Origin of the sequence: Amycolatopsis sp. NPDC051373 (assembly GCF_040689465.1) — a bacterium.
Lineage (GTDB): Bacteria > Actinomycetota > Actinomycetes > Mycobacteriales > Pseudonocardiaceae > Amycolatopsis.
The window spans coordinates 56,713-170,254 of the sequence record NZ_JBFBAE010000018.1 but is presented as its reverse complement, the minus strand read 5'-3'; the positions used below and the strand labels follow the sequence as shown (position 1 = coordinate 170,254).

General features: G+C 70.6%; 103 protein-coding genes and 5 pseudogenes (1 of these 108 cut by a window edge). 52 read left to right on the top strand and 56 right to left on the bottom strand.

Annotated features, from left to right (window positions below; genetic code table 11):
* From AB0383_RS30875 to AB0383_RS30865, 3 genes are all read left to right on the top strand, one after another.
* Positions 1-1,475, top strand: partial view of a glycoside hydrolase family 13 protein gene (locus tag AB0383_RS30875; RefSeq protein ID WP_366189224.1) — the 3' portion only. The gene continues 115 nt to the left of window position 1, outside the view; 1,475 of the gene's 1,590 nt are visible here — the last part of the coding sequence; the start codon falls outside the window, past its left edge; the stop codon is at positions 1,473-1,475.
* 84 nt (positions 1,476-1,559) lie between these two features.
* Positions 1,560-2,078, top strand: a complete 519-nt coding sequence (locus AB0383_RS30870) for a hypothetical protein (RefSeq protein WP_364178846.1) — start codon at positions 1,560-1,562, stop codon at positions 2,076-2,078.
* A 111-nt stretch (positions 2,079-2,189) separates the two neighbouring features.
* Positions 2,190-2,762 carry a dihydrofolate reductase family protein gene (locus tag AB0383_RS30865; protein ID WP_364178844.1) on the top strand — a complete coding sequence of 191 codons (573 nt, stop codon included), beginning with the start codon at positions 2,190-2,192 and terminating at the stop codon, positions 2,760-2,762.
* Positions 2,763-2,776: 14 nt separating this feature from the next.
* On the opposite strand, the gene AB0383_RS30860 is transcribed toward AB0383_RS30865, so the two are convergent.
* Positions 2,777-3,349 carry an AAA family ATPase gene (locus AB0383_RS30860; protein WP_366189223.1) on the bottom strand — a complete coding sequence of 191 codons (573 nt, stop codon included), beginning with the start codon at positions 3,347-3,349 and terminating at the stop codon, positions 2,777-2,779.
* Between the two features lie 49 nt (positions 3,350-3,398).
* Positions 3,399-4,700: a hypothetical protein gene (locus AB0383_RS30855; RefSeq protein ID WP_366189240.1), complete on the bottom strand. Its 1,302-nt coding sequence runs from the start codon at positions 4,698-4,700 to the stop codon at positions 3,399-3,401.
* Positions 4,701-4,833: 133 nt separating this feature from the next.
* On the opposite strand from AB0383_RS30855, the gene AB0383_RS30850 reads away from it, so the two are divergent.
* Complete coding sequence (locus AB0383_RS30850) at positions 4,834-6,291, top strand: ABC transporter substrate-binding protein (RefSeq protein ID WP_364178840.1); 1,458 nt, start codon at positions 4,834-4,836, stop codon at positions 6,289-6,291.
* A gap of 132 nt (positions 6,292-6,423) precedes the next feature.
* On the opposite strand, the gene AB0383_RS30845 is transcribed toward AB0383_RS30850, so the two are convergent.
* The gene (locus tag AB0383_RS30845; RefSeq protein WP_366189222.1) at positions 6,424-7,206 is read right to left on the bottom strand and encodes an NPP1 family protein; all 783 of its coding nucleotides are present in this window, start codon (positions 7,204-7,206) and stop codon (positions 6,424-6,426) included.
* A 119-nt stretch (positions 7,207-7,325) separates the two neighbouring features.
* Entirely contained in the window at positions 7,326-8,063 is a 738-nt protein-coding gene (locus AB0383_RS30840; RefSeq protein WP_366189221.1) for an SDR family oxidoreductase, read from the bottom strand.
* 103 nt (positions 8,064-8,166) lie between these two features.
* On the opposite strand from AB0383_RS30840, the gene AB0383_RS30835 reads away from it, so the two are divergent.
* Complete coding sequence (locus tag AB0383_RS30835; RefSeq protein ID WP_366189220.1) at positions 8,167-8,799, top strand: class I SAM-dependent methyltransferase; 633 nt, start codon at positions 8,167-8,169, stop codon at positions 8,797-8,799.
* 39 nt (positions 8,800-8,838) lie between these two features.
* Here the strand turns inward: AB0383_RS30835 and AB0383_RS30830 are convergent, their stop codons facing one another.
* From AB0383_RS30830 to pip, 4 genes are all read right to left on the bottom strand, one after another.
* On the bottom strand, positions 8,839-10,740 hold the full coding sequence (locus AB0383_RS30830; protein ID WP_366189219.1) for a S8 family serine peptidase: 1,902 nt from the start codon (positions 10,738-10,740) through the stop codon (positions 8,839-8,841).
* Positions 10,741-10,983: 243 nt separating this feature from the next.
* Positions 10,984-12,369, bottom strand: a complete 1,386-nt coding sequence (gene lpdA / locus AB0383_RS30825; protein ID WP_364178831.1) for a dihydrolipoyl dehydrogenase — start codon at positions 12,367-12,369, stop codon at positions 10,984-10,986.
* 52 nt (positions 12,370-12,421) lie between these two features.
* A complete protein-coding gene (locus tag AB0383_RS30820) occupies positions 12,422-13,207 on the bottom strand; it encodes a lysophospholipid acyltransferase family protein (protein ID WP_364178830.1) in 786 nt (261 codons plus the stop codon).
* A gap of 63 nt (positions 13,208-13,270) precedes the next feature.
* Complete coding sequence (gene pip / locus AB0383_RS30815; RefSeq protein WP_364178828.1) at positions 13,271-14,677, bottom strand: prolyl aminopeptidase; 1,407 nt, start codon at positions 14,675-14,677, stop codon at positions 13,271-13,273.
* 37 nt (positions 14,678-14,714) lie between these two features.
* On the opposite strand from pip, the gene AB0383_RS30810 reads away from it, so the two are divergent.
* From AB0383_RS30810 to AB0383_RS30780, 7 genes and pseudogenes are all read left to right on the top strand, one after another.
* Entirely contained in the window at positions 14,715-15,752 is a 1,038-nt protein-coding gene (locus tag AB0383_RS30810; RefSeq protein ID WP_366189218.1) for a LacI family DNA-binding transcriptional regulator, read from the top strand.
* 78 nt (positions 15,753-15,830) lie between these two features.
* Complete coding sequence (locus AB0383_RS30805) at positions 15,831-16,514, top strand: response regulator transcription factor (protein ID WP_366189217.1); 684 nt, start codon at positions 15,831-15,833, stop codon at positions 16,512-16,514.
* 2 nt (positions 16,515-16,516) lie between these two features.
* On the top strand, positions 16,517-17,863 hold the full coding sequence (locus AB0383_RS30800; protein ID WP_364178821.1) for a HAMP domain-containing sensor histidine kinase: 1,347 nt from the start codon (positions 16,517-16,519) through the stop codon (positions 17,861-17,863).
* A 189-nt stretch (positions 17,864-18,052) separates the two neighbouring features.
* A pseudogene (locus AB0383_RS30795) lies at positions 18,053-19,434 on the top strand (amino acid permease).
* A complete protein-coding gene (locus AB0383_RS30790; protein ID WP_364178819.1) occupies positions 19,431-20,204 on the top strand; it encodes a carbon-nitrogen hydrolase family protein in 774 nt (257 codons plus the stop codon). Before AB0383_RS30795 ends, AB0383_RS30790 begins: the two are co-directional and overlap by 4 nt.
* Positions 20,201-20,926, top strand: coding sequence for an FAD-dependent oxidoreductase (locus tag AB0383_RS30785; RefSeq protein WP_366189216.1), 726 nt, complete (start codon positions 20,201-20,203; stop codon positions 20,924-20,926). The genes AB0383_RS30790 and AB0383_RS30785 overlap by 4 nt, the downstream gene beginning before the upstream one ends.
* 112 nt (positions 20,927-21,038) lie before the next feature.
* Positions 21,039-21,671, top strand: a complete 633-nt coding sequence (locus tag AB0383_RS30780; protein ID WP_364178817.1) for a TetR/AcrR family transcriptional regulator — start codon at positions 21,039-21,041, stop codon at positions 21,669-21,671.
* 178 nt (positions 21,672-21,849) lie between these two features.
* Here the strand turns inward: AB0383_RS30780 and AB0383_RS30775 are convergent, their stop codons facing one another.
* Complete coding sequence (locus AB0383_RS30775) at positions 21,850-22,578, bottom strand: TetR family transcriptional regulator (protein WP_366189215.1); 729 nt, start codon at positions 22,576-22,578, stop codon at positions 21,850-21,852.
* Between the two features lie 67 nt (positions 22,579-22,645).
* Here AB0383_RS30775 and AB0383_RS30770 point away from each other — a divergent pair, with 67 nt between their 5' ends.
* The 3 genes from AB0383_RS30770 to AB0383_RS30760 all read left to right on the top strand — a co-directional run bounded on the left by AB0383_RS30770 (position 22,646) and on the right by AB0383_RS30760 (position 24,457).
* On the top strand, positions 22,646-23,530 hold the full coding sequence (locus AB0383_RS30770; RefSeq protein WP_364178812.1) for an alpha/beta hydrolase: 885 nt from the start codon (positions 22,646-22,648) through the stop codon (positions 23,528-23,530).
* A gap of 169 nt (positions 23,531-23,699) precedes the next feature.
* Entirely contained in the window at positions 23,700-24,128 is a 429-nt protein-coding gene (locus tag AB0383_RS30765; RefSeq protein ID WP_364178809.1) for a hypothetical protein, read from the top strand.
* A gap of 143 nt (positions 24,129-24,271) precedes the next feature.
* Positions 24,272-24,457, top strand: a complete 186-nt coding sequence (locus AB0383_RS30760; RefSeq protein ID WP_285973648.1) for a DUF5302 domain-containing protein — start codon at positions 24,272-24,274, stop codon at positions 24,455-24,457.
* Between the two features lie 60 nt (positions 24,458-24,517).
* Here AB0383_RS30760 and AB0383_RS30755 read toward each other — a convergent pair whose 3' ends face one another.
* Entirely contained in the window at positions 24,518-24,943 is a 426-nt protein-coding gene (locus tag AB0383_RS30755) for a MarR family transcriptional regulator (RefSeq protein WP_364178806.1), read from the bottom strand.
* A 57-nt stretch (positions 24,944-25,000) separates the two neighbouring features.
* Between AB0383_RS30755 and AB0383_RS30750 the strand changes: the two genes are divergently transcribed.
* On the top strand, positions 25,001-25,522 hold the full coding sequence (locus AB0383_RS30750; RefSeq protein WP_364178803.1) for a DUF6790 family protein: 522 nt from the start codon (positions 25,001-25,003) through the stop codon (positions 25,520-25,522).
* A gap of 60 nt (positions 25,523-25,582) precedes the next feature.
* Here the strand turns inward: AB0383_RS30750 and AB0383_RS30745 are convergent, their stop codons facing one another.
* The 4 genes from AB0383_RS30745 to AB0383_RS30730 all read right to left on the bottom strand — a co-directional run bounded on the left by AB0383_RS30745 (position 25,583) and on the right by AB0383_RS30730 (position 29,609).
* The gene (locus tag AB0383_RS30745; protein ID WP_364178800.1) at positions 25,583-26,656 is read right to left on the bottom strand and encodes a Glu/Leu/Phe/Val dehydrogenase dimerization domain-containing protein; all 1,074 of its coding nucleotides are present in this window, start codon (positions 26,654-26,656) and stop codon (positions 25,583-25,585) included.
* A 138-nt stretch (positions 26,657-26,794) separates the two neighbouring features.
* Entirely contained in the window at positions 26,795-27,988 is a 1,194-nt protein-coding gene (locus AB0383_RS30740; RefSeq protein ID WP_366189214.1) for a kynureninase, read from the bottom strand.
* Positions 27,985-28,776 carry a tryptophan 2,3-dioxygenase family protein gene (locus AB0383_RS30735; RefSeq protein WP_364178795.1) on the bottom strand — a complete coding sequence of 264 codons (792 nt, stop codon included), beginning with the start codon at positions 28,774-28,776 and terminating at the stop codon, positions 27,985-27,987. The genes AB0383_RS30740 and AB0383_RS30735 overlap by 4 nt, the downstream gene beginning before the upstream one ends.
* The gene (locus AB0383_RS30730; RefSeq protein ID WP_364178792.1) at positions 28,773-29,609 is read right to left on the bottom strand and encodes a PaaX family transcriptional regulator C-terminal domain-containing protein; all 837 of its coding nucleotides are present in this window, start codon (positions 29,607-29,609) and stop codon (positions 28,773-28,775) included. Before AB0383_RS30730 ends, AB0383_RS30735 begins: the two co-directional genes overlap by 4 nt.
* A 68-nt stretch (positions 29,610-29,677) precedes the next feature.
* Between AB0383_RS30730 and AB0383_RS30725 the strand changes: the two genes are divergently transcribed.
* The gene (locus AB0383_RS30725) at positions 29,678-30,370 is read left to right on the top strand and encodes an SDR family oxidoreductase (RefSeq protein ID WP_364178789.1); all 693 of its coding nucleotides are present in this window, start codon (positions 29,678-29,680) and stop codon (positions 30,368-30,370) included.
* Positions 30,367-31,194, top strand: coding sequence for an enoyl-CoA hydratase family protein (locus AB0383_RS30720; RefSeq protein ID WP_364178786.1), 828 nt, complete (start codon positions 30,367-30,369; stop codon positions 31,192-31,194). Before AB0383_RS30725 ends, AB0383_RS30720 begins: the two co-directional genes overlap by 4 nt.
* Positions 31,195-31,258: 64 nt before the next feature.
* On the opposite strand, the gene AB0383_RS30715 is transcribed toward AB0383_RS30720, so the two are convergent.
* On the bottom strand, positions 31,259-31,516 hold the full coding sequence (locus AB0383_RS30715) for a DUF397 domain-containing protein (protein WP_364178784.1): 258 nt from the start codon (positions 31,514-31,516) through the stop codon (positions 31,259-31,261).
* Complete coding sequence (locus AB0383_RS30710) at positions 31,513-32,385, bottom strand: helix-turn-helix transcriptional regulator (protein ID WP_366189213.1); 873 nt, start codon at positions 32,383-32,385, stop codon at positions 31,513-31,515. The genes AB0383_RS30715 and AB0383_RS30710 overlap by 4 nt, the downstream gene beginning before the upstream one ends.
* Positions 32,386-32,822: 437 nt before the next feature.
* Here AB0383_RS30710 and AB0383_RS30705 point away from each other — a divergent pair, with 437 nt between their 5' ends.
* From AB0383_RS30705 to AB0383_RS30695, 3 genes are read left to right on the top strand one after another with little or no spacing between them, the layout of a single operon-like run.
* Positions 32,823-33,500, top strand: coding sequence for a Scr1 family TA system antitoxin-like transcriptional regulator (locus AB0383_RS30705; protein WP_366189212.1), 678 nt, complete (start codon positions 32,823-32,825; stop codon positions 33,498-33,500).
* Between the two features lie 32 nt (positions 33,501-33,532).
* Positions 33,533-34,270 carry a DddA-like double-stranded DNA deaminase toxin gene (locus AB0383_RS30700; protein ID WP_366189211.1) on the top strand — a complete coding sequence of 246 codons (738 nt, stop codon included), beginning with the start codon at positions 33,533-33,535 and terminating at the stop codon, positions 34,268-34,270.
* Positions 34,267-34,635, top strand: a complete 369-nt coding sequence (locus AB0383_RS30695; RefSeq protein WP_364178773.1) for an Imm1 family immunity protein — start codon at positions 34,267-34,269, stop codon at positions 34,633-34,635. The genes AB0383_RS30700 and AB0383_RS30695 overlap by 4 nt, the downstream gene beginning before the upstream one ends.
* A gap of 3 nt (positions 34,636-34,638) precedes the next feature.
* On the opposite strand, the gene AB0383_RS30690 is transcribed toward AB0383_RS30695, so the two are convergent.
* The 4 genes and pseudogenes from AB0383_RS30690 to AB0383_RS30675 all read right to left on the bottom strand — a co-directional run bounded on the left by AB0383_RS30690 (position 34,639) and on the right by AB0383_RS30675 (position 37,609).
* Entirely contained in the window at positions 34,639-35,409 is a 771-nt protein-coding gene (locus AB0383_RS30690) for a fumarylacetoacetate hydrolase family protein (protein ID WP_366189210.1), read from the bottom strand.
* 41 nt (positions 35,410-35,450) lie between these two features.
* A complete protein-coding gene (locus AB0383_RS30685) occupies positions 35,451-36,368 on the bottom strand; it encodes an SMP-30/gluconolactonase/LRE family protein (protein ID WP_364178767.1) in 918 nt (305 codons plus the stop codon).
* A gap of 10 nt (positions 36,369-36,378) precedes the next feature.
* Complete coding sequence (locus AB0383_RS30680) at positions 36,379-37,035, bottom strand: histidine phosphatase family protein (protein ID WP_366189209.1); 657 nt, start codon at positions 37,033-37,035, stop codon at positions 36,379-36,381.
* Positions 37,036-37,056: 21 nt separating this feature from the next.
* A pseudogene (locus AB0383_RS30675) lies at positions 37,057-37,609 on the bottom strand (SDR family NAD(P)-dependent oxidoreductase).
* A gap of 415 nt (positions 37,610-38,024) precedes the next feature.
* Here AB0383_RS30675 and AB0383_RS30670 point away from each other — a divergent pair.
* Complete coding sequence (locus AB0383_RS30670) at positions 38,025-38,951, top strand: hypothetical protein (protein WP_364178759.1); 927 nt, start codon at positions 38,025-38,027, stop codon at positions 38,949-38,951.
* A gap of 227 nt (positions 38,952-39,178) precedes the next feature.
* Here AB0383_RS30670 and AB0383_RS30665 read toward each other — a convergent pair whose 3' ends face one another.
* Positions 39,179-40,816: an acyl-CoA synthetase gene (locus AB0383_RS30665; RefSeq protein ID WP_364178756.1), complete on the bottom strand. Its 1,638-nt coding sequence runs from the start codon at positions 40,814-40,816 to the stop codon at positions 39,179-39,181.
* Between the two features lie 154 nt (positions 40,817-40,970).
* Between AB0383_RS30665 and AB0383_RS30660 the strand changes: the two genes are divergently transcribed.
* Genes AB0383_RS30660 through AB0383_RS30650 form a run of 3 tightly spaced genes read left to right on the top strand, consistent with a single transcriptional unit; the run spans position 40,971 to position 43,648 of the window.
* Complete coding sequence (locus tag AB0383_RS30660; protein WP_366189208.1) at positions 40,971-42,662, top strand: bifunctional 3'-5' exonuclease/DNA polymerase; 1,692 nt, start codon at positions 40,971-40,973, stop codon at positions 42,660-42,662.
* Between the two features lie 23 nt (positions 42,663-42,685).
* Complete coding sequence (locus AB0383_RS30655) at positions 42,686-43,153, top strand: hypothetical protein (RefSeq protein ID WP_364178750.1); 468 nt, start codon at positions 42,686-42,688, stop codon at positions 43,151-43,153.
* Positions 43,154-43,210: 57 nt separating this feature from the next.
* The gene (locus AB0383_RS30650) at positions 43,211-43,648 is read left to right on the top strand and encodes a hypothetical protein (protein ID WP_364178747.1); all 438 of its coding nucleotides are present in this window, start codon (positions 43,211-43,213) and stop codon (positions 43,646-43,648) included.
* A gap of 3 nt (positions 43,649-43,651) precedes the next feature.
* Here the strand turns inward: AB0383_RS30650 and AB0383_RS30645 are convergent, their stop codons facing one another.
* Entirely contained in the window at positions 43,652-44,734 is a 1,083-nt protein-coding gene (locus tag AB0383_RS30645; RefSeq protein ID WP_366189207.1) for an aldo/keto reductase, read from the bottom strand.
* A gap of 151 nt (positions 44,735-44,885) precedes the next feature.
* Between AB0383_RS30645 and AB0383_RS30640 the strand changes: the two genes are divergently transcribed.
* Both AB0383_RS30640 and AB0383_RS30635 read left to right on the top strand, forming a co-directional pair.
* Complete coding sequence (locus AB0383_RS30640; protein ID WP_366189206.1) at positions 44,886-45,761, top strand: AraC family transcriptional regulator; 876 nt, start codon at positions 44,886-44,888, stop codon at positions 45,759-45,761.
* 155 nt (positions 45,762-45,916) lie between these two features.
* Positions 45,917-46,315, top strand: a complete 399-nt coding sequence (locus tag AB0383_RS30635; RefSeq protein WP_364178738.1) for a hypothetical protein — start codon at positions 45,917-45,919, stop codon at positions 46,313-46,315.
* Here the strand turns inward: AB0383_RS30635 and hrpA are convergent.
* From hrpA to AB0383_RS30620, 3 genes are all read right to left on the bottom strand, one after another.
* Positions 46,308-50,189, bottom strand: coding sequence for an ATP-dependent RNA helicase HrpA (hrpA, locus tag AB0383_RS30630; RefSeq protein ID WP_366189205.1), 3,882 nt, complete (start codon positions 50,187-50,189; stop codon positions 46,308-46,310). The two genes, AB0383_RS30635 and hrpA, sit on opposite strands and share 8 nt — an antisense overlap.
* A 62-nt stretch (positions 50,190-50,251) precedes the next feature.
* Complete coding sequence (locus AB0383_RS30625) at positions 50,252-51,433, bottom strand: cation:proton antiporter (RefSeq protein ID WP_366189204.1); 1,182 nt, start codon at positions 51,431-51,433, stop codon at positions 50,252-50,254.
* A 43-nt stretch (positions 51,434-51,476) separates the two neighbouring features.
* Entirely contained in the window at positions 51,477-51,788 is a 312-nt protein-coding gene (locus tag AB0383_RS30620) for a hypothetical protein (protein WP_366189203.1), read from the bottom strand.
* 89 nt (positions 51,789-51,877) lie between these two features.
* Between AB0383_RS30620 and AB0383_RS30615 the strand changes: the two genes are divergently transcribed.
* The gene (locus AB0383_RS30615; protein WP_366189202.1) at positions 51,878-52,426 is read left to right on the top strand and encodes a DUF4262 domain-containing protein; all 549 of its coding nucleotides are present in this window, start codon (positions 51,878-51,880) and stop codon (positions 52,424-52,426) included.
* A gap of 6 nt (positions 52,427-52,432) precedes the next feature.
* Here the strand turns inward: AB0383_RS30615 and AB0383_RS30610 are convergent, their stop codons facing one another.
* The gene (locus AB0383_RS30610) at positions 52,433-53,269 is read right to left on the bottom strand and encodes an LLM class flavin-dependent oxidoreductase (protein WP_366189201.1); all 837 of its coding nucleotides are present in this window, start codon (positions 53,267-53,269) and stop codon (positions 52,433-52,435) included.
* Positions 53,270-53,359: 90 nt separating this feature from the next.
* On the opposite strand from AB0383_RS30610, the gene AB0383_RS30605 reads away from it, so the two are divergent.
* Positions 53,360-54,520: a saccharopine dehydrogenase NADP-binding domain-containing protein gene (locus AB0383_RS30605; protein WP_366189200.1), complete on the top strand. Its 1,161-nt coding sequence runs from the start codon at positions 53,360-53,362 to the stop codon at positions 54,518-54,520.
* Positions 54,521-54,596: 76 nt separating this feature from the next.
* Here AB0383_RS30605 and AB0383_RS30600 read toward each other — a convergent pair whose 3' ends face one another.
* Positions 54,597-55,484: a phosphotransferase gene (locus AB0383_RS30600; RefSeq protein ID WP_364178719.1), complete on the bottom strand. Its 888-nt coding sequence runs from the start codon at positions 55,482-55,484 to the stop codon at positions 54,597-54,599.
* Positions 55,485-55,499: 15 nt separating this feature from the next.
* Entirely contained in the window at positions 55,500-55,970 is a 471-nt protein-coding gene (locus tag AB0383_RS30595) for a hypothetical protein (protein ID WP_366189199.1), read from the bottom strand.
* A gap of 189 nt (positions 55,971-56,159) precedes the next feature.
* Here AB0383_RS30595 and AB0383_RS30590 point away from each other — a divergent pair, with 189 nt between their 5' ends.
* The 4 genes from AB0383_RS30590 (at position 56,160) to AB0383_RS30575 (ending at position 60,089) form a co-directional block, all read left to right on the top strand.
* Positions 56,160-57,572, top strand: coding sequence for a hypothetical protein (locus AB0383_RS30590; RefSeq protein ID WP_366189198.1), 1,413 nt, complete (start codon positions 56,160-56,162; stop codon positions 57,570-57,572).
* Between the two features lie 11 nt (positions 57,573-57,583).
* The gene (locus tag AB0383_RS30585) at positions 57,584-58,066 is read left to right on the top strand and encodes a hypothetical protein (protein WP_364178710.1); all 483 of its coding nucleotides are present in this window, start codon (positions 57,584-57,586) and stop codon (positions 58,064-58,066) included.
* Positions 58,067-58,493: 427 nt separating this feature from the next.
* Positions 58,494-59,342, top strand: a complete 849-nt coding sequence (locus AB0383_RS30580) for a chitosanase (protein WP_366189197.1) — start codon at positions 58,494-58,496, stop codon at positions 59,340-59,342.
* 63 nt (positions 59,343-59,405) lie between these two features.
* Positions 59,406-60,089 carry a L,D-transpeptidase family protein gene (locus AB0383_RS30575; protein ID WP_366189196.1) on the top strand — a complete coding sequence of 228 codons (684 nt, stop codon included), beginning with the start codon at positions 59,406-59,408 and terminating at the stop codon, positions 60,087-60,089.
* Between the two features lies 1 nt (position 60,090).
* Here the strand turns inward: AB0383_RS30575 and AB0383_RS30570 are convergent, their stop codons facing one another.
* The 3 genes from AB0383_RS30570 to AB0383_RS30560 are packed head-to-tail and all read right to left on the bottom strand — an operon-like array spanning position 60,091 to position 62,261.
* Entirely contained in the window at positions 60,091-61,074 is a 984-nt protein-coding gene (locus AB0383_RS30570; RefSeq protein WP_364178702.1) for a PHP domain-containing protein, read from the bottom strand.
* 18 nt (positions 61,075-61,092) lie between these two features.
* Positions 61,093-61,596, bottom strand: a complete 504-nt coding sequence (locus AB0383_RS30565; protein WP_364178699.1) for a metallophosphoesterase — start codon at positions 61,594-61,596, stop codon at positions 61,093-61,095.
* Positions 61,597-61,601: 5 nt separating this feature from the next.
* The gene (locus tag AB0383_RS30560; RefSeq protein WP_366189195.1) at positions 61,602-62,261 is read right to left on the bottom strand and encodes a GntR family transcriptional regulator; all 660 of its coding nucleotides are present in this window, start codon (positions 62,259-62,261) and stop codon (positions 61,602-61,604) included.
* A gap of 146 nt (positions 62,262-62,407) precedes the next feature.
* On the opposite strand from AB0383_RS30560, the gene araD reads away from it, so the two are divergent.
* The 4 genes from araD to AB0383_RS30540 all read left to right on the top strand — a co-directional run bounded on the left by araD (position 62,408) and on the right by AB0383_RS30540 (position 67,147).
* Complete coding sequence (araD, locus tag AB0383_RS30555) at positions 62,408-64,126, top strand: L-arabinonate dehydratase (RefSeq protein ID WP_366189194.1); 1,719 nt, start codon at positions 62,408-62,410, stop codon at positions 64,124-64,126.
* Positions 64,127-64,216: 90 nt separating this feature from the next.
* A complete protein-coding gene (locus AB0383_RS30550) occupies positions 64,217-65,980 on the top strand; it encodes a VanW family protein (RefSeq protein ID WP_364178690.1) in 1,764 nt (587 codons plus the stop codon).
* A 15-nt stretch (positions 65,981-65,995) separates the two neighbouring features.
* A complete protein-coding gene (locus tag AB0383_RS30545; protein WP_366189193.1) occupies positions 65,996-66,220 on the top strand; it encodes a hypothetical protein in 225 nt (74 codons plus the stop codon).
* A 24-nt stretch (positions 66,221-66,244) separates the two neighbouring features.
* The gene (locus tag AB0383_RS30540; protein ID WP_364178684.1) at positions 66,245-67,147 is read left to right on the top strand and encodes a DJ-1/PfpI family protein; all 903 of its coding nucleotides are present in this window, start codon (positions 66,245-66,247) and stop codon (positions 67,145-67,147) included.
* Position 67,148: 1 nt separating this feature from the next.
* On the opposite strand, the gene AB0383_RS30535 is transcribed toward AB0383_RS30540, so the two are convergent.
* Positions 67,149-67,970: a class I SAM-dependent methyltransferase gene (locus tag AB0383_RS30535; protein ID WP_366189192.1), complete on the bottom strand. Its 822-nt coding sequence runs from the start codon at positions 67,968-67,970 to the stop codon at positions 67,149-67,151.
* Positions 67,971-68,105: 135 nt separating this feature from the next.
* On the opposite strand from AB0383_RS30535, the gene AB0383_RS30530 reads away from it, so the two are divergent.
* Entirely contained in the window at positions 68,106-68,858 is a 753-nt protein-coding gene (locus tag AB0383_RS30530) for an ABC transporter ATP-binding protein (RefSeq protein WP_366189239.1), read from the top strand.
* Complete coding sequence (locus tag AB0383_RS30525) at positions 68,834-70,426, top strand: hypothetical protein (protein WP_364178681.1); 1,593 nt, start codon at positions 68,834-68,836, stop codon at positions 70,424-70,426. Before AB0383_RS30530 ends, AB0383_RS30525 begins: the two co-directional genes overlap by 25 nt.
* Before the next feature lie 39 nt (positions 70,427-70,465).
* Here AB0383_RS30525 and AB0383_RS30520 read toward each other — a convergent pair whose 3' ends face one another.
* Complete coding sequence (locus tag AB0383_RS30520) at positions 70,466-71,818, bottom strand: TrpB-like pyridoxal phosphate-dependent enzyme (protein WP_364178678.1); 1,353 nt, start codon at positions 71,816-71,818, stop codon at positions 70,466-70,468.
* 97 nt (positions 71,819-71,915) lie between these two features.
* On the opposite strand from AB0383_RS30520, the gene AB0383_RS30515 reads away from it, so the two are divergent.
* A complete protein-coding gene (locus AB0383_RS30515; RefSeq protein WP_364178676.1) occupies positions 71,916-72,608 on the top strand; it encodes a dienelactone hydrolase family protein in 693 nt (230 codons plus the stop codon).
* Positions 72,609-73,226: 618 nt separating this feature from the next.
* Here AB0383_RS30515 and AB0383_RS30510 read toward each other — a convergent pair.
* Together AB0383_RS30510 and AB0383_RS30505 are read right to left on the bottom strand one after the other, a co-directional pair.
* Positions 73,227-73,415: pseudogene (locus AB0383_RS30510) on the bottom strand (dienelactone hydrolase family protein); the annotation flags it as partial.
* Positions 73,416-73,749: 334 nt separating this feature from the next.
* Positions 73,750-74,142, bottom strand: a pseudogene (locus AB0383_RS30505) (MBL fold metallo-hydrolase); the annotation flags it as partial.
* Between the two features lie 100 nt (positions 74,143-74,242).
* On the opposite strand from AB0383_RS30505, the gene AB0383_RS30500 reads away from it, so the two are divergent.
* The gene (locus tag AB0383_RS30500; RefSeq protein WP_364178900.1) at positions 74,243-75,118 is read left to right on the top strand and encodes an aminoglycoside phosphotransferase family protein; all 876 of its coding nucleotides are present in this window, start codon (positions 74,243-74,245) and stop codon (positions 75,116-75,118) included.
* Between the two features lie 11 nt (positions 75,119-75,129).
* Here the strand turns inward: AB0383_RS30500 and AB0383_RS30495 are convergent, their stop codons facing one another.
* Complete coding sequence (locus tag AB0383_RS30495; RefSeq protein WP_364178673.1) at positions 75,130-76,125, bottom strand: helix-turn-helix domain-containing protein; 996 nt, start codon at positions 76,123-76,125, stop codon at positions 75,130-75,132.
* Positions 76,126-76,281: 156 nt separating this feature from the next.
* Here AB0383_RS30495 and AB0383_RS30490 point away from each other — a divergent pair, with 156 nt between their 5' ends.
* Entirely contained in the window at positions 76,282-79,977 is a 3,696-nt protein-coding gene (locus AB0383_RS30490) for a S8 family serine peptidase (protein WP_364178670.1), read from the top strand.
* 108 nt (positions 79,978-80,085) lie between these two features.
* On the top strand, positions 80,086-80,547 hold the full coding sequence (locus AB0383_RS30485; RefSeq protein ID WP_364178667.1) for a phage tail protein: 462 nt from the start codon (positions 80,086-80,088) through the stop codon (positions 80,545-80,547).
* A 70-nt stretch (positions 80,548-80,617) separates the two neighbouring features.
* On the opposite strand, the gene AB0383_RS30480 is transcribed toward AB0383_RS30485, so the two are convergent.
* Both AB0383_RS30480 and AB0383_RS30475 read right to left on the bottom strand, forming a co-directional pair.
* Positions 80,618-82,429 (bottom strand): substrate-binding domain-containing protein, encoded by a 1,812-nt coding sequence (locus AB0383_RS30480; RefSeq protein ID WP_364178664.1) that lies wholly within the window; start codon positions 82,427-82,429, stop codon positions 80,618-80,620.
* Positions 82,416-83,111: a DUF6313 family protein gene (locus tag AB0383_RS30475; protein WP_364178662.1), complete on the bottom strand. Its 696-nt coding sequence runs from the start codon at positions 83,109-83,111 to the stop codon at positions 82,416-82,418. The genes AB0383_RS30480 and AB0383_RS30475 overlap by 14 nt, the downstream gene beginning before the upstream one ends.
* Before the next feature lie 171 nt (positions 83,112-83,282).
* On the opposite strand from AB0383_RS30475, the gene AB0383_RS30470 reads away from it, so the two are divergent.
* Positions 83,283-83,963 (top strand): glyoxalase, encoded by a 681-nt coding sequence (locus AB0383_RS30470; protein WP_366189191.1) that lies wholly within the window; start codon positions 83,283-83,285, stop codon positions 83,961-83,963.
* Positions 83,964-84,418: 455 nt separating this feature from the next.
* On the opposite strand, the gene AB0383_RS30465 is transcribed toward AB0383_RS30470, so the two are convergent.
* Positions 84,419-84,898, bottom strand: coding sequence for a carboxymuconolactone decarboxylase family protein (locus AB0383_RS30465; RefSeq protein WP_366189190.1), 480 nt, complete (start codon positions 84,896-84,898; stop codon positions 84,419-84,421).
* Positions 84,899-85,031: 133 nt separating this feature from the next.
* On the opposite strand from AB0383_RS30465, the gene AB0383_RS30460 reads away from it, so the two are divergent.
* Complete coding sequence (locus AB0383_RS30460; protein WP_366189189.1) at positions 85,032-85,910, top strand: RNA polymerase sigma-70 factor; 879 nt, start codon at positions 85,032-85,034, stop codon at positions 85,908-85,910.
* Between the two features lie 63 nt (positions 85,911-85,973).
* Entirely contained in the window at positions 85,974-86,768 is a 795-nt protein-coding gene (locus AB0383_RS30455; RefSeq protein ID WP_364178648.1) for a PIG-L family deacetylase, read from the top strand.
* Here AB0383_RS30455 and AB0383_RS30450 read toward each other — a convergent pair.
* On the bottom strand, positions 86,763-87,170 hold the full coding sequence (locus AB0383_RS30450; protein ID WP_366189188.1) for a RidA family protein: 408 nt from the start codon (positions 87,168-87,170) through the stop codon (positions 86,763-86,765). The two genes, AB0383_RS30455 and AB0383_RS30450, sit on opposite strands and share 6 nt — an antisense overlap.
* Positions 87,171-87,224: 54 nt before the next feature.
* Between AB0383_RS30450 and mtnA the strand changes: the two genes are divergently transcribed.
* Positions 87,225-88,211, top strand: coding sequence for an S-methyl-5-thioribose-1-phosphate isomerase (gene mtnA / locus AB0383_RS30445; protein ID WP_366189187.1), 987 nt, complete (start codon positions 87,225-87,227; stop codon positions 88,209-88,211).
* Here mtnA and AB0383_RS30440 read toward each other — a convergent pair.
* The 9 genes from AB0383_RS30440 to AB0383_RS30400 form a co-directional block, all read right to left on the bottom strand.
* Positions 88,196-89,041, bottom strand: a complete 846-nt coding sequence (locus tag AB0383_RS30440; RefSeq protein WP_366189186.1) for a hypothetical protein — start codon at positions 89,039-89,041, stop codon at positions 88,196-88,198. The genes mtnA and AB0383_RS30440 overlap by 16 nt on opposite strands.
* A gap of 40 nt (positions 89,042-89,081) precedes the next feature.
* Entirely contained in the window at positions 89,082-90,137 is a 1,056-nt protein-coding gene (locus AB0383_RS30435; RefSeq protein WP_364178636.1) for an MSMEG_0565 family glycosyltransferase, read from the bottom strand.
* 2 nt (positions 90,138-90,139) lie between these two features.
* The gene (locus AB0383_RS30430) at positions 90,140-90,970 is read right to left on the bottom strand and encodes a carbon-nitrogen hydrolase family protein (protein WP_364178634.1); all 831 of its coding nucleotides are present in this window, start codon (positions 90,968-90,970) and stop codon (positions 90,140-90,142) included.
* Positions 90,971-91,798, bottom strand: a complete 828-nt coding sequence (locus AB0383_RS30425; protein WP_364178631.1) for a carbon-nitrogen hydrolase family protein — start codon at positions 91,796-91,798, stop codon at positions 90,971-90,973.
* A 105-nt stretch (positions 91,799-91,903) separates the two neighbouring features.
* Complete coding sequence (locus tag AB0383_RS30420; protein WP_366189185.1) at positions 91,904-93,277, bottom strand: MSMEG_0567/sll0787 family protein; 1,374 nt, start codon at positions 93,275-93,277, stop codon at positions 91,904-91,906.
* A 1-nt stretch (position 93,278) separates the two neighbouring features.
* Positions 93,279-94,355 (bottom strand): MSMEG_0568 family radical SAM protein, encoded by a 1,077-nt coding sequence (locus AB0383_RS30415; RefSeq protein ID WP_366189184.1) that lies wholly within the window; start codon positions 94,353-94,355, stop codon positions 93,279-93,281.
* Positions 94,356-94,364: 9 nt separating this feature from the next.
* Positions 94,365-94,877 carry an MSMEG_0572/Sll0783 family nitrogen starvation response protein gene (locus AB0383_RS30410; RefSeq protein ID WP_220243137.1) on the bottom strand — a complete coding sequence of 171 codons (513 nt, stop codon included), beginning with the start codon at positions 94,875-94,877 and terminating at the stop codon, positions 94,365-94,367.
* Between the two features lie 3 nt (positions 94,878-94,880).
* A complete protein-coding gene (locus AB0383_RS30405; RefSeq protein WP_366189238.1) occupies positions 94,881-95,717 on the bottom strand; it encodes an amidohydrolase family protein in 837 nt (278 codons plus the stop codon).
* Complete coding sequence (locus tag AB0383_RS30400; RefSeq protein ID WP_366189183.1) at positions 95,717-97,036, bottom strand: MSMEG_0569 family flavin-dependent oxidoreductase; 1,320 nt, start codon at positions 97,034-97,036, stop codon at positions 95,717-95,719. Before AB0383_RS30400 ends, AB0383_RS30405 begins: the two co-directional genes overlap by 1 nt.
* Positions 97,037-97,287: 251 nt before the next feature.
* On the opposite strand from AB0383_RS30400, the gene AB0383_RS30395 reads away from it, so the two are divergent.
* Positions 97,288-98,010, top strand: coding sequence for a hypothetical protein (locus AB0383_RS30395; RefSeq protein ID WP_366189182.1), 723 nt, complete (start codon positions 97,288-97,290; stop codon positions 98,008-98,010).
* Positions 98,011-98,058: 48 nt separating this feature from the next.
* Here the strand turns inward: AB0383_RS30395 and AB0383_RS30390 are convergent, their stop codons facing one another.
* The 5 genes and pseudogenes from AB0383_RS30390 to AB0383_RS30370 all read right to left on the bottom strand — a co-directional run.
* Positions 98,059-98,274 (bottom strand): ferredoxin, encoded by a 216-nt coding sequence (locus AB0383_RS30390; RefSeq protein WP_364178617.1) that lies wholly within the window; start codon positions 98,272-98,274, stop codon positions 98,059-98,061.
* 2 nt (positions 98,275-98,276) lie between these two features.
* Positions 98,277-99,467: a cytochrome P450 gene (locus AB0383_RS30385; RefSeq protein ID WP_366189181.1), complete on the bottom strand. Its 1,191-nt coding sequence runs from the start codon at positions 99,465-99,467 to the stop codon at positions 98,277-98,279.
* A 165-nt stretch (positions 99,468-99,632) separates the two neighbouring features.
* Positions 99,633-100,067 (bottom strand): YrhB domain-containing protein, encoded by a 435-nt coding sequence (locus AB0383_RS30380; protein WP_366189180.1) that lies wholly within the window; start codon positions 100,065-100,067, stop codon positions 99,633-99,635.
* Between the two features lie 18 nt (positions 100,068-100,085).
* Positions 100,086-100,739, bottom strand: a complete 654-nt coding sequence (locus AB0383_RS30375; protein WP_366189237.1) for a toxin glutamine deamidase domain-containing protein — start codon at positions 100,737-100,739, stop codon at positions 100,086-100,088.
* 261 nt (positions 100,740-101,000) lie between these two features.
* A pseudogene (locus AB0383_RS30370) lies at positions 101,001-102,002 on the bottom strand (hypothetical protein); the annotation flags it as partial.
* Between the two features lie 200 nt (positions 102,003-102,202).
* Between AB0383_RS30370 and AB0383_RS30365 the strand changes: the two are divergent.
* Positions 102,203-102,772 (top strand): TetR family transcriptional regulator, encoded by a 570-nt coding sequence (locus AB0383_RS30365; RefSeq protein ID WP_366189179.1) that lies wholly within the window; start codon positions 102,203-102,205, stop codon positions 102,770-102,772.
* Between the two features lie 108 nt (positions 102,773-102,880).
* On the opposite strand, the gene AB0383_RS30360 is transcribed toward AB0383_RS30365, so the two are convergent.
* The gene (locus AB0383_RS30360; RefSeq protein WP_366189178.1) at positions 102,881-105,673 is read right to left on the bottom strand and encodes an FAD-binding and (Fe-S)-binding domain-containing protein; all 2,793 of its coding nucleotides are present in this window, start codon (positions 105,671-105,673) and stop codon (positions 102,881-102,883) included.
* A gap of 164 nt (positions 105,674-105,837) precedes the next feature.
* Between AB0383_RS30360 and AB0383_RS30355 the strand changes: the two genes are divergently transcribed.
* Positions 105,838-106,119: a hypothetical protein gene (locus AB0383_RS30355; protein ID WP_364178603.1), complete on the top strand. Its 282-nt coding sequence runs from the start codon at positions 105,838-105,840 to the stop codon at positions 106,117-106,119.
* 62 nt (positions 106,120-106,181) lie between these two features.
* Here AB0383_RS30355 and AB0383_RS30350 read toward each other — a convergent pair whose 3' ends face one another.
* Positions 106,182-106,808: a YigZ family protein gene (locus AB0383_RS30350; protein WP_364178600.1), complete on the bottom strand. Its 627-nt coding sequence runs from the start codon at positions 106,806-106,808 to the stop codon at positions 106,182-106,184.
* A gap of 601 nt (positions 106,809-107,409) precedes the next feature.
* On the opposite strand from AB0383_RS30350, the gene gltB reads away from it, so the two are divergent.
* Together gltB and AB0383_RS30340 are read left to right on the top strand one after the other, a co-directional pair.
* Positions 107,410-111,939, top strand: coding sequence for a glutamate synthase large subunit (gene gltB, locus AB0383_RS30345; protein WP_364178598.1), 4,530 nt, complete (start codon positions 107,410-107,412; stop codon positions 111,937-111,939).
* Complete coding sequence (locus tag AB0383_RS30340; protein WP_366189177.1) at positions 111,932-113,383, top strand: glutamate synthase subunit beta; 1,452 nt, start codon at positions 111,932-111,934, stop codon at positions 113,381-113,383. Before gltB ends, AB0383_RS30340 begins: the two co-directional genes overlap by 8 nt.
* Positions 113,384-113,542: the final 159 nt, after the last annotated feature.

Here is a 113,542-nt window from a genome sequence, read left to right as displayed (position 1 = left end):
AACTGGACCACCTGGCGGAGCTGGGTGTGGACGCCATCTGGTTCACGCCGTGGTACCCGTCGCCCATGGACGACGGCGGCTACGACGTGGCCGACTTCCGTGACATCGAACCGCTTTTCGGCACCCTCGCCGAGGCCGAGGCGCTCATTGCCGAAGCGCACGAGCGCGGCATCCGCGTGATCATCGACATCGTGCCGAACCACTGCTCCGACGAGCACCGGTGGTTCCAGGCGGCACTCGCCGCCGGGCCGGGATCGGTCGAGCGCGAGCGGTTCTGGTTCCGCCCGGGCCGCGGCGCCGACGGCTCGGAGCCGCCGAACAACTGGAAGTCTCGCTTCGGCGGGCCCGCGTGGACCCGCGTCGAGGACGGGGAGTGGTACCTGCACCTGTACAGCTCGCGCCAACCCGACTTCAACTGGGACAACGCCGACATCCGCGCGGAGTTCGAGGACGTGCTGCGGTTCTGGTTCGACCGCGGCGTCGACGGCTTCCGCATCGACGTCGCCGACGGGCTCATGAAGGACCCCGCGCTGCCCGACGTCGAGGACGGGGACGAGACACCGTTCTCCGACCAGGAGGGGCTGCACGAGATCTACCGGTCGTGGCGCAAGATCGCCGATTCCTACGCGGGCGAACGCGTGCTCGTCGGCGAGATGTGGCTGCCCGACATGTCCCGCGCCGCGCGCTACCTGCGCCACGACGAGCTGCACTCGGCGTTCAACTTCGACTTCCTGGTGTGCCCGTGGGACGTCTCGCGCTTCCGCGACGTCATCTCGCGCACGCTGCGGGCCCACGACGAGGTCGGCGCGCCCGCGGCGTGGGTGCTGTCCAACCACGACGTGACGCGGCACGTCACGCGGTACGGCCGCTCCGGCGACACGGGTTTCTCGTTCGCGGATCGGCTGCACGGCTCGCCGGTTTCGCTCGCCCTGGGCACCCGCCGAGCGCGGGCGGCGGCGCTGCTGACTTTGGCGCTGCCCGGCGGCGTGTACGTGTACCAGGGCGAAGAGCTGGGGTTGTGGGAGGTCGAGGACCTCCCTTCGGAGCTGCGGCAGGACCCGGTGTGGGCGCGGACCGACGGCGCGGACCCGGGCCGGGACGGGTGCCGGGTGCCGCTGCCGTGGTCGGGTCCTGCCGCACCGTTCGGCTTCGGCACGGGGACGCCGTGGCTGCCGCAGCCGTCATCGTGGGCCGAATACACGGCTTCCGCGGAGGCCGCGGACCCGGCGTCGATGCTGTCGTTGTACCGCGACGGCCTGCGGATCCGCACGGAGCAGGCGGCGCTCGGCGCGGGTGCGCTGGAGTGGCTTCCGCTCGGTGACGGCGTGCTGGCGTTCACACGGGAGCCGGGGTTCACGTTCGTGCTGAACTTCTCCGCCGCGGCGGTTCCGTTGCCGGCCGGGGAGATTTTGCTGGCGAGCGGTCCGGTCACGACGGAGATTCCGACGGACACTGCCGTGTGGCTACGGTCCTGACCGGCGGTGGAGGGCGTCACGGGGGCGCCCTCCACCGCCGTCAGCCGGGACCGGTCCCCATCGAGCATGGCTAACGTCCGTGCTGTGATCGACAAACGCATCCCGACAGTGGCGCTCGGCTTGCTGGTCCTCGCCGGGTGCTCGGCCTCGCCGACCTCGGCCCCTCCGCTCACGACCGCCGCTCAGCTCGACAGCATCTGCGCGGATGTCGGCGCCAAGGTCGGCCCGCTGCCGTCGCTGAAGGACCTGGACGACGCGACCCACATCGTGCCCATGCTCGACACGCAGCTCGCCGCGGCCCAGGACGCCCAGCGGCGCCTGGGCAGCGTGCTGGCCGCCGCGGCCGACCGCTCGCGGTACTCGGACTTCCAGGCCAAGTGGGCCGCGGCCGCGACCACCCTGGGCAAACTCCGCGACACGTGGCACGACCCGTACGTGGATAGCCCGGGCCTTCCGGAATCCGCTCACTCGGACAGCGCCGCGGCCCTCTCCGTCTACGCCGCCGAAACCGACGCCCGCCGCGACACCACCGCACTCCGCGACGCCGCGACCCGCGCCGAGCTCTCCCCCTGCGCCACCATCGCGTGGCACACGGACACCTGATCGTCGCGGGTCGCCGGAGATTTTTCCGGCGCCGGTGTCGATCGGCGTCGAGCGGATTCGTAGGCAGGGTGAGGGGCCGCCCGGCCCCGAACCTCACGCAAGGAGCACACCATGACCGCCACCTACACCTTCGACGTCTTCTCCAGCCTCGACGGCTACGGCTCCCACACCGGCGACTGGGGTGGCTACTGGGGCAAGCAGGGCCCGGAGCTGCTGGCGCGCCGCCTCGAGCTGTACGGCGAGGGGCAGCGGATGGTGTTCGGGAAGACCACGTTCACGGACAACGCGGAGATGTTCGCCGAGTTCGGCGTGGAGAACCTCGACCCCTGGGTCGCCCGGATGCGGAAGCTGCCGGCCACCGTCATCTCCACCACCCTGCGCGGCCCCTTGGACTGGCCCGACGCGACCGTGGCTGCCGGCGACGCCCTCGACGTCGTCGCGCGCCTCAAGAAGGAGTCCGACGCCCCGCTGCGCTCGCACGGCAGCCTGGCGATGAACCGCGCCCTGATGGCCGCCGGCCTGGTCGACCGCGTGCAGCTCACGGTCTTCCCCGTGCTCACCGGCCGCACCGGCGCCGCCCGCATCTTCGAGGGGGCCGAGGACTTCGACCTGGAGCTCCTCGAAAGCCGCACCTTGGACGGCCACACGCAGGAACTGATCTACCGGCCCACGCGGCATCCGTGAGCGGACTCAGGCGATCAGCTTGTTCGTGCGCGGGCGGCGCGAAGGCGTTCGAACGCTTTCGGCCGCCCGATCGCGTCGAGGCGGCCGGCGATCGCGCGGGCGCAGTCAGCCGCCGTGCGGGCAGTGGTGTCCACGACGAGGTCGTTGTCCCGGTGGGAGTAGATCAGCGTCTGCGAGGCGGCGAGTCCGTGCGGCCGGTCACCGCGCGAGCGCTCCCGCCGGGCGAGTTCCTCCAGCGCGCAGTGGACGTCGACCAGGGTGACGTCGTAGCCGTCGAGGACGACGAGGAGGTCGTCGAGGCGCCACGGCTCGCTGAGCAGGTAGTCCATGACCACGTCGTTCCCCGTGGACGCGAGGGCTGCGACGGCGCGGTGGTAACCCCGCCGGGTTCGTCGCAGCATCTCCTGCACTCCGGCGTCGTCGAGCGCACGGGTGTAGCGCGTCGACCGCATCCCGTTGATCCCGTCGACGGGGACGTGGAACCAGGGATCGGGCAGGACCGCGAGCAGTGCCTGCCCGATGCTCGACTTCCCCGAGCTCGACGGGCCGTTGAGGAGAATGACCCGGCCACGCGCCTCTGTCTCCATGATCGAACTGTAGTCAACGGCGCCGATCGATCTCCCGACCGACCAGGCCTCAGGCAGTCAGCTTCAGCACATCCACCCCACGCACGTTGTCTGCCACATACACGTACCCGTCGTGCCAGTACGGCGCCCACGAGCTCGCGTCCGCCGGGCGGAAGTAGGCGATCTGGCGCGGGTTGGTCGGGTCGCTGACGTCGAGGAAGCGCGTGCCCTGGGAGTAGAAGGACTGGACGAGCACGTGGTCGCGCAGGTCGAAGTAGTGGGCGGAGCAGTCGTCGGAGGCGGGGTCGCTGCCTTCCTGGCCCGCGACGCTCCAGGTGCCGATGCTCTGCAGCCGGAAGGGGTCCGTCGCGGTCGAACGCCAGCCTTCGCCGTGGTACGAACCGGCCAGGGACGAGATGGTGAGCACGCCGTCGCCCGCGCAGCCGTCGAGGAAGTTCTCCTCGGTGGCGTACACGAGGTCGTGGCCGCGCCAAGCGCCGGCGTCGCGGGGGCCGACCGGGTGGAAGCTGTTGTGCAGCAACTTCGACGGCGCGGCGGTCTCGTCGACGCCGCCCCCGGCGTACGGGATGGGCTCCAGCGCGGTGGCGCGATGCACGCCGCCGCGGACGGGGTCGCGGTGCAGGCCGCTGGTCCAGTAGCCGCGGACGCCGCCGCGGCCCGACACCCACGCGACGCCCGCGGAGTCGACCTGGACGTCGTGGACGTAGTCGGTCTGGCCGTCGTTGCGGGCGAGCTCGATGGGGTCGGGGTGCACGACAGGGTGGCGCGGGTCGCGCACGTCGGTGACCCAGATCGGGCGCCCGCCCCAGTCGGCCGGCTGGTCGTCGGCCTTCGCAGGGCCGCCGGTCCACAGGTAGCGGCAGCCGTCGACGCAGCTGGTGGTGTGGCCGGCGGGCACGCGCACGTAGCTGAGGATCGTGGGCTTCTCCGGGCGCGAGACGTCGACGACGTAGATGCCCGATTCGCCGGTGTGCGTGTTGCCCTCGAACGCGCGCGGGTCGCGCGAGAGGAACACCAGCTTGCGCTGTGCGTCGACCTCCGTGTCCTCGGTCTCCCACAGGCCGGGCAGGCTGAGCTGCCCGACCGCCTTCGGTGCGGCGGGGTTGCGGGTGAGGTCGTAGACCTTGAGGCCGAACTCGCCGGACACCACCATCACGTCGCGGTGGCCGTAGGACAGGAAGTTGGCGGAGATCGCGCCCGCCGCGTCGGGCACGTTGCCGACGGCGCGCACGCCCTTGACCGCGCCGGGATCACCGGCGGTGTGTTTGGCCTGCACCGCGGGCTTGTCGTCCTCGCCGCACGCGGCCGCGGGCAGCTCGGTCGCGATCAGCGTCGCGGCGACAGTGGTCAGGGCCAAGCAAGATCGAACCCACCAGCGGCGCACACGAACCTCCCAGAACGCCCAGCGTGACCGTTGCACTCTAAGACGGTGACCAACCGGACACAACCGCCTTTCGTCTCTTTCCAACTGGTATTAAGACACCATGCGCCTGCCCACCCTGCTCGCCGCCGCAGTGGTGGCGTTGTCCGCGCTCGCCGGCTGTTCGTCCGACGAGCCGGCGCGCCCGGGCGTCGTCACGGTCGGGCTGCAGGAACCGGGCACGCTGCTGCCCGCCGACGTCGACGACCAGGCCGGGCGCTTCGTCACGGGCGCGCTCTGGACGCCGCTCGCCGACTACGACCCGGCCACGGGCAAGCTCACCCCGCGCGCCGCCGCGTCGATCACGAGCACCGACCGCGTGACGTGGACCGTGAAGCTGCGCCCTGGCCTGAAGTTCCACGACGGCACCCCGGTCACCGCGAAGTCCTATGTGGACACGTGGCGGGCCATCGCCGGCGAGAACTGGGAGGTCACACCGGTGCTGACGAAGTCGTTGCGGGCCAAGCAGATCACGGCCCCCGACGCGGCGACGATCCGGCTCGTGCTCGGCCGTCCGAGCAGCCAGGTGCCGGCGTGGCTCTCGGCGCCGGGGCTCGTGCCGATGCCCGCCTCCGTGCTCGCTTCGCACGACTGGAACGGCTTCGCCCGCCACCCCGTCGGCGACGGCCCCTTCCGCCTCGCCGACGACTGGGCCCCCGGCACCGGCGGCACGCTCCTGCGCATCGCCCCGGCCGGCGAGCTGGCGACCGAGGTCGACCTGCGCGTGGGTGACCCGGTGGAGCAGTACGACGCCGTGCGCGACGGCTCGCTCGACCTCGTCACCTCCGTCCCCGGCGAACGCCACGAAGCCATGCACACCGACTTCGCCGACCGCCACACCACCTGGCCCCTGCCCGAGGCCGGCTACCTCGTCTTCCCCACGACCGACCCCCGCTTCGCCGACGCCGCCGTGCGCCACGCCTTCGCCCTGGCCGTCGACCGCTCAGCACTGGAGGCCGGGCCCCTCGCCCACCAGGTCGACCCGGCCCACGCCCTCCTGCCACCCTCCGACGCCCCCGGCGAACGCACCGGCACCTGCCGCCCCTGCTCCTTCGACGCGGCCGCCGCCAAGTCACTGCTGGGCCAGTCCGGCTTCACCGGCCCCACCACGGTGTACTTCGACCCCGCCGCGGGCCAGTGGACGCGCCCGCTCGCCGTCGGCTTGACCACGGCACTGGGGGTTCCGGTGACCGCCGCCCAACGGCCGACCGAGCAAGCGACCGGTCCGTCTACTGTGGACTTGAATCTCGCCTCGGCCAGCCCTGCGGACTTGCTGTCGGCCCTGGCTTCCGCCTCGGGCTACTCGGACGCCGGCTTCGAGCAGGACCTCGCGGCCGCGGAGTCCGCGGCCACCGCCGCGGAAGCCGGGCAGCTGTACCGGGTCGCCGAGAACCAGCTGCTGCGCGACCTCCCGGTGGCTCCTTTGTGGACGGGCCACGGGCACGCCGTGTGGTCGCCCCGCCTGCACGACGTCACGGCGGCGGCGTTCTCGGGTATCGACCTGGCCGGGCTTTCTGTCTGATCACCGTTTCGCGAGCCGCGCGGGAACCTCGACAAATCAGCGCGCAGGTGGCACACGCCCCTCGAAAGGGAGCAGATGTTCTACCGCCTGTTCGACGAGTTCCGCCGCGACAAAGTCATTCCCTGACCCGAATCAGGCGTTCGGGTCCAGACCGACGTCGGCGGGCTTCGCGGTGGCGAGTGTCCCGTTGAAGCGGTCGTCCGTCAGCTTGAAGGTCGCGTCGCCGAAGTCGGCGGAGGTGAGTTTGTCGCGGATGCCCGAGGGGTAGTTGTCCCAGCACACGAGGCCCTTGACCTGCCACACGCCCTCGTCGTTCTCGGGGGGCTCGTCGCCGTCGCCGGCCTTGGGGAAGCGGAAGTCGTGGGTCGTGACGCCGTCCTTGTGGTACACGGCCTTCGGGTGGCTGTCCTGGAACGGGACCTCCGACGCGGGCTTCGTCTCGTAACCCTGGTGCTGGGAAACGGAAATGTACTTCGCCTGGTCGTCCTGCACCCACACGACGATGTGCTCCCAGTCGTGCTTGTGGCCGGCCGACACGGGGCCGTCGGAGACCTGGTCCTTCTCGAAGTAGTACCCGTACAGGTAAGCGCACCAGCCGTTGTTGCACTTGGACCGGGAGTAGACGTTGGTGTTGGCCAGATCGGACTTGTCGTGGCAGTTGCCGTTCACGGCGCCGCCGAGGTCGAGGCCCGGGTTGAGCGTGCCGTCGGGTCCGATGGCCGGGGTGTTGTAGCAACCGTCCTTGTCGAAGTCGAGCGCGGGCTGCCACTTGGCGTCGGCGGCGGGCGCGCCGGCCGGCAGGGCCGAGGGCGGGTCGGCCCACGCGGTCGCCGAACCGAAAGCGATCGAACCGAATGTCACCGTGGCGATCGCCAGCGGTACGACGGCCAACCGACGCAACGTGCGGTGCTTCATCGAGCGGTCCCTTCTCGTGATCGCACGCCCAGCGTGGTCCCGGGACACCAGCACCGCAGCATGGATCAGACCACTCGAAGATCCTTGCCCGAACGGGTAACTCCGGCGGTACGGAAGGGTCAGCCCCTCCCGATGAACGGCATGGTCGTGGCCGTGATGGTCAGGAACTGGACATTCGCGTCCAGCGGCAGCCCCGCCATGTACAGCACCGCGTCGGCCACGTGGCCCGCGTCGAAGGTGGGCTCGGCGAGCACGCGGCCGTCGGCCTGCGGGATGCCGCCGGACATGCGCTCGGTCATCTCCGTGGCGGCGTTGCCGATGTCGATCTGTCCACAGGCGACGTTCCACGCGCGGCCGTCGAGGGAGATCGACTTGGTCAGCCCCGTGACGGCGTGTTTCGTGGCGGTGTAGGCGACGCTCGCGGGCCGCGGCGCGTGCGCGGAGATCGAGCCGTTGTTGATGATCCGCCCGCCCATGGGTTCCTGGTCCTTCATCAGGAGCACGGCCTGCTGCGCGCACAGGAACATCCCGGTGAGGTTCGTGTCGACCGTCCGGCGCCAGCGCTCCACCGACAGGTCCGCGACGGTCCCACCCACCGACATCCCGGCGTTGTTCACCAGCAGATCCAGCCGGCCCCACCGCCCGCGCACCGCCTCGAACAACGCCGCGACGGCCTCGGGCGAAGCGACGTCCGTGGGCACGACCAGCGCACCTTCGGCACCGTCCGCCGTCTCCTCCAGCGCTTCGGCCCGGCGCCCGGCCAGCGCGACCTGGTAGCCGGCGTCCAGCAACGCCCGTGCCACCCGCCGGCCGATGCCCGAACCTGCTCCCGTGACCACCGCGGTCTTCGTCGTCATCCCACCCCTCCTCGGCCTCGCAGGCCAGCACGCTGCCACACCATCCGGGTCACCACAATCCACGTCGTGGACTCGCGGCCGTCGCGGGGGCAGACTTGCGGAAATGGGACCACGAGACACTCTGCTCGCCGGGCTGGCGCGGCAGCTCGGCCACCCCAGCGGCCTGCCCGGCCGGGCCGTCGGGCGGCTGCTGAACCGCGCCAACCGAGGCAACGTGACAGCGGCTGTCGAAGCACTCGATCTGAAACCCGGGGAGACCGCGCTCGACATCGGCTTCGGCGGTGGCCTGGGCCTCGACCTGCTGCTGCGCGCCGCGGCGGGCGGCACGGTGCACGGCGTCGACATCTCCGACACGATGATCGCCAAGGCCCGCGCCGCGTTCCCCGCGAACATCGCCGCCGGCCGGTTGCGCCTGCACCGCGGCACGATGACCGCGCTGCCGCTGGAAGACGCGTCGATGGCCGCCGCGATCGCGCTGAACACGGTGTACTTCATCGACGACCTCGACCTGGCGTTCGCGGAGGTCGCCCGCGTGCTCACGCCAGGTGGCCGGTTCGTGCTCGGCATCGGCGACCCGGAAGCCATGAAAGCCATGCCGTTCACCGAACACGGCTTCCGGCTGCGCCCGGTCGCCGACGTCGAGACGGCGCTGGGCGAGGCGGGCCTGAGCCTGGACCGCCACCAACGCATCGGCGAGGGCACTCGCGCCTTCCACCTGCTGATCACGAGCAGGTGAGCCGGCGGCCCCGGTCGCCCAGGGCCGCCGGAACCCCGCCTAGCTCTGTGGCACGCCCAGTGCCTCCAGCGCCGGGCCCGCCATGATCACGCCGGCGCCCGTCACGGCGTCGTACCCGGGCGCGCCCAGGTCGATCGCGCTCGACACCAAGGCCGAGCGGATCTCCGCGGGTGTCGCGGTGGGCTTGCCCGACAGCAGCAGCGCCGCGATGGCGGCCGCGTGCGGGGCCGCCGCGGACGTGCCGTAGAACGGCTGGAAGCCGGCCACGGACGTGGCGACGCCGTCGGCCGCGGTGATGTCCGGCTTGGCGCGCGTGGCGCCGGCCGTCGAGGAGACGTTGCCCGGAGTGACCTCGGTGCCGTCGGGGTTGAAGAACAGGTGGCGCTCACCGTCGGAGGTGAAGCGTTCCCATTTGCTCGCCGCGGTGAACTGGCCCGGGAACGGGCCGGCCGGGTTCGCCGGATCGCCCGTCTCGAGTGGACGGCCGAACGCCGTCGCCGCCGGGGCCGCCGCCACGCTGAACGCGTCGGCCGCGGCCGAGTGGCCCGAGGTGACGCCCGCCGTGCTGAACGCCTTGAGCGAGCCCGATGCGACGAACCGACCGCGGATCACGTTGAGCGCGAGGAACCGGTCGGCGCCGCTGTACTTCACCACGGCCACGCGGTAGCCCGAGCCCGTGGTCGGCACCGAGGCGATCTCGTACGGGTTCTGCGAGCCGGTCTGCGGGTTGTCGCTGGAGGACACGACGCTGCCGGACGCGTTGAGGATGAACAGGTCGTAGTCGTTGCCCGACTTGCCCCACGGGTCCGACCAGAACAGCGTGACCGGCTTGCCGAGCGAACCCGCCGAAAGCGGGTCGGAGGTCTGCACCGCTGAGCCCGGGTCGAAGTCGTGCGGCGTGCCGCTGATGCCCGGCAGCGTGGAGGCCGAGGCGCGGAAGTCGCCTTCGTAGTAGCCGCTGGTGCCGTCGGTGAGGTTGCCGGAGTTGCCGGCGGAAGAGAAGTACAGCGTGCCCGCAGCGGTCACGTCGTTGACGGCCTGCGCGACCTGCGCGTCCTGGAACGGCGACTCGTCGAAGTAGGCGACGTCGTCGACGATCACGGTGCAGTGGCCGGTGGTGCGCAGGGCGCGGATGTTGGCGGCGAAGCTCGCTTCGCTGGTGAACGCGGTGGCGAAACCGAGCGTGGCGCCGGGCGCGAGGTCGTGGACGATCTCGAGCATCGCTGTGCCCTCGTCGCCGCTGCCGGCCTGGCCCGCCAGCACGTCGACGGCCGGCAGCTCACCCGCGGCCTGCGACTTCGACAGGGAGTTGACGCCGTCGGACAGCACGCAGACCTTGATGCCGGAGCCGGTCACGCCGTACTGCGCGCGGGCGGTGCCGGCGCCGTGGGCCTTGTCGCCTTCGGACACCTGCGTCACCGCCTGGGCCACCAGCTCACGACGCGGGTCCTGCTCACGCCACGTCATCGCCTGCGCGGCCGGCGCGACGGCGGCCACATCACCGCGCGCCGCGATCTTGTCCACGGCGGCGAGCGGCAGGTCCGCTCGCACCGCGCCGTCCGGCGAGGCGTAGCGGACGGTGCCGCCGGCCGCACGCACGGCCTGGGCCACGGCGGTCCCGGTGGTGCCGGTAATGCCGGTGATGTCGACGGAGACCGCACCGGTCTTCGCCACGGGCAGGCCGGTGCGGTAGTCGGGCAGCAGCGCGGCGAGCGCATGGTCGGCCCGCAGGCGCTTCTCGATCACCAGCCGGCTGTCCTGCTTGCGCTCCGCGGGCGTCAGCGACTTCTTGATGCCCTGCAACGCGCTGATGCCGGTCTCGGTGCGCTGCGCGACGACGTCGGCCGCGGACGGCAGCGCGCTCGCCACGCCGGCGCCCAGCAGCACGACCCCCACCGCCAACGGCACCGACCGAGTGGCGGCCCGGCTGAATCTCCGCATCGACTCTCTCTCCCTGCCTCGCCCGCCCCACCGGCGGTAGTCAGAAGAATCTAGAGAGTCACCACCGCGCAGTACACCGACAAAAGTTTGAATCGTCCGATGTGTCCACTCCGTGGACGCGGTGGTCGGCGTAGCGGCCCGTCCCCCGCTCGTGGACGCTCTCCGGGCAGACGGGTGATGAACCGGAGGACAACGACGCCGGACCGTCCGCAGTGGACGATCCGGCGTCGTGGCGGGAAGACCTCAGAAGTTGATCATGTGTCCGGCAAGGCCGTGGATCGCTTCCTTCACCGCCTCGCCCAGGGTCGGGTGGGCGTGGACGTTGCGGGCGACCTCGTGCACGGTCAGGTCCCACTGCTGGGCCAGCGTGAGCTCGGGCAGCAGCTCGGTCACGTCCGGGCCGATGAGGTGCGCGCCGAGCAGCTCGCCGTACTTGGCGTCGCTGAGGATCTTGACGAAGCCGCCGGCGTCGCCGAGGCCGTGGGCCTTGCCGTTGGCCGTGAAGGGGAACTTGGTGACCTGCACGTCGTAGCCCTTGTCGCGGGCCTGGGCCTCGGTCCAGCCGAAGCTGGCAATCTGCGGCTGGCAGTAGGTCGCGCGCGGGATCATCACGAAGTCCAGCTCCATGGTCTCCGCACCGGCGATCGTCTCGGCCGCGACGATGCCCATGGACTCCGACGCGTGCGCCAGCATGAGCTTCGCCGTCACGTCGCCGATGGCGAACAGGTGGGGCACGTTGGTGCGGCCGCGGCCGTCCACCGCGATGGCGCCGCGCTCGGTGAGCTCGACGCCGGTGTTCTCCAGGCCGTAGCCCTTCACGTTGGGCGCGAAGCCGATGGCCTGCAGGACCTTGTCGGCCTCCAGCACGTCCTGCTTCCCGTCCTTCGACACCGTGACCCGGACTTTCGCGCCCGAGTCGTCGATGGCCTCGACCTTGGTGCCGGTCAGCACCTTGATGCCGAGCTTGCGGTAGCGCTTGGCCAGCTCCGCCGACACCTCGGCGTCCTCGAGCGGCACCATCCGGTCGAGGAACTCGACGATGGTCACGTCCACGCCGTAGTTGCGCAGCACGTACGCGAACTCCACGCCGATCGCGCCGGCGCCCGCGATGACGATGCTCTCGGGCACCTCGCTCTCGAGGATCTGCTGTTCGTAGGTGACCACGCGGTCACTGCGGGAAGTGCCGGGCAGCAGACGCGCCGTGGCGCCGGTCGCGATGACGCAGTGGTCGAAGGTGATCTGCTCGCCGTTGACCTCGAGGGTGTGGTCGTCGACGAACGTGCCGTGGCCGTCGTACTCCGTGATCTTGTTCTTCTTCATCAGGAAGTGCACGCCCTTGACGCGGCCGTCCGCGACCTTGCGGCTGCGCTCGTAGGCGGCCGAGTAGTCGAAGCGGATCTCGCTGTCGGAGGAGATGCCGTAGGTGGCGGCTTCTTCCTTCACCGTGTGCGCCAGCTCGGCGTTGCGCAGCAGCGCCTTCGACGGGATGCAGCCGACGTTGAGGCACACCCCGCCCCAGTACTTCTCCTCGACGACCGCCGCGCTCAGACCGAGCTGCGTGGCGCGAATGGCGGCCACGTAGCCGCCGACACCGGCCCCCAGGACCACGACGTCATAGTGTGCACTCATACCATCCAAATTACCCCGAACCGGCTGGCGGGGCGGGGTGACGGTGCTCGCCTCACGCACGGTCGCCGGGGGGCGCTTCGCCGCGGATCCCGGCCAGCAGATCCGTCACCGCGCGCATGATCCGGGCGGTCGCTTCTTCGAGCACCTCGCGGGTCGGCGCGCCGTTGCGGAGATCCGAAAGGTCCACCGGCGGACCCGCCACGAGCTCGACGGTCTTGCGCGGGATCCCGTGCGGGAACCAGGCCCCGGCGGGCAGCAGGTGGTGCGTGCCCCAGTTCGCGACGGGCACCACCGGCACGCCGGTCTCCAGCGCGATCCGCGCGACGCCCGTCTTGCCCTTCATCGGCCAGCCGCCGGGGTCGCCCGAGAACGTGGCCTCCGGGAAGATCGTCACGCACTCGCCGGCTTCCACCGCCTTCACGGCGTCGCGGTATGCGCCTGCCGCCGTCGGCGCTCCGCGGTACACCGGGATGTGCTGCCCGGACCGCATCACCGAGCCGACCACCGGCAGGTCCCACAGGCTCGACTTGGCCAGGTACCGCGGCACGCGGCCGGCGGCGAGGCAGAACGCCGTGAGCGTGGTCGGGTCGGCGAACGACAGGTGGTTCGACGCCACCAGCACCCCGCCCGAGGCCGGGATGTGGCGCGCGCCCCGCACGCGGAAGCGGCTGAACAGCACGAGGAACTGCCAGACCACCTCGATCGCGAAGCTGTACCAGGCACCACGGCCGGCGCGGGCGAAGCGCCGGCCGTAGGCCTCCATCTGACGGAAGGTGAGCAGCTCCCCCTCGTTCTCGAGCGGGGTCCAGCGTTCGCGCGACCGGTTTCGCAGGGCCATGAGCGTCATTCGTAGCCGAAGAACACTCGGCTCGGTGACCCCGGGTCCCGGACGCGGCGCGGATCACACCCGCTCGAGGACCACCACGGGGATCTCGCGGTCGGTCTTCTTCGCGTATTCGTTGTAGTCCGGCCACACCGCGGCGAGCTTGTCCCACAGCCGGGCGCGCTCCTCGCCGGAGACCGTGCGGGCCCGGGCGGTGAACTTGTCGGCCAGCACCTGGACGCCGGCCTCCGGGTTGGCCTCCAGGTTGAGGTACCAGCCGGGGTGCTTCGGCGCGCCGCCCTTGGAGGCGACGATGACGGGGTTGCCGTCCACCTCCTGGTAGATGAGCGCGAACTTGCGGTCCTCACCGGACTTGCGGCCCTTGGTCGTCAGGACCAGTGTCGGCACGCCGGGCTGCCACTCGTGGCCGACCTCGCCGTCGGTCTCCTCGTAGCGGCGGACGTGCTCGTCACCAAAAAGCATCCGTGTGTTTCCTCTCGGCTCGTCGATCTCGTGGTCGTCCCAGCCTGCCGCGAACCGGTCGGTCGTGCTGATCAGCTCGTGCAGGGTCCGGGGCTCGTCGAAGGCGTGACCGGCGTCGGAGATCATCTTCAGCTCCGCGCCGGGCAGGACCTGCGCCAGCTCCCACGCCGTGGTCGCGGGAGTGACGACGTCGTACCTTCCCTGCACGAGAACGCACGGGATGCCCGTGAGCTTCCCGGCCTCGCGAATGAGCTGGTCCTCGGCCAGCCAGCCGCCGTGGCGGAAGTAGTGGTTCTCGATGCGCGCGATGGCGAGCGCGAACTCCGGTTCGGTGAACGCCGACACCACTTCCTCCTGCGGCGTGTACTTCACCGTCTCGCCCTCCCACCGGCTCCACGCGATCGCCGCCGGTCCGTGGACTTCGGGGTCCGGGTGGTGCAGCAGCTCGTGGTAGACCTCGAGCAGGTTGTCGCTGCGGCGCGCGTACGGCACGGGCGCGAGGAACCGCGACCACGCCTCCGGGAACAAGCACGCGGCGCCGCCGCCGAAAAGCCACTGGATCTCTTTCACCCGCAGCGTCGCGACTCCGCGCAGCACGAGCTCGCTGACGCGGCGCGGGTATTGCTCGGCGTACGCGAGGGCAAGCACGCTGCCCCAAGAGCCCCCGAACAGCTGCCACCGGCCGATGCCGCGGTCTTCGCGCAGGAGCTCCATGTCGGCGACCAGGTGCCAGGTGGTGTTCACCGACAGGTCCGCCTCGGCCGTGCTGCCATGGGGTGTGCTGCGGCCGCAACCGCGCTGGTCGAACAGCAGGATCCGGTACCGCTCGGGGTCGAACAGCCGCCGGTGCCGCGCCGACGCGCCGCCACCGGGACCGCCGTGCAGGAACGCCACCGGCTTGCCCTCGGGGTTCCCGCACTCCTCCCAGTAGATTACGTTGCCATCGCCCACCGGCAGCATCCCATGGTCGTAGGGTTCGATTTCCGGGTACAGACCGAGCATGGGGCCACTATGCCCGAGGAACCACCATGGAGGAGCGATGAAGTCCGGGCCGCACGTGACCCTGGCGGACGTGGCACACAGCGCCGACGTGTCACTCGCCACGGCTTCGCGGGTGCTCAACGGCACCGCGTCCGTCCGCATGGACCTGCGCGATCGCGTGATGTCGGCCGCGGCTGAGCTCGCGTACGCACCGAACGCACACGCGCAGGCACTCGCCGGAGGGACACATCGGACGGTCGGGGTGATCTGTCACGATGTGTCCGATCCGTACTTCTCCGCGGTCGCCGGCGGGGTCATGAAGGTGGCCAACGGCAACGGCCTGCTCGTGATGCTCGCCGACACGTTCCGCGACGCCGACCGCGAAGTGGCGTATGTCTCGGCGCTGCGGGCGCAGCGGGCTTCGGCGATCGTGCTGATCGGGTCGGCGTTCGAGGACCGCTCGTGGGAACGCGCGATGGCCGCGGAGCTCGACCCGTACCGCCGTGGCGGCGGCCAGGTCGCCGCCGTCACCCGGCACCGCGGGCTCAAGGTGGACACCGTGCAGCCCGACAACCGCGGCGGCGCGGCCGCGCTGGCGAAGGCGCTCGTCGGGCTGGGCCACAAGCGGTTCGCCGTGCTGGCCGGGCCGACGCGGCTCACGACGGTGTGCGACCGGCTCGACGGGTTCGCCGAGGAGCTCGCCGCCCACGGCGTCACACTGTCCGACGAAGACGTCCTCGAGACCGCCTTCACCCGCGACGGCGGCTACGAAGCGGCGAAGCGGCTATTGGAGCGGCCGAAGCGGAAGCGCCCAACGTGCGTGTTCGCGGTCACAGACCTGATGGCGATCGGCGCGCTGGCCGCGTTGCGCGAGGCCGGCGTCGCCGTGCCGGGCGAGATCTCCGTGGCGGGCTTCGACGACATCCCGGTGGTCCGCGACCTCACGCCGGCGCTCACCACGGTCGCGCTTCCCTTGGAACAGCTTGGCGAACGCGCGATGGACCTCGCGCTCAAGGGTTCCGGCGCGCGAGCGCGCACGGTCCGGGTCAACGCCGAGGTCGTGCTGCGCGAAAGCACCGCGCGCCCGAGGCGCTGAGAACCGTCCTTTGTAGACGTAACCGGGTTCCGCGGATTTCCCGGCACTCCCGGCCAGGGTGTTGGTTAGGCTGCTCCCGTGGCCAAGGTGCTGGTGGTGGAGGACGACCTGACGATCGGCGGCGTCCTGGAGTCGTCGCTCGCGCGCCACGGCCACGAGGTGCGCTGGTGCCGCGACGGCCGCAGCGCCCTGAACGAGGCCGGGGCCGAGCTCGTGCTGCTCGACCTGGGCCTGCCTGACCTCGACGGGGTTGACGTGTGCCGCCGCCTGCGCACGAGCATGCCGGGTGCCGTCGTCGTGATCCTCACCGCGCGGGCCGACGAGATGGACGTGGTCGTGGGCCTCGACGCGGGCGCCGACGACTACCTCACCAAACCTATCCGCCTCGGCGAGCTGCTCGCCCGCGTGCGCGCCCACCTGCGCCGCGGCGCGCCCGTGAACCCCGCGGTGCCGGTGGTCACCGTCGGCTCGCTCGTGGTCGACGCGGCGCGCCGGCGCGCGGTCGTCGGCGGGCGGGAGGTGGACCTGCGGGCGCGGGAGTTCGACCTGCTGGCGCGTCTCGCCGAGCAACCGGGCGTGGCGGTGAGCCGGGAGCGGCTCATGGCCGACGTCTGGGACGCGAACGCCCACGGCTCCACCAAGACGCTCGACGTCCACATCGCGGCCTTGCGGCGCAAGCTCGCCGACGCCGCGCCCGAGCCGGCCGACGTGCCCCGGATCGCCACCCTGCGCGGGCACGGCTACCGCCTGGAAGAGGCCTGAGCGTGCGCCGCCGGATCGTGACGCTCACGGTGCTGGCCGCCGTGGTGGCCACCGTGCTGTTCGGGCTGCCGCTGGCCGTCGCCGCGCTGTGGTACTTCCGTGAGGACACCAGTTCCGAGCTCGAACGCGCCGCCGACGGCACCGCACTGGAGGTGTCCGACGCGCTCGCCGCCGGGCGCGTGCCCCGCCAGCCGGTTCAGGACAGCGCGACCGTCGGGATCTACGACCCGAGGGGACAGCTGGTCTCCGGCGCGGGCCCGGAAACCGCCGACGCGGTGGTGCACCAGGTGTCCGGGGCGGACGTCGATGTGGCGTCCGGACCGGTCGACGGCGAGGACGTGCTGGCGGTGCCCGTGATGGACGGCGCGCGGCTCGCGGGCGTGGTCCGAGCGGCGATGCCGCACACCGTGCTCCTGCGCCGCGTCGGCCTGACCTGGCTCGGGATGATCGGGTTCGGCGTCGCCGCCGTGGCCGCGAGCTGGCTCATCGCGCGGCGCATCGTGGCCCGGTTGTCGAGCCCGCTGGAGGAGCTGTCCTCCGCCGCGACCCGGCTCGGCGACGGTGACTTCACCGCTCGCAGCCCCCGCGCGGGCATCGCCGAGATCGACCGGGTCGGCGCGGCGCTGGACGTGACCGCAGAGCGGATCGGCGAGACACTCGATCGCGAACGCGCGTTCTCGGCCGAGGCGTCCCACCAGCTGCGCACGCCCCTCGCCGGCTTGCGGCTGCAGCTGGAGGCCGCGCTGGAGACGCCCGGACTCGACCCGTACGAGGCGATCCGCGCCGGCATCGACTCGGCCGACCGGCTCGAGCGCACGATCGACGACCTGCTCGCGTTGTCCCGCGAACGCCGGGCACCGCGTGCGGAGCTCGACCTCGACGCGGTGCTGGCCGAGCTGCGTGAGGCCGGCGCTCCGCTGCTCAACGGCCGCGGGCTGCACGTCGAGGTCGTCGACCCGCCCGCCGTCCGGGCCTCGGCGGCGGCCGTGCGGCAGGTCCTCGCGGTGCTGCTCGACAACGCGACCACGCACGGCTGTGGGCCGGTCACCGTCGTCGCGCGCGATGCGGGCGGCGCGCTCGCCATCGACGTGGCCGACGACGGCCCTGATCTCGGCGACACCGACCCGTTCGCCCTGGCCCGCACCGCGCCGCCGGGGCACGGCATCGGGTTGCGGCTGGCCCGCAGCCTGGCCGAGGCCGAAGGCGGGCGGCTGCGGCTGTCGAGCCCGCACCCGCCGACGTTCACCTTGCTGCTGCCCGCGAGCGACGACCCGGCGGAGCCGGCCGCACCCGCGGAGCCGGCTGAAGCGGCCCAGCCGGCTGAGCCGGCGCCCGCCGTCGCGGAGTGAACAGATCACCGTTTCCGACCGTGAAAGTGCAATGAACCACCCAGATCTCATCCGGACGCGCAACGTTTTCCAGTTTTCGGGGCACACTTCGCTCGATACCGTGGCTCGCACCCGATCTTCATCGCAGCCTCGACGACGAGGAGTAGCCAGGTGACGTCCACCTCGACCCGCGTGCGGTTCGGCACTGCGCTGGGGCGCCGCAAACCGGTCGCGGACCTGGTGGCCGAAGCCGGCCACGGCCCGTTGAAACGGTCGCTCGGCTGGGCCAGCTCACGATGCTGTCCATCGGCGCGACACTGGGCAGCGGCATCTTCGTGGTGCTCGGCGAGGCCGTGCCGGTGGCCGGGCCCGCCGTGGTGGTCTCATTCGTGCTCGCCGGGGTCACGGCGCCGTTCTCCGCGCTGTCCTACGCCGAGCTCGCGGGCCTGATCCCGCTGTCGGGCTCGTCGTACTCCTACGCGTACGCCACACTCGGCGAGCTGGTGGCGTCAGTCTGCGGCTGGTGCCTGATCCTGGAGTACGGCGTGTCCGTGGCGTCGGTGGCCGTCGGCTGCGGCCAGTACATGAACGAGCTGCTGCGGCTGGCGTTCGGATTCGCGCTGCCCGAGCCGATCAGCGGCCCACCCGGCGACGGCGGGCTGGTGAACGTGCCCGCGATCGTCGTGGTGCTGCTGGCGATGGTGCTGCTGCTTTCGGGTGCGAAGGAGAGCGCGCGGGCCAACGCGATCATGGTCGTCGTGAAGATCGCGACGCTGGTCCTGTTCTGCGCCATCGCGTTCACCGCGGTGCAGGCCAAGAACTTCACGCCGTTCCTGCCGCTGGGCCTCGCCGGCATGAGCGCGGGTGGCGCGAAGCTGTTCTTCTCCTACATCGGGTTCGACGCAGCCTCGACCGCCGGAGAGGAGGCCCGCAACCCGCAGCGCGACCTGCCCCGCGCGATCCTGCTCTCGCTCGGCATCGTCACGGTGCTCTACTGCCTGGTGGCCGTCGCGGCGGTCGGCGCCCTGCCCTGGCAGCAGTTCGACGACCAGCAGGCCGCCCTGTCGCACGTGCTGACCTCGGTGCTGGACAGCCCGTTCTGGGCCGGCATGCTCGCCGTCGGCGCCATCGTGGCGATCTCCAGCGTGGTGCTGACCGTCCTCTACGGACAGACGCGGATCCTGTTCGCCATGTCGCGCGACGGGCTCGTACCCAGAGCACTGTCCACAGTGCACCCGAAGACCGGCGTACCGCGCACGAACACCCTGGTGGTGTCGGCTTTCGTCGCCGTGCTCGCCGCGTTCGTACCGCTGGGCAAGCTCGCCGACGCGACCAGCATCGGCACGCTCTTCGCGTTCGGTCTGGTCAACATCGCCGTGCTCGTGCTGCGCCGGCGCCGCCCGGACGACCCGCGCACGTTCCGCGTGCCGTTCTCCCCCGTCACGCCGATCCTGGGCGTGCTGTGCTGCGCGTACATGATGTTCAGCCTCGACGGGGCCACGTGGGTCGTGTTCGGCGGCTGGATGCTGCTCGGGCTGGTGCTGTACTTCGCTTACGGCATCCGGCGTTCGCGGCTGGCGGCGGCGAAATGATCGTCGCCGTCCACCAGGGTGCTTACGAGGACCTGCCCGCCGCGCTCGCTGCCGCGGCCGAAGGCGGCGCACAGCTCGTGGTCACCGCGGAGATGATCACCACGGGGTACGCCATCGGCGCCGCCGCGGTCGCCGAGCGCGCCGAGCCGGCCGACGGAGCGCTGGCTCAGGAACTGGGCGCGCTCGCGGCCGAGCACGGCGTGGCGCTGGTCTACGGCTACCCCGAGCGCGACGGCGCCGCCGTGTACAACTCGGCGCAACTGCTTTCCGCACAAGGGGAACGGCTCGCCAACTACCGCAAGACGCACCTCTACGGCGAGATCGACCACAGCCAGTTCTCCCCTGGCGTGGACCTGGTGGTGCAGGCGGACCTCGGTGGGCTGCGCGTGGGACTGCTCATCTGCTACGACGTGGAGTTTCCCGAGCCGGTGCGGGCGCACGCCCTCGCCGGCACCCAGTTGCTGCTCGTGCCGACCGCCTTGATGCGGCCGTACGAGCGGGTCGCGGACGCGCTCGTCCCCATCCGGGCGCACGAAAGCCAGCTGTATGTCGTGTACGCGAACCGCTGTGACGCCGAGGGTGAGCTGACCTACTGCGGCCACTCCACCGTCGCCTCCCCCGAGGGGACCGTGGCGAAAGCCGGCGAAGGACCCGAGCTGATCTTCGGCGACGTCGACCCGGCCGTACTCGCGCGCCCGGGGAACACCTACCTGGCCGATCGCCGGCCCGCGTTGTACCGATCCCTGACCGAAGAAGGACCCCAGGCATGACCTCCGCCGTCCCGACCGCGATTCCCACGGACGAGCCGGCCGGGCGCCCGATCACCATGTTCGGCCCCGACTTCCCGTTCGCCTACGACGACTACCTCACCCACCCCGCCGGCCTTGGCACCGTGCCGGCGGAGCACCACGGCACGGAGGTCGCCGTGATCGGCGGCGGGCTCTCGGGCGTCGTCACGCGCGACACGATGAGCATGACACTGACCGACCGGATGCCGCGCGGCACCTACCTGCTCGGCAACGACCCGGGCAAACCCGCCGTGATCTGCCTTTCCTACACGTGGGCCGACGATTCCCTGAAGTGGCTGCCGCTGAGCGTCTCCGAGCGCGTGGAGGTGATGCTGCAGTCGCTGCGCGAGATCTACCCCGGCGTCGACGTGCGCAAGCACCTCGTGGGCGATCCGGTGACCGTGTCATGGGAGGCGGAACCGCATTTCATGGGCGCGTTCAAGGCGAACCTGCCCGGCCACTACCGCTACCAGCACCGGCTCTTCACGCACTTCAAGCAGGACGCGCTGCCCGAGCGCTACCGCGGGCTGTTCCTCGCCGGCGACGACGTGTCGTGGACCGCTGGCTGGGCCGAGGGCGCGGTGCAGACGGCGCTCAACGCGGCGTGGGGCGTGCAGCGGCACTTCGGCGGCGAGTCGGCGCCGGCCAACCCCGGTCCTGGTGACCTGTTCGACGACCTGGCGCCGATCGAGCTGCCGGACTGACCCCGCGGCCAGTCAAGCCGTACCCGGCGGTAGCCAACCAATGGTGTCCCCGGGCGCGACACCGCCGGAGATCGGTCGGCCCGACTGAACCGATCATGCGAAAATATTACGTATGAATACGGAGCCGGCGCCGAAGTGGCGGAGACTGGAACCGGACGAGCGCAGAGAGCAGATCTACGCCTGCGCGGCACGCCTGTTCGGCGAACGGCCCTACTCGGCGGTGTCCACTTCGGACATAGCCGCGGCTGCCGGGGTCGCGCGGGGGTTGATCAACCACTACTTCGGCACGAAACGCGAGCTGTATCTGGAAATCGTGCGGCGCGCGCTGACCGTGCCGCGGCTCGCGATCGAGATCCTGCCCGAGGGGCCGCTCGAGCTGCGCGCCGACGTGGCCATCGACTGGTTCCTCGACATGGTGCGCTCGCAGGAGAAGACGTGGCTCGCCGCGATCGCGCCCGAGGGCATCGGGCGCGACGCGGAGGTCGACCGCATCCTCGAAGAGGCCGACCGCGAATCGGCCGACCGCGTGCTGGAGGCCGTCGGGCTTTCGCGCGACAGCGAGCACGGTGAGGAGCTGAACGCGGCCGTGCGCGCGTTCGCCGGCATGGTGAAGGCGGCGGGACGCGAGTGGCTCGTGCGGGGTTCGCTGAGCCGGGACCAGGTGCACACGCTGCTGAGCAAATCGCTCGTCACACTCATCGGTGAGGTGTTCCCGCTGATCCAGGGCGAAGTTCCCGGGGAATGACGGAACCCCCGGCACCACGAGGGGGGAGGAAAGTGCCGGGGGCCCCGGCCGGAAGCCTCTCGACCCCCGGCTCCTTTCCACGTTACCCCTGGTCGACGTGGGTTCGGTGTCAGTTTCCCCCGGATCGCACCGGGGTGGTCACACGTTCGGCCCACGCCGGAAGGTTGCTGCCACCCGATCAGGCCCGCGGCTCGGCCTCGAGCTCGGCCAGCCGGTGCGCCAGCCCGTCCACGCAGCGGCGCACCGCGTAGTCGTACAGGCGGGCGTACCAGCCGGCCGCCAGCTCCGGGTCGGCCATCAGCTCCCGCATCGCGCGGCCCTGCGCGGCCATGCCGGGCAGGTCGGCACGGTCGTGATAGGTCGCGTACTCCTCGGTGTTGTCCAGGCGCAACGCGAGCGTGGTGTCGCGGTCGTCCTCCATCGCGACGAACTGGCAGGCCGTGGCGACGAGCAGGTTGTAGGCCAGCACGCTCTCCTCGCCGAAGCCGGCGGCGAGCAGCACGCCGACCCCGCGGTCGATCGTGCGGATGGCGGCCGACACCGACGGCCCGAACAGCACCAGCCGCCGCGCCGTACCGGGGTGCGCCCGCAGCACCGTGCGCAGCTCGGCCAGCAGCTCGGCGAACCAGTCCTGCCACGGCAGATCTTCGTCGGGCAGGCTCAGCAGGCCGACGACGCGATCGAGCACCGCGGCCACGACCGCGTCCCGGTCGCCGACGTGGTGGTAGATCACCGCGGGGTAGGCGTCCACGGCCGCCGCGAGCTGGCGCAACGTCCAATTGTCGAGGCCGCGCTCGGCGGTCAGCGCGACCGCCGCGTCGACCACCTTCTCGGCGGTGACGGCCGGCAGTCCCGCTGCCGCGCGCGAGCGAGGACGGTTCGCGGCCCGCGAGGTCGAAGACGGCATGCGATGTACCGTATCCGGATAACGACGGCGCGTGCCAGGATTCGGGGATCTAGGGCAGGATCAGGGCATGCCCCGTGCCCTGGCCAACGGCCTCGAACTCGAGTACGACACTTTCGGCGACGCCGCGGACCCGCCGCTGGTGCTCGTGATGGGCCTCGGTGCCCAGATGGTGACGTGGGAGACCGGGTTCTGCGAGCTGATCGCGAGCAGGAGATTCTTCGTCGTCCGCTTCGACAACCGAGACATCGGCCTGTCGACCTACCTCGACGAGCTCGGCGCGCCCGACCTCCCGGGGATCGCGGCCGGGCAGGCCTCGGCGCCGTACCTGCTCTCGGACCTCGCCGACGACACCGTCGGCCTGTTCGACGCGCTCGGCTTCGCGAAGGCCCACGTGGTGGGCGCGTCGATGGGCGGGATGGTCGTGCAGCAGCTCGCCATCGACCACCCGGACCGGCTGCTGAGCCTCACGTCGATCATGTCCACGACCGGCGACCCGACCGTCGGCCAAACCTCGCCCGCCGCGCTGGCCACGCTGACGCGCCCGCCCGCGGCGACGCGCGAGGAGGCCATCGAGCAGAGCATCGCCTCCTACCGCACCACCGGCTCGCCGGGTTACCCCGCGACCGACGAGTACCTGCGATTCAAGGCGGCCCGGGGCTACGACCGCGCGCAGCACCCGATGGGCACACTGCGCCAGGCCGCGGCGGTCGTCGCGTCGGGCGACCGCACTGAAGCGCTGCACTCGCTGCGGCTGCCGACGGTGGTCGTGCACGGTGACTCCGACCCGATGATCGACGTGAGCGGCGGCAAGGCCACCGCCGCCGCGATCCCCGACGCCGAGCTCGTGGTCATCCCCGGCATGGGCCACGACCTGCCCGAACCGCTGTGGCCGGAGATCGTGGACGCGATCGTGCGGGCCACGAGCCGCAGTTACCAATCCGGCCAAAAGTAGGCCGACCCCCACGCGGTGCGTAACCGTTGCTACGAAGCCATTCGGCCGTGACTGTGGTCGGATTGGTAACGATAGGCACAGTTAAGGAGACGTCAAGAACACCGCGCGGGCTGTAGGGAAAGCGTCCGCGCCTCTCGTGCGGTGCGGGCGGGCGCGCTGAGCTGGACGCATGGGCATCACCGGTGGTTTCGGTTTCCCGCTCGGCTGCGCGGCCGTGGTGGCCGCCGCGATCGGGGCGGACGTCGCGGGGGCGACCGCGCACCCGCTCTACGCGCTGGTGCCGCTGGCGCTCGTCGTGGTCGCCGCCGCTGCGGCCACGGCCCCGGCCGCGGCGGCGGGGATCGCCGTCGTGGCCTGGGCCGTCGACTCCGGCTTCATCCTCGGCCGCGAAGGCCATCTCGTCTTCGACACCGCGAGCGGCCGCGCCGCCCTCGTGCTCGCCGCGGTGCTCGTCGTGGGCTTGCTGTCTCGGCTCGTGGTGACGGCGGCGGTCCGCGCTCGCCCCCGCGTTCACCCGTGGCCGCACCGGTTCGTGGCGTCCGTCCCCTCGCCGCGAACCGCCGGACAGCGGCGGACCGATCACACAGCCCCCGCTTGATCGGCCCGGCTGCATCCCGCGCAGGTCGAGCGTGGTTGGCTGTGCGAGTGTGAGCGTGTCCCGGTGTGTCGAAATCGACTCGCGTCGGGCTCCCGGCGGTGCCAGGCTGGGACGGTCACACGTCGTCACCTTCGGAGGTAAGCATGAGTGATCCGCAACCGTCGCCCAGCGGCGAGGAGGACGACGTCAAGCGCAAGTTCCGCGAGGCGCTGGAGCGCAAGCAGGCCCACGCCCGCTCGGGCTCCGCCCACGAAACCGGCGGCGGCAAGAACCAGCACGCCCACGGGCCCGCCGCGAACAAGCGCACGTTCCGCCGCAAGAGCGGCTGAGCGTCACCCCACCGACGAAGGCCCTCTCACCGCGGTGAGGGGGCCTTTCTCATGCCGTTCTCATGGCTCCAGAAGCCGGGCCAGTCGGGCGGTGTCGCGCAGGTACTGCTCATACGGGAAGCCGGCTTCGAGCAGGGCGGTGCGCAGCTCGTCGTAGAGCGGTTTTCCGTTGTCGTGGAAGGCTTTCGCGCCGACCTCGGTGATGGTCACGAGCCGGCGCCGGGCGTGTTCGGGGTCTTGGCGGACCTGCACGAGCCCGGCGGTCTCGAGCGGGCGCAGCGCGCGGCTGATCGCCGGGTCGGACACCGACAGCGCCTGCGCCAGCTGGTGCTGGGTCACCGGCTGGATGTCCTCCAGCGTGCCCAGCAACCGCATCTGGCTGTAGGTCAGGCCCCCGGCACCACCGGCACCGTCGGCACGCCGGCGCGCGGCCTCCCCCAGCAGGAACACCACGCGATGCAGCAAGTCAGCGAGATCGTCGTCCACGCCACAAGCCTACCTTGAGTCTTGTGTCGTTAATATTAACCATGCAAGACTCAAGGCATGACCACGATCGCGTACCTCGCCCAGTCCGCCGTTCCCCTGCTCTTCGTCGTCGTGCCGGCCATCGGCGCCTTCGTCCGCACCCGGCACAGCCCGTCCCGCCAAGCCGCACTGGAGACCTGGCAACGGTGGTGGGCCATCGGCGCACTCGGCTGCGGAAGCCTCTGGATGACGCTCGCGTTCGTCGGAGCCCCGGACGTGATGGCCACGGCGATCGGCTTCACCCGGACCCCGTTCGAGTTCGAAATCGCCTTCGCCAACCTCGGGCTCGCCGTGATGGGCTTCCGCGCCGCGTCGGCCTCGACAAGGGAACGCCTCACGATCGGAATCGGCGCCGGGATGTTCCTCTGGGGCGCGGTCGTAGGGCACGTCTACCAGTGGTTCGCCAACGGCGACCACGCGCCGGGCAACACCGGCGGGGTCCTGGTCACCGACCTGCTCATCCCCGCCGTGATGATCATCCTCGCGCGCCGCGCGCAGCGACTGTCCACATCGGAGCGAGTCGCACCGGCCCTCGTCTGAACCCCGGGCAAGAAAAAGCGGGCGCACGGAGATCCCGTGCGCCCGCCGTCGTGAAGGAACTCAGACCGTGAGGATCGAGCGCAGCCGACCGACGTCGGCCATGCGTCGTTCGGCCAGGCGGTCGGCCGCCGCGGCGGGCGGGACCCCGTCGGCCTTGGCCAGGGCGTACACGGCCTTGGTGGTGTCGAAGATGGCCGTGGTCTTGCGCTGGGCGCGGGCGAAGTCGAAGCCGTGGCGTTCGTCGTCGACCTGGATGACGCCGCCGGCGTTGACCAGGTAGTCGGGTGCGAAGAGGATGCCCCGGTCGTCGAGGAGCTTGTCGACGCCCGGGTGGGCGAGCTGGTTGTTCGCGGCACCGCAGACGATGCGAGCCCGCAGAGCGGCCACCGTCTCGTCGGTCAGCACGCCACCGAGCGCACACGGGGCGAAGACGTCGAGGTCCGTGCGGATCAGGGTGTCCACATCGGACACGACCTCGACGCCCGGGTACGCGGCACGCGTGCGCTCCAGTGCGGGCGCCGAAACGTCGCTGATCACAACCTGCGCGCCCGCCTCCACGAGGTGGCCCACCAGGATGTGGCCGACCTTGCCGACACCGGCGACACCGACGCGGCGGCCGGCCAGCTCGGGCACGCCCCACACGTTGTCGGCCGAAGCGCGCATGCCCTGGTAAACGCCGTACGCGGTCAGCACCGAGGAGTCGCCCGCACCGCCGTCTTCGGGCGAGCGGCCGGTGACGAACTTGGTCTCGCGGGCCACCACGTCCATGTCGTGCACATACGTGCCCACGTCGCAGGCCGTGATGTAGCGGCCGCCGAGGGACTGCACGAAGCGGCCGTACGCACGCAGCAGCGCTTCGGACTTCATCGTGGCCGGGTCGCCGAGGATCACGGCCTTGCCGCCGCCGAGGTCGAGCCCGGCCAGCGAGTTCTTGTACGCCATCCCCTTGGAGAGCGCGAGTACGTCGTCGAGCGCGTCGTCCTCGGTGGCGTAGGGGTAGAAGCGGGTGCCGCCGAGCGCCGGGCCCAGTGCGGTGGAGTAGATGCCGATGATGGCTTTGAGGCCACTGGCCTCGTCGTGGCAGTACACGACTTGTTCATGGCCGCTGTGCCGGCCGAACACTCCTTCGGTCACGGTGGTGACTCCCTTGTCTGACCGCTCGCGGTTCGTGGCCGCGCGCTCCGGAAGGTGGTGTGCCGGACGGAGGTCGTCCACCCCGCACATCGCCAACCTAGAGCCATCCGCGCGAGCCGACCACCGCAGGTCGTCTGCTCAGCCGGCGACGACCTTTCCGAGCGTCGCCATTGCTGCTTCCAGCTGGGCATCCGACAGGTACGGCGCCGGGCCGAACCGCAGGTAGGAACCCCGGCTGTCGGTCCGGACGCCGCGCTCGCCCAGCGCAATCTGCAAGTCGCCGGCCGAGGGGCTGCGCAGCGACAGGAACCCGCCGATCATCCCCAGCGGCGTCTCGCGGTCCCTCGACACCACGTCGGCGGGCAGGCCGAGGTCGTCGAAGCACTGCGCCAGTAGGCCGACCTGGTGCTGCGACACCGTGCGCAGGAACTCCGGCGTCAGGCCCTGCTCGGCGAAGAACCGCTGCACGCGCACGCCGCGGTAGTGGCTCGACGGGTCATAGGTCGCGCCGGCGAAGCGGTCGCCGCCCGTGGCGTAGGCGACGCGGTCCGGGCGCTGCCGGTCGGCGAGCGCGCCGAACTCCGCGTACCAGCCGGTGACGACCGGGCGCAGCTCCTGCGCGTGGGCGGGCAGGCGCAGGAAGCAGTTGCCCTCGCCGAGCTGGAGGTACTTGTAGCCGCCGCCGACCACCCACGCGTTGGTGAGCCCCAGGTCGTGCAGCGAGAACGGCACGACGCCCAGGGCGTGGTAGGCGTCCACGACCAGCTCGACGTTGCCGGCACGGCAGACGTCGGCCAGGTGCGCGAGCCCGGGCACGAGCCGCGAGGTCTCGAACACCACGGCGGACACGAGCACGGCAGCGGTGTTCCCGTCGACCTCCGCGGCCACGCGTTCGGCCAACGTCGGCACGGGGTCCACGGGCACCCGGACGACCTCGACACCCTCTTCCTCCAGCCGCGCGAGCTGGCGGCGCAGGGTGTGGAACTCGCCGCCGGTGGTGACCAGGCGCGGGCGGGACCGCAGCTCGATCGCCGAGAGGAACCGGATCACGAGCTCGTGGGTGTTGGCTCCGAGGGCGTACTCGCCGTGCGGGTCGGACAGCAGCGCGCGGAAGCCGGCGCGCAGCTCGTCGGCCTTGGCGAACGCGGCGGTCCACTTCTCGTCGACGTCGCGGGCCGCGTCGGCGAACGCGTCGGCCAGACCTTCCTCGGCGACGTCGGGCCAGGCCTGGTGCGAGTGAGCCGAGAGCAGCAGCCGGTCGGCCACGCGGAAGCGCGAGTAGTGCGGCGCGAGCGCGTTGTCGTCCGCGCGCAGGGAATCCAGCGTCGTCACAGCTTGCTCCGCACGGCCCACAGGTCCGGGAACATCGGCTGGAAGAGGGTGGTCCGCAGGTACGTCGCGCCCGACGACCCGCCCGTCCCGGTCTTGTCGCCGATGGTCCGCTCGACCATCTTCACGTGCCGGTAGCGCCACTCCTGCATCCCTTCGTCGAGGTCGACGAGACACTCCGCGACCACCGAGGCGCCGCCGTCGTCCTGGTAGACCTTCAGCAGTACCGCCTGCAGTTCCGCCGACGGTGCCACCGGCCGGGTGACATCTCGATCACGGTCCACGGCGTAACCGCTGTTCGCGAGGTATTTGAGGAACGAATCGAAGACCGACGGCCGGGCCATCGCGCCCGCGATCCGGGCGCGCTGCTCGCCGCCTTCCGGGTAGTGCGCGAACACGCGCTCGTCGCGGCGGCCGAGCACCGCCTCCAGCTCGCGGAACTGGGCCGACTGGAAGCCGCTGGACTGGTCGAGGCGCGCCCGGAAGCTCGTGAACTGGCTGGGCGTCATGGTCTCCAGCACGTCGAGCTGCGCGACGATCACCTTGAGCACCGTGAGGATGCGCCGCAGCGTGCGGATCGCGTGCGCGGTGTTGCCGGCTTCGAGGTTGGCCTGCAGGAACTCCGCCTCGTGCAGGATCTGCTTGAACCACAGCTCGTAAACCTGGTGGATCACGATGAACAGCAGCTCGTCGTGCTCATCGGAGCGCGGGCGCTGGGCTCCGAGCACCTCGTCGAGCGCGAGGTACGACGTGTAGCTCAGCGCGGCCTGCGTGTCGTCGGTCTGGGTCATGGGTTCCTCACCTCGTCGAAATCACTGGTCCGCACGGCACGATCGAAGTGCCGTTGCGCCGCGGGCGCCAGCGCGGCGTACAGGTCGTGGAAGAGCTCGACGGCCGCCGCGCGCCGGCCGGGCGCGGGAATGAGCTCGCCTGGCAGCTCGGGGTCGAGCGACGGGAACACGCGGAACTCGTGCACCAGTCTCGTCCGCACCGTAAACGCTTGCGCGTCGGGCAGATCGTGCGGGCTGCCGCCGAACTCGGTCACGAACGCGTCATAGCGGGCCGACAGCTCGTCGAGATCCCAGGCCCGCCCGGCGAACCGGCGGACGTCCAGCGCCGCCGACGGAGTGCCCAGCATCAGGCCGGCGTGCTCGGTCACGCCGAGCTCGGCGAGCAGGCCGAGCACCTCGGCCTCGCGGTCGTGCGGCGCGATCCACGTGCCGTCCTGCACCGGGCCGAAGCCGAGGAACCGCAGGCGCCGCACGAGCATCTCGCGGGCCTGGCGGCGGGTCTCGGGGATGTTCTGCCACAGCACCGTCCACGGGCCAGTGGGCCGGTCGCGGCGGCCGAGGCTGAAGATGCGCCGGTCGCCGTCGGCCAGGACCGCGACGGTGCGGCTCGTGAGCGAGTAGTGCACCAGCCGACCTTCGCGATGGCGCGCCAGCAGGTCGCGGTTGACCAGCCGGGTGAGCGCGATGCGGGCGGCGCCGTCGGAGAAGCCCAGCTCGGTGAGCAGCGACACGAGGCCGCCCGACCACACACGCCGGTTCTCGCGCGGCCGCACGTAGCTGCCGAGGAGCGTGATCACCAGCTCCTGCGGTCCGGTGGGCGATGGTTCGGGCACGGCATGACTCTATACACCTCAGTCCGCTGCGGTGTAGCTTTCGATCGAGCAGGTTGTCAGGAGGCTGGATGAAACGGCTGGTGGTCGTCACCGGCGGCACTCGCGGCATCGGCGCGGCGATCGCGGAACGGTTTACGGCGGCGGGTGACACGGTGCACGCGCCGGGCAGACGTGAGTGCGACGTGACCGACGAGCAGGCCGTGCGCTCGTACTTCGCCGACTTGGGCCCGGTCGACGTGCTCGTGAACAACGCCGGGATCTCGTCGAGCGCCCCCACCGCGAAGACGTCGATGCAGGACTGGCGGGCGCAGTTCGAGGTCAACGCGACCGGCGCGTTCCTGTGCACCCGCGAGGTGTTGCCGGGGATGCGCTCGCGCGACCGCGGCCGGATCGTCACGGTGGCCTCGACCGCCGGGCACGTCGGTTACCGCTACACCACGGGCTATACGGCCTCGAAGCACGCCGCGGTGGGGCTGATGCGCGCGGTCGCCGCGGAGATCACCGGGACCGGCGTGACGGCCAACGCGGTGTGCCCGGCGTTCGTGCGCACGGACATGACGGCCGGCTCGGTCGCCCGCATCCGCGAACGCACCGGCCGCGACGAAGCCGACGCCGAAGCGGCTTTGGCGGCCGCGTCGCCGTTGGGGCGGTTGCTTGAGCCGGAGGAGGTCGCGTTCGCGGTGGCGTTCTTCGCCGCCGAGGAAGCGGCTGCGATCAATGGACAGACCCTCGTACTCGATGGTGGAGGAATTCAGAAATGAGCCCGTTCCGCGCGACGCCCCCGCTCACGAAGTCGTGGGACCACTTCGAGTTCACGGTGGACGACGGCGTGGCGACGCTGACGTTCAACCGGCCGGACAAGCTCAACGCGCTGACCTTTGACGTGTATGCGGATTTGCGGGACCTGGTCACGGAGCTGCCGCATCGCGGCGACGTGAAGGTGCTCGTGATCACCGGGCAGGGGCGGGGCTTCTGCTCGGGCGGGGACGTCGAGGAGATCATCGGCGAGCTCCAGAAGATGGAGACCGCGGAGCTGCTCGAGTTCACGCGCATGACCGGCGCGGTGGTGAAGGCGTTGCGGGAGACCCCCATTCCGGTCATCGCCGCCGTCAACGGCGTGGCGGCTGGGGCCGGGTCGGTCATCGCGTTGGCGTCGGACTTCCGCGTGCTGGCGAAGTCGGCGAAATTCGCGTTCCTGTTCACGAAGGTCGGCTTGGCCGGCGCGGACATGGGCTCGGCTTATCTGCTGCCCCGGCTGGTGGGCCTCGGCCGGGCCACGGAACTGCTGATGCTGGGCGACAAGCTGGAGTCGGCCCGGGCCGAGGCGATCGGGCTGGCGACGTCGGTTGTGGAGGACTCCGAGCTGGCGTCCACGGCCGCTGCGCTGGCCCGCCGCCTCGCTGACGGCCCGGCATTGGCGTATTCGACCACGAAGGTCCTGCTGACCCGCGAGCTGGACATGGACCTGGGGTCGTCGATCGAGCTCGAGGCGATGACGCAGGCGTTGCTGATGACGGCTCACGACCACAAGGAGTTCTACGCTGCTTGGTCGGCGGGCCGTAGTCCACAGTGGACTGGTCGCTGAGTTCTCTTCCTGACAGAACGATGCCCCGGCACGGCTGGGGTGTGCCGGGCATCGTTTTGCTACTTCAGTCGCGCACGATCTTCTCGGTCAACGCACGCCACGCCACACCGGGAACGGCCAGCTCACCACCGGCGCGATCCTTCGTGTCACGCACGCCGATCACTCGACCGATTTTCACCTCGACACAGTCCTGCCCCTGGCCGCTGAAGGTCGACTTCCGCCACTCGCCGAGGCCTGCGAGCATGTTCACCTCGACACAATCCTGCCCCTGAGTGCTGCAACTCGAGGTCCGCCAGCCTCCGGCCTTGCCGGGTTCGATCATGATGCCTTCTCCTTGCCGTCGATGACATTGGCGATCAGCTCCGCTGACGCCTTGGAGCTGAACGCCACCTTCTCCGCCCTCACCCCAGCGGCCAGGTAAGGCGCAACCTCATCCGGAGCATCGAGGTAGAGGGCGGAAACCTTGTTCTCCAGCTGCACAACCGGTTTCCGCTCGACCGATTCGGGAAAGGTCGCGACACTGAAGGGCCCTTCCCACCCAGGATTCCAGTTGGTGCGAGTGGGAATGATGCGAATATCGATGTTGTCCCGCCGCCCCGCTTCGAGCAGATATGCGAGCTGGTCGGCCATCACCTGCTCACCACCGAGCAAGGTGTGCAGCACCGGTTCCCAGATGAAGGCCCGCAGCTGCAAGGGATCCCGCCGGGTCAGCACCGCCTGCCGGCCGATCCGGACCGCCACCCGCGTGTCGATGGACTCCGGCGGAGCACCGATCTCGACGTAGACCGTGCGGGCATATTCGGGGATCTGCAGAATCCCCGGAACCAGCAGCGGCGCGACGTGGACGAGGTCTTTGGCTGTGCGCTCGATCTCGAGCATCGCTGCATACTGGCCTTGGTCACTCTGGTTCCGGCCCACCGTCATGGTGAGCCATGGCTTCCGGCTCGTGTCGCGGGACATCTCGACCAGCTGCTCGCGCAGCTCGGCCGGCGCGCCGACCGCAGTCAGGTAAGCAGCAACATCTTCCGGCCGTGGGCTGCGCTCGCCGGTCTCCCAGCGAGACACCGTGGGGTGTTTGACCCCGAGCAGCTCGCACATCGATCGCACGGTGCTGTCGGGCAGGTACCGCTGTCGCGCTTCGCGCATCTGAGCGCCGAGCGTCGCGGCTTTGGTTCCTCTGGTACCAGCCATGGTCCAGAGAATACGCACAACCTCTCACGTCAGCATGGTCACCCGATTGAGCCATTGCCTCCACCGGTACCGAGGTACACCATTGGTTCCGGTACCAAATGGAACCATCGGCACCAGATCGCTCGGCCGCCGCGGTTGCCCCGACACCGCGTCGCCCGGGTTTCCAAGCTGTGTCCGCGGCAAGGCTGGGGCGGTCGCAGGGCCCGAGCCCCGGCTGCTCCCGAGAACCCGGTCGGGGCTCGGCGCTTTACCCACCCGAAGAAGGTCACGATGAAATCCGGCACGAGAACTGAGTCGAGCGCCACCTCTCCCGTCCTCATCGAGCTGGGCGCGGGGCTGAAGGCCGCCCGAGAGCAGGCCAAGTTCGGCGTCCGCGAGCTGGCTCGCCGCTCGGGGGTCCCGCCGGCAGCCTCGCCAACTGGGAAGGCGGGCGCCGGGTGCCGCAGCTGGACCGTCTCTCGTACCTGCTCGGGCTGTTGCGGCTGCCCTCAGCCGAGTACGACCGCCTGCTCACCCTCGCGGCGAACGCGACCAACACCATCCACGCCGAAATCCTGCCGATCCGCCCGGCGCGGCTGGCCACCGCCTACAACCGCACCGCCTCGAAGATCACCGAGTGGGCACCGACCTTTCTGCCTGTAACCCTGCAGACTCGTGCCTACACGTGGGCCATGGTCGAACACACGACCCGGCCGAGCGCCGACTCCGAGAGCTACCTGTTCGAACTGACCGCCGAGACCGACCAGGCCGCCGGCCCCGAGCCGGCCACGCGGGAGTGGTTCCTCGGCCACCGTTCACTTACCAACCCGGCGATCGACCGCGCAACCACGGTGGCTCAACTCCGGCGTCTGCTCACCGTCATGGCGAGCGACGCCGGGAAAAGCCGCGTGGTGCCTCAGGAACAGCACGACCTGCCGGGCTTCGTCGTGTACCAGACGAGTGGGCGCAAGCCGACCGTCGCGTTGCGGCACCGGCACACGACCGTGTACCTCACGTCGGAGGACGCCGTGGCCGAGTACACGGCGGCCGGCAGACACCTCGCCAAGTCGGCCCTCACGCCGGCCGAAACCGAGGAGCTTGTGACAAAGCAGCTTGGTCAGTGGGAAGCCCCGTAAAATGACCTGTCACGTCGCGAGGGGGTGCGGTTGTGGCGGTCGAGGGGGTCGCCGAACGGGTGCGGAACGTTCTCGCGCTGATTTCAACGGCGCGGACCGCACTCTCGGACGCGCACAGCCGCATCGTCGAGGTGGGACCGATCTGGCGGCAAGCATTCGAGGGCACCGGCGACCCGGACGCGGCACAACTTCCGGCCCTGGCCGATTCCGTGGCCACCGGCATCGGAGAATGGCACGCCGCCACCATGCAAGCGGAACGATTGCTCACCGGCTACCTCACCTCGCTCGGCGCGAACGCCTCATCTCCGGCTGCCCCTCCGCCACCGGCCGGGCCGGAGCCCCCGGCCCACGCGGACCGGATAGCGCAAGCCCGTGCCCGGGTCGGCGAGTCACACGTGCGCGGCAGCCAAGCGCGCGGCGAGTGGCTGCGCTCTGACGGGTGGTCGGTGCGGATGGCCAGTGGTGGTGGCGACGAACACCACGCCGCCGCACTGCGGTTCATCCGCGACAACAACTTGCCGCGCCCGGCTTCGCAACTTGCCCGGCACGTCGAGGTCAAGGTGGCGATATCGATGTGGGTGCGCGGGTTGCGGGACGAAACAGTAGTGATGGACCGGCCGGTGTGCGGGACCCGCGAGTTCGACCGTGACGACCCTTTCACTTGCGACAAGTATCTGGCCCGGTTTCTGCCGCCAGGGGCACGTCTGCGCGTCGTACAGCCGGATGGCACCGTATCTGACTACACCGGTACCGAAACGGAGCAGCAATGACCCTCAGCGCGAGCGTCCCCACCTTCCGCGACGGCGTGCAAGGCGGCCGGCGGCTACCGCTCGACACCGACGAGGACTTGCAGCGGCTGGCGGAGCTGCTTGCCGAACCGTGGGCCGACTCCGCATCGATTCAAACCGCCGACACTGCACTGGACGTCCATGTCCGAGACGAATGGGGCTACATGCTATACGCGGGCGACGCCGGATACCTCATCACCGATGGCGACCCCGCGTCCCCCGCCGCACCGTGCGAGGTGGATTTCCCCGCCGGGACAGGGCTCCCCGCAGCGCACGTCATCGCAGCCGTGCGGGAGTTCATGCGTACCCGGAAGCTGCCTGAAACGGTGCCGTGGCGCGACGCGTGACCGTCACGAAGTCGCCAAGGTGAGGCTGCCCAAGCCGGGGACGTCGGCGGCGAGAGTTTCGCCGCCGGTGAACGGAGTGGGCGCGCACAGGGTGCCGGTGAGGATGAGGGCGCCTGCCGGGAGTTCGTCGCCCGTCGTGGCGAGGTGGTTGGCGAGCCAGGCGATGGCGGCGGCGGGGTTGCCGTTCAGCACCGCGGTGGAGGCGCCCGGAACGACGCGGTCGCCGATGGTGAGGGTGCAGGTGATGGCCGAAAGGTCTCGCGGCACCGGGACCTGCGGGCCGAGGAAGGCGTAGGCGGCGTTGGTGTTGTCGGCGGCGAGCATGGCCAACGTCGTCGGCCCGCCGGACCAGCGGGAGTCGACGATTTCGAAGGCGGGGGCGATCGCGGCCGTCGCGGCGAGGACGTCCTCGGCGGTGATACCGGGGCCGGAAAGCGGGCGGCCGAGGATGAAGGCGATTTCGACTTCGGCGCGAGGGGCGAACATGGCCGCGGTCGACAAGGATTGTCCGGGGCCCAGCACGGTGGAAGCCAGGACGTAGCCGAGGGCGGGCTCGGCGGCGCCGTAGGTGGCGCGGGCCGGCTCGGACGTGAGGCCGATCTTGTAACCCGCCAGGCGGTCGCCGGCGGCCAGGGCCAGGTCGCGGGTCGATCGGGAGACGCGGTAGGCGTCCGCGAGATCGGCCACGGGTGCGGGGGCGACGGCAGGGCCGCCGTGGGTGGCCTTGTTCAGGCGCCGGGCCAGGTCGTCGTCCGCCAGGTCGTCGTCCGCCACCGTGTGCTCCTCAGGGTCCGGGATGGGGCCCGGACATCTGATCACACCTCGGTGTGCGCGATGGCGTTGCCCTCCAGCGAACCGAACCACAGGCGCCCGGCGTGCTCGCGGACGCCGACGAGCATGTGAAAGCCCGGGATCTCGCCCCACAGCTCGTGCTCCACCGCGCCGTCGGCGGCGATGCCCAGCACGCCGACCTGGCGTTTCGGGGCGGGCTGCAGAGCATCCGGCAGCGCACGCACCGCGGCGCGCAGGGGCTCCGGCAGCTTGCGGACGACGTCCAGGGCGGGGACGCGGACGGAGGCCTGCGTGACCCAGATCAAGCCGTCGCTGCCGGTGGCGATGTTGTCGGGGAAGCCGGGCAGATCCGTGACGAGGGTGTCGCGCTGGCCTTGGCGGGTGCCGTGGAGCCAGAAGCGGGTGACGCGGAACTCGCCGGTTTCCGCGACGGCCACGAAGGACTCGTCCGGGGGCAGGGCGACGCCGTTGGCGAACTGGAGGCCGTCGGCGATCAGATCGATGCTGCCGTCCGGGGCGCGGCGCAGAAGACGGCCACCGGCGGTCTGTTCGATGAGGTCGTCGCGCCAGCGGTCGATGCCGAAGCGGCGCGAGGAGTCGGTGAAGTAGATCGTGCCGTCGGTGGCGACAGCGGCGTTGTTGCAGAACACCAGGTCGAGGCCCGCGGCGGAGGTCGCGAGGGTGCGCACCGCTCCCCCGGCCAGCGGCATCGTGAGCAGGCCGGCGCGGGCGTCGCAGATGAGCAGTTCTTCGCCGTAGAGCTCCAGGCCCAGCGGGCGGCCGCCGGTGTCGCCGAGGACGTCGATGCGGCGGCCGTCAGGGGCGACGCGCAGGATGCGCCCGTCGTCGACGCCGGTGTAGACCCGGCCCTCGGCGTCGACCACCACGTCTTCGGGTGCGTGCCCGTTGACCGGGACCACCGCGACGTCACCGAAGTCCATCACGAACCTCCTACCGATAGGTGAGCAGCTGCGCCGCCTCCGCTTCGAAGTGCGGGTGTTCGTTGAACGTCAACAGGTTCACGCCGCCGCGGCCCGAAGTGAGCTTGGTGATGCCGGTGTTCACGGTGACGCGGTTGAACTTCAGCAAGCCGACCTCGGGCACACCCAGCACCGCGCCCGCGATCGTGCCGATCACGCCGCCGGAGGTGAACACCAGCGCGTGCTCGCCCTCGCCGAGCGACTCGACGACGTCGGTCAGCCCGGCCGTGCAGCGTTCGAGGAACGCCGGCCACGTCTCGGCGCACGGCCCGTCGGCGCCCGCCGCGACCCAAGCGCCGAGCGCGGCGTCGAGCACGCCCTGGTACGCCCGGGAATCCTCCTGCGGCGCGCCGCCGGCGTGGTGGCGCGAAATGTCCACGTGGTCGTATTCGTTCCACCGCGGGTCCTCGACCACGGCCGCGTCCGAGCCGAGCGTCTTCAGCGCCGTCGCGGCCGTGTCGCGCTGGCGGGCGAGCGAGCCGGAGCGCACCTGCGCGAACTCGACGCCGCGGCGCGCGAGCTCGCGACCGACCACAGTGGACTGTTCGAAGCCGCGCTCGGACAGCGCGTCGTAGTCGGCCGCGCCGAACGAGGCCTGACCGTGGCGGACGAGGTAGATCGCACCCAACGCACTTGCTCCTTTGGCTCGTCAGGAGAACTTGGCCAGCAACCCGGCGGGCAGCACGCGCATGACCGCACTCAGCGGCACCCACGGCCACGAAGGAACGTACGCCATTTTCGGCTCCGCTTCGATCGCCTTGGCCATCGCGCGGGCCCCCGCCTCGGCGCCGGTCAGCAACGGCGTGGTGCCGCTGCGGTCGGTCATTTCGGACGCGATGTAGCCGGGGCGGATCTCGGTGACGCTGATCGAGAGTCTGGCGGTTGGCGTCGAAGCGGCCCTTGCCCACGGGCTGGCCCTTGCCGAGCCCGGCGTTCACGATCACGCGGTCGAGCGAGCCGAGCTCGCCGCGGAACTCTTCGAAGACGGTGAACACGCGGTCGTGGTCGTTCACGTCGAGCGGGCGGGTGAGGACCGTGATCCCGGGAAAAGCGGCCTTGAGCTCGGCCGCGAGCTCGTCGAGGCGGTCGGTGCGCCGCGCGCAGAGGGCGAGGTTGCGGCCGCGCGCCGCGAACTGGCGCGCCATGCCTTCGCCGAGCCCCGAGCTGGCGCCGGTGATCAGGATGTTCTTCCGCAGGACCATGGGCCGGATCCTACCGGTTGGTAACCACCGTGCCTCGGCCCTTGACCGGTGGCCCGGCGCTGGGGGCATCGCCGGGCCACCGGTACCGGGTACGGCCGCCGGCCGTGCACGGGGCGCGGACCGCGGGCCGGGGCCGAAGTAACTGCGCCGCAACCGGGATCGCCGGTGCGGGGCTCGATGGCCATACAAACGCGACCCCGCAGGTCAGGGCAATGGTTCACAGTTGCCAGTACTAGCCCGTTCGCCCCAGTGGTGACGCCGAGTGCCTGGTCGGCTGCTGATACGGTCTGGAGTGTCGGTTCGGACACTGTGGGTTTTCAGGCACTCCGTCGGGAGGGCCACGGGTTTCGGACGCGCGTTTTCGGACACGGGTTTTCACCACGAACCGATGCGGTGCGAGACCACGGGCGGGGGCATGGCTGGTGGAACTGCGGACGAGTCCGGGGCCGACGGCGCCCGGACCGCGTTCGCGAGCGCGCTGCGCGCGGCGATCACCGCCAGCGGCCTGTCGCTCGACCGGATCCAGGCGCGGCTGCGCGCTCGCGGTGCGGCCGTCAGCGTCACGGCGCTGAGCTACTGGCAGTCGGGCAAACGCCAGCCCGAACGCGCGGGTTCGCTGTCCGCGGTGCACCTGCTGGAGGAGATCCTCGACGTCCCGGCCGGCTCGTTGCTGGGCCTGCTGCCACCGCCCCGCCCCCGCGGCGCGACCCGCCGCGACCGCGTCGGCGAAGAGCCTTTGACGTTCACGCGCGAGACGCTGCAACCGCTGCTGGACCGCGTCGGCGCGCCGAACATGCTCGACCAGCAGCAGCACCTCAAGCTCGTGGGCCTGCACGACCGCTGCGAGATCGCCGCGGACGGCGGGCAGCAGGCCGTCACCTCCCGCGCCGTCTTCCAGGCCGGCGCCGACGGTCTCGACCGCTGGCTGCTCGTCTACGCACAGGACGACGCCGCGTCCGTGCCTCAGGTCCACGCGGTGCGCAACTGCCGCGTCGGCCGCTTCGAGGCGGATTCCTCGCACGGGATCCTGGTGGCGGAGCTGCTCTTCGACCGTCCGCTGAACCGCGGCGAGACGCACCTGATCGAGTATTCGCTGACCAACTCGGGCCCGCCCTACCCGCAATGCCGCGCCACGCATTACCGCGAGTTCCGCCGCCCGGTGCGCGAATACCTGCTGGAAATCCGCTTCGCCCCGGAAGCCGAGCCCGTGCGCTGCTGGCAGTACTCCCGCGGCGGCGACACCACCCCGTCCCGCCGCCGCCTCCGCCTCGACTCGGCCCACGGCGTGCACGCCGTGGCGCTCGACTTCGGGCCGGGGATCTTCGGCATCGGGTGGGAGTGAGCTCGTTCAGCCGAGGGTGACGCGCTCCGCCTCGGCCTTCCCGCCGACGAACGCACAGGAGCGGAGTTCGGTTTTCGTCGGATTGCGCACTGCAGCACGGCCCGGCTCAGGGTCAGCACGCACCCCTCAACGGTCGGCGTCCTCGATCCGCCCGAAGTCTGGCAGCACGGATCGCCGCCGCCGGCCGTGAATGTCCGGTTCGGCAGCTTCAGGACACTGTCGCAAGCTCAGCTGAGCTTGGAGCGCAACACCTTCCCGGTCGCATTGCGCGGAAGCTCGTCCAGGAACTCGACGTCGCGCGGCACCTTGTACCGGGCGAGGTTCGACTTCACGTAGTCGCGCACCCCGTCGGCGTCGAGCGTGGAGTGCTCGCTGCGCACCACGAACGCCTTGAGCCGCTGGCCGAACTTCTCGTCCTCGACCCCGATCACGGCGGCCTCGATCACGTCTTCGCGCTCCACCAGGAGGTTCTCCACCTCCACCGGGAACACGTTCTCGCCGCCGGAGACGATCATCTCGTCGTCGCGGCCGTCGATGAACAGCAGGCCGTCTTCGTCGAAGTGGCCGACGTCGCCGCTGGAGAGCAGGCCGTCGATGATCTCCTTGTGGCGGCCGTCGGTGTAGCCGCCGAAGCTGAGGCCGCTGCCGACGAAGACGCGGCCCGTCACGTTCGGCTCGGTGATCTGGCGGCCGTGCTCGTCGTACAGCGCGACACGGCAACCCACGGGCGCGCGCCCGACGGTGCCCGGCGCCTTGCGCCAGTCTTCCGGCGTGGCGACAGTCGCGACGGCGACTTCCGTTGAGCCGTAAAGGTTGTGCACGACATCGCCGAATTGCTCGTTGGCCCGGTTGCCCAGGTCCGGCGACAGCGCGGAGCCCGCGACGAAGATGATCCGCAGACACGACGTGTCGTACTTGGCGCGCACCTCCTGCGGTAGGTCGACGATGCGCTGCAGCATCGTCGGCACCAGCACGAGCGTCGTGCAACGATGCTCGGCGACGCCCTTGAGCGTCTGCTCCGGGTCGAACTTGCGGCGCATCACCACCTTGCAACCCAGCGCGAAGCTCAGGATGAACTGCGAAAGCCCGGTGCCGTGGAACAGCGGCGCGCCCATGTACGTGGCTTCGCCCGCGCGCAGCGGGATGCGGTCGAGGAACTGCGCGGACGCGAGCGGCGACGTGTGCGGCCGCGGTGCGCCCTTCGGCGTGCCGGTGGTGCCGCTGGTGAGCAGCACGAACCCGCCGGGCTTGGCAGGCGCGGGCAGCGGGCGGTCGTCGGTGCTGGCGATGATCTCGTCGAGCACCGGTATGGAGTGATCGCCCGGCTCGTCGACCCATGCGAGGTAGCGCTCGACGTCGCCGGGAATCGCGTCGAGCAGGCCGGTGAACTCCTGGTCGTACACGAGCGCGGTGACGCGTTCACGCTTCGCGACGTCGGCCAGCTGCGGCTTGGCGAAGCCGGTGTTCATTAGCAGCAGGCGCGCGCCGAGCTTGCCGGCGGCGGCCATGGTGAGCACGAGGCCGCGGTGGTCGCGGCACAGCGCGGCGATCACGGTGCCCTCGCCGAGCCCGCGCTCGGACCAGGCCCTGGCCAGCGCGTTGGAGCGGTCGTCGAGCTGCTTGAACGTGAGCGGGCCGAGCTCGTCGACGATCCCCACGGCCGCGGGGTCGCGGCGTGCGGCGATGTGGTTGGCGCCGGCGAACGGGCCGTACTTCCGGATGGCCACGACCGAGCGCACACCCTCGTCGAGCCGCGGGAACGGCACGAGTCCCGCGCGGCGCATCACGTCGATGCTGCGCACGGTCTCGGCCACCTTGTCCGTGACCTGGCTGGCGAGGCCGAACACCCCGGCCGGGTTCCTCATCCGGGCACCTCCGTCGCTGCTTCGGGGAAAAGCCGCCCGTACCCCCGGTATGGGTGGCTACTCGACAGTAGACCAAGCCGGGCGCGCGTGCACCAGACCACGGCGGCCGCGTTCGGTGACCGAAATTGTCGGTGGTCCCGCGCACAATGACGGCGTGCAGGTGATCACCGGCCAGGAGGAGGACTCCGGCTACACGATCTCGACGCCGGCGGGCACCTCCCGCGGGCTGTCGAGGTCCGACTGGGTGGCCGAGGTGCGGCGGCTCGAGGAGGCCGAGGCGCCGCGCTGGGTGCTGCCCTCGGTCGACGCGTTGTACCCGAAGCTCATCGACGCGGGCGTGCGGCTGGGGCGCTGCTACGACCTGGCCTTGGCGGAAGGCCTCCTGCTCGCGTACGAAGGGCGCGAGAGCGAGTCGCGCAGCCTGCGCGCGGCGTGGGCGCGGGCGCAGGGCGAGGAGCCACCCGACGACGGGCCCGCGTTCGGCGAGGCGGCTCAGCCCACGCTGTTCTCGCCGCGCGGACCGGGGCTGCCCGAGGGAGTCACGGTGGCCGACGCGACGCGGCGCGTGCTGGCGGAGCAGGAAAAACGCGTGGCTTCCGTCGCTTCGCCAGGCCGGATGCGGCTGCTGCTGGCGGCGGAGTCGGCGAGCGCGCTGGCCGCGGCGGAGATGTCGGCGGCCGGGTTGCCGTGGCGGGCCGACCTGCACCGTGCGCTGCTGGAGTCCCGGCTCGGTCCGCGAGTGCCGTCCGGACAGCGGCCGAAAGCGCTGGTCGCTTTGGCCGCGCAGATCACCGACGCGTTCGGCGGCCGGCCGGTGAACCCCGACTCGTCGCCGAGCGTCATCCGCGCGCTGGCCCGCGAGGGCATCGAGGTCCCGGCCGCGCGGAAGTACCTGCTGCGCGACATCGACCACCCGGCCGTCGCGCCGTTGCTGGAGTACAAGGAACTTTCGCGCCTGCACTCGGCCAACGGCTGGGCCTGGCTCGACGAATGGGTCACCGACGGCCGCTTCCGCCCCCACTACGTCGTCGGCGGCGTGGTCTCCGGCCGCTGGGCCACCCGCGGCGGCGGCGCGCTGCAGATCCCCAAGGTGCTGCGCACGTGCGTCCGCGCGGATCCCGGGTGGAAACTCGTCGTCGCCGACGCCGCGCAGCTGGAACCACGCGTCCTCACAGCGTTGTCCGGCGACCGCCGGCTGGCCGAGGTCTCGGCGGCCACGGACTTGTACGCCCGGCTGGGCGAGGCTCTTTTTTCGGGCGCCCGCTACGTTCCCCCACCGTCCGGTTCCTCGGACGACCGCTCCCGGGCCAAGATCGCCATGCTGTCCGCCATGTACGGCGGCACCTCCGGCGAGGCGGGACCCCTCCTCGCCCTGCTCCGCCAGCGCTTCCCCGACGCAGTGTCCTATGTGGAACAGGCCGCGGCCGCCGGCGAACGCGGCGAACGCGTGCGGTCCCGGCTGGGCCGCACCTCCCCCGCGCCATCCGCCGCGTGGCGCGCCCTCACCGGCGGCCTCGCCGACGACGAAGCCACGGAAACCCGCGCCCGCCGCGCCTCCCGCGGCTGGGGCCGCTTCACCCGCAACTTCGTCGTGCAAGCCAGCGCGGCCGACCTGACGGCCGTCCTCCTCGCCACCCTCCGCGGCCGCCTCCCCGCCCCCGCCCACCTCGTCTTCTTCCAGCACGACGAGGTGATCGTCCACACCCCGGCCGAACTGGCGCCCGCCGTGTCGGCCCTCATCGAGTCCACCGTGACGGAGTCGGCGCAGATGCTGTTCGGCGAGGCGTGTCCCGTCCACTTCCCCATGCAGGCACTCGCCGTCGACACCTACGCCGACGCGAAATAACCCACCCGAAGAAGGAGATTTCCATGGGAGCCTCAGGCTGGCACTACCGCGCGCCCTATGCCGGCAGCGTCAAAGCAACCCACAAATTCGTCCAAGCGCAACTCCTGTCCACCAGCGACTACCTCTGGCCTTGGGAGGACTTCGATCCCGAGTACGTCACTCCCGTGCCCCGGCCCAGAACCCTGGCAGACCTCGAAGCCGCCAAAGACTCCGAAAACTTCTGGGACGCCGGGACCCACTCGATCCTCGACACCCACGAGATCTCCGAAGCCGACAGCGTGGGAACCATTCGGCCGTTGAGCACCGCCGAGCTCACCGACGTGTTCGGCACCCACCAACCCTCGGTGGCCGACTTCGACCGAGTCTTCCGGCCCGGCCCCTCCGGCCCCCTCGCCGACTTGATGGGCGACCGCTGGACCGGCCGAAGCCTGGTGATCTACCAGAACGGCACGCCCAGCGAGGTCTTCTTCTGGGGCTTCTCCGGCGACTGACCTCAACCCTGAAACGTTCGGCTTTGTCGCCGGGTCACCCTGTGGTTGAGTTCCCTCATGCTCTACGACTACTTCACGGCCAATTCGGACAAGGAGGCCGCCACGGCTCTCGAAGCGCCCGGGGGTCCGGCAGCGCTCTTCCCCACGGCCGCGTTCAAGGGCATCGACCCCTTCATGCAGGTACCCCGCGCTGAAGCCTTCCTCACGGGCATCACCGAAGAAGCCGCCGCCGACAACCCCCGGGCCATGAAACTGGTCGCCGAAGTCGGTGGCAGCGAGGCCACCGTCGTCACCCTGACCGACGAGTTCCGCGACGCCCTCGCCGCCACTGACGAAACCCGCCGCCGGGAGCTGGCAGAGTTCTGGTCCCACGCCGAAGACCTCGGCGGCGAGGCCACCGCCGAAGACCTCCTCGCGGTCGTCGACGAACTCGCCGCGCTCGCCAAGCAGGCCAAGCCCACGAACGGGCGCCTGTACTGCTGGGTCGCCCTCTGAGCGTCAGTACCGCGTCGAGTTCTGCAGCAGCGGCGGGTACACCCCGTGTTCCTGCCCGTTCACGGTCGCGCCCGCGTAACGCAGCGTCGGGGCCATGCCGCGGTTCGGCTCGGCCGGGAAGTTGAGCTGCGGCGCCGAAACCTCGTCCAGCGCGGCGACCTGCTCGGCGCTCAACTTCAAGTCCAACGCAGCCAGATTCTCCGTCAGGTGCTCCACCCGCCGCGGCCCGATCAGCGTCGACGTGATCCCCGGCCGGCCTTGCACCCACGCCAGCGCCACCGCCGCCGGGCTCACGCCCAGCTCCTTCGCGATCCCCACCACCACGTCGATCACCCGGAACTGCTCCTCGGTCGGCCCCACCCCGAACGCCGCGCCGCGACGGGTGTCCGCCGCCGCGCCGTCGCGGGTGTACTTGCCGGACAGGAACCCGCTTTTCAACGGACTCCACGGCAGCATCGCCATGCCCGCGTCCTCGGCGAGCGGCAGCAGCTCGCCCTCGATAGTGCGTTCCAGCAGCGAATACTCCATCTGCAACCCGGCCACCGGCGCCCACCCGCGGAACTGGGCGATCGTCTGCGCCTTGGCCGTGAACCACGCCGGGGTGTCGGAGAACCCGACGTAGCGGATCTTGCCGGCGCCGACGAGATCGTCGAGCGTGCGCAGCGTTTCCTCGACGGGCGTGTGGCGGTCGTAGTTGTGCAGGTAGTAGAGGTCGAGGTAGTCGGTGCCGAGGCGGCGCAGCGAATCGTCCACCTGGTGCAGAATCGCCTTCCGACCGGCACCACCGCCGTTGGGGTCGCCGGGGTGCAGGTTGACGAAGAACTTCGTCGCCAGCACGACCCGGTCGCGCAGCCCCGGCGTCGCGGCGAGGAAATCGCCGACGATCTTCTCCGAATGCGTGTTGGTGTAAAAGTTGGCGGTGTCGATGAAGTTGCCGCCGCGGTCGAGGTAGGTCTGCAGGATCCTCTCGGACTCTTCGACACTGCAGCCGACACCGGTGTCCTCGCCGAAGTTCATGGCACCGAGGCAGAACGGGCTCACGACGAGGCCGGAGCGGCCGAGGTGGACGTAGGAATCAAGGCTCACGGGGGTTCTCCTGGCTCATCACGGGATTTCGTTGCCGTCCAATGACACCAGCGCCGGGCGTGGCACCGTGAGCCCGAAAGTCGTAGCCTCTTGCCTGATCCTGTCACGATCGCCAGTTGCCCAGCGGGCGCGGCCGTGGTCGAATCGAAGCGTGTCCCTCTCCGAGCTGCGCACGCTGATCACCCGCTACGCCGGCCGCACCGACCTGCCCGGCGGCGTGATGCTGTCGTGCGAACGCGCGCCCGCCGACCCGGCGGCCTCGCTGACCGGCCCGGTGCTCGCCGTCGTCGCGCAGGGCCGCAAGCGCATCGGCACGGGTGAGCGCACCTACGAGTACGGCGCCGGCCAGTACCTCGTGGTCACCGTCGACATGCCCGTGACCGGGCACTTCGTGGAGGCCAGCCCCACGGAACCGTTCCTGGGCGCCGGCCTGGTCCTCAAGCCGGAGGCCGTCGCCGCCCTCCTGCTCGAAACGGGCACCACGAACTCAGCCCCGGCCACCCCGTCGGCCATCACCGTGAGCGACGCGCCCGCCGAGCTGCTCGACGCGTTCGTCCGCCTGCTGCGCCTGGCCGACCACCCGGCCGACCGCCACGTGCTCGCGCCGCTCATCGAGAAGGAGATCCTCTGGCGCCTCGTCACCGGCGCCCAGGGCGCGACCATCCGCCAGATCGGCCTCGCCGACAGCAGCCTCTCGCACGTCGGGCGCGCCATTCGCTGGATCCGCGACCACCACGCGGAGTCCCTGCGCGTCGCCGACCTCGCGCGCCTCGCTGCGATGAGCGAGTCGTCCTTCCACCGCCACTTCCGCGCCGTGACGGCCATGACGCCCATCCAGTACCAGAAACACATCCGCCTCCAGGAGGCCCGCCTGCTCCTCCTCTCCCGCACCGACGACGACGTCGCGTCCATCGGCTACACCGTGGGCTACGACAGCGCGTCCCAGTTCAGCCGCGAATACCGCCGCCAGTTCGGTGTGCCGCCGGGCCAGGATTCGACGAGGCTGCGAGCGGGAATCGTGAACTGAATTCACCTGCCCCAGGCACCACACGGCGCAACGCGAAGAAATCCCTTCGGGGCAACAAAGGTCGCACAGCGTGCAGTTCACCCTTCGCCAACAGCGGCGAATTCCCTCGTGGGCAGCTATCGGACGAATGGCGAAGATCAGTAGCTTCGGTTCGCATGGTCAGAAAAAGCACGAAGAAGATTCTGCGGAGGCTGTGGGGCTACCTGATCCTCATCGCGGTCGGATTCTTCTGGCTGGTGCCGTCCGTCGGACCGGGCGTCATCGCGGTTCTGTCGGTCTTCGTCGTGCTGTATTGCCTTTTCCAGGCTCCGATGTGGTGCTGCGCTCCGACGAGGGCGGGCCAGTTCTGCCGCAACAACGCCAACGGCATCCTGCTCGGCTGCCACCTCCGGCAGCACAAGTTCGAGAAGCTCAAGCTCGCCGTGCGACAGCGGGCATGGAGCAAGGCCGCCGAGGCCGTCTTCAAGAGTGTCGGCGGTCAGGCCGCTACCTTTTCGGCGTTCGCCGGGATGGTGTCGGCAGGTGCGGCGACCGTGACGCTGGCTGTCAAATAGCCGCCAAGGCGTCATCCAAAGCTTTCGTGATGCGTTTCAGCGACACCGGATACGCCGTCCCGAGCGTCTGGGCGAAGAAGGACACCCGGAGTTCCTCGATCATCCACCGCACCTCCGACAGCGCGGGCGACGAAGTCCCCGCAGGCAGCGCGGCCAGAGCCGACCGGTACTCCTCCGTGATCCACGCGATGTCGGCGGTGCGCTGAAGGTCGCGGGTGGGCTCGGAGACGAGTTTGTCCAAGCGGCGCGAGATGCCCCTCAGATAACGCTCGACATCACGCAGCCGCGAAGCGCCCGTTTCCGTCACGAAGCCCACGTGGACCAGGCCGGAGAGCTGGGCTCGCATGTCCGCCAACGACTCGGCCGGGCCGCGGGTGTCGGGCAGGACCGACTCCACGTCGATGTCCGCGCGCAAGATCCGCTCGACGTCCGTCAGAACCGCAAGCACAGCGGGGTTCAAGCCGGCGCGGACGTGCTCCAGCAGCGAAGCGAAACCCGCCTCGTCCCAAGCCGGGCCGCCGTACGACGTCATCAACGAGTCCACCGCGCAGTCGACGCAGTCCTCCAGCAGGGCGGCGACGCTGCCGTGCGGGTTGCGGTTCAGCACGAGCTTGGAAGAGTTGGACAGCGACCGCGTGATGAACTTCATCGGCGAGTTCAGGTTCAGCCGCAGCATGCGCCGGGTGCCGGCCCACATCGCGTGCTGCTGTTGCCCCGGAGTGTCCAGCAGGCGGACGGCGACCGACGACCCCTCGTCCACCAAAGCCGGGTACGCCTTGACGTCGTGGCCGCGCTGGGTGGACGCGAAAACCTTGGGCAGGGAACCGAAAGCAGGCTGCGTGAGGCCGGCCTTCTCGATGCTGTTGGCGGCCTTCGAAATCGTCTCGCGCACCTTCGGGGCGAGGCTGAGCTTCAACGCCTCCAGGTCCTTGCCCTCGGCCACCTTACGGCCGCGGTCGTCGACCACGCGGAACGTCACCCGCAGGTGGTCCGGCACGGCGGACAGGTCGTAGGCCGACAGCGGTACGTCAACGGCACGCAAAGAAAACAGCTCGTCGGACAGGACCTCGATCAGCGGACCGTCCGAAGGCGATACTCGCGAAAGGACATACGCGGCCGTGTCGGGAGCCGGGACGAAGTTGCGCCGCAAGGCTTTCGGCAGAGACTTGATCAGCGCGGTGGCCAGTTCCAACCGCAGGCCCGGCACCTGCCAGTCGAACCCGTCGGGCGTCACCTGGTTGAGCACGGGCAGCGGGATGTGCACGGTGACGCCGTCGGCGTCCGCGCCGGGCTCAAACTGGTAGGTGAGCCCGAAGACCTGCGAGCCCTGCGTCCACGAGTCGGGGTAATCCGACTCGCGCACGCCGCCGGCGGTCTCGTTGATGAGCATGGACTTCTCGAACGACAGCAGGTCCGGGTCGCCGCGCCGCGCCTTCTTCCACCAGCTGTCGAAGTGGCGCACCGACACCACGTCGGCCGGCACGCGCTGGTCGTAGAACTCGAAGAGCGTCTCGTCGTCCACGAGGATGTCGCGGCGGCGAGCGCGGTTCTCCAGGTCCTCGACCTCGTCGAGCAGCGCGCGGTTCTCCGAGAAGAACTGGTGGTTGGTGTGCCAGTCGCCCTCCACCAACGCGTGGCGGATGAACAGCTCGCGCGACAGCTCGGGATCGATGCGCCCGTAGTTCACGCGGCGGTCGGCGACGAGCGGCACGCCGTAGAGCGTCACCTTCTCCACCGCCATCACGGCGCCCTGCTTGCGCTCCCAGTGCGGCTCCGAATACGACCGCTTCACGACGTGGGCGGCCAGCGGCTCGACCCACTCCGGCTCGATGCGCGCGTTCACGCGCCCCCACAGCCGCGAGGTCTCCACCAGCTCCGCCGACATCACCCAGCGCGGCTGCTTCTTGAACAGCGCCGAACCCGGGAACACGGAGAACCGCGCCCCGCGCGCGCCGAGGTAGTCACCCTTGGCCGGGTCCTTGAGGCCGATGTGGGAGAGCAGCCCCGCGATCAGCGACGTGTGCACGTGCTGCGGGTCGGCCGGTGTGGTGCTCAGCGAAATGTCCAGGGGCTTGGCCAGCTGGCGCAGCTGACTGAAGATGTCCTGCCACTCGCGGATGCGCAGGTAGTTGAGGTACTCGTTGCGGCACAGCCGGCGGAACTGGTTGCCCGTCAACGCTTTCTGCTGCTCGCTCACGTACTCCCACAGGTTGAGGTACGCGAGGAAATCCGACGTCGGGTCGGCGAAGCGCGCGTGCTGCTGGTCGGCCGCTTGCTGCTTCTCCGCCGGACGCTCCCGCGGGTCCTGGATGGACAGTGCCGCGGCGATGATCATCACCTCGCGCACACACCCGTTGCGCGCGGCCTCCAGCACCATGCGCCCCATCCGCGGGTCCACCGGCAGCTGGGCGAGCTTGCGGCCGATGTCCGTCAGCTTCGACGCGTCGTCCACCTCGAACGCGCCGAGCTCCTGCAGCAGCTGCACGCCATCGGTGACCTGGCGCCGATCCGGCGGCTCCACGAACGGGAACGCCGCCATGTCGCCGAGGCCGAGCGAAGTCATCTGCAGGATCACCGACGCGAGGTTGGTGCGCAGGATCTCCGGGTCCGTGAACTCCGGGCGCGACTCGAAGTCCTCTTCGGAGTACAGCCGGATACACATGCCGTCGGACGTCCGGCCGCTGCGGCCCTTGCGCTGGTTGGCCGAGGCCTGCGAGATCGCCTCGATCGGCAGCCGCTGCACCTTCGTGCGGTGGCTGTAGCGCGAGATGCGCGCGTTGCCCGGGTCCACCACGTACTTGATACCCGGCACGGTCAGCGACGTCTCGGCGACGTTGGTCGCGAGCACGATCCGGCGCCCGGTGTGGCGCTGGAACACGCGATGCTGGTCGGCCGACGACAGCCGCGCGTAGAGCGGCAGCACCTCGGTGTTGCGCAGGTCGAGGCGGTTGAGCGCGTCGGCCGTGTCGCGAATCTCGCGTTCGCCGGAGAGGAACACCAGCACGTCGCCGGGGCCCTCGCTCTGCAGCTCCAGGACGGCGTCGAGGATGCCCTGCGTCTGGTCGCGATCGGGATCGGCCTCGGGGTCGTCCGGGTCGATGAGCGGCCGGTAGCGGACCTCGACGGGGTAGGTGCGGCCGGAGACCTCGACGATCGGCGCGTTGTCGAAGTGCTTCGAGAAGCGCTCCGGGTCGATCGTGGCCGAGGTGATGATCACCTTGAGGTCGGGCCGGCGCGGCAGCAGCTGCTTGACGTAGCCGAGGATGAAATCGATGTTGAGGCTGCGCTCGTGGGCCTCGTCGATGATGAGGGTGTCGTACTGGCGCAGCATCCGGTCGGTCTGGATCTCGGCGAGCAGGATGCCGTCGGTCATCAGCTTCACGAGCGTGTCCTGGCCGGACTGGTCGGTGAAGCGGACTTTGTACCCGACGGCGTCGCCCAGCTCGGTCTTCAGCTCGCTCGCGATGCGGTCCGCGACCGTGCGCGCGGCCAGCCGGCGCGGCTGCGTGTGCCCGATCTGCCCGCGGATGCCGCGGCCGAGTTCGAGGCAGATCTTCGGCAGCTGGGTCGTCTTGCCCGAGCCGGTCTCGCCCGCGACGATCACCACCTGGTTCTCGGCGATCGCGTGGGCGATCTCGTCCTTGAGCTTGCTGACCGGCAGCTCTTCGGGGTACTCGATCTTGGGCACGCTCTCGCGCCGGCGCTGCACCCGCAGCTCGGCGGCGGTCACGTCGGCGGCGATGCGCTCGGCCACGGCTTGCTTGTCACGCGACCGGCGCGCGCCGTCGAGCCGACGGCGCAGACGGTGCTCGTCGCGCGACATCAGCTCGGGCAGCCGCGCGCGCAACGCCTCGAGGGGGAATTGAGTGGACATACTTGTTTCGAGGATAGCGGTGCGTGACAGGCCTGGCTCCTGAATATGCCCGGCGTCTCCCGTCACACCCGCAGCCGGACCAGCCGGGCCGGCAACAGCCAGGTCAGCCGCTCCGAACGCACCGCCGCGAGCGGCCCGATCACGGCCAGGAGCAGCACATATCCCGCGACGAACGGGGCCACTCGCTCGTCGAGCCCGGCCGCCACCGCGAGCGTCGCGAGAACCAGCGAGAACTCGCCCCGCGTGAGCACGGTCAGGCCGATGTTCACCCCGGCCTGGCGGTCGAAGCCGTGCAGCCGGGCGGCGAACGCGCCGGCGGCGAGGTTGAGGACGAGCGTCAGCGCGACGGCCGCGAGAACCGGGACCACGACCGTCCCCACGGCACCCGGGTTGATCGAGAGGCCGAAGATGAAGAAGAACAGCGCCCCGAACGCGTCGCGCAGCGGCAGCACCAGCTTGTGCACGCGCGGGGCGACCTTCGAGCCGCCGAGCATCATGCCGACCATGAACGCGCCGATCGCGTCGGACACGCCCACCTTCTCGGCGACGGCCGCGCCCAGCACCGCGACGCCGACGAAACACACGGTGAGCAGCTCGTCGTCAGCCGAGCCGAACAGCCGCGACACGAGCCGGCCGCCCCAGCGCGCCAGCGCCGCGAGCACGAGCAGGAAGCCGACTGCCTTGCCGAAGTCGGCGAGCGCCGCGCCGAAGCCGTCGGCGCCGCTGAGCACGGGCTGCAGCAGGGCCAGGTAGAGCGCGAGGAACAGGTCTTCGAGCACGATCACGCCCATGATCAGGCGGGATTCGGGGTTGGCGGTGCGGCGCGTTTCGAGCAGCAGCTTGGTCACGATGGCCGACGACGAGATGCCGATCGCCCCCGCGATCACCAGCGCTTCGCGTGTGCCCCAGCCCAGCGTGAACCCGAACGCGAGCCCGCCGCCGACGTTGAGCACCAGGTAGCCCAGCCCCGCCGCGGCCAGGCGTCTGCCGCCGCGCGCGAGGTCGTCGAGCGAGAACTCGAGGCCGAGGTAGAACAGCAGGAACACGAGACCGAGCCCGGCCAGGACACCGAGCTCGGCGGGGTCGTCCACAAGCGACAACCCGGGCGTGTGTGGGCCGAACACGAAGCCGGCCAGCATGAACAACGGGATCGTCGGCAGCCCGATCCGCGCCCCGACGCGCGCGACGACCCCGGCCGCCAGGAACGCACCGCCGACGGCCAGCAAGGCATGACCGTTGGTCATGGGAAACCTCCAACAGCTGAGTACGGGTGAGGGGACGGCGTACTCAGCCGGCGGGAGGCGCGCGGGCGGGTGCTTTCGGGTCGGACCGGTGCTCCGCGGTGGTGGTTTCGTCGACGAGCGTGGTGCTTGTCGTGGCCGGCCGCTGTTTCTTTTGCTCCGGCGGCGTGGCGTCCGGGATCGGTTGCGCGGCAACGAAGTGCGGCGACTGCTGGGCAACCAGCACCGGCTTCGCGTCCTCGTGCGACAGGCCCGGGTGCACCGGCCCGGGCGCGGCGACGCCGAGGAGCAGCAACGCGGCGAGCAGGACACTGAGGATGGACCGGTGCCGTGGCGCGGTGGCGGCGGCAGCAGTCATCGTCGGGTCAGTTTACCATCTCTTTAATATTGATCAGGGGATCCACAGTGGACGCTGGTGACCGGGAGTGGCCGGATAGCGTTGCCGTCATGTCCACCGACGCGTGCAGGTGCATGGTCTGCCTCGACTACGGCGACCGCGACCGCCTCGGCTCCGTCGACGCCCGCCTGTTCGAGCACATCGCCGACCCGGGCTGGGGTCTGCTGGCCATCCCGGAGGACGAGGTCAGTGCCGGGTGGACGTTCACGATCGGGCTGTGGCACTCGTTCCGCGTGCCGGAGCTCGCCGTGTTCGGACTGGAGCCCCAGCCCGGGATGGGGCTGCTCAACGTGATCGGCGAGCAGGTGGCCGCGGGCCGGCGACCGGCCGCCGGTGACGAGCTGGACGACGTCCTCGAATCCGGCCGCCTGGCGCTGCGGCCGGTCGACGAGGGCTGGCACGACGTGTTCTTCGGGACGGCACAACGCTTCTACCGCGCCACCCACCCGGCCGTCCCGTTTCTGCAGGTGCTCTGGCCCGATCGCGACGGCCGCTTCCCGGCGCAGGACGAGTTCGCTCCCGAACTCGCGCTGAGGCAGCCTCAGCTGTGGCTCAGCCCACCCCAGCACGCGAAGGGGCCCTGGACCGCCGACCTCTGAGCGCCGTCACGCCGAGCGTTCCGCCGCCACCTGTTCGCGCACGTCCGGGATCGTCTCGGCGATGAACACGTGCGACGCCCGGTCGTCCGCGCCAGAGAGGACGAAGGTGTCGAAGCCGCCCGCGAGGGCGAAGTCGGCGAGTTCCGAGGCGGTCGGGGTGGCGCCGACATTGAGGACGCGGCGGATCGACGCCGGGTCGCGGCCGGCGTCGAGGGCGGCGGTGTCCACGGCCGCGGCCATGCGGAGGGCTTCGGCCGGGTCGTCGCGGAGGCTGACGACCCAGCCGTCGGCCAGGCGGCCGGTGAGGCGCAGCGCGCGGGGGCCGTACGAGCCGAACCAGAGGCCGATGGGACGCGTCGGCACGGGGCCGGAGTGGGCTCCCGCCAGGGTGTGGAAGCGGCCGTCGAAGCGGAGGTTGTGCTCGCCGCTCCAGATCTTGCGGATGACGGTGATCGCCTCCTCCTCGGCGGCGAGCGCGTCGCCCGGGGTTCGGCGCGGGCCGCCGTAGGCGACGATCGCGTCCCAGAACGCGCCGGCGCCCACGGCGAGGTCGAAGCGGCCGCCCGACAGCAGGTCGAGGCTGGCGGCGGCCTTCGCGAGCACCGCGGGGTTGCGCAGCGGCAGGTTGGCGACGTCGGGGAACACCCGGATCTTCGTCGTCGCGCCGAGGAGCACGCCCATGAGCGCGAAGGTCTCCACGTACCGGCGCTGGTAGGGGTGGTCCTGCACGGCGAGGTGCTCGAACCCCATCCGTTCCAGCTCGCGCGCGTGCTCGACCAACGGGTCGGCCGCGTTCGGCACCAGGAAGTAGCCCGTCGAGATGTCCCGCCCGAAGTCCGTCACCACGCGTTCAACGACCCCGGACGGGCGGAGATTCCGGCCCTGAAGTGACCCGGCGGTAACCTCGGGACCGGACCTTCGGGAGGCACGCGCATGGCCGACTACGACCTGGTGCTGTTCGGCGCCACCGGCTTCACCGGCACGCTCACTGCGGAGTACCTCGCGCGTTCCGCCCCGCCCGGCTGCCGCTGGGCGCTCGCGGGCCGCAACCGCGCCAAGCTCGAGGACCTGCGCACGCGGCTGGCGGCGATCGACGAGCGTCTGGGCACGTTGCCCCTGCTCAGCGCGGACATCGCGGATCCCGACTCGCTGCGCGCGGTCGCCGCGTCGGCGAAGGTCGTGGCCACCACGGTCGGGCCGTACCTGCACTACGGCGAGCCGCTGGTCGCCGCGTGCGCTGCCGAGGGCACCGATTACGTCGACCTCACCGGCGAGTCCGAGTTCGTCGACCGCATGTACCTCGCCCACCACGCGAAGGCCACCGACACCGGCGCCCGGCTCGTGCACAGCTGCGGCTTCGACTCGATCCCGCACGACCTCGGCGCCTGGTACACCGTGCGCCAGCTGCCCGAGGACGTCCCGCTGCAGGTCGACGGCTACGTCCGCGTCGGCGCCATGCCCTCGGGCGGCACCTTCCTCACGGCGATGACGGCGTTCTCCCGCCAGCCCGCCGCCAACCGCGCGGCCAAGGACCGCGCGGCGGCCGAACCACCACTCGCCGGCCGCCGCGTGCGCACCCCGATCGGCGGCCCGCACCGCGTGCCCGGCACCGGACAGTGGGCCGTGCCGCTGCCGACGATCGACCCGCAGGTCGTGGGCCACTCGGCGCGAGCGTCCGCGCGCTACGGCCCGGACTTCCGCTACCGCCACTTCGCGGCCTTCTCCGGCCTGCCGTCGGTAGCGGCCGCGACAGCCGGCGCGGGCGCGCTGTTCGCCGCCGCCCAGCTGGCCCCCGCGCGCGAGGCGCTGTCGAAGCTGCTCGCGCCGGGCCAGGGACCCAGCCTGGCGCGCCGGGCGAAGTCCTGGTTCACCGTCCGCTTCACCGGCTCAGGCGGCGGCGAGCACGTGACCACCGAAGTCTCCGGCGGCGACCCCGGCTACGACGAAACGGCGAAGATGCTGGCGGAATCGGCCCTGTGCCTGGCTTTCGACGAGCTGCCCACCACCGCCGGCCAGGTCACCACGGCGACGGCGATGGGTGACGCGCTGATCGAGCGGCTGATGCGGGCGGGTATGTCGTTCAGGACTTTGTGACGTAAAGTCCTTTGTGGAATTACCATAGTCCACAAAGACCCGAACCCGGTTCCGTAATCCCTGGCCCCAGCAAACTTCAGGTTCTGCAAAGCAGCGACTTCGCGACTTGGGAGGCGGCGGGCACCAGACTGTCCCACAGTGATCGTGGCTCGGAAATGCTTTGGTGGAGCCAGATTCCCCAGATCTCCACCGCCAGCGCAGTGCGCACCTCGGCCGAGGTCGACCGCCACACAGGAATTGCTTCGCACCACCGGTCGGCTTCCTCGACGCCATGCCTCGCGGCGACCAGTCGCGCGAGGAGGAACGCGACATCGACCGGCGCGGCACCTTTGCGGGACCACGCCCAGTCGATGACCACGGCACGCTGGTCGATGAGCATGTTCAGCGAGTGCAGGTCGGTGTGGAGCAGATCGTCGCCATCGGCGGCTTCGAGGGAGCGGGCTTCCCAGGTGATCAGCTGGTCGAGGTGTTCCCGCGTCCAGTCGTCGAGGACTGCGGTCGGGTCTTTGGCCAGTCGGCGCCAGGGCGCGAGCCGGGCCCACTGCTCGGCCAGGCGTGGAGCGGGTGCGGCGGAGTTCGCGAGCTCCGTGGTGAGAATGGTGACGGTGTCGGCCACGGCGTCGAGGTCGGGTGATCCCGGTGAGAGATCGGCGTGGTGACCGCGGACGTGGTCGAAGCCGAGAAGCAACCACTCATCGGCTTCGGTCCGCCAGCGCAGACGGGGCGCGATCGCCGGGGGCAGCCACTCGTTGATGTCCGCCTCGTGGCGGTGCATCCGGCCGCGGCTGCCCTCGGCGTCGCTGATGCCCTTGCAGAACACCTCGCCCCGCTCGGTGTGCAGCGTCGCGGAGAAGTCGGAGTTGCGGCCGGCCGTGGGGAGCTCAATCCGCGCGGCCAGTCCGGCTTCTCGCTCGATCGCCACCCGCACCGATGCGGGAAGGTCGTCCCAGGAAGAGCGGGGCATCAGGCGGGTCGCTCCTTAGCGCGGCGGGGGCGGCGGGTCGTTGTGGCAGCCATTGTGACAGCCGGTGCACGTGCTCACCGGTGCACACGGCCACAGCTCGTGATCGACGGCGAACCCTGCGGCCTCGATCGCTCGCACCGTGCGGGACAGCACCACGCGAGCGGTCTCACCGGTTGCGTCGGGATCGCCGGGCTCGGTGGGAACGTGGTGGATGAACCGGCCGGCGACCTGGTCGCAGAACAGCGCGTAGTCGCGGGTGTAGAGCAGGAAAGCGTGCCAGCCGAGGTCGACCTGCTCGCTCGGCGCGAGCAGGCCGCCGCTGTTCCCCGCGCACGCGCCGAGGTAAGCGAGCGCCTGATCGACGGTGCGCTCGGCGAGGCGTTGGTCCAGGTGGTCTTCGGCGACGACGCGGCGCACGAGCGTCGCGAACAGCTCGTCCGAGATCAGTGAGCGCCCGCTCGCGCGTTCGGTGACGACAGCGGTCATCAGTACATCCCTCCGTAGGAATGATCCGGATTCGTGCAATCCGCACGTGGGATTGATCTTGATTCCCCGTCCGGAGGCCGAGGAGGCCGGCGACGAGGGATTCACGGGGAAACCCGGGGCAGCCGACGCGCAGCTCGTGCTTCACCGGTCGCCCCTTGATTACACTTCGTGTAGGTGGGAGGGGGTGTGATGACCGAGCCGAATCGGCTGCTTCGCGCCGCGCGCGAACGGCTTCCCTCCCCGACCGCGCCCGGCGAGCACGCGAGCCGCAGCGACGTCGCCGATGCCGTCAACGTGTGGCTCTGGGAGAACACCGGCAAGCGGCACGCCCTCGACGCCCACTACCTGGCCAAACTCGAACGAGGCGTCGCCCGGTGGCCGAACGCCGCCTACCGCTCCGCGCTCCGGCACGTGCTCGGCGCACCCAACGACCGTGCACTCGGCTTCGCCCCGCCTCGCCGGGCCGCCACCGGTCCGGTCACACCGCCAGGCCAGCCGGCGCACGGGTGGGATCCCACTGCCGTCGTCGACCACGCCCAGCTCGTAACGGAACAGGACTTGACCACTCACACCCGCCGCCACGTCCTGACCAGCGCGGCTCTGCTCGCGGGCACGGCGCTGGCGACGGAGCTGCAACCCTTTCTCTTCCCACTGGAACTCAGAGCTCGCCACGCCGGCGAGAGCTACACCGGCGACGAGCTCGACGTCGCCGAACAGTTCGTCGCCGTGCTGCGTTCTTGGAGCACGAAGCACAACGCCATCTCCTGGCAGACGGTCGTCGCCCAGCTCAACGCCCACACCCGCCGACTACGCGCCGCGCCGCAGGGCCGGCCGGAAACCCTCCGCGGCTTCCGCGTCGGAGCCGAGCTCGCCGACATCGCCGCGACGATGGCCTGGGACACCGCCCGCCACGCCGACGCCCAGCGCTACTTCATCCTCGCGGCCAAGCTCGCCCACGCCGCGCGCGACGACGGGCTGGCCGCCGTCGCACTGTGCTCGCTCGCCCGGCAGTGCTTCGACCTCGGCCGCGGCGCCGAAGGTCTCGAGGTCGTGCAGCTCGCCCAATACCGCACCCGCCGCACCGCCTCACCACGGCTGCGAGCGGTGCTCGCCACCCGCGAGGCCTGGGCGCACGCGCTGCACGGTGACGCCCGAGCTTTCCGCCGCGCCGTCGGGCTGGCCGAGGACTACTTCAGCGAAGGTGCGAACGAGACCGACGCGCGAACCCCGTCCACCCGAAGCCTCGACGAGGCCGAACTGGCCGGCACGATCGGCGCCCGCTTCCGCGACCTCGCCCGCTTCGACCCCCGCCAAACCCGCCCCGCGCAGGACTACCTCACCCGCGCGCTCCAACTCCGGGCGCCCGAGCGGGTACGCAACCGAATGTTCGACACCATCAGCCTCGCGCGTTCGCACCTGATCAGCCGCGAGCCGGATCGAGCCGGCGAGCTGATCATCGAGGTACTGCCGGCGGCCGCCCAGTGGGCGTCCGGCCGGGTCGGCACCAAGCTCCAGGACTTCCGACGCGAGTCCGCGCCGTTCGCTACCGTGCCTGCCGTGCGCGACGCCCGCGAGGCGATCGCCGACCTGATCGCCGCTTGAAAGGGAACCTCGTGCCGCGTATCGGAATCACCGGGCACTCCAACCTGGCCGAGGCGGCGATCCCCGTCGTCGCCGACAGCATCAAGAACGCCCTCGCGAACCATCGGCCCGAAGACATCGCCGGGGTGACCTGCCTGGCCCGCGGAGCCGACCAGGTCTTCGCCCGCGTCGTGCTGGAACTCGGCGGCACCGTCGAAGTCGTGCTCCCCGCCACCAGCTACCGCGAACACACAGTGAAACCGGACAATCTCGCCGAGTTCGACGAGCTCCTCGCCAAGGCCACCACCATCACAACGCTGCCGTTCGACGAGTCCAACCGAGCCGCGTACATGGCTGCCAGCGAACACGTCCTCGGCACTGTCGACAGCATGATCGCCGTCTGGGACGGCGGCCCCTCCGGCGGACACGGCGGCACAGCCGACGTCGTCGACGCCGCCCGACAACGCGGAGTCCCCGTGACCGTGATCTGGCCGGCAGGCGCACACCGCCAATAGCCCACCTCCGCTCACCCGACTTCCGGCACCCTTCACAAGGCCAGCAGAGGGAAGGCTGCCCCATCCCCACGTGCGCACCGTTTCTGCGCACTCGAAACTGATTTCCACACCGGACGTTCGACGTGAAGAATGTCCTTTGCGGATAGCCAAAGCTCACTGACGAGCAGACAACTCTCGAGCACGGAACAGTTTCCCGATCACCGGAACCCTGTACCACCCTCCGGGCAACAGATCCCGCCGCGTGTTCACATCCGCGAAAACCCGATCTGCCCCTTGCCGCCGGGATCACGCGCGGTTATCGTTGCGCTACGCCGCAGCAGCACCGGAGCCGTGTTTACCCTGGTACGCCAGGGAATTCACGGCTTCGTCCGCCTTGCCCACCTGTCATGGTCCCGCCCTGACATTCCTGCGGAAAGGGAATACCCCCATGCGCAAGACGATGCGGCCTGCTCTCGTTGCCGGCCTCACCGTGGCGTCGGCTCTCACCGTCGTCCTGGCCACACCGGCTTTCTCGAGTGCCGCCCCGGCTCCCGCCCCCGTAAGCGCTGCCTCCATCCTCGCCTCCGGCGGCGACCTCGCCTCGCCGGAGAAGAAGGACATCGCGATGCAGCTGGTCTCCAGTGCGGAGAACTCGAGCCTCGACTGGAAGGCCCAGTACAGCTACATCGAGGACATCGGCGACGGCCGCGGCTACACCGCCGGCATCATCGGCTTCTGCTCGGGCACCGGCGACATGCTCGAGCTCGTGCAGGCCTACACCGATTCCGTGCCGAACAACCCGCTGGCGAAGTACCTGCCGGCGTTGAGGAACGTCAACGGCACCGACTCGCACGCCGGCCTCGGCCAGGCGTTCGTGGACGCGTGGAAGGCCGCGGCGAAGACGTCGCAGTTCCAGGCCGCGCAGAACAGCGAGCGTGACCGTGTGTACTTCAACCCGTCGGTGAACCAGGCGAAGTCCGACGGCCTCGGCGCGCTGGGCCAGTTCATCTACTACGACGCCATCGTGATGCACGGCCCCGGCAACAGCTCCGACAGCTTCGGCGGCATCCGCAACTCCGCCATCAAGAAGGCGAAGCCGCCGTCACAGGGCGGCAACGAGACCACCTACCTCAAGGCGTTCCTCGACGCCCGCAAGGTGATCATGAAGCAGGAGGAGGCCCACGCCGACACCTCGCGCGTGGACACCGAACAGCTCGTGTTCCTCGACGCGGGCAACCTCGACCTCCACACGCCCTTGAAGTGGAAGGTCTACGGCGACTCGTACACGATCAACTGAGCACCAACCCGGGCCGCTGATTTCCCCACGGTGGCCCGGGTTTGTGCCGTAAGCTCACGCGCCATGAGAACCGTTCTGGGGACGCTGGTCTGCGTCGCGCTGGGTACGCTGGCAACCGCCGCACCGGCTTCGCCCGCCCAGAACCCCGTACAGAATCCCCCGTTGCCTTACCACGGTCCCGCCGGCCAGATGGTCACGGTCACCGCCCCGGATCCGTCGTCGACCACCGCCACGCTGATCGCCTGGCAGCGCCACGGTTCCCACTGGGTGCGCGCTCTGGGGCCGTTCCCGGCGTTCGTCGGCACGGAGGGCATCGGCGAGGCGAGCGAAACGACGTCGCACACCCCCGCGGGCGTCTGGACGCTCACCGAAGCGTTCGGCATCCAGCCCACCAACGGCACCCGGCTGTCCTACCGCCAGGTGACCGAGAACGACTGGTGGGTTTCCGACGTCACGTCGCCCTTCTACAACACGCACTACTCGTGCGCGCCCGGCACCTGCCCGTTCAACGAGGCGGCCGGCGAAGACCTCGGCAAGGCCGGCCCCGTCTACGACCACGCGACCGTGATCGACTACAACCGCTCGCCCGCCGTGCCGGGCAAGGGTTCGGCGTTCTTCCTGCACGTCGCGTCGGGCAAGCCGACGGCGGGCTGCGTGTCCATCCCGGGCGCGGACCTCGACGCCGTGATGCGCTGGCTCGACCCGGCCGGGCATCCCGTGATCAACATCGGAATCAGTCCACAGTAGACTAGACGAGCTCGTCAGCCGGCCGGGTGTTGATCACGCGATCCGCGGTGAGACCGACCTTTTCGGCGCGTGCACACCCGTAGACCTGCCAGTCGAGCTGACCGGGTGCGTGCGCGTCGCTGTCGATGGCGAACTCGCAGCCCAGCTCCACGGCCATCCGCAGCAGCGGCATGGGCGGGTCGAGCCGCTCCGGGCGCGAGTTGATCTCCACCGCCACGCCGTGGTCCCGGCAGGCGGTGAACACCTTCTCGGCGTCGAACGTCGACGGCGGCCGCGCGCGAGGACCGCGCACCAGCCGGCCGGTGCAGTGGCCCAGCACGCGCACGTGCGGGTTCGCGACGGCCGCCAGCAGCCGCGGCGTCAGCTCGCGCGAAGGCATGCGCAGCTTCGAGTGCACGCTGGCGACCACGAAATCCAGCCGCTCCAGCAAGTCCGAACGCTGGTCGAGCGCGCCGTCGTCGAGGATGTCGACCTCGATGCCGTGCAGCAGCCGGAACGGGGCGAGTTCGGAGTTGACGCGCGCGACCTCGTCCATCTGCTTGCGCAGCCGTTCGGGCGAAAGACCGTTGGCCACGGTCAGGCGCGGCGAGTGGTCGGTGAGCACGATCCACTCGTGGCCGAGGTCGCGCGCGGCCTCGGCCATCTCCTGGATCGGGCTGCCGCCGTCAGACCAGTCGGAGTGCGTGTGGCAGTCACCGCGCAGCGCGGCGCGCAGTTCGCCACCGTCGGGCAGATCGGCTTCGGCGACCTTCGCCGCGTACGCGGGCACACGGCCCAGCCACGCGTCCTCGATGACCCCGGCCGTCGCCTTGCCGATGCCCTTGAGCGCCTGCAGCGTGCCCGAGCGCACCCGGCTCTCCAGCTCCTCCTGCGACAGGTGGTCGACCACCGCCGCCGCCTGCCGGAAGGCACGAACGCGGTAGGTCGGCTCAGCCGCGCGTTCGAGCTGGAACGCGATGTCGCGCAGTGCGCGTGCCGGGTCCATGTGTCCTGTTCTACCCGTTCAGGCGCGCCGGGGCAGCTCGTGGAGCTCGACGTCGGTGAGTTTCCCGGCGCGGATCTCGGCGGTCTGGTAGGTGCAGAACTGCTGGCGCCGCCGGTCGGTGGGCGAGCCGGGGTTGAGCAGACGCAGGCCGCCGGGCGTCACGGTGTCCCAGGGGATGTGGCTGTGGCCGAACACGAGCACGTCGGTGTCGGGGAACTGCGCTTCACAACGCGCTTCGCGGCCCTTCGCGTCGCCCGTTTCGTGGATCACGGCCAGGCGCACGCCACCGAGCGTCACGCGGGCGACCTCGGGCAGCCACTCGCGCAGCTCGGGCCCGTCGTTGTTGCCGTAGACCGCGACGAGCCGTTTGCTGGCCACGGCGAGCGCGTCGAACGCGTCGAGATCCACCCAGTCGCCCGCGTGCACCACCACGTCGGCCCGCTCCACCTCGGCCCAGACCTCGTCGGGCAGGTCTTTGGCGCGTTTGGGCAAGTGGGTGTCCGCGACGAGCAGCAGCCGCACGGTCGTTACGCCCCCTCGTCCGGGATCGCGGCCAGCACTCGCTCGAGGAACGCGCCGATGTGCTTGCGCAGCAACTCGGCCGCGCCCTCGGCGTCACCCTTCTTCGCGGCGCCGAGCACAGTCTTGTGCTCGGTCCACTCCTTGCGCCAGCTGGGGTTCGCGTCCCAGCCGACCACGGTGATGAGCGCGGCACGGTCCTTGAGGTCGTCGAGCATCGAGACCATCAGCGGGTTGCCGCAGCCGGCGTAGAGCGCGCGGTGGAAGCGGCGGTTGAGCAGGCTGAGCGCGGTGTGGTCCTTGTCCGCGAGCGCCGCCTGCGCCTCCTTCAGCATTTCGGCCGCGTCGTCGAACGACGCCCCCGCCGCCACCGACCGGCGCAGCGCGTCGGGCTCCAGCACCATCCGCACGTCGTACACCGAACGCGCGAGCTCCGCGTCGACCACGCACACCGACGCGCCGCGGTACGGGCTGAACGTGACCAGCCCGGAGTTCGACAGCACCTTCAGCGCCTCACGCACCGGCGTCTTCGACACGCCGAGGCGCTGCGCCAGCTCGGCCTCCACCAGCGGCTGGCCCGGGAGCAGCTCGCGGGTCAGGATGCCACGCCGGATCTCCTCCAGGACCACTTCGGTCCGGGAGGCGGGCAGGCTGAACGTCGGTGGCATCGGACACTCCAGGCTCGCGCGGTCTGCCGCGGTGAACAGACCGACATTCAACCAGGCGGGCGCGGACGCTGCCCGCGACCCGCGTGGCGGGCTGTGATCATATATCAGATGCCATACTGCTCGTAGCGACGAAAGGCGGCCCGGCCATGAAAACACCGGAGGATCTGCGCAGTCACCGCTGGTTCGGGGGCGACGAGCTGCGCAACTTCAGCCACCGCGCGCGGGCTCGCCAGCTCGGTTACGAGCCCGAGGAACACCTGGGCAAGCCGGTGATCGCCGTGCTCAACACGTGGAGCGACATCAACCCGTGCCACATGCATCTGCGCGAGCGCGCCGAGCAGGTGAAGCGCGGCGTGTGGCAGGCCGGTGGGTTCCCGCTGGAGTTCCCGGTGGCGACGCTGTCGGAGACGTACCAGAAGCCCACGCCCATGCTGTACCGCAATCTGCTGGCGATGGAGACCGAGGAGATCCTGCGCTCCTACCCCGTCGACGGCGCGGTGCTGATGGGCGGCTGCGACAAGACCACGCCCGCGTTGCTGATGGGCGCGGCGAGCGCCGGCCTGCCGGCGATCTTCGTGCCGGCCGGGCCGATGCTGCGGGGCCACTGGCGCAACGAGGTGCTGGGCAGCGGCACGGACATGTGGAAGTACTGGGACGAGCGCCGCGCCGGCACGATCGGCGACGAGGAGCTGTCCGAGCTGGAACGCGGCCTGGCCCGCTCCCCCGGCCACTGCATGACGATGGGCACGGCGTCGACCATGACGTCGGCCGCGGAGGTCCTCGGGGTGACGCTGCCGGGCGCGGCGTCGATCCCGGCCGTGGACTCGGCGCACCACCGGATGGCGGCGGCGAGCGGCTCGCGGATCGTGGACATGGTGTGGGAGGACCTCACGATCACGAAGGTCCTCGACGAGCGCGCGTACGCCGACGCCATCACCACCGTGCTCGCGCTCGGCGGCTCGACCAACGCCGTGATCCACCTGATCGCGATGGCCGGGCGCAGCGGCCTGTCGCTGAGCCTGGCCGATTTCGACGAGATCGCGCGCCGCGTGCCCGTGCTCGCCAACATCCGCCCGGGCGGCGCGTGGCTGATGGAGGACTTCTACTACGCGGGCGGCCTGCCCGGGCTGCTGTCGCGCCTGACGGACCTGCTGCACACCGAGCGGCTCACCGTCTCCGGCCGCACCCTGGCCGAGACGCTCACGACCGCGCGCGTGCACAACGACGACGTGATCCGCCCGCGCGACAACCCGCTGGCGGCCGAAGGCGGCGTCGCCGTGCTGCACGGCAACCTGGCGCCCTCGGGCGCGGTGATCAAGCACATCGCCGCGACGCCGGAGCTGCTGACCCACACCGGGCCCGCCGTCGTGTTCGACGACTACGCCGACCTCAAGAAGCGCATCAACGACCCGTCACTCGGCATCACGGCCGACTCCGTGCTGGTGCTGCGCGGCTCCGGCCCGCTCGGCGGCCCGGGGATGCCCGAGTACGGCATGCTGCCGATCCCCGACCACCTGCTCGCGCAGGGCGTGCGGGACATGGTGCGCATCTCCGACGCGCGCATGAGCGGCACGTCGTACGGCGCGTGCGTGCTGCACGTCGCCCCGGAATCGCACGTCGGCGGCCCGCTCGCCCTGGTCCGCGACGGCGACCTGATCACGCTCGACGTGCCCGCCCGCGCGTTGCGGCTGGAGGTGCCCGACGACGAGCTGGCGCGCCGGCGAGCGGACTGGCTCGAGCCTGCGCCGCGCTTCGAACGCGGTTACGGTGCCCTGTACGCCGAGCACATCACCCAGGCCGACGAGGGCTGCGACTTCGACTTCCTCGCGCGCGCCGGCGCCAACCCGGAACCCGACGCTCGCTGACCGGTTTGTTCCACAAGGGGCACTAGTCCGGCATGTCCGGCTCAGGCCGTACGCTGTGGCGCGGGACGCAGCAAACGGAGGGTCGAACTGGTGCCGTACGAACCGCGCTGGCCGGAGTCCGAGGACGAGCAGACGGTCGTGCTGCCGGCGGTCCCCGCCGAGCCCGAATCGCGCCCTCGCCTGCGCAAAGCCCTGTGGATCTCCGGCGGCGTGCTCGCCGCACTGCTGGTCGTGTACCTGATCGACCTGCTCACCAGCCAGGGCAGCGTGCCACGCGGGACCACGGTGGCGGGCGTCGATGTCGGCGGCCTCGACCGGCCGGTGGCTGAGCGAGAGCTGCGGGGTCTCATCGAACCGCGGCTCACGCAGCCCCTGACCGTGACTGCGGGCGAGGCCCGCACCACGCTGTCACCGACGCTGGCCGGCTTGCGCCTCGACTGGTCCGCGACGCTGGACCAGGCCGGCGACCAGCCGCTGAATCCGTTCACGCGGCTGGCGTCGTTCTTCTCGACGCACGAGATCGGCGTCGTGTCGCACGCCGAGGGTGACCGGCTCGATCCGGCTCTGGAGGACCTGCGCGGGCGGGTGGATCGCGCCGCGGTGGAGGGCACGGTGCGGTTCGACGGCACCACGCCGGTCGCAGTGCCACCGCAGCCGGGACAGAAGCTCGATGTCGCCGCGGCGAAGGCTGCCGTGCTTAGTCAGTGGGCTTCGGGTGCCGAGCTGGCGTTGCCGGTTGTGCCGGCGCCGGTGCGGACCACTGCTGCCGGGGTGCAGGCGGCTTTGGCGCAGTTCGCTCGGCCCGCGGTGGCTTCACCGGTGACTGTCGAGGGTGAGGGCGCTGCCGCTGTTTTGGAGCCGCGTGACATCGCGGGGGCTTTGACTTTCGCGCCCGCTGACGACGGCGGGCTGTTGCCGGTTGTGGACCAGAAGAAGCTCGTCGCGGTTGCCGGCCCGCAACTGAAGTCCACCGAGAAGGAGGGCAAGGAGGCGACCGTCGGGTTCAGCGGGGGGAAGCCGGCCGTCGAGCCTTCGGTGGACGGCAAGACGGTCGATTGGGAGCCCAGCCTGAAGCCGCTGCCGGACGTGCTGAAGCGCGCCGACGGTCGTTCGCTGAAGGCCGTGTACAAGAACAGCCCGGCCAAGGTGACGACCGAACAGGCCAACGCGCTGGGCGTGAAGGAGGTCGTCGGCGAGTTCACCACCGGCGGCTTCGCCCCCGACTCGGGCGTGAACATCCGCGTCGTCGCCCAGAAAGTCAGCGGCGCCATCGTGAAACCTGGCGAAACCTTCAGCCTCAACGGCTTCACCGGCCCCCGCGGCAAACCCCAGGGCTACGTCGAGGCCGGCGTGATCGAGAACGGCGCCCCGGCCCGCGAAGTCGGCGGCGGCATCTCCCAGTTCGCGACCACGCTCTACAACGCCGCGTACTTCGCCGGCATGAAGGACGCGGGGCACAAGGAGCACAGTTACTACATCAGCCGCTATCCCGCGGCGCGCGAGGCGACGGTTTTCCAGAACCCCAATGGGTCCAGCGTGATCGATTTGAAGTTCACGAACGATTCGTCCACGGGGATTGCCATTCAGACGATTTGGTCGCCTTCGTCGTTGACGGTGAAGCTGTGGGGCACGAAACGGTACTCGGTGGAGTCGATTCCCGGCGAGCGGACCAATCCGACGCCTCAGCCGACAAAGCCGGGACCGGCGGAGAATTGCCACGCTTCGAACGGCGCGCCTGGGTTCACGACTACGGACACCCGGGTGTTGAAGGACGCGGCCACGGGGCAGGAAGTCTCGCGCCACACGCGGACGGTGCGGTACAACCCGCAGCCGAAGATCACCTGCGGGGCTTAGGTGCTTGTGGTCAACATGGTGGAGAAGTTCGGCGCGGACGAATTCCTCGAACGGGAGTGGGATCTGCCGGCGGAGGTCGTCGAGCCGTTGCGCGGGCAGGTCGACATGACGCCCGAGGGCTGGATCATGCATGTATGGCGGATAACCACGGAGATCGCCGACATCGTGCAACCTTGGGTCGATGAGCCCATCGACGTCGAGTCGGGCTCCTGGTACGTCAGCTCGGCACAGGTCGACTGAAGCGGCTCGGGCAGCTGGGCGGCGGTGGTTCGGCCGGTGCGTTTCGCCCTGAAGATCGCCGGCTGGCATCCTCCTGACAGAGCTTCAGGAGGATGCCTTGGCGACTGTGCTGATCCCTGTCCCGGCCCAGGACTCGGACCCGTCCGAAGTGGCCGTCAGCCGGGCAGTGCTGGCCGGGCACACGTTGTCTTCGCGACTCCCGAGGGCGCGCAGGCGAACTGCGACGAACTGATGGTCACCGGCGAAGGCCTCGACCGGTGGAGCCGTGTGCCGGGTCTGCGGAAGCTCACCGCCGTCGGCCGCGTGTTGCGGGCCGACTCGGCCGCACGCTCGGCGCACAGCGCGTTGCTCGCCGACCCGGCGTGGCGCGCCCCGATCCGCTGGGACGAGATCAGGCTCGACGACTTCGACGGCCTGCTGCTGCCGGGCGGGCACCGGGCCCGCGGCATGCGCGAGTACCTCGAAAGCCCGGTGCTGCGGAACGTGGTCGTCGAGGCGTTCCGGCGGGACCTGCCGGTCGGCGCGATCTGCCACGGTGTGCTGCTCGCCGCCCGCAGCGTCGACCCGGACACCGGCCACTCGGTCCTGCACGGCCGCACGACAACGGCGCTGACCTGGCAGCTGGAACGCACCGCCTGGCGCCTCGCGCGGCGGACCCGGTTCTCGGACCCGGATTACTACCGCACCTACCGCGAGGAGCCGGGGCAGCCCGCCGGGTACCTGTCGGTGCAGCAGGAGGTCACCCGCGCCCTCGCGCGTCCGGAGGACTTCCGCGACACGACGGACCGGGTGCAGGCGAGCGGCCGGGCTCGCGACTCGGTGGACGACGCTCGCCCGGCCTTCGTCGTCGAAGACGGCAACTACGTGTCGGCGCGGTGGCCCGGTGATGTGCACACGTTCGCGAAGGCGTTCGCCACGCGACTCTGACTCACGCGGGCGACCAGGACACCGTGGCGAGCTCCCGGCCCGACGACCCCAGATCGGGCGGCAACGCCGGATCGACACCCAGCTCCAGCAGCGCGTCGGCCACCTCACCTGAGCGCGCAACGGGCAGGCACAGCCGGCGCCGCGTCACGTCGACGAGGTCGGCGAACGTCTCGTGCTCGGCCTCGTCCGGGCGGCGCCACAGCGTGGTCTTCGGTTCGACGCCGAGTTCGACCAGCGCGGCGCAGAAGTCCTGGGCGGTCGGGCCGGCGGGGCGGCGGACGCCGTGGAACCGCGCCCACAGCTCGTTCAGCTCAGTCAGCGGGTGCTTGAGCGCGGTCTCGACCACCACGCGCCGGCGGGCCCGCTTCGTGAGGGCGTGGACGAACGGCGCGAGGTCGGGCACGTTGTAGATCACGTTCCCGCACAACACCAAGTCGGCGTCGGCCACCTGCTCCGCGACGCCGGGCCAGCGCCCGAGCACCGTCTCGGCGGGCACGCCGAGACGCGCGGCCCGGGCGGCGAAAGACGCGAGCAGCTGCTCGTCCCCGTCGACGCCGCATACCGCGGTGACGCCCACCCGCCCCACCAGCGACAAGCTCGTCGCGCCGGCCGCGACGCCGACGTCGAGCACGGTGCCCGGCTCGGCCAGCACCGCCGCCGCCTCGGCGAAAGTCGAGCCGATCGGCGCCGCGATCTGCGCGTCGGCGCGGCGCTCGAACACCCGCCGGGGCAGCACCCACGGCGGGTCCGCGACGGCGTCGGCGATCTCACCGGGAACCGCCCACGCGGCCAGCTGCTCCGCCCACCTCCGCACCTCCGACACTCGCATCGCCTCCCACTCGGATTCGTCCCCGGAATCCTCCCGCAAACACCGCGCGCACCTCCCCCAACCCGCGTAATCTCCCCATCCAGACCACGGAAGGGGGCACTCGTGGCCGACAACGGCACAGACGCCGCAATGGGCCTGTACGGGCTCACCAAACGGTTCGGCACCACGCTCGCAGTCGACAGCGTCACCTTGGAGGTCCCGCGCGGATCGTTCTTCGGGCTCGTCGGGCCCAACGGCGCGGGCAAAACCACGTCGCTGTCGATGGCGGTCGGGTTGTTGCGGCCGGATCAGGGCCAGGCGAACGTGTTCGGAGTCGACGTGTGGCGGCAGCCGGAGCGGGCGAAAAGCCTGCTTGGTGTGCTTCCGGACGGACTGTCCATTCCGGAGCGCCTCACGGGCCGCGAGCTGTTGACCTACATGGGACTTCTCCGGGGTCTCGCTCCCGGCACCGTCGCGGAGCGGGCGCAGGAGTTGCTCGGCGTGCTGGAGCTGCTGGAGGCCGAGCGCACGCTCGTGATCGACTACTCCGCGGGTATGCGCAAGAAGATCGGGCTCGCGATGGCGCTGCTGCACGGGCCGCGGCTGCTCGTGCTGGACGAGCCGTTCGAAGCGGTGGACCCGGTGTCGGCGTCGACGATCCGGACGATCCTGCAGCGGTTCGTCGCCTCGGGTGGCGCGGTGGTGCTCTCGAGCCATGTGATGGCGCTGGTCGAGCAGCTGTGCAGCCACGTCGCGGTGATCACGCGCGGCCGGGTGGTCGCGGCGGGCGCCGTGGACGACGTGCGGGGTGGCGGAAGCCTGGAAGACGCGTTCGTGCACATCGTGGGCGGGCGCACCGGCGGAGCGGAAGGGCTGTCGTGGTTGGCGTCCTCGTCCGACTGAAGCTGTGCGTCCTGCGCAATTCCCTGCGCGGCGGCCGGGTCGCGGGCATGGTCGTCGGCGGGGTGATCGGGCTCGTCGCCGCGGTGCTGACGATCGTGCTGGGTCTCGTGCCGATCCGGGGCGGCGACGGGGTCACCGTCGACCTCCTGACCACGGTCTACGCGGGGTGGGCAGCCGGCTGGGTACTCGCGCCCATCGCCACCGGCGGCGGGGACGACACGCTGCGCCCGGAGCATTTCGCGCTGCTGCCGATCGGCCGGCGCAAGCTCGCCGTCGGGCTGCTGGCCGCGAGCTTCGTCGGGGTGACGACGCTGGTCAGCCTCGTCGCGTTCCTCGGCCTGTTCTTCTACGGCCTGCGCCTCGGCGCGGGCGCGGCGCTGGTCGGGCTCGTGTTCACGGTGCTGCAGCTGGCGTTCGTGGTGCTGCTCTACCGCGTGGTGATGGCGGCGCTCGGCGCGCTGCTGACGTCACGCAAGGGCAAGGAGCTCGGCATCATCCTGGTCGCCCTCACCGGTCTGTCCGGTGTCGGTGTGAACCTGGCGATCAACAGCCTCGGCCCCGCGATCATCAACGGCCGCGTGCCGGGCTTCGTGAACGTGATGCACGTGCTGCCGTCCGGCTGGGGCACGGTCGCGGTGCACGCGGCAGGCACCGGCGAATGGGGCACCGCGCTCGGGTTGCTGGTCGCGATGCTCGCGCTGATCGCCGTGCTGATCGCGGCGTGGGGCGCGCTGCTCGCGCGGCAGGTGACGAGCCCGTCGTTCCGCGGCGCATCGCGCACGAAGGTGCGGGCCGAGGGGGCGCGCGTGCGCCGCAGCCTGCTGCCCGCGACGCCCGTGGGTGCCGTGGCACGCAAGGAGCTGTTCACGTGGTGGCGCGACGCCCGCCGGCGCGTCGCCCTGCTGTCGACGCTGATCGTCGGCGCCGTGGTCACGGTCCTCCCGGCGCTGTCCGGCGGCGGGCGGCCGGCGATCGTGCCCTATCTCGGGGTCGCGGTGGTGTTCTTCGCGTGCATGCAGTCGGGCAACCTCTACGGCTTCGACGGCAGCGCGCTGTGGCACACGCTCACCGTGCCCGGCGCCGAGCGCGCCGACGTGCGCGGCCGGCAGCTGGCGTGGGCGTTGATCGTGGCGCCGGTGGCGCTGGTGCTGGCCGCGGTCCTGCCGGGCGCGGTCGGCGAGAGCGGCGCGTACCCCTGGGTGTTCGGTTTGGTGCCGGCGCTGCTGGGCGCCGGCGCGGGCGTGCTGATGCTGCAGTCGGTGTACCTCGCCTACCCGCTGCCCGACCAGCGCAAGAGCTCGAGCCCGTGGTCGTCCGGCGGTCGCCCGGGCTGCGCGCGGCTGCTGCAGATGTTCGCGACGATGCTGCTGGTCGCCGCCGGAGCGCTGCCGGTGCTCGCGCTGTGCATCGCCGGCGCGGTGCTCGGCTCGCCGGTGCTGCAGTGGCTCGGTGTGCCGGTCGGGATCGTGGTCGGCGCCGTGCTGGCGTGGTGGTGGGGCGGGCTCGCGCGCCAGCGTCTGGCGACGCGTGGCCCCGAGCTGCTGGCGACGGTGTCGAAGGAGCGGTGAACCCCGGGCCGCGGGTCCGGTGACCCGCGGCCCGGGGTGTCACGGCAACGCGGCCAGCGAAGTGGCGAGCACGTCGTCGGACAGCTCGTTGTCCACCATCTCCCCCGAGAGGTAGGCGCCGTACGCGGGCAGGTCGAGGTGCGCGTGGCCGCACAGCGCCGTGAGGATCACCTTCTCCTCGCCAGTTTCCTTGCAACGCAACGCTTCCTGGATGCACGCGGCCAGCGCGTGCGTCGGCTCGGGCGCCGGGACGATGCCCTCTGCGCGGGCGAAGCGCACGCCCGCAGCGAAGCACTCCTGCTGCCCGACGGCGAGCGCCTCCATGAGGCCCAGCTCGTAGATGTGCGAGATGAGCGGCGACATCCCGTGGTAGCGCAGGCCGCCCGCGTGGATCGGGTCGGGGATGAAGCCGTGGCCGAGCGTGTGCATCTTCAGCAGCGGGGTGAGGCCCGCCGTGTCACCGAAGTCGTACGCGTACGTGCCGCGCGTGAGCGTCGGGCACGCCGCCGGCTCGACGGCGCGGATTACCGGGTTCATCCGGCCCGCCAGCTTCTCGCGCAGGAACGGGAACGCGAGCCCGCCGAAGTTGGAGCCGCCGCCGGTGCACCCGACGAGGATGTCCGGGGTGTCGCCCGCGAGTTCGAACTGCTTGAGCGCCTCCTCGCCGATCACCGTCTGGTGCATCAGCACGTGGTTGAGCACGCTGCCGAGCGCGTACCTCGCGTTCGGGTCAGCCGCGGCCTGCTCCACGGCCTCGCTGATCGCGATGCCGAGGCTGCCGGTGGAATCGGGGTCGTCGGCGAGGATCTTCCGCCCGGACTCGGTGAGCGCGGACGGACTCGGGTGCACGGTCGCGCCGAACGTCTCCATCATGAGCTTGCGGTAGGGCTTCTGGTCGTAGGACGCGCGGACCTGCCACACCTCGCACTCGAGCCCGTACTGCGCACACGCGAACGCCAGCGCGCTGCCCCACTGGCCGGCGCCCGTCTCGGTCGTCAGGCGCGTGACGCCCTCCGCGGCGTTGTAGAACGCCTGCGGCACCGCGGTGTTCGGCTTGTGCGAACCGACGGGGCTCACGCCCTCGTACTTGTAGTAGATGCGCGCCGGCGTACCCAGCGCCTTCTCCAGCCGGTGCGCGCGGTAGAGCGGCGAGGGGCGCCACAGGCGGTAGACGTCGCGGACCTCCTCGGGGATGTCCACGTAACGCTCGGTGCTCACCTCCTGCGCGATCAGCGCCTGCGGGAACAGCGGCGCCAGGTCCTCGGGCCCCACGGGCTCGCGCGTGCCCGGGTGCAGCGGCGGGGGCGGCGGCTCCGGCAGGTCGGGCACCACGTTGTACCACTGCGTCGGGAGATCGGCTTCGTCCAGGATGTACTTGGTGCGCTCCGCCATCACGCCTCCTGAGGTCTGGAAAACTCAACATAGATCGCCGGAGGCCGGTGGGCCAGCCCGTCGTGATTGTCCACAGTGGAATTATTCGGGAGGAAACTTGCCCACTCGTGTCGATCGCGTGCAGCTCGCCGACGGTCCCGTCGACCTGCCCGTGTGGCTCCCCGCCGGCGGCCACGGCCCCGGCCTGGTGCTGATCCAGGAGATCTTCGGCCTGGACGCTTATCTCTCCGGCGTGGCCTCGGACCTCGCTGAGCTGGGTTACGTGGTCGCCGTGCCCGAGTTGTTCCACCGCTTCGCGCCGGGCTGGTCGTCGGCGCATGACGAGGCCGGGGTCGCCCGGTCGATGGAGATCTCCGGTCAGCTGGACCCCGCGCTCGCTCTGTCGGATGTCCTGGCGACCCTCGCGCACCTGCGCGGTGTGGCCTCTGGTGCCGGCGTGCTGGGCTTCTGCCTGGGTGGGTCTCTCGCCTTCGCCGCGGCCGCCGCGGGTACGCCGGACACGGCGGTGTCGTTCTACGGGTCGACGGTGGCTGCGGAGATCGCTTCGCTGGACGAGGTGGGTTGCCCGATCCAGTTCCATTTCGGTGGGGTGGATCCGTTCATTCCGCGGTCGGATGTGGCTGTGGTGGAGGCCGCCGTGGCTTCGCATCCTGGCGCGGAGATCTTCGTCCAGGAAGACGCGGGGCACGCGTTCCACAACCGGGTGGCGCCGATGTTCTACCGGCCGGAAGCGGCGGCGAGGGCTTGGGATCTGGCGGTGGACTTCTTGCGGAGGACATTGCCGGTGTGACGGCAGCCTCACGACTGTAGGGTCGGCCGGTGACCGTCGAGCACATTGACTAAGTCCGGATCATCACAACCAGTTGGTCGAACGATCCCGAACCGCCGCCCCGACCGGCGCCTCATCTGCGATGGCACCGCGACGCCCGCTATTGGATGTCCGTGTGCACCGACGAGGACGAAACAGACCCGGACTTCATCACCTACACCCACCTGTACGCCAGCCGCACGGCTTGGCAATCCGGTTCGATCGACGACCTGCTCCATGCGGTAGCCGACGATGCCACCCGCGGGGTGATGATCACCAGCCTTTCCTTCGACCGGATCCACCATGTACCCGGGCGCCGTGAGCGCGGGCGCCCGCGACCAGCCGCTCGGTCACAACAGAGGTGGGAGGTGCGGAGCCCGCTGACCGTAAGATCAGCAACGTGGTGAGCTCACAGGTGAGCAGAAACCTGGTGGTCGTCCGCTGTCTCCACCACAGAAACGTCCGACCGCGGGATGAACGGATCCTGCCCACCGAGGTGGAGTGAGTTTTGTATACATATCGTGACCCGTGCGGTTGGGTCTGCTCCAGGCGCTCACAGGCCGGAGGGATGACCGGAGAGCCAGTCGGTGTGACGGTGTTTCATCGCGTCGCGGTCGGCAGTCGTGGGCAGCAGGATGCCGGCGCCTCCGTCGTTGGGGGTAATTCCACTGTCAGATCCCAAGCCCGGGCAGCCGCTTCCGGCCGGTAGAACATCGGAGCGACCCGGTTGTGGAACGCGTGGCCGGCATCTTCTTGGACGTGGATTTCTGCGCGCGGGTGTGAAACCACTCGGCAGCTCCGCCTCGAGCCGGCGGTACTCCTCCGCCGCGGTCACCCGCAGCCCGGCGGCCGGCCCGGTGCGCACACCGGCCGCTCCGATCCAGGCGAACGAGCCCGCCGTCACAGAGGTTGGAGTGGAATGCAGCAGGGTCGTGGTCATCCCTTTCCGTGGCCACTCAGGGGCCGGCGGCACCTCAGCCCAGTCGTCGCGCAGTCCGAGGCGTTCGGCGCGCACCAGCCAGGACATGGTGCGCTCAGTGTGGAAACGCACCCATCGATCTACACCGACAGAGTCCGGCGCAGGCAGGACCGCAGCGTGGCCGGCGGCGTGCGCTTCGTGCGCGACGAGCTCGCCTGGCACCGGTCCCCCGTCCGCGGGCAGCGGGGTGAGCAGCGCGACCAGTTCGAGCGGGATGCCCGACACGCTCTCCGCGGCCATCGCCCGGGCCCGCTCCCGGGCTCCGCTCGCGACCTCGGCGCAGGCGGCGGTGGCGTAGCGCGGCACGTCGCCGAACCGGGAGTGCCAGAGCAGGTGGTCCCAGTGGGGATGGGTCGCGAACCCGGCGACCACCGGAACGCCGAGCCGCTCCACGTCGTCGGCGAGCTCGGCCAGATCGGCACCGCCGATGCCGGGATCGACCAGGACCAGCCCGTCGTCGGCGCGCACCACGGTGGCGTTGCTCCAGACCCACTCGCTCTGCCGCACCCAGACGCCGTCGGCCACCTGATTCAGCATCGGTCCACTGTGTCAGGTGTCCCCACCCGGCGCGAGGGGCGCCGGTGCGGCGAATGTCGAAGCGGCGCCGGCCGCCGGGGTGCAGACTTCCGGGGTGGACATGGCGGAGGTCGGTGCGCGGTTGGCGGGGCGGTTCGGTCCCGAGGTCGAGGATTGGCTCGCTGAGGTGCCGGCCCTGGCGGCGCGGCTGGCCTCCCGGTGGGGCCTCGTGCTCGGTGAGGCGTTCGCGAGTGGAGCCTCGTCTGTGGTCATGCGCTGTCGATGGCACGACGGGACCCGAGCGGTTCTCAAGCTCAGTCCGGATCGGGCGTTGTTGACCAAGCAGGTGGAGATGCTGCGCGTGTTCGCGCCCTCGGGCCGGGTGCCGGTCGTCTTGGCCACCGATGCCGACGCCGGGGTGATGGTGCTGGAGGAGATCGTCCCGGGCACCGAGGCCGAAGACCTGCCGCAGCCGGCTTTGCCGCGGCGGTGGGGTGAGTTGCTTGGCGCGCTGCACGCCGTGGCCCCGCCCGCGCACTGGCCGTGGGACCTGCGCGGTCGGTGTGACGAGGCCTTCGCCCGGATCGGCCGGAGGCTCTCCGACCCGGCCATCGGCGCACGGATCGATCAGGCCACGTGGCGGCGGGCGATGCGGCGCTGCGAGATGTTGCTGGCCACCCAGACCAAGCTCGTGCTGGTGCACGGCGATCTGCATCTCGGCAACGTCCTCGACGGCGGCCCGGCGCGGGGGCTGGTCGCGATCGACCCGAAGGCGTGCCTGGGCGATCCGTGTTTCGATGCCGTCGACTACGTGGTTGCCGGTGCCGGGCACGAGGGTGTCGCGGCCCGGTGCCGGCGGGTGGCGGCCGCGTGTGGGCTCGACGAAAACCGGCTGTACGCCTGGAGTCAGGTGATCGCGCCGATGGCAGCCATCGCGCGCCTCACCCATGGCGGGCCGGAGCCCGTGATCGAGGAACTGCTCGCCCTGACTCGGTGATCAAGCCGCGCTCACAGCCAGCCGCGGCGTTCCGCCAGACTGCCCGCCTGAAAGCGAGTCGACGCGCCCAGCTCAGTCATCAGACGCTGAAGCCGGCGGTACGTCGTCCGGGTGCTCCAGCCGTTCACGCGCGCGATGGCCGTGTCGGTGAGGCCCGCCATCATCATCGTGAGCAGGGCCCGGGTTTCGTCGTCCGGCCGGGGACCGCCACCAAAAGGACCGGGCGTCACCGCGGACGCGTCGAGCGGGGCGGCCTGGGCCCATTCGCCCTCGAAGAGGGCCTCGAGGGCGGTCAGGAGCGGGGAGCGGCGGACGAGGTAGGCGACCTGCAGGCCGCTGTGGCTGAGGTCGAACGGGATGAGGGCGTCCTGGTCGTCGCGGATGATGAGCTTGATGGGCAGGGTCCGCCGGGTCCGGGCTTCTTCGCCGCCGCGGACGGCGGGCAGGATGTCGGTTTCCAGCTTCTGGGGCCAGGCCACCGCGTCGAGGCTGTAGATCACGCGGTGCGCGACGCCGTCGTTCTGGTGGCGGGCGATCTGTGCCTGGGTGTTGCGGGCGGCGCCTTCGCCCCCGGGCGGCTCGTAGTACGGCGGCGTGTCGAACACGCGGACCTGGTGCAGCGCCTCGGATTCCAGGTGGGCGACGGCCGCGGCGATCGTTTCGCGGTCGGTGAGCTGCTCGATCACGAGCTCGGGGCTCGTACGGTGCGCACTGCGGTGGATCTCCGAGAGCGAGTGCACTTTCGCGCGCGCCGCGCTGAGTTCGCGCTCCCGCTGCTGCACGAGCTGGTTGATCGCGATGTCCGGCGGAGCGGCCAGGTACCGCGCCGGGCTGCCGCTGGCGGCCACCAGGTGCTTGTCGACGAGAGCGTCGAGCGTCCGTTGCACCGGGCCCGCCGGACCCGACAGGTGGTCGGCGAGCGCCGCGACCGTCGACCCGGGCAGGGCGACGAGCGCTTCATAGACCCGCTCCTCGTCGGCGGACAACCCCAGCACCGCGAGTTCCATGCGAATGTTCTACCCGAGTTGTCGGGATTGTGCCAGGTGGCAGTGAGCAGCCACTCGGGGATCTTGTGACGGGTTCCGGCGGCTGGCACTGTTCGGCCGTTCCGGTGTGGCAGTTGCGCTCGCCGGTCTGCCCCTGCGCAGAAAGGAAACCCCTCGTTGAGAACTTCACGCAAGCGTCGGGCCGTCGCGGCGGCCGCGTGCCTCGCGTCGTCGCTCAGCTCGATTCTGGTCGCCGGTCCGGCCTCGGCCGCTCCCGGCAGATCGTCGGGGCCCGCGGCCCCGCCAACCCACACCGTCACCCTGGTCACCGGCGATGTCGTCACGGTGAACACGACCGGCGACGCCGGTGACAGCGGGGGGACGATCTCGGTCAAGGGGCCGGACGGCGGCCCCTCCGACGCGCGGATCCTCGAGTCGGCAGGCGATGTGTACGTCTACCCGTCCTCGGCGATGTCCTACCTCGCCAAGGGGATCCTCGACCGGCGCCTCTTCGACGTCACGGACCTGATCGCCGCCGGCTACGACGACGCGCACCGCGCCGACCTGCCCCTGATCGTCTCCTACGCCAACGCTGCCCCGGGATTCCAGGCGAACACCGCGCCCCGCGGCTCGGCCCTGGTCCGGCCGCTGGCGAGCGTCGGCGGCGCCGCCGTCACCGAGAACCACGCGCAGGCGCGGGACTTCTGGACCGCGGTGACAGCAGGGGCGCCGTCGTCCTTCGCGGCGGCACCGGCCTTCGCGAACGGCATCAAGCAGATCTGGCTCGACGGCAAGGTCTACGCCGACCTGGCCGAATCGACCGCGCAGATCGGCGCGCCCGAGGTCTGGACCGGTGGTGACACCGGGCAGGGCGTCGACGTCGCGGTGCTCGACACGGGCGTGGACGAGGGCCACCCCGATCTGGCCGGACGCATCGTCGACACGCGCAGCTTCATCCCCGGTGAGGACGTCAAGGACCTCCACGGCCACGGCACCCACGTCGCCTCCACCATCGCCGGCACGGGCGCCGCGTCCGGCGGCACCGAGAAGGGTGTCGCCCCGGGCGCTCGCCTGCACATCGGCAAGGTGCTGGCGAACTCCGGCTCCGGCAGCGACTCCGAGATCCTCGCCGGCATGGAGTGGGCGGCGGTCGACGAGCACGCCAAGATCATCAACATGAGCCTGGGCACGCAGGAGCCCTCCGACGGCACGGATCCGATGTCGCAAGCGGTGAACCGGCTCAGCGCGCAAACCGGTGCTCTGTTCGTGATCGCCGCGGGCAACACCTCCGGCCCCGGCACTGTCAGCTCGCCCGGCGCCGCCGACGCGGCACTGACCGTGGGCGCGGTGGACGGCACCGACCACCTCGCCGAGTTCTCGAGCCAAGGCCCTCGCGTCGGCGACGGCGCGCTCAAGCCGGAGATCACCGCCCCCGGCGTCGACATCCTGGCCGCGCGGTCGCAGTACGCGTCCGAAGGCGAGGGTTTCTACCAAACGCTGAGCGGCACGTCGATGTCCACGCCGCACGTGGTCGGCAGCGCCGCGCTGCTCGCCGCGAAGCACCCCGAGCTCAGCGGCGCCCAGCTGAAGGACCTGCTGACCAGCACCGCGAAGCAGACTCCCGACTACACCGCGTTCCAGGCCGGCAGCGGCCGCGTGGACGTGGCTGCCGCCGCCCGCGCCGGGATCTTCGCTTCGGCCACCGCGTACGCCGGGCAGGACGGGTCCGGCCCGGTCAGCCGCCCGGTGACGTACACCAACTTCGGTGCCACGCCGGTGAACCTCGCCCTGTCGATCGCCGCGCCCGGCGTGCCGAAGGGCCTGTTCACGCTCTCGGCCGACCGGGTCACCGTGCCCGCGCACGGCACCGCCGCAGTCACCGTGACCATCGACCCGCACGCCGCGCCCGCGGCGTCCGAGGGCTTCACCGCCCAGATCCTGGCCACCGGTCCGGACGGCGCGCTCGCCGCGCACACCGCTGTCTCGCTCGGCGCGCTGACGCACCTGCTGACCATCAAGGTCAAGGACTCCGCCGGACAGCCGGCGTCCGCTTTCGTCATGGTGCTCCGGGCGGGCGATCCGAACCCGATCCCGGTGCCGGTCGACGGCAGCGTGAGCTTCTACACGCCGGACGACCAGTACTCGGCGCTCGGTTACCTGACCGTGCCCGGTGTCCACGGCCCGAATTCCCAGGGCGTGGCGCTGCTCGGCGATCCCGACTTCACGTTCGACGGGGACCGCACGATCACGCTCGACGCCGGACACGTCCGGGTGGTCGACGAGACCACCCCGCAGCCCGGCGTCCCCAGCTACCTGCGGCTCGAGTACTCGCGGATGCTCAACCAGGACGGCCGCTGGCACGACTTCGGTCTGGCCGCCACCGGCGTCGACAGCCTGTGGATCCAGCCGCAGGGCAAGGTGACGCACGGCGACTTCATCGTCGGCGCGCGGTGGCGCAAGGAACAGCCGGCGCTGACGGTTTCCGCGCGGGGCACCGACTACACCGACGTCCTGCGGCAGGGCGGCATCACCCCGCTGCCCGACGGAACTCGCAACCTGCCGCTCGTCTTCGCGGGTAATGGCGCGCCTTCGGACTACGCCGGCCTCGGCGCGCGCGGCAAGGCGGTGGTCGTCCGGCGCACCGCGTCGGCGACCCCGGCCGCGCTGGCCAAGGCGGCGGCCGACGCCGGCGCCAAGCTGCTGCTGGTCGCCAACGATCAGCCCGGTCGGCAGAACCTGTTCTTCGGCACGGACTCGCTGCACCCGAGCCCGATCGACGTCGGGCTCCTCAGCCCCGACGAAGGCAACAAGCTGATCGCCCAGGCGAGGCAGCGCAACGCGACGCTGCGCACGGAGTCGCACCCGGCGCCGGCGTACCTCTACGACCTCATGCACACGTGGCAGAACGACCTGCCCAAGGACATGGTCGTCCACGCGTCGGGCAAGAACCTCGCGCGCGTCGACGAGACGTTCGCCGGGTCCGTCCCGAACGGTGGCGGTGAGGAATGGCGGTACGACTTCCCGTCGTACTCGGAGTGGGGCATCGGAACCTACGTCGCGATGGCCGCCAGCGGCCACCGCACCGACTGGGTCACCACCGACGGCGCGAACCGGTGGGGCCACGAAGTCACCGACGGCGTGCTGGGCGAGTGGGGCGTCGCGCGGACGTACCGGCCCGGCACCGTGTCGAGCGACGACTGGTTCACGCCGATCCAGCGGCCGTACCTCAACAACAACTACCTCGGCCCGACGCGCACCGGCGACCAGATGCGGATCGACGTGCCGGGCTACGGCAACGCCGACCACGTCGGGGCCAGTTCCGACGCGCGCCAGACCGTCACCCTTTTCCAGGGCGACACCGAGCTGGGCAAGTCCGACAACGGGCTCATCATGTACCCCACCGCCCCCAGTTCCGGGCCGCGGCAGTACCGCCTGGTCGTGGCGAACGAGCGCGACGCGAACCCGTACTCGTCCTCGACCACGACGGCGTGGACGTTCACCTCGGCCGCCCCGAAGGTCTCCGGTGAACAGGACCTGTTGCCACTGCTGCAGATCCGCTACGACCTCGACCCGAACGCCGCCGGATCCGTGCCCCGCGACTCGAAGTTCGGCGTCACCGTCGAACAGCGCGCCCCGGTGTCCGTGGGTCTGACCCCGGTCTCGATCGCGGGCGGCGGCACCGTTGGCGCGCCCCGCGTCGAGGTCTCCTACGACGACGGCACCACCTGGACCCGCCTCTCCGATGACCACCGAGGCGACTACCGGCTGGACGCCCCGAAAAAGGCGCGGTTCGCCTCGCTGCGGGTGACCGCTTCCGATTCCGCGGGCAACTCCGTCACGCAGACGATCGTGCGGGCTTTCGGGCTTCGCTGATCGTTTCTTGCGGCCCGCCCCTGTCTCGGGGCGGGCCGCAAGAGCGCAGTCTCGCTCCCCTGCGCCTAGGCTCGGTGTTCGACGCCGGACCGAGCCGCGGAGGTACTCATGCCCCACACCGTCGACTTCGTCACCGTATCGACCGACGGCCTGGAGTCCTCGCCGGTCGCCGCCGCACTCGCCGGCCTGCGCGCGAACGAAGCCCGGTACTTCAAGAATAAATACGACCACCTCTTCACGGTCGAGCCCGCCGCCGACGCCGCGGCGACCATCGAGTGGGTCCACCGGATCCTTTCGGAGGAACGCGGCATCGTCATCGCCTCCCCTCCGTTGGAGGCCACCGCGTTCCAGGTCGAGAACATCCGGATGGCCTACGTCTTCTACGAAAACGGGCTGTCGATCAACGTCATGTACACGGTCAACGAGGCCGGCAAGCGGGCCGTCGGGTTCAAGCTGTCCGACGGGATGGAGGTGCCGGAGGAGCTCGGCGCGTTCAAGTTCGCTCGCCAGAAGTCGAAGCTGGCGGGAACGATCCGAGGGTCTTACTTCGTGATCAAGAACGAGTACTGACCCCGAGGTACGGCCGCACAACCTGGCGGGAGATTCCGACAGATGGGCGGACTAGCGTGGGAACCCCGTGTCACCGTCGGCCGCAGAGATCCTGTTCCCCACCCGCGCACGCGTAGTACTGAAATCCCACCATCGCGTTCCGAGCCTCCGGCGTCAGCAGGTAGTCCCGAAACGCCGCCGCCAGAGATCCCGACTCCAGCGGTCCCCGGCTGAACACGTACTCCACCGTCCAAAAGGGATAGCCGGCGCGGATGTCGTCGAGGGTGGCGTTGCGGCCGTCCAGGCTGATCTTCTTGACGGCGTTCGACTGGGCGACGTCGGAGACGTCCGCGTAGCCGATGGCGTCGCCGAGGGTGGCGATGCGGTCGATGAGGTCGCCGGTCGAACCTTGTTCGCAGATGATCGGGGACGAGGCCGCGGCGCCGGGGCGCAGGTCGCGGCAGGAGTCGGACGTGGCTTGGGCCTGGCCGACCGGGGCGGCAGGCGTGCCGAGGAGGTACTTCTCCAGCGTGCGGCGCGTGCCGGACGAGGTGGAGCGGCCCGCGACGCGGATTTCGCCGGTGTCGCGCGGGTTGCCGGTGATGTCGCTCCAGACACGGGCGCCGCCGGTGAAGATCTTGCGCACGTCCGCCACGGACAAGCTGTCGACGGGCACGTTTTTGCTCGCCACCAACGTGAACGGGACGATCGCGAGCTTCTGCGGCACGAACTGCGCGAAGTCGGGCTCGTCGAACTTGCCGTCGGACAGGGCGAGGTCGATGGTGCCGTCGTGCAGGCGCTGCAGGCCTTCCACGCTGCCGGGCGTGCCGACCTTCACGGCCGACCCCGGGCAATACGCCTCGTACGAGCCGGCCAGCTCCGTCGCGGCGCGGCCGAACGCGCTGGACCCCTCCACACTCAGCGAGCCGGCCTCGCACGCCACGCCCCGCGGCAGCTTGGTGAACGGCGCGACGTTGTTGAGCAGCAGCACCACTGCGAGCGCGCCGGCGCAGATCGCCGTGAGCCCGCCCCACGCGAGCGTGCCCGGGCCGACCTTTTCCTTGCCTTCGCGAGTGGTGATCCGGCCGTCGCGCAGGAGCCCTTCGACGGCGATCTGGTGCTTCTCCCCCGGCGTCGTACCGGAGAGCACGATCACGAGCTTGTACGAGGCTTCCCGTTCGAGCGGAACCTTCGGCAGCTGCACCCGATCTTCCTCGATCGTGAACCCGGGCAGCTTGCTGATCACCCGCTGCAGTTCGACGGGTTCGAACTCGGTGGCGTCGACGGAGATCACCTGCCGGCCCGGGAAGTGCAGGGCGAGCGGGGAAACGTAGTCCGCGGCCGTGATCGTCGAGCCGCCGGTGTTCTTCACCCGCACCACGACCACACCCGGGTCCGTCACGGCCGCGTGTTCGCCCTCCAGGCGCACGGTTTCGCCGATGTCGACGCCGAACGGCGCGTCGATCCGCACGCGGCACGACAGGATCTGGCGCCGGCGCACCCGCACGTAGCTGACGCTCGTGGCCAGCGCGGCCACCACCGCCGCGATCGAAAGGCCGAGGATGCCGTCACCACTGATCGCGGTCTCGGCAACCCATTGCCGCTCCGCGATCCCGAGCACGACGGCCACGAGCACCACCGCGGCCAGCACCACCCCGGCGGCGATGCGCGGCCCCCGGCGTGGCTTCGGCGCGGCGCGGTTGATCACCGCGTCGGTCAGTGGGCGGGCGCCCGGCGACGTCGAGGGGTCGGCCTGCTCCGCGCGGCTGATCCGCTCGACGGCCACCGACACCTGCTCTTCGACCCAGTCGGGATCGTCGGTCCGCTCCGGGTACGCCGTCTGGTACAGGCTCCTGGCGATCTCGTCGACGGTCTGCGGCGGCTGCGGGTCATTGGCGGGCATCGGTTTTCCCCTCCCCCTTCGCCGCGGTTTCCTCGCAAACCGGGCACTTTCCGGACATTCCGTCCAGGACGTAGGAGGCCTCCAGCACGGCCTGCCACATCGCCTGACGCGGCCCGTGGGTGCGATCGGACTCGGCGACGTTCAGGAACTTCTCGACGATGATCTCCCAGTGGTCCTGCGCGCGAGCCCAGTCTCCGTCGTGGCGCAGGGCGAACCGGATGCCGAAGTAGTGCGGCACCTCGAACCCGTGCCGGCGGTACTGCAGGCGGTCGAGCAGCGGGATGAGGGCGATGCGCCGGGCGTTCCCCCGGCCGCGCATCCGCCCGATGGTGCGGTTGTCCGTCACCTCGGTCACCACGTAACCCGCCACGGCGCCCGCGAAACCGGTCACCACGAGCCACCCGGAGAGTGACAACGGCAGGGCGAGCGCGGGGCTCGAGGTGTCCCACGGCGAGTCGATCTGCACGGTCACGTCGTAGGCGACCCGGCCCCCGATGACCAAGGCGTTGACCACGAACAGGCCCGCGAACGCGGCGAGGAAGTAGTAGCCCCGCACGCGCAGCCAGTACTGGATGCCCCTGAACCGGCCGACACCCCGGCGTCGGCGCCGCAGCAACGCCCGCAGCGACTCGCGCGGCGGCGGTGGATCGACCTTGGTCGTTTCGGTGATTTGCCTGGTCATGTGCCGCGCGGCCACGCTCGAACCGAGCGAGGCCCCCCTCCGCCACCCATGGCCGAAAATCTACCGGACAGTGGCGGTCAGTCAAAGAAGCGTGGCAGGAGGCTGCCACCCGGAAATACCGAGCAGGAATGGAGAAGCACTGGTCACGGGTGCGCACCTACCGTTCCAGCCATGACCTCAATCGACACGATCACCCTCGAAGTGACCGATCCCACCGCCGCCGAACGCTTCTACGCCGACGCCTTCGGACTCGGCTCCCGCCTGCGTCTGCGGGCTTCGCAGGAACCGTCCGAAGGCTTCCGCGGCTTCACGCTCTCGCTGACGGTTTCCCAGCCTGCCAACGTCGACGCCCTCATCTCGTCGGCTCTCGCAGCCGGCGCCACGACGCTCAAGGCCCCCGCGAAATCGATGTGGGGCTACGGCGGCGTCGTCCAGGCGCCCGACGGCGCGATCTGGAAGGTCGCGACGTCCGCCAAGAAGGACACCGGCCCGGCCGCGCGGGAGTTCGACGCCATCGTGCTCCTGCTCGGCGTCGACGACGTGGTGGCGAGCAAGAAGTTCTACGCCTCGCGCGGGTTGAGCGTGGGGAAGAGCTTCGGCCGCATGTACGTCGAGTTCGAGACGGGCCCGGTGAAGCTGGCCCTGTACCGCCGCCGCGCGCTGGCCAAAGACGCCGGCGTGGCCCCGGCGGGCACGGGTTCGCACCGGATCGCCGTGGTCGGCGGAGAGGACGCTTTCACGGACCCGGACGGTTTCGCGTGGGAAACCACCGCGTCGGCCGAGGTGTTGATGTGCCGCTACCGGTTGTACGCGATGGCCCGGCCGGGGTCTGCCGAGGAGGAAGACCCTTGAAGAGATCGGGCCGACGAACGCCACACGACGCACGAAACACCTGACGTCGAGACGCAGAACGTTGCCCTGGCGGGGAAATCGATGGACGGCGAACCCGCTGACTGACCACAATGGCCGGATGACACCCGTCGAGGTCGAGCTGCTTTCCCGCCAGGGCAACTACACCGTCCTCCGATTGCCCGGCCGGGCGTTCCCCGGAGTCCACATCGCGGGCGACTCGTTCTCCATCCTCGTGGCCGAACTCCGCGAGCTGGCCGCCGAATCGGAAGGGGTACCCGAAGCGCGCGAGCACGCCCAAGACCTGGCCGAGGAACTCGAAGGATCCTGGGCGCGTACGAGACAGCGATGGGCGAGCGCGGAATTCGCCCGGCGTACATCCCCGCGCGAACCACGGCTGACGGCGCGGCTCGAGATCGACGAAGCCGGCCACGTCCGAAACCCCGGGCCGGACAGTTTCACTTCACCAGCTCGTCGAACATCCCCGCCACGTACGACCCACCCGGGTTGCGCACGATCACGTTCATCCGGTTGGCCGCGTTGATCATCGACACCAGGCACACCAGCGCCGCGATCTGGTCGTCGTCGAAGTTCTTGCGGACGTGGGACCACGTTTCGTCCGAGACGCCCGCGGAGTCGGCCATGCGGGTGGCCTCCTCGGTCAACCCGAGGGCCGCGCGCTCGGCTTCGGTGAACACGGTGGACTCGCGCCACGCCGCCACCAACGCGAGGCGCACCGCGGTTTCGCCGGCGGCCGCGGCGTCCTTGACGTGCATGTCGACGCAGAAGCCGCAGCCGTTGAGCTGGCTGGCGCGGAGGTTGACCAGCTCCTGGGTGGCCTTGGGCAGGGCCGAGGATTCGAACAGGAGGCTCGCGGAGGCGAAGCGCTTGGCGAACTTCGTGGCGAACTCGTTCTCGAACAGGTTCATGCGGGTCATGGGGTCGTCCTCACTCGTGGTTTCGCGAACTGATGCCCACCAGATGCCGGCGGCCCCGTCGTTGTGACATGTCACGAAACACAGCCGGGCGGCGTCTCGTGGGGGAAGCTGTCGAAACCGAAGGGGGAAGCGCATGGCCGACCGCAGCACGGACCTGTTCCTCACGCACCGCAACCTGCTGTTCACCATCGCCTACGAGATGCTCGGCTCGGCCGCCGACGCGGAGGACGTGCTGCAGGAGACGTGGTTGCGGTGGGTGGACGTCGACTTCGACGCGGTGCAGAACCACCGCGCGTATCTGGTGCGCATCACCACGCGCCAGGCGCTGAGCCGCCTGCGGACGCTCGGGCGCCGCAAGGAGTCCTACGTCGGACCGTGGCTGCCGGAGCCGTTGCTGACCGCGCCGGACGTCGCCGAGGACGTGGAGCTGGCCGACAGCGTGTCGATGGCCATGTTGCTCGTGCTGGAGACGCTCACGCCGACCGAACGCGCGGTGTTCGTGCTGCGCGAGGTGTTCGACCTGGGCTACGGCGAGATCGCCGACGCCGTCGGCAAGAGCGGCGCCGCCGTGCGGCAGATCGCGCACCGCGCGCGGGAGCACGTGGCCGCCCGCCGGCCGCGCGGGCCGGTCTCGCCCACCGCCACGCGCGACGCCCTCGCCGCCTTCCAGCACGCCATCGAAACCGGCGACCTGCAGCACCTGCTCGACATCCTCTCCCCGGACGTCGTCTTCCTCGGCGACGGCGGCGGCGTCAAGCAGGCCGTGCTCAAGCCCGTCGTCGGCGCCGAACGCGTCGCGCGCATCCTGGGCGCCGGCCTGGGCCACCTCGCCACGGCCACCCGCGTGCCCGCGCAGGTCAACGGCTACCCCGCCCTCACCGTCCACTTCGACGGCGCCCTCGACACCGTCCTGGCCTTGCGCATCGACGACGGACTCGTCACCGGCATCTACGCGGTGCGCAACCCGGAGAAGCTGTCGCACATGGACAAGGAGCGGAGCTTGCAGCGATAGGCGAGGCCGGAATGTTCACCCGGCCACCGGCTTTTGTCGGTCCCCGCGGGTAAGTTCGATGACATGGCAACAATGGTGACGTTCCACGCCCACCCCGACGACGAGTGCATCGTGACCGGTGGCGTGATGCGCAAAGCGGCCGACGACGGGCACCGCGTGGTGCTGGTGGTCGCGACGCGCGGCGAGGTGGGCGAGGTGCCCGACGGGTTCCTAAGCGACGGCGAACAGCTGTGGGAGCGCCGCGTGCGCGAGACCCACGGGGCGGCCGAGGTGCTCGGCGTCAAGCGGGTGGAGTTCCTGGGCTACCGCGACTCGGGGATGATGGGCGAGCCGACCAACGACGCGCCGGGCGCGTTCTGGCGGGCGTCGATCGAGGAGGCGGCCCAGCGGCTCGCCGAGATCCTGCGTGAGGAAGACGCCGAAGTCCTCACGGTCTACGACGACTACGGCAACTACGGCCACCCCGACCACATCCAGGTCCACCGCGTCGGCATGCGCGCCGCCGAGCTGGCCGGCACGCCGCGCGTCTACCAGGCCACCTCGAACCGCGACCACATGCGCCGCGGGCTGGAGCTGGCCGTGGAGATGGGGGCGATGCCGCGCGAGGCGGTGCCGGACGTCGACGCGCAGGAGAAGCTCGGCAAGCCCGAGGCCGAGATCACGGCGGCGGTCGACGTCAAGCCGTACCTCGCCGCGAAGCGCGCCGCCATGCGGGCGCACCCGAGCCAGATCAGCGAGGAGTCATGGTTCCTCGCGATGCCCGACGAGGCGTTCGGCCACGCGTTCGGCATCGAGTGGTTCATCCGCGAGGGCCACGGTCCGGGGATCACGGAGACGGACCTGATGGCGGGCCTATGACACCGCGGCGGTGACGTCCAGCTCCACCGGCTGGCCCGGATAACCCAGGCACGTCACGCCCGGCAACGTGCTCGCGGTGCTGAACGCCGGCCCGATCGCCGAGCCGGTGAACCGGTCCCACACGGCGGAGAGCACGGCGCGATCGGCCGTGGCCTCGTGGATCACCGTGCGGACCACGTCGTCGGCGGTGGCGCCGGCGGCCGCGAGCGCGGTGGCGGTGTTGACGACGACCTGGTCCACCTGCGCGAGCACGTCTCCCTCGACCACGACGCCGTCCAGCCCGAGCGGGCACTGGCCGGCGAGGTGCACGGTCGTGCGGCCGGAGACCGTGGTCACGTGGTGGTAGCCGGGCGTCGCGTGCAGGGTGGGCGGGTTCTGTCGTTGAATGGTCACGGGCGGCATGGTGGGGCACCCACCGCGTGGCCGGCCAGTGGTTTTCGGGGCTCGGGAGGACAGATGCGCAGGACCGTGAGCTGGGCCGACGGCGCTGTCGTGATCATCGACCAGGTCGCGCTGCCCGGCGCGTACCGGACGCTGGAGCTGCGGACGGTCGACGAGCTCGTCGACGCGATCCAGCGGCTCGCCGTGCGGGGCGCCCCGGCCCTGGGTGCTGCGGGCGCGCTCGGCGTCGCGCTGGCGGCGTTCGCGGGTGGCTCGGACAGCACTGTGCGGGCCGAAGCCGAACGCCTGGCCAGCGCCCGCCCGACGGCCGTCAACCTCCGCTGGGGTGTCACCCGTGCCCTCGGCAAGCTCGACGACGGCCCCGAAGCCGTGCTCGCCGAGGCCTTGGCCACGCTCGACGAGGACGAACACCTCAACCGCGCCGCGTCGGGCCACGCGGCGGAAGTCGTGCTGCGCGAGACCACCCGCCGCCCGCTGCGGCTGCTGAGCCACTGCAACGCGGGCCACCTCGCCACCGTCGCGTGGGGCACGGCGCTCGGCGTCGTCTGGCACCTGCACGAGCGGGGTCTCGTCGAGTCCGTGCTGGTCGACGAGACCCGCCCCCTCTTGCAGGGCTCCCGCCTCACCGCGTGGGAACTCGCCCAGGCCGGCGTCCCCTACCGGGTCCAACCCGACGGCGCCGCCGCCCTCGCGATGTCCCGCGGCCTCGTCGACTGCGTCCTCGTGGGCGCCGATCGCATCGCCGCCAACGGCGACGTCGCCAACAAGATCGGCACCTACGGCCTCGCCATCGCCGCCGCCCACCACGGGGTGCCGTTCGTGGTCGTCGCCCCCGAGTCCACTGTGGACGCCTCGATCGCCACGGGCGCGGACATCGAGATCGAAGAGCGCCGGCTTTCGGAGCTCACGGAGTTCGGCGGCGTCCGCATCGCTCCCGAGGGCGCCGAGGTCTTCAACCCGGCCTTCGACGTGACGCCGGCCGCGCTCATCACGGCGGTGGTGACGGAAAACGGCGTCCGCGCGCCTCAGCCGACGCCGTAGACCGCGATGGTTCCCTTGGCCGCCACCACGATCCGGTCCGGGCCGAGCACGCGAAGGCCCTCCGCCCGCCTTGCCACGCGGACCCGGCCGAGGCGGGTGCCGTCGGGTGACCAGTGTTCGAGGTGGCCGGCGCGGTCGAGGGTCACGGTGATTTCCGTGCCCGGCAAGGCGAGTGAGCCGGCCAGTCGTTCGCCGCTCGTCGGGCGGGGGACCGACGGGCGCGTTCGCCGTGAACCGGAGTTCAGCGGCTGCCCGCTCACCAGGGCGTGGGACTCATCGATCACCTCGGAGACCGGCTCGGCATCGGCGTTCGGCACGTGGGTCCGCCAGGTCCGCGTGGGTTCGCCGGTGCCGGGGTGCAGCAGCTCGGCGCCGGCGCCGCGTGGTTCTCCGACAAGGAAGCCGCCGGCGAACCACGCGGGGAGCACGGTGACCCGGGAGCGGGTCCAGAGAAGCTCGCCGGTGGAGCGGGACAGGCCGCGCAGCGGGGTGTAGCCGCGCCAGCCGCCCACCAGCACGACCTCCGGTGACACCACGACGTGCCCCGAAAGCCAGCCGACGTCGTTGGTCCAGTGAGGAAGGCCGTCCGCCCACGAGAGGCAGAACAGGCGGCCGGGTTGCTGAGGCAGCGCGACCACGTCGGAGCCGTCCAGGACGACGGCTCGCGGCCACGTGCCGAGCGGCACGTCCCAGCGCACTGCGCCGTCGGAGCCGGAGAGACGGACGAGGCGAGTGGACCGTTCGTGCACCAGAACGTCACCGTCGGAGACGGCGATGTCCGCCGCCGCGGGTCGCTGGTGCAGTGGGCGTTCCCACCTCAACTCGAACACGTCCACATCGGACCAGCCCACCGGCCACCCGGCAAGGCAATTACCCCGCGAGCGACCGGTACAACTCCAGATGCGCCCGCGCGGCAGCGGACCACGTGTGGCGCTCAGCCAGAGCCACGCCCGCCGCGCGGTCTTCCGGCCCGGAATTCAGCGCGGCTTCGATCGAGGCCGCGAAGCCGTGCGGCGTGGCGGCGAACCGGGCCACCCCGCCGAAAACCTCGCGCAGCACCGGGAGATCACGCGCCACCAAAGGCACCCCCGCGGCCAAAGCCTCCATCGCCGCCAGACCGAAGCCCTCCTTCGTCGAGGGGAAGGCGAACACCGCGGCCGACCGGACCAGCGACGGCAGCGAGTCGTGCGCAACCGGCCCCAGCACCACCGGATCCACGCCCAGCGCGGCCGCCCGCTTGTCCCAGCGTTCGCGGTAGTCGCGGTAGTCGAAGAGCGTCTCGCCGCCCGCGATCACCAGGCGTACCGCGGGGTCGAGAAAAGCGACGGCCTCCAGCAGGTCCAAAGAACCCTTGCGCGGCTCGATTCCGCCGACCGCGAGCACATACCGGCCGAACCGCACTCGCCAATCCCCGTACGGCGCCGAAGAAAATCGCGCGGCATCAACGCCGTTGGGGATCACCGTGGCTTCGATCCCCCAGCCCGCGCGCACCTCCGCGGCCACCGACGCCGACACGCACACATGGGCGAACGGCCGCGTGATCGCCCGCTCGTGACACGCGGCCAGCTCCGGCGTGGTGAACGTGTCGAGGTGGTGCACCGTTCGCACGCAACGATCCACGGCGTTGGCCGAAATGCAGTCCTGCGCGTGCACGATGTCGTACTCACCGCGCGGAAAAGCCGTTCCCAAAACCGCGATCGAGCGCACGATCCGGGAACCCACCGACTCGCCCGGCACCTCGGGAAACGGCACCACCATCGTCGTCACCCGCGGATCCACCGGCCGGAAGAACCCGCTGTCACCGCCACGACCCAGGGTCCACACGGTCACGTCCTCGCCGAGCGCGGCCAGGGCCTCCGCCAGCGCCAGCGTGTGCACCACACCGCCGCGGGGTTTCGTCGAATAGCTCAGCAACGCGATGCGCAACGTCAGCCCTCCCGGTACGCGAAAGGTTTGCGTTCCCCCAGGTGGTGCAGCACGCGGCGGGCGTTCGCGACTTCCCCGGCCACGTCGACCTCGGCCACCGCGAGCCCCGCCTTCGACCAGGTGCGTGCCAGGATCTCGCCACCGGGGCCGACGACCTTGGCCTGGCCGAGGAACCGCATGCCACCCATCGCGCCGGTCTGGTTGGACGACACGAGCACCACCTGGTTCTCCGCGGCGCGCGCCTGGTCGTACAGGTCGAACAGCCGCGACTGGCGGTCCTGCGCCATCCGCGGTGCCCGGTCGGTGATGCTCGTCGGCCACGCCGAGAGGCACGCGACGATCTCCGCGCCGTCCACCGCGAGCGAGCGCGCCGACTCCGGGAACGTCTTGTCGTAGTCGATCAGCATCCCGACGCGCCCGACCGGCGTGTCGAACGCGGTGAAGGAATCCCCCGCGTCGTACGCGACACTCTCCCCCGGCGGCTGGTGCACCTTCCGGTGGTGGCCGAGCACACCGTCGCCCGTCACGCACACGGCCGCGTTGTAGCGGCGCGCACCGTCAGCCTCGCAGTAACCCACGCACACGGTCATCTCCGCCGCCAGCGCCTGCACCGTTTTCAGCTCGGGGCAGCCGGGTTCGAGCGCCGGCGGCAGCGCGTCCGGGTCGGGGTGGCGCAGGTCGGCGAGGTAGCCGCCGAGCGCCGCGTCGGGCAGCACCAGCAGATCGGCGCCGCTCTGGCGCGCGTGGTCGATCAACGTGGCGATGCGCCGCAGGTCGAACTCGAGGTCACGCCCGAAGTGCGCGGCCACGGCGGCGATCCGGAGCCGGCCCATTCACCCGCCCACGGTATACGCGGCGGGCCGGCGGTCGGCCAGGTGCGCCATCGCCCGGCGCGCACCCGCCAACGCGGCGGCGACGTCCAGCTCCGCGATCGCCAGCCCCTCGCCCACGCCCGTGTCGGCCAGCACCTCACCACCCGGATCGACGATCTTCGCACTCGCCACGAACCGCAGGTCGCCGAACGTCCCCGACTGGTTCGCCGAGACCCACACGATCTGGTTCTCCAACGCACGGGCCCGGTCGAACAAGTCGAACCGGCGCTTCCACCGGTCCTCGGCGAGGTCGGCACTCGGGTTGGTCCGGCTGCCCGGCCACGCCGACATGCACACCACCACCTGCGCGCCATCGAGCGCCAGCGCCCGTGCCGATTCCGGAAACGCCTTGTCGTAACAGATCATCATGCCCAGCCGGCCCACCGGCGTGTCGAACGCGGCGAACCCGCTGCCCGCGCCGTAGCTGGCGTCCTCCGACAACGGCTGGTGCACCTTCCGGTGGTGCCCCAGCACGCCGTCGCCGGTCACGCACACGGCCGAGTTGTAGCGCAGGTCGCCGTCGCGCTCGCAGTACCCGGCCGTGACCACGAGGTCGCCTGCCAGCTCGGCCAGGCGGCGGATCTCCGGGCCCGCCGGGTCGAGCGCGGGCGGGCCCTCCGCGCCACCGTCGAGGTTCGCGAGGTACCCGCCGAGCGCCGCCTCGGGCAGCGCGAGCAGCCCGACGCCCTCGGACCTGGCCTCGCCGATCAGCTTCTCGATCCGCGCGAAGTCGCCCTCGACGTCGCGGTCGAAGGGCGCCGCCACCGCGGCCATCCGCACCGTGCTCATGTTCTCTCCTCGGTCATGCCGCCTCCTCTTCGGACACGCCAAGGCGCGGCAGCATCACACCGTCGGCGAGCATGGTGTTCGATGATTCGGACCTGCAAGCAGTTCTCATGCTGCCTCCCCCAACCCCGTGACCCCGCCGTCCACGACGGTGGTCACCTCGCCGTCCGGCCACCGCAGCCGCACGCCGGATCCCGCCACGAGCTCACCGCATTCGGCGGTCACGGCGGCGCGGGCCGGAGCGGGCGCCCCGGCCGTGAGCATCGCGAAGCCCGGGAAGCAGGTGAACCAGTCGCCCACCGTCGTCCCGGCCGGGCGCGGCACCTTCGTGACGTCCAGCACCGCGCCGCAGCCCGACGCCTCGGCGAGCATCCCGAGCGTGCCGGCAAGGCCCGCCATCGACACGTCCTTCGCCGCCGCGGGCCGCGCCCGGGCGACGGCGCCGAGCTGGTCACGCAGCTCGGGTGTGCGCCGTGAGCTCGTCGAATCCCATAACCGCCCGGTGTATCCGGGCCGCCAGCGGCCCTCGAGGTCGGCGGTCAGGTAGAGCGCCTGCCCGGGTTTCCCGCCGCCACCGGGCACCGGCTCGGCAGCGCGGCCCAGCGCGGTGACGGCCAGCGACGCCGGGACGCCGAACTGCGTGTGCCCGCCGAGCACGGGCACCCCGTACGCGCTGCTCGCCTTCCGGAGTCCGGAAAGGACTCTCGCCGCGAACGACGCGTCCCGCGCACCCAGAGCGTCCAGCAGCGCAACGGGTTCCGCGCCCATCGCCGCGAGGTCGTTCACGTTCACCAGCACCGAGCACCAGCCCGCCCACTCCGGATCGCGCTCGACCATCGACGGCACGATCGCGTCGCACGCCGCGACGAGGTCACTACCCGGAATCGGCACGCCGTCGTCACCGAAGAAGCCCGGGCTGCCGGTGAGGCCGGGCAGCAGTGTCCCCAGTGGACGTTTGGTGGCCCGCGCCAGCGTGGCCACGCGGCCGATCGGCCACCGCATCAGGATGTGCCGGACATCCGCGACCGTGACCGGCCGCACGTGCTGCCAGCCCAGACGCGTGAACATCCGCTCGTTCTGCACCTGCACCGTCGCCTCGAACCGCAGCGCGCCTTCCGATTCGGCCCGCGCGCACGCGGCCCGCACGAGAGCGCGTCCGACACCGTGCGGGCTGCCCGGCGCGACGACCAGCCGTCCACCGGTCCACCAGCCGAAGTCCGGGCCGTCTTGCGCCGGGCCGAGCCGGACGCCGCCGAGCACGGTGCCGGCCTCGTCGCGCGCCACGAGCACCAGTGTCCGCGGGTCGGTGTCGCGGTCGTCGACGTCATGGCTCGCGAACAGGCCTTGGCGCTCGACGAACGTCTCGTGCCGCAACGCGCGATACGCCGTCAGTCCACTGTGGTCGGCCGGTTCGATCCGGAACTCAGGTGGGGCAGCGCCGCCGCGGGAATCGCCGAGCAACGCCAGGATGTCGTGGTCCACGTCAGCCTCCCGCCGCGCTGAGGACGCTGCACGCTCCGCAAGCCGCGCAACCCGCTCCCTGGTCGGCTCCGGTCATCCCCGCGGCCCGCAACAGCTCGGCCACCCGCCGCGTCACGTCACGGACCAACGCGGGCGTCGGGGCCACCGCACCGTCGCGTCGGGCAAGCGTGCCGAGCATCGGCCGCATCGGCACCACGAAGGGGTACACGCCCCGCTCGATCAGCCGACCGGCGCCCGCGACGAGCTCATCCGGATCCTCACCGAGGCCGATCAGCAGGTACGTCGACACGCGGTTGGGGCCGAACACGCGCACGGCCTCGTCCCACGCCGCCTCGTACTCCGCCATCGGCACGCTCGACTTGCCGGGCATCCACCGGCGGCGCACGTCCTCGTCGAGCGACTCCACGTGGATGCCGATCGACGTCGCGCCCGCCTCGCGCAGCTGGCTCAGCACGGCGAGGTCGCCGGGCGGCTCGATCTGCACCTGGATCGGCAGCCCGGGCACGGCCTCGAGTACCGCGCGCACGCAGCGCACGAGGTGCCGCGCCCCGCGATCCGGCCCGGCCGTGGTCCCGGTGGTCAGCACCATCTGCTTGATCCCGTCGAGCCGCACGGCCGCTTCCGCGACCTCGGCGAGCTGCGCCGGGGTCTTGGCCGCGACCGTCGAATCGGCGCGCAGCGACTCTTCGATGGTGCAGAACCGGCAGCGCTGGTCTTCGACGTAACGGATGCAGGTCTGCACGACGGTGCTCGCAAGCACGTCCTTCCCGTGCAGCAGCGCGATCTTGGGGTAGGGCACCCCGTCCGCGGTGGACAGGTCGTAGAACTTCGGCCGGGCCACGGGCTCGACGCTGAGGCCGAGGTCGAGCGAGCCGCGGAAGACACGTCCTTCCCGTACCTGGTAGGGGCTTTCGTCGTTGAGCGGCAGCGTGGCGTTGGCACCGTCGACGACCAGGTGCCCGTCGTCACTCGGCCCGGCGCCTTTGCTGCGCTGCACGGGTGCGTCCATCCGCACCCCGCGGACGGCCATGTCGGCGCGGGTGTCCAGAAATTCCTCGGTAGTGGTGCCAACGCGCACGCCCGCCTCCTAGAACATGTACGTGGAGTTGATGATCGCGCCCTTGCGCGCGTAGTGGATCAACGCGTCCTGCACGTCGAGCGGGTGTGCCGGGATCACGCCCTCGATGAGGTCCTCCTCGCGCGCGCCGTGCAGCGAAAGCCCGAAGCGGCAGCAGTAGACCTTGCCGCCTTCGGCGATGAACGTCTTGAGCTGGTCGTTGATGTTCAGCTCGCCGGGGAACGCGGCGTTGCCGGTGGTGGGGAACCCGCGCGTGGCCAGGCAGTTGAGCGAGCCCGGGCCGTAGAAGTAGATCGCGGTCTCGAAACCCTTGCGCAGTGCGCGGGTCGCCTGCAGGATCGCGACGAAGCTCACCGACGACTCGTGCGCGATGCCGTGCACGAGGGTGAAGTAGGTCTCCCCGTTCTCCGCCTGGTAGTCGGGGAAGATCTTGGTGGCGCCGTAGAGGTTCGAACCCTGCGGCAAAGACGGGTGCGGAATCTCGTCGAGGCTGGTCTTCTCGAGGTCGGTCAGCTCGGCCATCGGTCATTTCCCTTTCTTCGGTCCGTACAGCACCTCGAACGTGCTCCGGAAAACGTGGTCGGCCAGCTCGCCGTCGCCGACCACCGCGGTCAGCTTCGCGAGCTCGCCCTCGTGGTCGCCCCACGGCTCGTCGGAGGCGAAGAGCACGCGGTCGTGCCCGATCCCGCGCCGGGAGATCTCCTCGGCCAGCCATCGCGGGGTGAAGCCGATCGCCCAGGACAGGTCGGTGTAGACCTGCTTGCCGGCGGCGATCCAGTCGAAGAAGCGGCCGCCGGCGAGTTTGATGTGCCCGCTCATGCCACCACCGAAGTGCACGAGGTGCAGCTTCGCGTGGTCGGCGTATTCGTCGACGAGCTTGCCCACTTCGTCCACATCGGACGCGGCGCCGGGCGAGGTGTGGACGTGGACGACGAGGTCGTGTTCGCGGGCGGCGGCGAAGACCTTGTCGAGCTGAGGTTTGCAGGCCGGGTCGCTCGCGCGGCCGCCGAGGAGGAAACTGAGCTTGAGCGCGCGGACGCCGGGTTCGCCGGCGAGCTTGAGCGCCTGGTCGGTTCTCGCGGCGTCTTCTTTTCGAGGCGACACCCACAGGGCCGCGGCGATCCGGTCGTCCTTTCCGGATGCTTCGACGCAGAGCTCGTTGAAGGAGAACGCGATCTCCGGGTCGGGCACGCCGTAGTTGGGGATCACGAGGGCGCGTTCGGTGCCTTCGCGGTCCAAATCGGACAGGAGCTCGTCGATCGTCGCGCGCGCACCGACGGCCGGGGCGACCGGCGGGCCGCCGTAGAAGGGGTACGCGGGCAGCACGCCGAGGTGGCGGTGGGCGTCGGCGATCCATTGCATCACGCGACCGTCCTCGGGGCGACCCAGTCGTCGGCCGGCTCGGTGTTGCGTGGTGTGCCGGAGATCCAGCGGACGTCGGCCGCGCGCTCGCCCGCGACGATGCGCCGCGCCAGATATTCCGCGTCGGCGCCGACGCCGCAGAACCGGCCGGAGCCCCAGGTGTGCTGCCACGGCAGGCCGAGGAAGAACAGACCGGGACAGGTCGTGACGCCGCGGCGGTGCGTCGGGTAGCCCTTGCCGTCGAACACCGGGACGTCGATCCAGCGGTGGTCCCGGCCGAATCCGGTGCTCCAGACGACGGCGGAGATCCCTTTCGTGTCAAGGGTTCGCGGCTCGTCGTCCGGTTGCCAGACGGGGGTGTAGCGGGGTTCTGGTGGTGCTTCGATGTTCGCCCGGGTGAGGTAGGCGTCGATCGAGTCCTTGATGCCTTCGGACACGGCGTCGGCCGCGTCGAGGTTGCGCCGGAGATCGGGAGCGAAGGTCAGGGTGCGGTCGCGGACGTCGGTGAGACGCCCGTAGAGCTGCATGCCCTCACGGGCGAACGCGCGCAGGTCGATGTCGTGGCCGCCGTCGCGCCCGGTGACGTAGTGGTTGGCGCGGAACCGGACGGCGTCGGCGTCGGCGAACTCGTCGATTCCCCTGGCGTAGTAACCCATGTCGTCGAGCCAGGCCACCACGTCGCGGCCCCGGTAACGCCGCGCCACCCGCGGCGCCGACCCCACCGCGAGGTGCACGCGGCGGCCGGCGAGGTGCAAGTCCTCGGCGATCTGGCAACCGGACTGGCCGGTGCCGACCACGAGCACCTCACCATCGGGCAGCTGCTCCGGGTTGCGGTACTCGGAACTGTGCAGCTGCGCCGTGGCGGCCGGCAACCGCTCGGCCAGCCGCGGCTTGAGCGGCACCTGGTACGGGCCGGTCGCCACCACGACGTGGTCCGCCGTCAGCTCACCCTGCGTGGTGGCCACGCGGAACCCGCCGCCGGGCACCTTCGTCAGGCGCGTGGCCTCGACCCCCTCGACGATCGGCACGTCGAAGGATTTCTTGTAGTCTTCGAGGTAGGCGACGATGTCGTCGCGCACCATGAACCCGTCCGGATCATCGCCCGGGTAGGGGAAACCGGGAAGCCGGCACTGCCAGTTGGGCGTCACGAGGCAGAAGCTGTCCCAGCGGCGTTCTCGCCACTCGTGCCCAGCGCTCGCGCGCTCGAGCACCACGTGCCCGACCCCGGCGGTCGTCAGGCAGTGGGACATCGAGAGCCCCGCCTGTCCGCCGCCGACCACGATCACCGGCCGGTGCAGGCCGTCGAGCTGGAAGTTCATGCCGCACAGTGCACCGCCGGGCGGAGTCCGAACCGTTTCATCCGGAACACCGCCGTGTTACATGCACCGCGCAGAGTTACGGTTCCCGGTGGTGCGCGTTAACACGATTTCGGGTGGGGGTAAGAAATCGCGGCGCCCGCCTCACCCGATCGAGTGACGTCAGGCAGGACAACCCTTCAGGCGTCTCAGGCGTGTGAGCTCAGGGCGCTCCTCCGCGGGCGCAGCGCCGCGAGCGAGCGAGGGGAACTCGAGTGGGACGCTGGATCACGAAGAACGGCCAGCACATCTACATCAGAGGCAGCGGCAAGGGCGTCGCCGTCGCAGTCGCCGGCCTGATGTTGTTCGGTGGCGTTGCTGGCACCGGAGCGCTCGGAGGTGCCGAGGGCGGAGCCGCAGTGGATGCGGCCGCCGACTCGCTGGCCGGGAACACCGCAGGCGACGTCGTGGACTCGCTGCCGGGACGCTCGCTGAAGGCCCGAACCAAGTCCGGGCAGGAAAGCGCACGCAAGGGCGATGCCAAGAACGCGTGGAGCCGGCTGAAGTTCAAGGAGCTCGAGCGCAAGGTCGAACGCAAGCTCGAACGTGAGGCCGACTGCTTGGTCGCCGCGTCGGGCCGGGTCCGAGAGTTCCTGGCCAAGACCCCGTGCACATCGCTGGGCCGGATGCTCCTGGCCGTCGGAGACGGTCATGGCAACGCGGCGGTCGTCTCGGTGGTACGTGTCGGGTTCAAGACCAAGGCGCAGGCAGGCAAATTCCGTCAAGTCGAGACTGTGCAGGGCAGTGGCGACGTCCGCCCGCTGGAGGCCGCCGTGACACTCGGGCTGGCCGGTGTCCGCATGACCGGCCTCAACTACTCCGACCGTCCCGACGGTACCGGCCTGGTCGTCGCCGAAGCCGATCAAGCCACTGGGCACGTGCCGCGTGAGACCTTGAAGGCGCTCGCCGACGTCGCCGCGTACCTGCCGGTGAAGTAATCGAAAAGGGCCCCTCCGCCGGCAGCGGAAGGGCCCTGTTTCACCACCTCAAGGCCGTGGCCCCACAACCTCCGCGCCATCCGTGATCGTGATCGCCATCGCCGGGCACGAGTCCGCGGCGTCGAGGGCGGTCTCATCCGGCGCGACGGTGTCCGCCAACGTGTGGGCGACCGGGCCGTCCAGGGCGAAGAGCTCCGGCATCAGCGAGGCGCACATGCCGGAGCCGATGCACGTGTGTTCGTCGACTTCCACTTTCCAGGTCATCGTCACCACCCGATCGGCATGGAGCGTGGTCCGCGGACCAGCATCTGGGTTTTCCACACGATATCGCCGGCGAGGTGGAGATTCGGCATTTCGCGCGTGAGAGCCTTCAGCGCCTCCTGCAGCTCCAGGCGGGCGAGCGGCGCGCCGAGGCAGTGGTGCACGCCGTGGCCGAAGCCGAGGTGGTGGGTGTCCTCACGGTCGAATACGAGGGTGTCCGCGTCGCCGAACTGGAGGCGGTCGCGGTTGGCCGCCCCGATCGCGACGAGCACCGGTTCGCCCTCGCGGACGAGCACGTCGCCGACCTGCACGTCTTCGGTGGCGTAGCGCGCGAAGCCGGCGCCGGCGCCCAGGGGGACGAAGCGCAGGAGCTCCTCGACGGCGGCGTTGATCAGCGATGGGTCCTCGACGAGCTTCTTCCACTGCTCCGGCTGGTCGAGCAGCGCGTAGACGAAGTTCGGGATCTGGCTCGCCGTGGTCTCGTGGCCGGCGATCAGGATCCCGACGCACAGGTCGACCAGCTCCAGCTCCGTGAGCCGGTCGCGCACGTCGCGCGCCTCGATCAGGGCCGTCATCAGGTCGTCCTGCGGCTGCTCGCGGTGCTGCGCGATCAGGCCCGACATGTACGCGCGCAGCTCTTCGCGGTTGCGCTGGAACTCCTCGGCGGTCAGGCCGCTCGTGGTCAGCGCGGCGTCGCTCCACACGCGGAACTTCGGGCGGTGCTCGGTCGGCACGCCGAGCAGCTCACAGATCACCGCGACGGGGATCGGCAGCGCATATGCGTCGACCAGGTCGGCGGGCTGCCCGGCCGCCTTCATGTCCTCGATCAGCCCGGTCGCCAGCTCCTCGACGCGCGGCCGCAGCAGCTCCACGCGCCGGACGGTGAACGCCTTCGCGACGAGCGTGCGCAGCCGCGTGTGGTCCGGCGGGTCCATGGTGAGGATGCCGCCCGGACGCCGGTGCGCGGCCATCCGCGGCTCGTCCTTCTGCTCCGACATCGCGCGTGAGAACCGCCGGTCGCCCAGCACGAGCCGGGCGTCGGCGAACCGCGTGGCGAGCCAGGCGGGCTCACCGTGCGGCATCTGCACGCGGATCATGCCCTCCGCGTCACGGGCGGCGGCATACGCCGCGTTCAGCGCGAGCCCCGCCTCTTCGTTGAACGGGTACGCAAGCGGCTCCGACTGCGTGGTGGTCATGTGGAGAACTCCCAATCTGACGGAAAGTCCGGTTTGTAAGCGCGCGCTTACAACCACCGTACCGAGTCGGGCGCAGCTTGTCAGCCGCTGCGCAGCGGAAGATCAACGTGACTGTCCGTGACCATCGGTTGGGCGCGCTCGAACCCCGCCCCGGTGCCTGGCGAGTTACCGCGGGCCGTCCCCACGGGTGTGGCCGCCGGTGAAGATCCCCGTCTCGGGATCGAGGTGCCCGTGCAGCACCTGCTCGTGCACGCCCGGCGGGATGGCCGGCGCCTCGGGCGCGGTCCCGGTCCACTCCCCCAGGTCACCGCCGCCGGCGACGACCTCGTCCAGGAACTCGCGCACGGGCAGCGAAGACGGCGGGAGGAACGCCGCCAACCCGTTGCGCGGCACGGCGATCACACTCGGGATGCACGCCTTGTCGAAGTCCCCGTCCTCGAGGAAAGCGACGCTGTTGAACGGCACGATCCACGCCAGTTCGTGCTCCGACACGTATTCCTCTTCCACGACGAGCCGCCCGACCACGGGGTGGATGAGCTCCGGGCCGACCTGGTCGGCGATGAACCGCGTCGCGATCGCCACGGCATCCTGTTTCTGCATGTCTTCCGCCTGTCCGAATCAGCCGTTGAAGTGCTGGTCTGCCTTGAGCCAGTCCTGGTAGACGTCGTCGATGTTGTTTCCCGCGGCCGGGGCCGGCACCGGGTTCGGCGCGGGCGGGGGCGCCGGCGCCGCGGCCGGCGGGGGCGTCCACCCGGGCGGCGGGCCCTGCGCGCCGTGCGTCGGCGGGTCGTAGCGGAAGTACTGCAGGTTTCGTGGGTCGGTGTCCAGCTTGCCGAGCTTGCCCGACTGCCCGTCGAGGAAAACGACGCCCTTGTCCGTGTTGACCACGTTCATCACGTGGGAGCTGCGGTCGTCGCGGTGGACGATGACGTAGCCCTTGCTGCCGGGGTACTCGCTCGCCTTGTCGATGACCTGGTCCCAGTTGTCCAGGTCCTCCGGGCGCCCGGCGTTCGGGTTCTTCTGCCGCAACGGGTGGTTCGGCCCGACCGCGGTCCCGATCGTCTGGTCCTCGGGCAGCTTGGGGGCGGGCTTGACCTTGCCGCCCAGCATGTCGTCGACGGACGTGATGGCCAGCGTGCAGTTCTTCCCGTCCTTGGTCGGGTTCAGCTTGTTGAGGTTCGGGTAGTACTTGCTCGCGAAATTGCCTGCGCCGAGGGTGTCGGCGTTGATCGACGGCCTGGTCGTCCCACCCGGGCCGGCTGAAGCCTTCACCTTGTTGCCGGGCACGAAGACACCACCGACCTTGTTGAAGAACGAGCTGGTGGTGTCGCCGAGGCCGTGCACCGGCGAGTCGACGGGGTCGGGGCTGCGGGGCGGCGGAGATTTCGGGGCGTCCGCGCCCGCGCCGGACGTGTGGGTGGTGTCGCCCGACTTCGGGGTACCGCCGCCTCCGCCCGACTTGGGTGTGCCGCCGCCTCCGCCTGACTTCGCCGGCGGGGGCGTGAAGTCGGATCCCGAGCCGGTGTAGCCCGAGCCGCCGGGCGTGTCGTCGGCCGACTTCGCGGCGGGCGGCGGGGTGTAGTCCTTCGGCGAGCCTTCGTAGCCGGACGCCTTGGTCGAGTCGTCCGCGCCCGACTTGCCCGGGGGTAGGGTGTAGTCCTTCGGCGTGCCCTCGTAGCCGCCGCCCTTGGGCGCGCCACCGCCGTCACCGGCGGTTTTCACCGGCGGGGCCGTCGGGGTGCCGCTGAGGTCCTTGGTCTTCGGCGGCGGGGCGACCTTGCCGCCCTTGAGGCCTTTCAGCGCCTTGCCCGCGTCCTCGAACAGCGTCCCGGCCTTCTTCAGCAGCGGGACCAGGGCCTTGAGCGCTTTGACCAGCTTCGTCACGAGGCCCGTGATCTGCGACGCCGTCTTCGCGACGGCGCCGGCGACCTGCGGAACCACCCACGCCAGCCCGATGCCGAGCGTGAACACCACCTGCAGCGCCCAGCTGATCAGGTGCCCGATGAGCTCGGAGATGATGTCGCGCACGAGCGTCCGGACGGCGGCGACCACTTCACCCGCGGTCTTGACCCCGGACGACGCGCCCTCGGTGCCCTTCTGCGCGGACTGCAGCAGCGTGCCGATGTCCTGCGCACGCTGCCGGTACGCGTCCGACGCGGAGCCCGACCACGACTGCAGGTCGGCGTTCACGGCGTCGGTCAGGTCCGAGGCCACACTGCCGAGCTCTTTGGCGACGTTCGCCCACGTCTCGGACTGCGCCTTGATCTGGTCGGCATTGCCGGTGAGGCCGTTGAGCGCGTCCTTGAGCGGTCCGACGTGCTCCATGAGCCACGACACACCCGCGGCCAGGATCGCGCCGAAGGGGTCCATCGCGACCGACAACGCGTCGAGCGCGGTCCCCACCGCCCCCATAGCGACCGACGCCCAGTCGCCCGACTCGATGGCCGTCGAGAGGTCGTTCGCGGTCTCCAGCAGCGAAATCCCCGAATACGCCTTGGTCGAATCCACGGTCGGCGCAATCAGCGGATTGCTCATGCGGTGTCTCCTCGTGCCCTGAACTTGATCTCATCTCATCACGGCCGCACGGGGGCCGTCGGTTCACCACAGTGATGTGTCGCCGCGCACAAACCCACCCGAATGAGTGCACGATCGACCCTGCCCGCCCGCGTGACGCGGCGCCGATGCGCCCTCACCACTCGCAGTGCGGTTAACCTCGTGCGCGAACGGGAGGCGTCATGACCGCAGAATCGCACGCCCGGAAGCGAGACGCCGCGGCGACGAAAGCGGCGCTGCTCGACGCCGCCGAACAACTCTTCGCCGAGCGCGGCTTCGACCGCACCACCGTGCGCGACATCGCCGGGCGCGCGGGCGCGAACCAGGCGCTGCTGTTCCGCTACTTCGGCAGCAAAGAAGCCCTCTTCGAGTCCGTCATGACCCGCGGCGGCTTCGCCCAGCTGGAGGCGACCCCGCCCGAGCACCTGTTCGCCGAAACCCTGCGCAGCCTCCTCAAGGACGACTCCGAACGCCGCGACCGCTCCCTGGAGACCTACCTGCGCTCCACCGGCACCGACGGCGCCGGCGCCGCCCTGCGCGACCAGCTCGGCGAGGAATACGCCCGCGCCCTGGCCTCCCTCACCGACGAGCCCGACGCCGCCCTCCGCGCCGACCTCGCGCTGGCCTGGCTGCTCGGCATCGGCCTCGTCCGCGCGGTCACCCGCAAGGACCCCCTGGCGAGCGCCTCGCCGGAGGACGTGGCCCGGTTGACGGGGCCGGCGGTGCGGACGTTGCTGGAGCGCAGCGAATAAGCCGGAGCAGCACCGCGAGCGGGTCCAGCTCAGTCACGCAGCTGACCGGACCATTCCGACCATGGCGCCGGCCCTCGGCTCGTTCGCCGAAACCTGGTGGGGCACCGGCTAACGCAACGCCCGCCGCAGCAACTCCGCCAGGTGCACCGCCTGCCGGCCCGACTCCTGCGCGATCTGCGTCCGGCAGCTGAACCCGTCGGACAACACCACAGTGGACTCCGCGGCCCCTCGCACCGCCGGCAGCAAGCGGTCCTCCGCCACGGCCTTGGACACCTCGTAGTGTCCCTTCTCGAACCCGAAGTTCCCGGCCAGCCCGCAGCACCCCGAGTCCAGCGTCGTGTTGCGCACGCCCGCCGCCGCCATGGCCGCTTCGTCGGCGGCGAAGCCGAGCACGGCGTGCTGGTGGCAGTGGACCTGTGTGATCGTCTCGACGTCGAGCGACACCTCCAGCGGCTTCGGCGCGTCGGCCAGCAGCTCGGCGAACGTCCGGGTTCGCGAGGCCAGCAGCTCGCCGACGGGATCGCCGGGCAGCAAAGCCGCCAGGTCACCCCGGAACAGCGCCGTGCAGCTCGGCTCCAGGCCCGCCACCTCGTAGCCGGCTTCGAGATACGGCCGCAGCACCGTCAACGTCCGCTGCAGCACGCGCTTCGCCACGTCCAGCTGGCCCGTCGACACCCACGTCAGTCCACAGCAGACACCGCGGTCGGGCAGGACCACGTCGTACCCGGCCGCCGTGAGCACCTCGGTCGCGGCTTCGAGCACGTCCGGCGTGAGGTAGTTGTTGAACGAGTCCGGCCACAGCACCACCCGCCGCTCACCCGTCGCCCAGCGGCGCAAGTCGCGACGGGCCCGCGTGAACGGCACGGTGGCAAACGTGGGCAGGTCGCGTTCGGCCGCGATGCCGCCCAACCGCTTCAGCGGCCCGGCAGCCCAGCGGCGGCGAGAGAAGAAGTTCGCCACGCGCGGCGCGAGCGACACCGCGCGCAGCCACATCGGCAGCCAGCCCATCGAGTAGTGCGACGCCGGGCGCCGCCGCCCGCGGTAGTGCTGGTGCAGGAACTCGGCCTTGTAGGTGGCCATGTCGACGTCCACCGGGCAGTCGGACAGGCAGCCCTTGCACGACAGGCACAGATCCAGCGCCTCGGCGACCTCCTCGGACGCCCAGCCGTCCTTGATCACCTCGCCGTTCACCATCTCGGCCAGCAGATGTGCGCGTCCGCGCGTGGAATGTCGTTCTTCGCGCGTCGCGCGGTAACTCGGGCACATCACACCACCGCCGCTGGTGTTGCGGCACTTCCCGACGCCGACGCACCGCCGCATCGCCTGGCCGAAACTGCCGCGGTCCTCGGGGTAACCGAGCACCGTCACGTCTTCGAGCGCGAGCGGCGCGCGGCGCACGCGCAGGTCGGCGTCCACCGGCCGCGGGTCCACGATGATGCCCGGGTTCATCCGGCCCTCCGGGTCGAAGATCGCCTTGAACCGCCCGAACAACGCCATCATCTCCGGGCTGTACATGCGGCCCAGCAGCTCCGAACGCGCCTGCCCGTCGCCGTGCTCGCCGGACAGCGAACCGCCGTGTGCGGCGACGAGATCCGCGGCCTGCTCCAGGAACTTCCGGAATTGCGCCTTCCCCGGCGTGGACAGCAGGTCGAAGTCGAGCCGCAGGTGCAGACAGCCCTCGCCGTAGTGGCCGTAGACCACGCTGCGGCGGCCGTGCTCGCGCATCAGCTCCTTGAACCCCCGCAGGTACGAGCCGAGCTGCTCGGGCGGCACCGCGGCATCCTCCCAGCCGGGCCAGGCTTCCGCGCCGTCGGCCAGCCGCGTGGCCAACCCCGCCCCGTCCTCGCGGATACGCCACAACCGGCGCTGCGCCGCGGGGTCGTCGAGCACCACCGAACCCGTGAGCGCGCCACCCAGCGAAGCCGCCAGCTCCCGCGCCCGCGAAGCGGCTTCGGCCGGCGAGGAACCCGCCAGCTCCACGAAAAGCCACGCCCCGCCCGGCGGAAGTCCTTGCGCCCGACCGGGTTCCAGCATCGCGACGAGCTCCGCGTCCACGCCCTCGACGGTCAGCGGCGACCACGGCAGGATCCCCGGCACCGCGTCGGCCGCGTCGATGTCGGACGGGAAACCCAGCACCGCCAGCACGCGGTGCTTCGGCAGCTCGGCGAGTGCGACGGTCGCCCCCAGCACCGTCACGCACGTGCCCTCGCTGCCGACCAGCGCCTTGGCGACGTCGAACCCGTTCTCCGGCAACAGGTGCTCCAGCCCGTAGCCGGAGACGCGCCGGGAGAAGCTCGACAGTTCGGTGCGCAGCAAAGCGAGGTTGTCCCGCACCAGCGAACGCAGCTCGGTGAACACCCGACCCTCGGTGCCCGGAAGACCGGCCCGGGCGTCCACTTCGGACGGTGTCGTCGGCCCGACCGTGAGCCGCGTGCCGTCGTAGAGGAGCACGTCGAGCTCACGCACGACGTCGACGGTCCGGCCCCACGCCACGGAGTGCGAACCGCAGGCGTTGTTGCCGATCATGCCGCCGATCGTGCAACGGCTGTGCGTGGACGGGTCCGGCCCGAACCGCAGCCCGTGCGGCGCCGCCACCGCCTGCAGGTCGTCGAGCACCGTGCCGGGCGCCACGCGCGCGAGCCGCGTTTCGGGATCGATCCACTCGATCCCGCGCACGTGCCGTGACGTGTCGACCACGATCCCCGGCCCGCACGAGTTCCCCGCGACACTCGTGCCCCCGCCACGCGGCACCAGCGGCGCCCCGCGCTCGCGCGCCGCCGCGACGGCGGCGACCACGTCGTCCACCGTCTCCGGCAGCACCACGCCGAGCGGCACGTGGCGGTAGTTCGACGCGTCGGTGGTGTAGAGCGCCAGCGTGGCGGTGTCGCTGAGGATTCGCACGCCCTCCATTCAAGACACGCCGTCCTCCGGGCGGCACAGGGGGACCCCGGAAAATCCCGACATCACCCCAGAGAACACGTGAAATGCACGACATCGGGCCTGTCGGGACGGAAACTGTCGGTGGTGCGGGTTCTACTGGAGCAGCGAAGGAAGGAGGCACCGCGATGCAAAGTGAAGACTCGAGTGAGCTGAACTACCGCGAGCGGGCCACCCTGAGAGCCGTCGCGTCGGGGCGGGCCGAGATCAGCTGCAGCTGCGAGCCAGACCTGTACGTCGACGGGTTGAGCTGTTGCGACCAGGCCACCACCCGCCGGCTCGTGCGGCGCGGGTTCATCGAGGCCGCGGCCGAAGGGCCGTGCGGCGAACTGGTGCTGGCCGTGCTGACCGCGGCCGGGATGGTGGCGCTGAACGAAGCCACTCGGTCCGGGGCGGTCACCGCCGCCTGAGCCGGCCGCGCACCGAGCGCGATTCCCGGCACCCCACGGCGGTTCCGCAGCGGAGGCGTCCGTCAGGAACGCACCCATTCCTCCCCGAGTTCGACAGCCTCCGCCGTTCCGCCGGTCAGGTCGGCCAGCCAGGCGGCGAACGCCGGTTCCTCACCGGGAGCCAGGCCGACCTCGAAGTGCGCCGACGCCTCGAACCGGGTGTCGTGCAGCACATACGACGAAGCACGCAGGTCGTTCTCCAGCCGGCCCGAGCGGGTGTAGTCCACCTCGACGTCGAACAGCAGCAGGCGCCGGTACTCGACCACGGACGCGGCGTCCAGCGCGTCGGACACCGCTTGCCCGTACGCGCGGATCAGACCTCCCGCGCCGAGCAGCACCCCGCCGAAGTGACGCGACACCACGGCGACCGTGTCGGTCACCTCGCGCCGGCGCAGCACCTCCAGCATGGGGACGCCCGCGGTGCCGGCCGGTTCGCCGTCGTCGCTGGAGCGCTGGGTACGGCCGCCCGCGCCGAGGACGAAGGCGTGGCAGTGGTGGCGCGCCGCCGGTTCGGCCTTGCGCCGGGCCGCGATCACGGCCCGCGCGGCCGCCTCGTCGGCCACCGGAGCGAGCGCGCAGAGGAACCGGGAGCGCTTGATCTCGATCTCATGCAGTACCGGGCTCGCCACGGAGAGATAACGATCAGCCATCGACGATTCGCCTCATGTGTCCAGTCAACCAGCTCCACCCGCGGCACAACCCGCGACCCGCGCAGCCGTTTGCGCAGGTCAGCGCGGCTACTGACCAGTGGTCGGGAGACGTGGCCCGACATATGGGCATACCCGCGGAGCCGTCAACGTAAGCGTGGCATTTCCCACCCGGGCGCAACGACATATGTCGAACACAGCGAATTCACACTATCGTCATAAGACCCGGCGAACCCGGGGGTAACACCACGCGCCCGGCCGGCCCCCACCACACAGGCTGACCGAACCGCGCGTGCGCAGCCGCAGCGAACCGCTGCACCACCGAAGGACTGCTGCACCGACGAGAACAACAGCGCCGATCGTCAGGCAGAGCACTGGCGTAGAACGCGGCGCTGACGTAACTTGTGGCCGCCCAATGCTGTGCGGCTGTACCCGGAACCGCCCCTGCCGCAGCCCGGTCGATGTCGACCGAGCCGGCTTCAAGGGCGGTTTCCCCTTCTCGACTGACCATCGCGGTTCCGGACCACTTCGTTAACCGGTTCAGTGTCGAACCACCCGATGGAGTGAGTACCGGTCGCGCCAACGCCTTGGGAGGCGGCCAGCCGTGACCCACCGTTCCACTGCCGGTTCCACCGGTCTGTACGACCCCGCGTATGAGCACGACGCCTGCGGAGTCGCCTTCGTCGCCGATCTCGCCGGTCGCCGAGATCATCAGATCGTGGCGAAAGCCCTGGTCGCACTGCGGAACCTGGAGCATCGCGGAGCGCGCGGCGCCGAGCCCGACACCGGCGACGGCGCCGGATTGCTGATCCAGGTACCCGACGCGTTCTTCCGCGAGGTCGTGGACTTCACGCTGCCCGAAGAGGGCGCGTACGCCGTCGGCACCGCGTTCCTGCCCCGCGACGAGAAGCGCCGCGGCCGGGCCATGACCACCATCGAGCGGATCGCCGCCGAGGAGGACATGCGCGTGGTCGGCTGGCGCGAGGTGCCCGTGGACACCGCGCACTGCGGCCCGACCGCCGCCGAGACGCGCCCGCACCTCACACAGCTGTTCCTCGCCGGGCGCCGGCACAACCGCGACGGCCTCGGGCTCGAGCGGTCGGCCTTCTGTGTGCGCAAGCGCGCCGAGCACGAACTCGTGGACGATGACGTGTACTTCCCGTCACTGTCCTCGCGCACCATCGTCTACAAAGGAATGCTCACCGAGGACCAGGTCGAGCGGTTTTTCCTCGACCTGCAGGACGAGCGCGTGACGAGCGCCATCGGCCTCGTGCACTCCCGCTTCTCCACCAACACCTTCCCCTCGTGGCCGCTCGCGCACCCGTACCGCTATGTGGCACACAACGGCGAGATCAACACCCTCAAGGGCAACCGCAACTGGATGGACGCCCGCGAGGCCCTGCTGGAAACGGACCTCATCCCCGGCGACCTCAAACGCATCTACCCGGTCATCACGCGCGGCGCGAGCGACTCCGCCTCGTTCGACGAGGTGCTCGAACTGTTGCACCTGGGCGGCCGTTCGCTCCCGCATTCGGTCCTCATGATGATCCCCGAGGCCTGGGAGAACCACCAGGAAATGGACCCCGCCCGGCGGGCCTTCTACGAGTTCCACTCCACGCTCATGGAGCCGTGGGACGGACCGGCGCTGGTGGCGTTCACCGACGGCGCGCAGATCGGCGCGGTCCTCGACCGCAACGGCCTGCGCCCCGGCCGCTACTGGGTCACCGACGACGGCCTCGTCGTGCTCGCCTCCGAGGTCGGCGTGCTGGAGCTGGACCAGTCGACGATCGTGCGCAAGGGCCGGCTGGAGCCGGGCCGCATGTTCCTCGTGGACACGGTCGAGGGCCGGATCATCGAGGACGAGGAGATCAAGGGCCAGCTCGCCACCGCGCACCCGTACGACGAGTGGGTGGAGGGCGGCCTGCTGCGCCTGGAAGAACTGCCCGAGCGCGACCGCGAGGTGCCGCTGCACGCCGCGCTCGTCCGGCGTCAGCAGTCCTTCGGCTACACCGAGGAAGAGCTCGAGGCCATCCTCGAGCCGATGGCCCGCACCGGTGCGGAGCCGATCGGCTCCATGGGCAACGACTCCCCGCTCGCGCCGCTGTCTTCGCGTTCACGGCCGTTGTTCGACTACTTCATCCAGCTCTTCGCTCAGGTCACGAACCCGCCACTCGACTCGATCCGCGAAGAGCTCATCACGGCGCTCGGGACGCAGGTCGGCGCCGAACCGAACCTGCTCGTGGCCAACGCGGCGTCGTGCCGGCGCATCGTGCTGCCGTTCCCGGTGCTGGACAACGACCAGCTCGCCAAGCTCGTGCACGTCAACGACGACGGCAACCTGCCAGAGTTCCAGGCCGTGACGGTGCTCGGCCGCTACAACGTCCATGGCGGCGGCGAAGCGCTCGTTCAGCGGCTCGACGAGATCCGTTCCGAGGTGTCCGAGGCCATCGAGGACGGCGCGCGGCTGATCGTGCTGTCCGACCGCGGCGTCGACGAGAACCACGCGGCCATCCCGTCGCTGCTGCTGACCGGCGCCGTGCACCACCACCTCGTGCGGGAGAAGACACGCACGCAGGTGGGCCTCATCGTCGAGGCCGGCGACGCGCGCGAGGTGCACCACATCGCGCTGCTTGTCGGGTACGGCGCGGCCGCGGTCAACCCTTACCTCGCGATGGCGACGGTCGAGGAAATGGCCCACCAGGGCCTGATCCCGGGCGTCACGGCGAAGCAGGCGACCGCGAACCTGATCAAGGCGCTCGGCAAGGGCGTGCGCAAGACGATGTCCAAGATGGGCGTCTCGACAGTCGCCTCCTACACCGGTGCGCAGATCTTCGAGGCCGTGGGCCTGGGTGCCGACATCGTCGACACCTGCTTCACCGCCACCACCTCGCGGCTCGGCGGCGTCGGGTTCGACACGATCGCCGACGAGGTCGAGCAGCGCCACCGCCGCGCGTTCCCGGGTGACGGTGTGCGCGCGAGCCACCGCGAGCTGGAGACCGGCTCGGACTACCAGTGGCGCCGCGAAGGCGAGCCGCACCTGTTCAACCCGCAGACCGTGTTCAAGCTGCAGCACTCCACGCGCAGCGGGAAGTACGAGGTCTTCAAGGAGTACACGAAGGCCGTCAACGACCAGTCCGAGAAGCTGCAGACGCTGCGCGGGCTGTTCGACTTCAAGACCGGCGAGCGCCCGCCCGTGCCGATCGAGGAGGTCGAACCGGTCTCGGAGATCGTGAAGCGCTTCGCGACCGGCGCCATCTCCTACGGCTCGATCTCGATGGAGATGCACCAGACGCTGGCGATCGCGATGAACCGCCTCGGCGGCAAGTCCAACACCGGCGAAGGCGGCGAGGACGCCGAACGGCTCTACGACCCCGAGCGCCGCTCCGCGGTGAAGCAGGTCGCTTCGGGCCGTTTCGGCGTGACGAGCGAGTACCTCGTGAACGCCGACGACATCCAGATCAAGATGGCGCAGGGCGCGAAGCCCGGTGAAGGCGGGCAGCTGCCCGGCGCGAAGGTGTACCCGTGGATCGCGAAGACGCGGTACTCGACGCCCGGTGTCGGCCTGATTTCCCCGCCGCCGCACCACGACATCTACTCGATCGAGGATCTCGCCCAGCTGATCCACGACCTGAAGAACGCCAACCCGGCCGCGCGCATCCACGTGAAGCTCGTGTCCGAGGTCGGCGTCGGCACGGTCGCGGCGGGTGTGTCCAAGGCGCACGCCGACGTGGTCCTCATCTCGGGCCACGACGGCGGCACCGGCGCGTCGCCGCTCTCGTCGATCAAGCACGCGGGCGGTCCGTGGGAGCTGGGCCTGGCCGAGACGCAGCAGACGCTGTTGGCCAACCGCTTGCGCGACCGCATCGTGGTGCAGACCGACGGGCAGCTCAAGACCGGCCGCGACGTCGTGATCGCCGCGCTGCTCGGCGCCGAGGAGTTCGGTTTCGCGACCGCGCCGCTGGTGGTTTCGGGCTGCATCATGATGCGCGTGTGCCACCTCGACACCTGCCCGGTGGGCGTCGCGACGCAGAACCCCAAGCTGCGCGAGAAGTTCAGCGGCAAGGCCGAGTACGTGGTGAACTTCTTCGAGTTCATCGCCCAGGAAGTGCGGGAGTACCTGGCGGAGCTGGGTTTCCGGTCGATCGAAGAGGCGGTGGGCCGCGCCGAGGTGCTCGACAAGCGCAAGGCCGTGGACCACTGGAAGGCGGCCGGGCTCGACCTGTCGCCGATCTTCCACGTGCCGGAGCTGGCCCCGCGCGCGGCGCGCCACCAGGTCGTGAAGCAGGACCACGGGCTCGACAAGGCGCTGGACAACACGCTGATCCAGCTCGCCGAGGGCGCGCTCTCCTCGGGTGACAAGGTGCGGCTGGAGCTGCCGGTGCGCAACGTCAACCGCACCGTCGGCACCATGCTGGGCTCGGAGCTCACGAAGAAGTGGGGCGGTGAGGGCCTGCCGGACGACACGATCGACGTGACGTTCACCGGTACCGCGGGCCAGTCGTTCGGCGCGTTCGTGCCGAAGGGCATCACGCTGCGGCTCATCGGCGACGGCAACGACTACGTCGGCAAGGGCCTCTCGGGCGGACGGCTGATCGTGCGCCCGCCCAAGGAGGTCTCCTTCGCGGCGGAGGACCACATCATCGCGGGCAACGTGATCGCCTACGGCGCCACGAGCGGCGAGATCTTCATCCGTGGCAAGGTCGGCGAACGGTTCTGCGTGCGCAACTCGGGCGCGCTGGCCGTCGTCGAAGGCGTGGGCGACCACGGCGGCGAGTACATGACGGGCGGGCGAGTGGTGGTGCTCGGCGCCGTCGGGCGCAACTTCGCGGCCGGCATGTCCGGCGGCATCGCCTACGTGCTCGACCTGCCGGCGCACCGCGTGAACCCGGAGATGGTCGACATCGACCCGCTCGACGCCGACGACACCGACTTCCTGCGCGAGACCGTGGAGAAGCACTACAACGAAACGGAGTCCGCGGTCGCGCGCGAGCTGCTCGCCGACTGGGACGCCGCCGTCGACCGGTTCGGCAAGGTCATGCCGAAGGACTACAAGCGCGTGCTCGCCGCTCAGGTTCAGGCGGAGCGGGATGGGCGCGATGTGAACGAGGCGATCATGGAGGCCGCACATGGCTGACCCCAAGGGCTTTCTGACCACCACCCGTGAAGAACCGAAGCGCCGTCCGGTCGATCTTCGGCTGATGGACTGGCGTGAGGTCTACGAGGACTTCGCGTCGACCAAGCTGGAGAAGCAGGCCGGGCGGTGCATGGACTGCGGTATCCCGTTCTGCCACCAGGGCTGTCCGCTCGGGAACCTGATTCCCGAGTGGAACACGCTGGTGTGGCGGGAAGACTGGCGCGAGGCGGCCGAGCGGCTGCACGCGACCAACAACTTCCCGGAGTTCACCGGCACGCTGTGCCCGGCGCCGTGCGAGACCGCGTGCGTGCTCGGCATCAACGACGACCCGGTGACGATCAAGCGCGTCGAGATCTCCATCATCGACCGGGCTTTCGCCGAAGGCTGGGTCACGCCGCAGATCCCGGTGGCGAAGACGGGCAAGAAGGTCGCCGTCGTCGGGTCCGGGCCGTCCGGGCTGGCCGCGGCGCAGCAGCTCACGCGAGCGGGCCACAGCGTGGTGGTCTACGAGCGGGCCGAGAAGATCGGCGGGCTGCTGCGCTTCGGCATCCCCGAGTTCAAGATGGAGAAGTTCCGCCTCGACCGCCGGCTCGACCAGATGCGGGCCGAGGGCACCGAGTTCCGGACGTCGGTGAACGTCGGCGTGGACGTCACCGTCGAACAGCTGCGCTCGAACCACGACGCGGTGGTGCTCGCCGGCGGCGCGACCGCGTGGCGCGACCTGCCGATCGACGGCCGCGAGCACGACGGGATCCTCCAGGCGATGGAGTTCCTGCCGCCGGCCAACCGCGTCGCGTCGGGTGACCTCGACGAGGTCGAGTACTCCGCCGAGGGCCTCGACGTCGTGGTCATCGGCGGCGGCGACACGGGCGCGGACTGCGTCGGCACGTCGCACCGCCAGGGCGCTCGTTCGGTCACGCAGCTGGAAATCATGCCGCGGCCGCCCGAGGCCCGTTCGGACGCGCACCCGTGGCCGACGTACCCGATGATCTACCGGGTTTCCTCGGCCCACGAAGAGGGCGGCGAGCGCCTGTACTCCGTGAACACGCAGGAGTTCCTGGCCGACGCGGACGGTCGCGTCCGCGCGCTCAAGCTCGTGGAGGTGCGCAACGAGGCCGGCAAGTTCGTCCCGGTCGAGGGGAGCGAGAACGAGCTGCCCGCGCAGCTCGTGCTGCTGGCGATGGGCTTCGTCGGCCCTCAGCACTCGGGCCTGCTGGAGGACCTCGGCGTCGACCTCGACCAGCGCGGCAACGTCGCGCGCGACAAGGACTTCCGCACGAGCGTCGACAACGTCTTCGTCGCCGGCGATATGGGCCGCGGCCAGTCGCTGATCGTGTGGGCCATCGCCGAGGGCCGCTCGTGCGCCGCCGGCGTCGACGCCTTCCTCACCGGCCGGGCCTTCCTCCCGGCCCCGATCGCGCCGACGGACCGGCCGATCGCGTGACCCCGTGGTGGGCGCACCAACGTTGCTGCGTCCGCCACGACCCCCTCAGCCCGAGGCAGGCGCACCAGCGTTGTTGCGCCTGCCTTGTCCTCAGTGGACCGTCCGCGGTCCGCCCCGGACCCGGGTGGTCACGGCAACGGCGCCGTGTTCGCCCGGCCC

Coding starts and splice junctions, on each gene's coding strand:
- AB0383_RS30775 (WP_366189215.1), bottom strand. CDS start 22,578: ATGCCGTCTTCGACCTCGCGGGCCGCGAACCGTCCTCGCTCGCGCGCG.
- AB0383_RS30845 (WP_366189222.1), bottom strand. CDS start 7,206: ATGAAGCACCGCACGTTGCGTCGGTTGGCCGTCGTACCGCTGGCGATC.
- AB0383_RS30655 (WP_364178750.1), top strand. CDS start 42,686: ATGGGAGCCTCAGGCTGGCACTACCGCGCGCCCTATGCCGGCAGCGTC.
- AB0383_RS30860 (WP_366189223.1), bottom strand. CDS start 3,349: ATGGAGACAGAGGCGCGTGGCCGGGTCATTCTCCTCAACGGCCCGTCG.
- AB0383_RS30470 (WP_366189191.1), top strand. CDS start 83,283: ATGACCTCAATCGACACGATCACCCTCGAAGTGACCGATCCCACCGCC.
- AB0383_RS30350 (WP_364178600.1), bottom strand. CDS start 106,808: ATGGCTGATCGTTATCTCTCCGTGGCGAGCCCGGTACTGCATGAGATC.
- AB0383_RS30865 (WP_364178844.1), top strand. CDS start 2,190: ATGACCGCCACCTACACCTTCGACGTCTTCTCCAGCCTCGACGGCTAC.
- AB0383_RS30760 (WP_285973648.1), top strand. CDS start 24,272: ATGAGTGATCCGCAACCGTCGCCCAGCGGCGAGGAGGACGACGTCAAG.
- AB0383_RS30560 (WP_366189195.1), bottom strand. CDS start 62,261: ATGCCACCGACGTTCAGCCTGCCCGCCTCCCGGACCGAAGTGGTCCTG.
- hrpA (WP_366189205.1), bottom strand. CDS start 50,189: ATGTCCACTCAATTCCCCCTCGAGGCGTTGCGCGCGCGGCTGCCCGAG.
- AB0383_RS30430 (WP_364178634.1), bottom strand. CDS start 90,970: ATGGGCCGGCTCCGGATCGCCGCCGTGGCCGCGCACTTCGGGCGTGAC.
- AB0383_RS30340 (WP_366189177.1), top strand. CDS start 111,932: ATGGCTGACCCCAAGGGCTTTCTGACCACCACCCGTGAAGAACCGAAG.
- AB0383_RS30780 (WP_364178817.1), top strand. CDS start 21,039: ATGAATACGGAGCCGGCGCCGAAGTGGCGGAGACTGGAACCGGACGAG.
- AB0383_RS30545 (WP_366189193.1), top strand. CDS start 65,996: ATGGTGGAGAAGTTCGGCGCGGACGAATTCCTCGAACGGGAGTGGGAT.
- AB0383_RS30390 (WP_364178617.1), bottom strand. CDS start 98,274: ATGACCTGGAAAGTGGAAGTCGACGAACACACGTGCATCGGCTCCGGC.
- AB0383_RS30625 (WP_366189204.1), bottom strand. CDS start 51,433: ATGACCAACGGTCATGCCTTGCTGGCCGTCGGCGGTGCGTTCCTGGCG.
- AB0383_RS30835 (WP_366189220.1), top strand. CDS start 8,167: ATGGGACCACGAGACACTCTGCTCGCCGGGCTGGCGCGGCAGCTCGGC.
- AB0383_RS30600 (WP_364178719.1), bottom strand. CDS start 55,484: ATGCCCCGCTCTTCCTGGGACGACCTTCCCGCATCGGTGCGGGTGGCG.
- AB0383_RS30750 (WP_364178803.1), top strand. CDS start 25,001: ATGACCACGATCGCGTACCTCGCCCAGTCCGCCGTTCCCCTGCTCTTC.
- AB0383_RS30840 (WP_366189221.1), bottom strand. CDS start 8,063: ATGACGACGAAGACCGCGGTGGTCACGGGAGCAGGTTCGGGCATCGGC.
- AB0383_RS30685 (WP_364178767.1), bottom strand. CDS start 36,368: ATGGACTTCGGTGACGTCGCGGTGGTCCCGGTCAACGGGCACGCACCC.
- AB0383_RS30715 (WP_364178784.1), bottom strand. CDS start 31,516: ATGATCGAACCCGGCAAGGCCGGAGGCTGGCGGACCTCGAGTTGCAGC.
- AB0383_RS30595 (WP_366189199.1), bottom strand. CDS start 55,970: ATGACCGCTGTCGTCACCGAACGCGCGAGCGGGCGCTCACTGATCTCG.
- AB0383_RS30770 (WP_364178812.1), top strand. CDS start 22,646: ATGCCCCGTGCCCTGGCCAACGGCCTCGAACTCGAGTACGACACTTTC.
- pip (WP_364178828.1), bottom strand. CDS start 14,677: ATGCTCGGTCTGTACCCGGAAATCGAACCCTACGACCATGGGATGCTG.
- AB0383_RS30650 (WP_364178747.1), top strand. CDS start 43,211: ATGCTCTACGACTACTTCACGGCCAATTCGGACAAGGAGGCCGCCACG.
- AB0383_RS30670 (WP_364178759.1), top strand. CDS start 38,025: ATGGCTGGTGGAACTGCGGACGAGTCCGGGGCCGACGGCGCCCGGACC.
- AB0383_RS30400 (WP_366189183.1), bottom strand. CDS start 97,036: ATGAACTTCCAGCTCGACGGCCTGCACCGGCCGGTGATCGTGGTCGGC.
- AB0383_RS30380 (WP_366189180.1), bottom strand. CDS start 100,067: ATGCAGAAACAGGATGCCGTGGCGATCGCGACGCGGTTCATCGCCGAC.
- AB0383_RS30605 (WP_366189200.1), top strand. CDS start 53,360: ATGGCCGACTACGACCTGGTGCTGTTCGGCGCCACCGGCTTCACCGGC.
- AB0383_RS30465 (WP_366189190.1), bottom strand. CDS start 84,898: ATGACCCGCATGAACCTGTTCGAGAACGAGTTCGCCACGAAGTTCGCC.
- AB0383_RS30665 (WP_364178756.1), bottom strand. CDS start 40,816: ATGAGGAACCCGGCCGGGGTGTTCGGCCTCGCCAGCCAGGTCACGGAC.
- AB0383_RS30810 (WP_366189218.1), top strand. CDS start 14,715: ATGAAGTCCGGGCCGCACGTGACCCTGGCGGACGTGGCACACAGCGCC.
- AB0383_RS30475 (WP_364178662.1), bottom strand. CDS start 83,111: ATGACCAGGCAAATCACCGAAACGACCAAGGTCGATCCACCGCCGCCG.
- AB0383_RS30495 (WP_364178673.1), bottom strand. CDS start 76,125: ATGGAACTCGCGGTGCTGGGGTTGTCCGCCGACGAGGAGCGGGTCTAT.
- AB0383_RS30785 (WP_366189216.1), top strand. CDS start 20,201: ATGACCTCCGCCGTCCCGACCGCGATTCCCACGGACGAGCCGGCCGGG.
- mtnA (WP_366189187.1), top strand. CDS start 87,225: ATGCGCAGGACCGTGAGCTGGGCCGACGGCGCTGTCGTGATCATCGAC.
- AB0383_RS30485 (WP_364178667.1), top strand. CDS start 80,086: ATGCCCCACACCGTCGACTTCGTCACCGTATCGACCGACGGCCTGGAG.
- araD (WP_366189194.1), top strand. CDS start 62,408: ATGAAAACACCGGAGGATCTGCGCAGTCACCGCTGGTTCGGGGGCGAC.
- AB0383_RS30460 (WP_366189189.1), top strand. CDS start 85,032: ATGGCCGACCGCAGCACGGACCTGTTCCTCACGCACCGCAACCTGCTG.
- AB0383_RS30710 (WP_366189213.1), bottom strand. CDS start 32,385: ATGGCTGGTACCAGAGGAACCAAAGCCGCGACGCTCGGCGCTCAGATG.
- AB0383_RS30500 (WP_364178900.1), top strand. CDS start 74,243: ATGGCGGAGGTCGGTGCGCGGTTGGCGGGGCGGTTCGGTCCCGAGGTC.
- AB0383_RS30635 (WP_364178738.1), top strand. CDS start 45,917: ATGGTCAGAAAAAGCACGAAGAAGATTCTGCGGAGGCTGTGGGGCTAC.
- AB0383_RS30450 (WP_366189188.1), bottom strand. CDS start 87,170: ATGCCGCCCGTGACCATTCAACGACAGAACCCGCCCACCCTGCACGCG.
- AB0383_RS30530 (WP_366189239.1), top strand. CDS start 68,106: ATGGGCCTGTACGGGCTCACCAAACGGTTCGGCACCACGCTCGCAGTC.
- AB0383_RS30765 (WP_364178809.1), top strand. CDS start 23,700: ATGGGCATCACCGGTGGTTTCGGTTTCCCGCTCGGCTGCGCGGCCGTG.
- AB0383_RS30580 (WP_366189197.1), top strand. CDS start 58,494: ATGCGCAAGACGATGCGGCCTGCTCTCGTTGCCGGCCTCACCGTGGCG.
- AB0383_RS30620 (WP_366189203.1), bottom strand. CDS start 51,788: ATGACTGCTGCCGCCGCCACCGCGCCACGGCACCGGTCCATCCTCAGT.
- lpdA (WP_364178831.1), bottom strand. CDS start 12,369: ATGAGTGCACACTATGACGTCGTGGTCCTGGGGGCCGGTGTCGGCGGC.
- AB0383_RS30735 (WP_364178795.1), bottom strand. CDS start 28,776: ATGACCCAGACCGACGACACGCAGGCCGCGCTGAGCTACACGTCGTAC.
- AB0383_RS30615 (WP_366189202.1), top strand. CDS start 51,878: ATGTCCACCGACGCGTGCAGGTGCATGGTCTGCCTCGACTACGGCGAC.
- AB0383_RS30790 (WP_364178819.1), top strand. CDS start 19,431: ATGATCGTCGCCGTCCACCAGGGTGCTTACGAGGACCTGCCCGCCGCG.
- AB0383_RS30520 (WP_364178678.1), bottom strand. CDS start 71,818: ATGGCGGAGCGCACCAAGTACATCCTGGACGAAGCCGATCTCCCGACG.
- AB0383_RS30455 (WP_364178648.1), top strand. CDS start 85,974: ATGGCAACAATGGTGACGTTCCACGCCCACCCCGACGACGAGTGCATC.
- AB0383_RS30695 (WP_364178773.1), top strand. CDS start 34,267: ATGACCCTCAGCGCGAGCGTCCCCACCTTCCGCGACGGCGTGCAAGGC.
- AB0383_RS30410 (WP_220243137.1), bottom strand. CDS start 94,877: ATGGCCGAGCTGACCGACCTCGAGAAGACCAGCCTCGACGAGATTCCG.
- AB0383_RS30725 (WP_364178789.1), top strand. CDS start 29,678: ATGAAACGGCTGGTGGTCGTCACCGGCGGCACTCGCGGCATCGGCGCG.
- AB0383_RS30720 (WP_364178786.1), top strand. CDS start 30,367: ATGAGCCCGTTCCGCGCGACGCCCCCGCTCACGAAGTCGTGGGACCAC.
- AB0383_RS30850 (WP_364178840.1), top strand. CDS start 4,834: ATGCGCCTGCCCACCCTGCTCGCCGCCGCAGTGGTGGCGTTGTCCGCG.
- AB0383_RS30590 (WP_366189198.1), top strand. CDS start 56,160: ATGACCGAGCCGAATCGGCTGCTTCGCGCCGCGCGCGAACGGCTTCCC.
- AB0383_RS30365 (WP_366189179.1), top strand. CDS start 102,203: ATGACCGCAGAATCGCACGCCCGGAAGCGAGACGCCGCGGCGACGAAA.
- AB0383_RS30820 (WP_364178830.1), bottom strand. CDS start 13,207: ATGGCCCTGCGAAACCGGTCGCGCGAACGCTGGACCCCGCTCGAGAAC.
- AB0383_RS30355 (WP_364178603.1), top strand. CDS start 105,838: ATGCAAAGTGAAGACTCGAGTGAGCTGAACTACCGCGAGCGGGCCACC.
- AB0383_RS30385 (WP_366189181.1), bottom strand. CDS start 99,467: ATGACCACCACGCAGTCGGAGCCGCTTGCGTACCCGTTCAACGAAGAG.
- AB0383_RS30570 (WP_364178702.1), bottom strand. CDS start 61,074: ATGGACCCGGCACGCGCACTGCGCGACATCGCGTTCCAGCTCGAACGC.
- AB0383_RS30425 (WP_364178631.1), bottom strand. CDS start 91,798: ATGAGCACGGTGCGGATGGCCGCGGTGGCGGCGCCCTTCGACCGCGAC.
- AB0383_RS30575 (WP_366189196.1), top strand. CDS start 59,406: ATGAGAACCGTTCTGGGGACGCTGGTCTGCGTCGCGCTGGGTACGCTG.
- AB0383_RS30830 (WP_366189219.1), bottom strand. CDS start 10,740: ATGCGGAGATTCAGCCGGGCCGCCACTCGGTCGGTGCCGTTGGCGGTG.
- AB0383_RS30405 (WP_366189238.1), bottom strand. CDS start 95,717: ATGCAATGGATCGCCGACGCCCACCGCCACCTCGGCGTGCTGCCCGCG.
- AB0383_RS30480 (WP_364178664.1), bottom strand. CDS start 82,429: ATGCCCGCCAATGACCCGCAGCCGCCGCAGACCGTCGACGAGATCGCC.